The organism is Streptococcus parasuis (assembly GCF_021654455.1).
GTDB classification, from domain to species: domain Bacteria; phylum Bacillota; class Bacilli; order Lactobacillales; family Streptococcaceae; genus Streptococcus; species Streptococcus parasuis.
The window spans coordinates 1,902,444-2,017,786 of the sequence record NZ_AP024276.1; the positions used below are offsets into that span (position 1 = coordinate 1,902,444).

The 115,343-nt window shown below is 40.2% G+C and carries 104 protein-coding genes, 2 pseudogenes and 1 riboswitch (1 of these 107 only partly in view); of the genes and pseudogenes, 31 read left to right on the forward strand and 75 right to left on the reverse strand.

Annotated features, from left to right (window positions below):
• The 7 genes from lytR to hisS all read right to left on the reverse strand — a co-directional run.
• Nucleotides 1-872: the 5' portion of a glycopolymer--peptidoglycan transferase LytR gene (lytR, locus tag L6410_RS09580; protein ID WP_024392611.1), read on the reverse strand. 304 nt of this gene lie to the left of the window's left edge; the window shows 872 of its 1,176 coding nt (coding positions 1-872); it begins with the start codon at nt 870-872; its stop codon lies beyond the left edge, outside the window.
• A complete protein-coding gene (locus tag L6410_RS09585) occupies nt 869-1,396 on the reverse strand; it encodes a GNAT family N-acetyltransferase (RefSeq protein ID WP_024392610.1) in 528 nt (175 codons plus the stop codon). The genes lytR and L6410_RS09585 overlap by 4 nt, the downstream gene beginning before the upstream one ends.
• Nucleotides 1,389-1,829 carry a tRNA (adenosine(37)-N6)-threonylcarbamoyltransferase complex ATPase subunit type 1 TsaE gene (gene tsaE, locus L6410_RS09590; protein ID WP_032512128.1) on the reverse strand — a complete coding sequence of 147 codons (441 nt, stop codon included), beginning with the start codon at nt 1,827-1,829 and terminating at the stop codon, nt 1,389-1,391. The genes L6410_RS09585 and tsaE overlap by 8 nt, the downstream gene beginning before the upstream one ends.
• Nucleotides 1,830-1,934: 105 nt before the next feature.
• Nucleotides 1,935-3,599, reverse strand: coding sequence for a DAK2 domain-containing protein (locus tag L6410_RS09595; RefSeq protein WP_024392608.1), 1,665 nt, complete (start codon nt 3,597-3,599; stop codon nt 1,935-1,937).
• Between the two features lie 2 nt (nt 3,600-3,601).
• Entirely contained in the window at nt 3,602-3,967 is a 366-nt protein-coding gene (locus L6410_RS09600; protein ID WP_024392607.1) for an Asp23/Gls24 family envelope stress response protein, read from the reverse strand.
• Nucleotides 3,968-4,312: 345 nt separating this feature from the next.
• Nucleotides 4,313-6,964, reverse strand: coding sequence for a bifunctional acetaldehyde-CoA/alcohol dehydrogenase (adhE, locus tag L6410_RS09605; RefSeq protein ID WP_024392606.1), 2,652 nt, complete (start codon nt 6,962-6,964; stop codon nt 4,313-4,315).
• 203 nt (nt 6,965-7,167) lie between these two features.
• On the reverse strand, nt 7,168-8,451 hold the full coding sequence (gene hisS / locus L6410_RS09610) for a histidine--tRNA ligase (RefSeq protein WP_024392605.1): 1,284 nt from the start codon (nt 8,449-8,451) through the stop codon (nt 7,168-7,170).
• Nucleotides 8,452-8,726: 275 nt separating this feature from the next.
• Between hisS and rpmF the strand changes: the two genes are divergently transcribed.
• Both rpmF and rpmG read left to right on the forward strand, forming a co-directional pair.
• Nucleotides 8,727-8,909 carry a 50S ribosomal protein L32 gene (rpmF, locus tag L6410_RS09615; protein WP_002937589.1) on the forward strand — a complete coding sequence of 61 codons (183 nt, stop codon included), beginning with the start codon at nt 8,727-8,729 and terminating at the stop codon, nt 8,907-8,909.
• A gap of 15 nt (nt 8,910-8,924) precedes the next feature.
• Complete coding sequence (rpmG, locus tag L6410_RS09620) at nt 8,925-9,074, forward strand: 50S ribosomal protein L33 (RefSeq protein WP_002262412.1); 150 nt, start codon at nt 8,925-8,927, stop codon at nt 9,072-9,074.
• Between the two features lie 232 nt (nt 9,075-9,306).
• Here the strand turns inward: rpmG and L6410_RS09625 are convergent, their stop codons facing one another.
• The gene (locus L6410_RS09625) at nt 9,307-11,010 is read right to left on the reverse strand and encodes an ATP-dependent nuclease (RefSeq protein WP_237395403.1); all 1,704 of its coding nucleotides are present in this window, start codon (nt 11,008-11,010) and stop codon (nt 9,307-9,309) included.
• A gap of 113 nt (nt 11,011-11,123) precedes the next feature.
• Nucleotides 11,124-11,327: a helix-turn-helix domain-containing protein gene (locus L6410_RS09630; RefSeq protein WP_237395404.1), complete on the reverse strand. Its 204-nt coding sequence runs from the start codon at nt 11,325-11,327 to the stop codon at nt 11,124-11,126.
• A gap of 107 nt (nt 11,328-11,434) precedes the next feature.
• Here L6410_RS09630 and L6410_RS09635 point away from each other — a divergent pair, with 107 nt between their 5' ends.
• Nucleotides 11,435-12,100, forward strand: a complete 666-nt coding sequence (locus L6410_RS09635) for a DUF4238 domain-containing protein (protein ID WP_237395405.1) — start codon at nt 11,435-11,437, stop codon at nt 12,098-12,100.
• 111 nt (nt 12,101-12,211) lie between these two features.
• On the opposite strand, the gene L6410_RS09640 is transcribed toward L6410_RS09635, so the two are convergent.
• From L6410_RS09640 to gla, 4 genes are all read right to left on the reverse strand, one after another.
• Complete coding sequence (locus L6410_RS09640) at nt 12,212-14,683, reverse strand: CoA-disulfide reductase (RefSeq protein WP_172040612.1); 2,472 nt, start codon at nt 14,681-14,683, stop codon at nt 12,212-12,214.
• Nucleotides 14,684-14,828: 145 nt separating this feature from the next.
• Entirely contained in the window at nt 14,829-15,443 is a 615-nt protein-coding gene (locus tag L6410_RS09645; RefSeq protein WP_024396976.1) for an NUDIX hydrolase, read from the reverse strand.
• Between the two features lie 111 nt (nt 15,444-15,554).
• Nucleotides 15,555-17,087 (reverse strand): helicase HerA-like domain-containing protein, encoded by a 1,533-nt coding sequence (locus L6410_RS09650; protein WP_237395406.1) that lies wholly within the window; start codon nt 17,085-17,087, stop codon nt 15,555-15,557.
• 130 nt (nt 17,088-17,217) lie between these two features.
• Complete coding sequence (gene gla / locus L6410_RS09655) at nt 17,218-18,063, reverse strand: aquaglyceroporin Gla (RefSeq protein WP_024392589.1); 846 nt, start codon at nt 18,061-18,063, stop codon at nt 17,218-17,220.
• Between the two features lie 140 nt (nt 18,064-18,203).
• Here gla and L6410_RS09660 point away from each other — a divergent pair, with 140 nt between their 5' ends.
• On the forward strand, nt 18,204-19,004 hold the full coding sequence (locus L6410_RS09660; protein WP_172017835.1) for a formate/nitrite transporter family protein: 801 nt from the start codon (nt 18,204-18,206) through the stop codon (nt 19,002-19,004).
• 34 nt (nt 19,005-19,038) lie between these two features.
• Here L6410_RS09660 and L6410_RS09665 read toward each other — a convergent pair whose 3' ends face one another.
• Both L6410_RS09665 and L6410_RS09670 read right to left on the reverse strand, forming a co-directional pair.
• A complete protein-coding gene (locus tag L6410_RS09665; protein WP_002937552.1) occupies nt 19,039-19,734 on the reverse strand; it encodes an LrgB family protein in 696 nt (231 codons plus the stop codon).
• Nucleotides 19,727-20,107, reverse strand: a complete 381-nt coding sequence (locus tag L6410_RS09670) for a CidA/LrgA family protein (protein ID WP_024392587.1) — start codon at nt 20,105-20,107, stop codon at nt 19,727-19,729. The genes L6410_RS09665 and L6410_RS09670 overlap by 8 nt, the downstream gene beginning before the upstream one ends.
• A gap of 341 nt (nt 20,108-20,448) precedes the next feature.
• Between L6410_RS09670 and L6410_RS09675 the strand changes: the two genes are divergently transcribed.
• The 3 genes from L6410_RS09675 to L6410_RS09685 are packed head-to-tail and all read left to right on the forward strand — an operon-like array spanning nt 20,449 to nt 22,578.
• On the forward strand, nt 20,449-20,775 hold the full coding sequence (locus L6410_RS09675; RefSeq protein ID WP_002937550.1) for a PadR family transcriptional regulator: 327 nt from the start codon (nt 20,449-20,451) through the stop codon (nt 20,773-20,775).
• Nucleotides 20,762-21,517 carry a DUF1700 domain-containing protein gene (locus L6410_RS09680; RefSeq protein WP_044765828.1) on the forward strand — a complete coding sequence of 252 codons (756 nt, stop codon included), beginning with the start codon at nt 20,762-20,764 and terminating at the stop codon, nt 21,515-21,517. Before L6410_RS09675 ends, L6410_RS09680 begins: the two co-directional genes overlap by 14 nt.
• A complete protein-coding gene (locus L6410_RS09685) occupies nt 21,514-22,578 on the forward strand; it encodes a DUF4097 family beta strand repeat-containing protein (RefSeq protein WP_024411422.1) in 1,065 nt (354 codons plus the stop codon). Before L6410_RS09680 ends, L6410_RS09685 begins: the two co-directional genes overlap by 4 nt.
• A 49-nt stretch (nt 22,579-22,627) precedes the next feature.
• On the opposite strand, the gene L6410_RS09690 is transcribed toward L6410_RS09685, so the two are convergent.
• Entirely contained in the window at nt 22,628-25,087 is a 2,460-nt protein-coding gene (locus tag L6410_RS09690; RefSeq protein WP_237395407.1) for a YhgE/Pip domain-containing protein, read from the reverse strand.
• Nucleotides 25,088-25,212: 125 nt separating this feature from the next.
• On the opposite strand from L6410_RS09690, the gene L6410_RS09695 reads away from it, so the two are divergent.
• The 4 genes from L6410_RS09695 to L6410_RS09710 all read left to right on the forward strand — a co-directional run bounded on the left by L6410_RS09695 (nt 25,213) and on the right by L6410_RS09710 (nt 28,365).
• Entirely contained in the window at nt 25,213-25,746 is a 534-nt protein-coding gene (locus L6410_RS09695; RefSeq protein WP_024396970.1) for a TetR/AcrR family transcriptional regulator, read from the forward strand.
• Between the two features lie 79 nt (nt 25,747-25,825).
• Entirely contained in the window at nt 25,826-26,809 is a 984-nt protein-coding gene (locus tag L6410_RS09700; protein ID WP_105126130.1) for an ABC transporter ATP-binding protein, read from the forward strand.
• On the forward strand, nt 26,802-27,581 hold the full coding sequence (locus L6410_RS09705) for an ABC transporter permease (protein ID WP_024396968.1): 780 nt from the start codon (nt 26,802-26,804) through the stop codon (nt 27,579-27,581). The genes L6410_RS09700 and L6410_RS09705 overlap by 8 nt, the downstream gene beginning before the upstream one ends.
• A gap of 1 nt (nt 27,582) precedes the next feature.
• Nucleotides 27,583-28,365, forward strand: a complete 783-nt coding sequence (locus tag L6410_RS09710; RefSeq protein WP_172006880.1) for an ABC transporter permease — start codon at nt 27,583-27,585, stop codon at nt 28,363-28,365.
• 345 nt (nt 28,366-28,710) lie between these two features.
• Here L6410_RS09710 and L6410_RS09715 read toward each other — a convergent pair whose 3' ends face one another.
• The 7 genes from L6410_RS09715 to L6410_RS09745 all read right to left on the reverse strand — a co-directional run bounded on the left by L6410_RS09715 (nt 28,711) and on the right by L6410_RS09745 (nt 35,570).
• A complete protein-coding gene (locus tag L6410_RS09715; protein ID WP_172025455.1) occupies nt 28,711-29,517 on the reverse strand; it encodes a Cof-type HAD-IIB family hydrolase in 807 nt (268 codons plus the stop codon).
• 1 nt (nt 29,518) lies between these two features.
• On the reverse strand, nt 29,519-30,355 hold the full coding sequence (locus tag L6410_RS09720) for a Cof-type HAD-IIB family hydrolase (RefSeq protein ID WP_237395408.1): 837 nt from the start codon (nt 30,353-30,355) through the stop codon (nt 29,519-29,521).
• Between the two features lie 157 nt (nt 30,356-30,512).
• Nucleotides 30,513-31,037 carry a GNAT family N-acetyltransferase gene (locus L6410_RS09725; protein ID WP_024418928.1) on the reverse strand — a complete coding sequence of 175 codons (525 nt, stop codon included), beginning with the start codon at nt 31,035-31,037 and terminating at the stop codon, nt 30,513-30,515.
• Nucleotides 31,038-31,532: 495 nt separating this feature from the next.
• On the reverse strand, nt 31,533-32,048 hold the full coding sequence (locus tag L6410_RS09730; protein WP_172025071.1) for a GNAT family N-acetyltransferase: 516 nt from the start codon (nt 32,046-32,048) through the stop codon (nt 31,533-31,535).
• 721 nt (nt 32,049-32,769) lie between these two features.
• Complete coding sequence (locus tag L6410_RS09735; RefSeq protein WP_172038637.1) at nt 32,770-32,958, reverse strand: TetR-like C-terminal domain-containing protein; 189 nt, start codon at nt 32,956-32,958, stop codon at nt 32,770-32,772.
• Between the two features lie 213 nt (nt 32,959-33,171).
• Nucleotides 33,172-34,443: a CapA family protein gene (locus L6410_RS09740; RefSeq protein WP_237395409.1), complete on the reverse strand. Its 1,272-nt coding sequence runs from the start codon at nt 34,441-34,443 to the stop codon at nt 33,172-33,174.
• A 188-nt stretch (nt 34,444-34,631) separates the two neighbouring features.
• A complete protein-coding gene (locus tag L6410_RS09745) occupies nt 34,632-35,570 on the reverse strand; it encodes a dihydroorotate oxidase (protein WP_024392575.1) in 939 nt (312 codons plus the stop codon).
• Between the two features lie 224 nt (nt 35,571-35,794).
• On the opposite strand from L6410_RS09745, the gene gdhA reads away from it, so the two are divergent.
• Nucleotides 35,795-37,141, forward strand: a complete 1,347-nt coding sequence (gene gdhA, locus L6410_RS09750) for an NADP-specific glutamate dehydrogenase (RefSeq protein ID WP_237395410.1) — start codon at nt 35,795-35,797, stop codon at nt 37,139-37,141.
• Nucleotides 37,142-37,229: 88 nt separating this feature from the next.
• Here the strand turns inward: gdhA and L6410_RS09755 are convergent, their stop codons facing one another.
• From L6410_RS09755 to treR, 11 genes and pseudogenes are all read right to left on the reverse strand, one after another.
• On the reverse strand, nt 37,230-37,805 hold the full coding sequence (locus tag L6410_RS09755) for a DUF4352 domain-containing protein (RefSeq protein WP_237395411.1): 576 nt from the start codon (nt 37,803-37,805) through the stop codon (nt 37,230-37,232).
• A 19-nt stretch (nt 37,806-37,824) separates the two neighbouring features.
• Entirely contained in the window at nt 37,825-38,664 is an 840-nt protein-coding gene (locus L6410_RS09760) for a mechanosensitive ion channel family protein (protein WP_237395412.1), read from the reverse strand.
• Nucleotides 38,665-38,764: 100 nt separating this feature from the next.
• Complete coding sequence (locus L6410_RS09765) at nt 38,765-38,980, reverse strand: hypothetical protein (RefSeq protein ID WP_237395414.1); 216 nt, start codon at nt 38,978-38,980, stop codon at nt 38,765-38,767.
• Between the two features lie 120 nt (nt 38,981-39,100).
• Nucleotides 39,101-40,420 (reverse strand): annotated as a pseudogene (locus L6410_RS09770) (alanine/glycine:cation symporter family protein); the annotation flags it as partial.
• A gap of 106 nt (nt 40,421-40,526) precedes the next feature.
• A riboswitch (glycine riboswitch) is annotated at nt 40,527-40,616 on the reverse strand.
• A 108-nt stretch (nt 40,617-40,724) separates the two neighbouring features.
• Nucleotides 40,725-41,663: a peptide-methionine (R)-S-oxide reductase MsrB gene (gene msrB / locus L6410_RS09775; RefSeq protein WP_237395416.1), complete on the reverse strand. Its 939-nt coding sequence runs from the start codon at nt 41,661-41,663 to the stop codon at nt 40,725-40,727.
• 51 nt (nt 41,664-41,714) lie between these two features.
• Complete coding sequence (gene trxA, locus L6410_RS09780) at nt 41,715-42,029, reverse strand: thioredoxin (RefSeq protein WP_024391759.1); 315 nt, start codon at nt 42,027-42,029, stop codon at nt 41,715-41,717.
• 154 nt (nt 42,030-42,183) lie between these two features.
• Nucleotides 42,184-42,958: pseudogene (locus tag L6410_RS09785) on the reverse strand (GNAT family N-acetyltransferase).
• A gap of 23 nt (nt 42,959-42,981) precedes the next feature.
• Complete coding sequence (locus tag L6410_RS09790; RefSeq protein WP_237395417.1) at nt 42,982-45,315, reverse strand: endonuclease MutS2; 2,334 nt, start codon at nt 45,313-45,315, stop codon at nt 42,982-42,984.
• Nucleotides 45,316-45,662: 347 nt separating this feature from the next.
• Nucleotides 45,663-46,211, reverse strand: a complete 549-nt coding sequence (locus L6410_RS09795) for a CvpA family protein (protein ID WP_024396959.1) — start codon at nt 46,209-46,211, stop codon at nt 45,663-45,665.
• Nucleotides 46,208-46,525, reverse strand: coding sequence for a hypothetical protein (locus L6410_RS09800; protein ID WP_024391756.1), 318 nt, complete (start codon nt 46,523-46,525; stop codon nt 46,208-46,210). The genes L6410_RS09795 and L6410_RS09800 overlap by 4 nt, the downstream gene beginning before the upstream one ends.
• A gap of 57 nt (nt 46,526-46,582) precedes the next feature.
• The gene (treR, locus tag L6410_RS09805; protein ID WP_024391755.1) at nt 46,583-47,296 is read right to left on the reverse strand and encodes a trehalose operon repressor; all 714 of its coding nucleotides are present in this window, start codon (nt 47,294-47,296) and stop codon (nt 46,583-46,585) included.
• A gap of 230 nt (nt 47,297-47,526) precedes the next feature.
• Here treR and treP point away from each other — a divergent pair, with 230 nt between their 5' ends.
• The 4 genes from treP to L6410_RS09825 all read left to right on the forward strand — a co-directional run bounded on the left by treP (nt 47,527) and on the right by L6410_RS09825 (nt 53,232).
• Nucleotides 47,527-49,527, forward strand: coding sequence for a PTS system trehalose-specific EIIBC component (treP, locus tag L6410_RS09810; RefSeq protein WP_172038649.1), 2,001 nt, complete (start codon nt 47,527-47,529; stop codon nt 49,525-49,527).
• Nucleotides 49,528-49,605: 78 nt separating this feature from the next.
• Nucleotides 49,606-51,231 (forward strand): alpha,alpha-phosphotrehalase, encoded by a 1,626-nt coding sequence (gene treC, locus L6410_RS09815; protein WP_237395418.1) that lies wholly within the window; start codon nt 49,606-49,608, stop codon nt 51,229-51,231.
• 136 nt (nt 51,232-51,367) lie between these two features.
• Complete coding sequence (locus tag L6410_RS09820; protein ID WP_419580006.1) at nt 51,368-52,846, forward strand: IS1182 family transposase; 1,479 nt, start codon at nt 51,368-51,370, stop codon at nt 52,844-52,846.
• Between the two features lie 23 nt (nt 52,847-52,869).
• Nucleotides 52,870-53,232: an iron chaperone gene (locus L6410_RS09825; protein WP_237395419.1), complete on the forward strand. Its 363-nt coding sequence runs from the start codon at nt 52,870-52,872 to the stop codon at nt 53,230-53,232.
• Between the two features lie 111 nt (nt 53,233-53,343).
• Here the strand turns inward: L6410_RS09825 and L6410_RS09830 are convergent, their stop codons facing one another.
• The 3 genes from L6410_RS09830 to L6410_RS09840 all read right to left on the reverse strand — a co-directional run bounded on the left by L6410_RS09830 (nt 53,344) and on the right by L6410_RS09840 (nt 58,042).
• Nucleotides 53,344-54,522, reverse strand: coding sequence for a LysM peptidoglycan-binding domain-containing protein (locus L6410_RS09830; protein ID WP_435533096.1), 1,179 nt, complete (start codon nt 54,520-54,522; stop codon nt 53,344-53,346).
• A 436-nt stretch (nt 54,523-54,958) separates the two neighbouring features.
• Entirely contained in the window at nt 54,959-56,677 is a 1,719-nt protein-coding gene (locus tag L6410_RS09835; RefSeq protein ID WP_237395421.1) for an alkaline phosphatase, read from the reverse strand.
• Between the two features lie 381 nt (nt 56,678-57,058).
• Nucleotides 57,059-58,042, reverse strand: coding sequence for a Gfo/Idh/MocA family protein (locus tag L6410_RS09840; RefSeq protein WP_024391750.1), 984 nt, complete (start codon nt 58,040-58,042; stop codon nt 57,059-57,061).
• Nucleotides 58,043-58,127: 85 nt separating this feature from the next.
• Between L6410_RS09840 and rnhC the strand changes: the two genes are divergently transcribed.
• The 3 genes from rnhC (at nt 58,128) to recD2 (ending at nt 62,215) form a co-directional block, all read left to right on the forward strand.
• Nucleotides 58,128-59,018, forward strand: a complete 891-nt coding sequence (gene rnhC / locus L6410_RS09845) for a ribonuclease HIII (RefSeq protein ID WP_237395422.1) — start codon at nt 58,128-58,130, stop codon at nt 59,016-59,018.
• 13 nt (nt 59,019-59,031) lie between these two features.
• Nucleotides 59,032-59,661, forward strand: coding sequence for a signal peptidase I (lepB, locus tag L6410_RS09850; RefSeq protein ID WP_024391748.1), 630 nt, complete (start codon nt 59,032-59,034; stop codon nt 59,659-59,661).
• 64 nt (nt 59,662-59,725) lie between these two features.
• Nucleotides 59,726-62,215, forward strand: coding sequence for an SF1B family DNA helicase RecD2 (gene recD2, locus L6410_RS09855; protein ID WP_237395423.1), 2,490 nt, complete (start codon nt 59,726-59,728; stop codon nt 62,213-62,215).
• Nucleotides 62,216-62,389: 174 nt separating this feature from the next.
• Here recD2 and L6410_RS09860 read toward each other — a convergent pair whose 3' ends face one another.
• The 5 genes from L6410_RS09860 to dinB form a co-directional block, all read right to left on the reverse strand.
• Nucleotides 62,390-63,028: an endonuclease III domain-containing protein gene (locus L6410_RS09860; protein WP_014636205.1), complete on the reverse strand. Its 639-nt coding sequence runs from the start codon at nt 63,026-63,028 to the stop codon at nt 62,390-62,392.
• Nucleotides 63,029-63,075: 47 nt separating this feature from the next.
• The gene (locus L6410_RS09865) at nt 63,076-63,993 is read right to left on the reverse strand and encodes a 1-phosphofructokinase family hexose kinase (protein WP_336512763.1); all 918 of its coding nucleotides are present in this window, start codon (nt 63,991-63,993) and stop codon (nt 63,076-63,078) included.
• 102 nt (nt 63,994-64,095) lie between these two features.
• Complete coding sequence (locus tag L6410_RS09870; protein ID WP_237395425.1) at nt 64,096-64,722, reverse strand: NAD(P)-dependent oxidoreductase; 627 nt, start codon at nt 64,720-64,722, stop codon at nt 64,096-64,098.
• 135 nt (nt 64,723-64,857) lie between these two features.
• On the reverse strand, nt 64,858-65,277 hold the full coding sequence (locus L6410_RS09875) for an Rrf2 family transcriptional regulator (RefSeq protein WP_237395426.1): 420 nt from the start codon (nt 65,275-65,277) through the stop codon (nt 64,858-64,860).
• Between the two features lie 42 nt (nt 65,278-65,319).
• The gene (dinB, locus tag L6410_RS09880; RefSeq protein WP_237395427.1) at nt 65,320-66,387 is read right to left on the reverse strand and encodes a DNA polymerase IV; all 1,068 of its coding nucleotides are present in this window, start codon (nt 66,385-66,387) and stop codon (nt 65,320-65,322) included.
• Nucleotides 66,388-66,624: 237 nt separating this feature from the next.
• Between dinB and pflB the strand changes: the two genes are divergently transcribed.
• Nucleotides 66,625-68,970: a formate C-acetyltransferase gene (pflB, locus tag L6410_RS09885; protein WP_024391743.1), complete on the forward strand. Its 2,346-nt coding sequence runs from the start codon at nt 66,625-66,627 to the stop codon at nt 68,968-68,970.
• A 263-nt stretch (nt 68,971-69,233) separates the two neighbouring features.
• On the opposite strand, the gene L6410_RS09890 is transcribed toward pflB, so the two are convergent.
• From L6410_RS09890 to L6410_RS09905, 4 genes are all read right to left on the reverse strand, one after another.
• Nucleotides 69,234-70,025, reverse strand: a complete 792-nt coding sequence (locus L6410_RS09890; protein ID WP_172025090.1) for a COG3942 and LysM peptidoglycan-binding domain-containing protein — start codon at nt 70,023-70,025, stop codon at nt 69,234-69,236.
• Between the two features lie 81 nt (nt 70,026-70,106).
• Nucleotides 70,107-70,658 carry a DUF1697 domain-containing protein gene (locus tag L6410_RS09895; RefSeq protein WP_172025091.1) on the reverse strand — a complete coding sequence of 184 codons (552 nt, stop codon included), beginning with the start codon at nt 70,656-70,658 and terminating at the stop codon, nt 70,107-70,109.
• Complete coding sequence (locus tag L6410_RS09900) at nt 70,655-71,596, reverse strand: serine hydrolase domain-containing protein (RefSeq protein ID WP_237395428.1); 942 nt, start codon at nt 71,594-71,596, stop codon at nt 70,655-70,657. The genes L6410_RS09895 and L6410_RS09900 overlap by 4 nt, the downstream gene beginning before the upstream one ends.
• Nucleotides 71,593-72,327 carry a CppA family protein gene (locus L6410_RS09905; RefSeq protein WP_237395429.1) on the reverse strand — a complete coding sequence of 245 codons (735 nt, stop codon included), beginning with the start codon at nt 72,325-72,327 and terminating at the stop codon, nt 71,593-71,595. The genes L6410_RS09900 and L6410_RS09905 overlap by 4 nt, the downstream gene beginning before the upstream one ends.
• Nucleotides 72,328-72,518: 191 nt before the next feature.
• On the opposite strand from L6410_RS09905, the gene L6410_RS09910 reads away from it, so the two are divergent.
• A complete protein-coding gene (locus tag L6410_RS09910; RefSeq protein ID WP_237395430.1) occupies nt 72,519-74,786 on the forward strand; it encodes a Xaa-Pro dipeptidyl-peptidase in 2,268 nt (755 codons plus the stop codon).
• 165 nt (nt 74,787-74,951) lie between these two features.
• Here L6410_RS09910 and L6410_RS09915 read toward each other — a convergent pair whose 3' ends face one another.
• From L6410_RS09915 to L6410_RS09965, 11 genes are all read right to left on the reverse strand, one after another.
• Nucleotides 74,952-76,121, reverse strand: a complete 1,170-nt coding sequence (locus L6410_RS09915; RefSeq protein WP_172055461.1) for an SIS domain-containing protein — start codon at nt 76,119-76,121, stop codon at nt 74,952-74,954.
• A gap of 410 nt (nt 76,122-76,531) precedes the next feature.
• Entirely contained in the window at nt 76,532-77,509 is a 978-nt protein-coding gene (gene lacD / locus L6410_RS09920; protein WP_172055460.1) for a tagatose-bisphosphate aldolase, read from the reverse strand.
• A 1-nt stretch (nt 77,510) separates the two neighbouring features.
• Nucleotides 77,511-78,443, reverse strand: a complete 933-nt coding sequence (locus L6410_RS09925; protein ID WP_237395431.1) for a tagatose-6-phosphate kinase — start codon at nt 78,441-78,443, stop codon at nt 77,511-77,513.
• A gap of 9 nt (nt 78,444-78,452) precedes the next feature.
• Nucleotides 78,453-78,968: a galactose-6-phosphate isomerase subunit LacB gene (gene lacB / locus L6410_RS09930; protein WP_237395433.1), complete on the reverse strand. Its 516-nt coding sequence runs from the start codon at nt 78,966-78,968 to the stop codon at nt 78,453-78,455.
• Nucleotides 78,969-78,994: 26 nt separating this feature from the next.
• Nucleotides 78,995-79,417: a galactose-6-phosphate isomerase subunit LacA gene (lacA, locus tag L6410_RS09935; RefSeq protein WP_024392356.1), complete on the reverse strand. Its 423-nt coding sequence runs from the start codon at nt 79,415-79,417 to the stop codon at nt 78,995-78,997.
• A gap of 204 nt (nt 79,418-79,621) precedes the next feature.
• Entirely contained in the window at nt 79,622-80,380 is a 759-nt protein-coding gene (locus L6410_RS09940) for a DeoR/GlpR family DNA-binding transcription regulator (RefSeq protein WP_024392357.1), read from the reverse strand.
• A 100-nt stretch (nt 80,381-80,480) separates the two neighbouring features.
• The gene (locus L6410_RS09945) at nt 80,481-82,589 is read right to left on the reverse strand and encodes a glycoside hydrolase family 53 protein (RefSeq protein ID WP_237395434.1); all 2,109 of its coding nucleotides are present in this window, start codon (nt 82,587-82,589) and stop codon (nt 80,481-80,483) included.
• Between the two features lie 11 nt (nt 82,590-82,600).
• Entirely contained in the window at nt 82,601-84,268 is a 1,668-nt protein-coding gene (locus L6410_RS09950; RefSeq protein ID WP_237395435.1) for a PTS lactose transporter subunit IIBC, read from the reverse strand.
• Between the two features lie 19 nt (nt 84,269-84,287).
• Nucleotides 84,288-84,599, reverse strand: coding sequence for a PTS sugar transporter subunit IIA (locus L6410_RS09955; protein ID WP_024392360.1), 312 nt, complete (start codon nt 84,597-84,599; stop codon nt 84,288-84,290).
• Nucleotides 84,600-84,649: 50 nt separating this feature from the next.
• On the reverse strand, nt 84,650-86,050 hold the full coding sequence (gene lacG, locus L6410_RS09960; RefSeq protein WP_172055459.1) for a 6-phospho-beta-galactosidase: 1,401 nt from the start codon (nt 86,048-86,050) through the stop codon (nt 84,650-84,652).
• Between the two features lie 14 nt (nt 86,051-86,064).
• Nucleotides 86,065-86,901, reverse strand: coding sequence for a PRD domain-containing protein (locus tag L6410_RS09965; protein WP_160864019.1), 837 nt, complete (start codon nt 86,899-86,901; stop codon nt 86,065-86,067).
• 321 nt (nt 86,902-87,222) lie between these two features.
• On the opposite strand from L6410_RS09965, the gene L6410_RS09970 reads away from it, so the two are divergent.
• On the forward strand, nt 87,223-87,522 hold the full coding sequence (locus tag L6410_RS09970; protein ID WP_024392363.1) for a YbaB/EbfC family nucleoid-associated protein: 300 nt from the start codon (nt 87,223-87,225) through the stop codon (nt 87,520-87,522).
• A 46-nt stretch (nt 87,523-87,568) separates the two neighbouring features.
• Here L6410_RS09970 and L6410_RS09975 read toward each other — a convergent pair whose 3' ends face one another.
• Complete coding sequence (locus tag L6410_RS09975) at nt 87,569-89,329, reverse strand: glycerophosphodiester phosphodiesterase (protein ID WP_237395436.1); 1,761 nt, start codon at nt 89,327-89,329, stop codon at nt 87,569-87,571.
• Nucleotides 89,330-89,408: 79 nt separating this feature from the next.
• Between L6410_RS09975 and L6410_RS09980 the strand changes: the two genes are divergently transcribed.
• Nucleotides 89,409-89,966: a GNAT family N-acetyltransferase gene (locus tag L6410_RS09980; protein WP_172040781.1), complete on the forward strand. Its 558-nt coding sequence runs from the start codon at nt 89,409-89,411 to the stop codon at nt 89,964-89,966.
• A 20-nt stretch (nt 89,967-89,986) separates the two neighbouring features.
• On the opposite strand, the gene L6410_RS09985 is transcribed toward L6410_RS09980, so the two are convergent.
• On the reverse strand, nt 89,987-90,481 hold the full coding sequence (locus L6410_RS09985) for a DUF536 domain-containing protein (RefSeq protein WP_237396775.1): 495 nt from the start codon (nt 90,479-90,481) through the stop codon (nt 89,987-89,989).
• Nucleotides 90,482-90,644: 163 nt separating this feature from the next.
• On the opposite strand from L6410_RS09985, the gene aao reads away from it, so the two are divergent.
• The 5 genes from aao to ald all read left to right on the forward strand — a co-directional run bounded on the left by aao (nt 90,645) and on the right by ald (nt 96,582).
• Entirely contained in the window at nt 90,645-91,820 is a 1,176-nt protein-coding gene (gene aao / locus L6410_RS09990) for an aminoacetone oxidase (RefSeq protein WP_172039230.1), read from the forward strand.
• A gap of 483 nt (nt 91,821-92,303) precedes the next feature.
• Nucleotides 92,304-92,969, forward strand: a complete 666-nt coding sequence (locus tag L6410_RS09995) for a GNAT family N-acetyltransferase (RefSeq protein WP_419580017.1) — start codon at nt 92,304-92,306, stop codon at nt 92,967-92,969.
• Between the two features lie 80 nt (nt 92,970-93,049).
• Nucleotides 93,050-93,748 (forward strand): ABC transporter ATP-binding protein, encoded by a 699-nt coding sequence (locus L6410_RS10000; protein ID WP_172075570.1) that lies wholly within the window; start codon nt 93,050-93,052, stop codon nt 93,746-93,748.
• A 9-nt stretch (nt 93,749-93,757) separates the two neighbouring features.
• The gene (locus L6410_RS10005; protein WP_172075569.1) at nt 93,758-95,383 is read left to right on the forward strand and encodes a hypothetical protein; all 1,626 of its coding nucleotides are present in this window, start codon (nt 93,758-93,760) and stop codon (nt 95,381-95,383) included.
• A 101-nt stretch (nt 95,384-95,484) separates the two neighbouring features.
• The gene (gene ald, locus L6410_RS10010; RefSeq protein WP_237395438.1) at nt 95,485-96,582 is read left to right on the forward strand and encodes an alanine dehydrogenase; all 1,098 of its coding nucleotides are present in this window, start codon (nt 95,485-95,487) and stop codon (nt 96,580-96,582) included.
• A 120-nt stretch (nt 96,583-96,702) separates the two neighbouring features.
• Here the strand turns inward: ald and L6410_RS10015 are convergent, their stop codons facing one another.
• The 9 genes from L6410_RS10015 to L6410_RS11040 all read right to left on the reverse strand — a co-directional run bounded on the left by L6410_RS10015 (nt 96,703) and on the right by L6410_RS11040 (nt 103,345).
• Complete coding sequence (locus L6410_RS10015; protein ID WP_172055452.1) at nt 96,703-97,725, reverse strand: YeiH family protein; 1,023 nt, start codon at nt 97,723-97,725, stop codon at nt 96,703-96,705.
• Nucleotides 97,726-97,734: 9 nt separating this feature from the next.
• Complete coding sequence (locus L6410_RS10020) at nt 97,735-98,058, reverse strand: AzlD domain-containing protein (RefSeq protein WP_024392372.1); 324 nt, start codon at nt 98,056-98,058, stop codon at nt 97,735-97,737.
• Nucleotides 98,045-98,746: an AzlC family ABC transporter permease gene (locus tag L6410_RS10025; protein ID WP_237395439.1), complete on the reverse strand. Its 702-nt coding sequence runs from the start codon at nt 98,744-98,746 to the stop codon at nt 98,045-98,047. Before L6410_RS10025 ends, L6410_RS10020 begins: the two co-directional genes overlap by 14 nt.
• A gap of 390 nt (nt 98,747-99,136) precedes the next feature.
• Nucleotides 99,137-99,925: an ABC transporter permease subunit gene (locus tag L6410_RS10030; RefSeq protein ID WP_172103568.1), complete on the reverse strand. Its 789-nt coding sequence runs from the start codon at nt 99,923-99,925 to the stop codon at nt 99,137-99,139.
• Complete coding sequence (locus tag L6410_RS10035) at nt 99,922-100,755, reverse strand: ABC transporter ATP-binding protein (RefSeq protein ID WP_172089632.1); 834 nt, start codon at nt 100,753-100,755, stop codon at nt 99,922-99,924. The genes L6410_RS10030 and L6410_RS10035 overlap by 4 nt, the downstream gene beginning before the upstream one ends.
• 19 nt (nt 100,756-100,774) lie before the next feature.
• Nucleotides 100,775-101,782 (reverse strand): tRNA (adenosine(37)-N6)-threonylcarbamoyltransferase complex transferase subunit TsaD, encoded by a 1,008-nt coding sequence (gene tsaD, locus L6410_RS10040; RefSeq protein WP_237396777.1) that lies wholly within the window; start codon nt 101,780-101,782, stop codon nt 100,775-100,777.
• The gene (gene rimI, locus L6410_RS10045) at nt 101,772-102,212 is read right to left on the reverse strand and encodes a ribosomal protein S18-alanine N-acetyltransferase (protein WP_237395440.1); all 441 of its coding nucleotides are present in this window, start codon (nt 102,210-102,212) and stop codon (nt 101,772-101,774) included. Before rimI ends, tsaD begins: the two co-directional genes overlap by 11 nt.
• Nucleotides 102,209-102,892, reverse strand: coding sequence for a tRNA (adenosine(37)-N6)-threonylcarbamoyltransferase complex dimerization subunit type 1 TsaB (gene tsaB, locus L6410_RS10050; protein WP_024403982.1), 684 nt, complete (start codon nt 102,890-102,892; stop codon nt 102,209-102,211). Before tsaB ends, rimI begins: the two co-directional genes overlap by 4 nt.
• 321 nt (nt 102,893-103,213) lie before the next feature.
• Nucleotides 103,214-103,345 carry a hypothetical protein gene (locus L6410_RS11040; RefSeq protein WP_256773281.1) on the reverse strand — a complete coding sequence of 44 codons (132 nt, stop codon included), beginning with the start codon at nt 103,343-103,345 and terminating at the stop codon, nt 103,214-103,216.
• A 367-nt stretch (nt 103,346-103,712) separates the two neighbouring features.
• Here L6410_RS11040 and L6410_RS10055 point away from each other — a divergent pair, with 367 nt between their 5' ends.
• From L6410_RS10055 to rnjA, 3 genes are all read left to right on the forward strand, one after another.
• Nucleotides 103,713-105,464, forward strand: a complete 1,752-nt coding sequence (locus L6410_RS10055) for an IS1634 family transposase (protein ID WP_237395190.1) — start codon at nt 103,713-103,715, stop codon at nt 105,462-105,464.
• A 242-nt stretch (nt 105,465-105,706) separates the two neighbouring features.
• Nucleotides 105,707-105,937: an RNA polymerase epsilon subunit gene (locus tag L6410_RS10060; RefSeq protein WP_024392378.1), complete on the forward strand. Its 231-nt coding sequence runs from the start codon at nt 105,707-105,709 to the stop codon at nt 105,935-105,937.
• A 3-nt stretch (nt 105,938-105,940) separates the two neighbouring features.
• On the forward strand, nt 105,941-107,620 hold the full coding sequence (gene rnjA / locus L6410_RS10065) for a ribonuclease J1 (RefSeq protein WP_024392379.1): 1,680 nt from the start codon (nt 105,941-105,943) through the stop codon (nt 107,618-107,620).
• Between the two features lie 279 nt (nt 107,621-107,899).
• Here the strand turns inward: rnjA and glnA are convergent, their stop codons facing one another.
• From glnA to gap, 7 genes are all read right to left on the reverse strand, one after another.
• A complete protein-coding gene (gene glnA / locus L6410_RS10070) occupies nt 107,900-109,246 on the reverse strand; it encodes a type I glutamate--ammonia ligase (protein ID WP_024392056.1) in 1,347 nt (448 codons plus the stop codon).
• 26 nt (nt 109,247-109,272) lie between these two features.
• Entirely contained in the window at nt 109,273-109,644 is a 372-nt protein-coding gene (locus L6410_RS10075) for a MerR family transcriptional regulator (RefSeq protein ID WP_002938514.1), read from the reverse strand.
• A gap of 79 nt (nt 109,645-109,723) precedes the next feature.
• Nucleotides 109,724-110,236 carry an FUSC family protein gene (locus L6410_RS10080; RefSeq protein WP_002938512.1) on the reverse strand — a complete coding sequence of 171 codons (513 nt, stop codon included), beginning with the start codon at nt 110,234-110,236 and terminating at the stop codon, nt 109,724-109,726.
• Between the two features lie 491 nt (nt 110,237-110,727).
• Nucleotides 110,728-111,927, reverse strand: coding sequence for a phosphoglycerate kinase (locus L6410_RS10085; RefSeq protein WP_237395442.1), 1,200 nt, complete (start codon nt 111,925-111,927; stop codon nt 110,728-110,730).
• A 138-nt stretch (nt 111,928-112,065) separates the two neighbouring features.
• A complete protein-coding gene (locus L6410_RS10090; protein ID WP_237395444.1) occupies nt 112,066-112,908 on the reverse strand; it encodes an aldo/keto reductase in 843 nt (280 codons plus the stop codon).
• 17 nt (nt 112,909-112,925) lie between these two features.
• Nucleotides 112,926-114,122 carry an iron-containing alcohol dehydrogenase gene (locus L6410_RS10095; protein ID WP_172040755.1) on the reverse strand — a complete coding sequence of 399 codons (1,197 nt, stop codon included), beginning with the start codon at nt 114,120-114,122 and terminating at the stop codon, nt 112,926-112,928.
• A 187-nt stretch (nt 114,123-114,309) separates the two neighbouring features.
• Nucleotides 114,310-115,320, reverse strand: coding sequence for a type I glyceraldehyde-3-phosphate dehydrogenase (gene gap / locus L6410_RS10100; RefSeq protein ID WP_024392683.1), 1,011 nt, complete (start codon nt 115,318-115,320; stop codon nt 114,310-114,312).
• Nucleotides 115,321-115,343 lie beyond the last annotated feature (23 nt).

The window sequence follows — 115,343 nt, forward strand, 5'->3', positions numbered from 1 at the left end:
TGATCCTCACCCTGCAATTGATACGATTCCAGATTAGATAAAGCATCTTTATAACCCAGAAGCGATGGTATAGTCGAAGTCGTAATTTCAATATTTGTCCGCATATTATTTGAAATAGCTGTCAGAATTTTTTTGTATTGTGTTAATCCATCTAAATTTAACAACTTCTTCACGATAGCGGTAATCACTTCTCGTTGCCGTCTTTGCCGACCTATATCACCTTCAGGGTCATCATAACGCATTCGGGAATAAACCAATGCTTGATTACCATTTACTAATGATTTTCCTTCCGGAACAACTGCAGTATAAGCTGGTTCATGTTCCGAAATTGAGATTGGGAATCCCAAAGTATTATTTACTTCGATTCCACCAATTGCATCAACCAATTCAACAAGACCATCCATATTAATCTCAACATAGCGATCAATGGTAATATCCATCATTTTTTCAATCGTCGCAATTGCCATCGGAGCTTGTCCATAGCTATAGGAATGATTTAGTTTTTCAATTGTCCCACTGGATGTACCATCTGGCTCTGCAATTTCAACCATGATATCTCTCGTCAGACTCATCATTGTAGTAGTGTTTGTAGTTGGATTGAGCGTAACAAGAATCATAGAGTCACTACGGCCATCCTCCCATTGTCCCCCGCGAGAAGCCTGGTCCATATCAACCCCCATCAACAAGATGGTTAATGGTTCTGTCGCATCAATTGGTTGAATCGAATCATCATTATTATCCAAAGATTTAAATGTTTTTGAAATTTCCCCGAGCGAAAAGCCCAATAAACTATTGCCGTAAACTCCAGCGGCTACCACTGTCAATAAGAAAATCGACAAGGACATCAAGACTATTTTTTTCCAAATTTTCATAGATCACCAATCAACATACCCATATAATAGAGATCTAGCCATTCCCCTTGATCAGTTCTAGCTCCTCTATATTGAGTTCCTTCTATCTGAAATCCTAATTTTTTATAAAGATGTACTGCAGCTTGATTGCGAATTTGGACTGTCAACTCTAATCGGCTCAGCAAACCAATTTCCCGTACCCAATGCAAAACTTCTTCTAAGAGTATAGTGCCAATTCCATGACCCCAATATTCTTTCTTAACTGCAATAAAGATATTTCCAATATGGCTAATTCGAAATTGTTTAGAAGACTTAACAGTTATTGCACCTATAACCTCATTCTCTAGTTTTGCCAGCAAATGGATTTCCCTAGGATTTTCAATCCCAGCCGCAAAAATCGTTTCCATCTGCTCTTGATGATATGCAAAATCCGTTTCGTCCATGACCAAGAAATCTGTTTCTGAGGCTACTTGATGCATAAAATGGATAAACGCCTGCGCATCACTGGGATCTGCTTCACAAAATTCAATCTCTTTTCTACGCATTTGGAATCTCCGAAAGTAAACTTTGGCTTTGTCTTCCAAAGGCTTCAAAAGACAGAGAGCGACCTTCTTCAACCTTTTCAATGTAAATTCTTAGATAATCATCGAACAAAGTTAAATCCAATAACTCTCCCCATTCGATGACAGTAATGCCGTCACCAAAAAGAAAATCATCCAAATCAATAGAGTCAGGATCATCTCCAATTCGATAAACATCTAAATGAAATAACGGTAGACGTCCTTCATATTCGCGTACAATAGTATAGGTTGGACTTTTAATCATTTGCTCAATGCCAAGACCCTTCGCAATACCTTTTACCAATGTTGTTTTTCCAGCACCAAGATTTCCAGATAACAGTATCACTTGTCCCGCTTGACAAACACTACCGAGGTTTTCACCAATTGAAATCAATTCATTTTCATTTCGACTTAACATACATTCCATTATACCATAGGCCAATTTGTTTGTCATAAGCAGACCAGAAAATCCCAAACGAAAGCGAAAAAATCGTGAGCATGATCACATACTCACGATTCATTTTTATTCAACACTGAACAGATATGGGTAGACTGGCTGATCTCCTTGGTGGATTTCAACTTCGACGTCTTCAAATTGTTCTTCTAATTTTTCAGCTACGGCTTGAGCTAATTCTTTGTCACCTTCTTCGCCAAGATAGATAATAACAATTTCACTATCTTCATCAAGCATTCTTTCAAATGTTGATTCAAGGGTCTCCATCATATCTGGATTAGATACAACAATTTTTCCATCAACCATACCAAGATTATCATTTTCATGAATTTCAAGACCATCAATTGTTGTATCACGAACAGCTGTCGTAATGCTACCACTTTTCACATCAGCTAGTGAGGCTGTCATGGCTTGTGCATTACTGTCCAAATCACGACTAGGATCAAATGCCAACAAACTTGTAAAACCTTGTGGAAGGGTCTTAGTTTCTACAACTTTTACAGCAACTTCCGCCACTTCAGCTGCAGACTGAGCTGCCATTAAAATATTTTTGTTGTTCGGTAGTAAAATTACATTACGCGCATTGACCAAATCAATAGCTTTCAAGAAGTCTTCTGTTGATGGGTTCATGGTTTGACCACCAGAAATGACATAGTCAACACCTTGTGATTTGAAAATCTCAGTTAACCCTTCCCCAGCTGCTACAGCAATAATAGCATATTCTTTTTGCTCAGCTGGTTTTTGGAAAGAACCCTCTTTCTCAACTTGCGCTTCATGTTGCTCACGCATATTATCCACTTTAACTTTAACCAAGCTACCATATTGAAGACCAGCCTGCATTACCAAACCAGGATCTTCCGTGTGAACATGTACTTTTACAATCTCATCATCGTTGACAACTAGGAGTGAATCACCCAGGTCATTGAGATAATTACGGAATTCTTCATAGTCAAATTCTTTAACATAAGTAGGACCTTGGCGTAGAGCTACCATGATTTCTGTACAATAACCATAAGTGATATCTTCCGTTGCAACGTGACCAGCTACAGACTTGTGGTGCTCAGCATTGATCATCTCTGACATAACTGCTGGAGTCGCCTCAAAGTCTTCAGAAGCAATGTACTCACCTGTAAGAGCTGACAAGAAACCTTCATAAATATATACAAGTCCTTGACCGCCTGAATCGACAACTCCAACCTCTTTCAAGACCGGAAGCATATCAGGTGTTTTCTTTAGGGCGCGATTAGCACCGTCCAGTGTTGCGCGCATAACCTCAATTGCATCGTCTGTTTCTTCAGCTTTTTTGAGCGCTGCAGTTGCGGCACCACGAGATACAGTAAGAATAGTACCCTCAACAGGTTTCATAACAGCTTTATAAGCTACCTCTACACCATGTTGAAAAGCCTGTGCTAAATCCTTACCATCCAATTCAACCTTACCCTTAACAGATTGACCGAAACCACGGAATAACTGAGATGTAATAACACCAGAGTTCCCACGCGCTCCCATTAGCAATCCTTTGGACAAAATTTGTGCAGCTTCACCTACTGTAGAAGCAGGCTTATCCGCAACTTCCTTAGCACCATTTGTAATGGTCATCCCCATATTGGTACCTGTATCCCCATCTGGTACAGGGAATACGTTTAGTGAGTTGACATATTCAGCTTGTTTATTCAGACGAGTTGATGCAGCCTGCACCATTCCTTGAAATAAACTAGTAGTAATTTTAGACACAATTATTCTCCTACGACTTTAATATTTTGGATAAAAACATTAACGGCATCAACAGAGATACCCAATTGACTCTCCAAGTTAAACTTCACGCGTTCTTGGATATTGCGAGATACTTCACTGATTTTTACACCATAACTCATCACAGTATAAACATCGACTGCAATACGACCATCTTCTAAAGTCTTGATAACAACACCTTTGGAATAGTTTTCTTTTCTCAAAAGAGCCTGAAAATTGTCCTTAATCGCAGATTTACTAGCCATCCCAACAACACCGAAAATTTCAGTCGTAGCACCGCCGACAACTGTGGCAATCACGTCATCAGTCAATTCAATTTGGCCGTCTTTTGTATTGATCTTTACAGTCATATTCCTTACCTCAAATAGTTTTATCACTCCATTTTACCATATTTTCAGTATTCTGTAAAAAACAAGCTTGTGACATCTGATATCTTCTTGTGTTCTGAAGTATAATTCTTCTATATCTGAAAGAATGAGTAGCAACCCCATGCTTTCTAACAGTCTATCTCTATCATCTGCACTTTTGACGTATATTCCTCTCAGCTTTTATAAAATTGAGTTCTGTTTCAAAAAAAATTGAGGTAGCTAAGAATCAACTTAGCAACCTCAATCCTATCAGCCAGTTTTAGTTGGCAAATCTAATTATCTCCGAGAAGGTACTTTCAAAAATTGTTGCACGAATAAGGAAAGATATTATTTAATCCGACCCGGACGTTCTTTGTAACCGTAGTAAGCGTCATTCATGATTTCTTCCATATCTGCTACCATTGGCAAGCGTGGGTTAGCAGGTGAACATTGGTCTTCATATGCTAGAAGAGCCAATTCATGAGTGTATTTCTTCCATTCTTGTTCGTCAATACCTTGATCTTTAAAGTTCATCTTGATACCAACTTTTTCACCCAATTCGTAAACTGCTTTAGCATAAGCTGCAACAGCTTCTTCTGGAGTAGAATGTGGTAAACCTAACATACGAGCGATGTCTTGGAATTTTTCATCCGCTTTCCAGTAGTTGTACTTAGGCCATGTAGTTGTCTTAGACGGACGAGTACCATTGTAACGGATAACGTATGGCAACAAGATTGCGTTTGTACGTCCATGAACTGTGTGGAAGCGACCACCAATCTTATGGGCCATAGAGTGGCTCATACCCAAGAAGGCATTTGCAAAAGCCATACCAGCCATTGTAGAAGCGTTGTGGATTTTTTCACGTGCTTCTGGATCACCAGTCAAGACTGATTTTTCAAGATATTGGAATACCAACTTAATTGTTTGAAGGGCAATACCATCAGTGTAGTCGTTCGCAAAGTTAGAAGTGTATGCTTCTGTCGCATGAGTCAATACGTCCATACCAGTATCAGCTGCGATGAAGGCTGGAACTGACTCTACCAATGCTGGGTCTACGATTGCAATTGTTGGTGTTAATGAGTAGTCAGCAAGTGGGTATTTGCGGTTGTTTTTCTTATCAGAAATAACGGCAAACGGTGTTACTTCTGAACCTGTACCAGATGTAGTTGGGATACCGATGTATTTAGCTTTTTGACCCAATGATGGGAATTTGAAGGCACGTTTACGGATATCCATGAATTTTTGAACAAGGTCACGGAAGTCGATTTCTGGTTGTTCATAGAAGAGCCACATTACTTTAGCAGCATCCATTGGTGAACCACCACCGAGCGCAATAATTGTATCCGGTTGGAACGCACGCATTACTTCAGCACCGCGTTCAACTGTTGTAATATCTGGATCTGGTTCAACATCTGAGAAGACTTGAATAGTCACTTGATTTGAACGAGCATTCAATTGATCGATGACACGTTGAACAAAACCAAGACGTTCGATTGATTTGTCTGTTACGATCATAACACGTTCAAGGCCTTCTGCTGTTTGAAGGTATTGAATAGAGTTACGTTCGAAGTAAATTTTTGAAGGAACTTTAAACCATTGCATATTATTTCTACGTTTCCCTACTTTCTTGATGTTAAGAAGGTTGATAGCAGATACGTTATCACCAACTGAGTTACGTCCATATGAACCACATCCGAGTGTTAATGATGGAATAAATGCATTATAAACGTCACCGATACCACCAAAAGTAGAAGGTGAGTTCCAGATAATACGCATTGCTTTCATTTCAGTACCGAAACGTTTTGCAAGTTCTTCATCTTTAGTGTGGATTGCAGCAGAGTGTCCAAGACCGTTGAACTCTACCATTTGACGAGCTTTTTTAAGACCATCTTCTACGTCTTCAGCTTTCAATACAGCAATTACTGGAGAAAGTTTTTCACGTGTAAGAGGCTCATTTGGTCCAACTTCAGCACATTCAGCAGCCAAGATATTTGTTCCTTCTGGAACTTTGAAGCCTGCTTGTTCCGCAATCCATGCAGCTGGTTTACCAACGATATCAGCATTCAATTTACCTTCTGCACAGTTTTTGCTATTTGCTTTTACACCGAAGCAGTACTCTTCAAGGAGAGCTTTTTCTTTTTTGTTAACAAAGTAAGTTTTGTATGATTTAAATTCTTCAACGAATTCATCATAAATTTCTTTGTCGATGATAACTGCTTGCTCAGAAGCACATACCATACCGTTGTCAAATGATTTAGACATAACGATATCGTGAGCTGCTTGACGAATATCTGCAGATTTTTCAATATATGCTGGTACGTTACCTGCACCAACACCAAGAGCTGGTTTACCACATGAATACGCTGCACGTACCATTGCGTTACCACCTGTTGCCAAGATAGTTGAGATACCATCGTGGTTCATGAGTGCATTTGTAGCAGCAATAGATGGCTCAGTAATCCATTGGATACAGTTTTCAGGGGCACCTGCTTTTACAGCAGCTTCATAAACGATACGTGCTGCATGTGCAGAAGATTCTTGTGCAGATGGGTGGAAACCAAATACGATTGGGTTACGAGTTTTAAGTGCGATAAGTGATTTGAAAATAGCTGTTGAAGTTGGGTTAGTTGTTGGAGTAACACCACAGATAACACCGACAGGTTCTGCAATTTTTGTCAAACCAGTAATAGGATCATCTTCGATAACACCAACTGTTTTTACACCGCGCATGTTATTTACAACGTGTTCACACGCAAACAAGTTTTTTGTAGCTTTGTCTTCAAAGACACCGCGACCTGTTTCTTCTACAGCGTGTGCTGCCAAGATACCATGAGCATCAAGCGCTGCTACAGATGCTTTCGCAACGATGTAGTCAACTTGTTCTTGGTTCAATTTGCGAAACTCATCCAAGGCTACCAAACCTTTTTGAACAAGTTCGTCAACATGTTTTTGAGCTGCCACCAATTTTTCTTCAGGTGATACTACTTTCTGTTCAGCCATTTTAGTCCTCCATTTATAAAACAGATGTTTGTTAATTTTTTCACATGTTTATAATACAACAACTTTTTAATTTTGTAAAGCGTTTTTGTTAATTTTTTCACAATTTTTTCGCAAAATCCGAATGAAGCGCTTTCATTTTTCGTTTTTGATAAACCATCTTCTTTCAAAGATGGCTCGTCAATACACTATCATAGGATACAACACTAATTTTCACTTAGTTTTTCTAAAATACTAGCAAATTCTGTTTTAACTATTTCAAGACTTGTTTCAACCTCTTGTCGAGTCTGGTTATTTTTCACCACGACTTGACCTGATTCGATTTCACTACCACCTAAGGTAATGATTGTCTTGGCTCCAAATACATCTGCTGACTTAAACTGGGCTTTGAGCTTGCGGTCAAGGTAGTCTCGCTCTGCTCGGAACCCTTGCTTGCGGATGGCTTGAACCAACTCAAGCGCTCCGCCATTGGCCTCCTGACCTAAAACTGCGATGTAAACATCTAGCTGAGTGTCGATCGGAAGCTCAATCCCTTGCTTTTCAAGTACGAGAATCAGACGTTCAATTCCCATGCCAAAGCCGAAGGCTGGTGTTTCTGGTCCACCAAAATAGCTAACCAATCCATCATAACGACCGCCGGCACAGATGGTCAAGTCACTGCCACCTACTTCGGTCATGAATTCAAAAATAGTATGGTTATAGTAGTCTAGACCACGTACCATATTCGTGTCGATTTCATATGATATGCCCAGATTATCTAGCATAGACTTGACTGCTTCAAAGTGAGCTATACTTTCCTGATCCAGATAGTCCAAGATGGATGGTGCATTTTCTACAGCAACCTTGTCTTCTTTTTCTTTTGAGTCTAACACGCGGAGAGGATTTTCTTCCAAACGGCGCTGGCTATCTTTAGACAGTTGATCCTTGAGCGGTGTCAGATAGTCAATCAAGGCTTGGCGATAGGCTGCGCGACTCTCTGGATTCCCCAAACTATTGAGATGCAAACGAACATCTTTAATCCCCAACTCTTCAAAGAAATGATAAGCCATGGCAATAATTTCTACATCTGTTGCTGGATTATTTGAGCCGAAGCACTCTACACCAATCTGATGGAACTGTCGGAGACGCCCCGCCTGCGGACGCTCATATCGGAACATGGGCCCCATATAGTAAAATTTTGCCGGTTTTTGCACTTCTGGAGCAAAGAGCTTATTTTCTACATAAGAACGAACAACGGGCGCTGTGCCTTCTGGACGAAGAGTAATATGACGTTCTCCCTTATCGTAAAAATCGTACATTTCCTTGGTCACAATATCTGTGGTATCGCCAACAGAGCGACTAATTACTTCGTAATGTTCAAAGATAGGTGTGCGAATTTCCGAAAAATTATACTGTTTAAAAATAGAACGTGCGAAATTTTCTACATATTGCCATTTGGCAGAGTCCTGTGGAAGTAAATCTTGCGTCCCTTTTGGTTTTTGTAGTTTCATAATAAAGTATATAAAGCCAACTTCTGACTAGAAAAGTTGTACTTATTCCTTTCCAAATTAAGTCATTACGACTCCAACTCTACCAGTCGAGCCTTGCAATCCTCCTTATTTTACCATAAAAGCTCTTTTATTTCTCAAAAAAGTGAAAAATATCTGTCAAGTAACTTTACTTTACAAAGAAGTTTTGATATACTGTTAAAGTTGACGAAAGTCATACTATAACTTTTAGATTTGAAGAGGGCTTTGCTCTCGTATTTTAATGGAGGAAAATAGAAATGGCAGTACCTGCACGTCGCACTTCAAAAGCGAAGAAAAACAAACGTCGTACTCACTATAAAGTAGCAGCTCCAACTGTGAAATTTGATGAAACTACTGGAGATTACTCACGTTCACACCGTGTATCTTTGAAAGGATACTACAAAGGACGTAAAATCGCTAAGGCTGCTTCAGCTGAATAATAGAAGGGAGATACCATGCGCGTAAATATTACACTTGAACACAAAGAATCTGGTGAACGCTTGTACCTTACTTCAAAAAACAAACGTAACACTCCAGACCGTCTTCAATTGAAAAAATACTCACCAAAATTGCGTAAACACGTGATTTTTACTGAGGTGAAATAGGGATTCACTACACGTCAATAGACAGTAGAAACCTTGATTTTATGCGATTTTTGAAATGTTGAATTTCAGTATATTGCATTGAAACTCAACCAAATGACTACATTTTTTGTGAAATAAAATTAGAAAAAGCACTCTAGCAGTATTGTTCGAGTGCTTTTTGATATTATTATCTAAACTAAATGCTTACAAATTATCAATCTCTAGATGCTATTAACGATTATTTGAGGTAGCATTAATTTTTTTTGAAAATATTACTAATAAATCTTCTTGCTTTATCATAGACATCATTATCAATATCTCTATATTTTGTAAATGTTTTTTCTACCCAAGCATTTCCATGCCCTTTTATTTCTGGTACAAGGCGCTCTATTTCTCCACATTCTAAAATAAAAACATTGTGTTCTGTTAAGAATTCTTTTATTTCATTGAATAATGCTACACACTCGCCTTGTGGAATAATATTTTTTCCGCCAGATTTTAAAAGCTTCAAACTACTAACATCTCTTAATATTGTTTTTATTCGTTCTGCTGCTTGTGGTGACATATATTTTTCATCGTTAAAAACTTGTTTAATTTCATTTTTTATCATTTCTTGAGTTTTAACTTGAGAATTCATTTCCATCTCAAAACTCTCTAAAAATTGCTTATGTTGTTTTTCTATCTTTTTATAACACTGAGACTCAATTGAACTTAGCAGTTGCTTTAAACTCTCTCTATTACTTATTAAATCAATATCAGCGATAATTTTATATTCAATATTTAATTCTTTTAACAATGGTACGATTTTTTTAAACTGCTCTTTTCCTCCGACTGCGCAAAACAAAGAATTTTGGTAAATTACTGAATCTTCATATTCTAGTATAGCAGAGTAAAATTTACAATCACTTTCATTCTCACACAATATCACTTGATTATAAAACAGTCCATTGAGTATATTTGTATACTTCAAATTTTTATCATTAGAGATCTCACTGATACTATCATTATTAATCAAACTGAATGTACTATCATTATCATGCCTATCTATTTTTATTATTTTAACTCTTGAAGAATCTTCTTCTAAAACACCTCTAATAAAATCAATGTTATGAGTTGAGATAAAAACTTGTTTATCGGTAGATAACCTAACTATATTTTTCCCTAATATCTTTGCTTGTGGTGGGTGCAAAAAAGTTTCAGGTTCATCAATTAGAAATAAAGAATGTTCGTTTACAATGAGAGATGCTAAGATAGCAACTGCATTTCTTATTCCATCTCCTTGATTATGTAAATCTTCTAATTTTTTTAATTTACTTAAACTATCACGTTTATTGGACTCAATAATACTGACAATCTCATTACTTTCACCAATTTTATATTTTTTTACCATGTTACCATCTAAGTAGTCTTCATGCACTTCAACGGATTTTTGAAAGCCTATACTAATAGCTTTATTCAAACTATTAATTGACTCAGAGTCTGTATCAAGTTTTTCCATAATTTTTAAATTTTGTTTATCAATCTCAAAATTAAATTTTATTGGTTTTGTAAGACCTAAACGATTTTCAGTTGATAAAAATGAAAACATTGCTTTATAAAAAATCTTTTCATTTTCAAGATTAATAAAATTATGGTCATAAAAGGTAAAAGAATCGTTATCATCTAAAAAGACATTATAGCCTCCATAACTTGATTTCGTTATGTTTCTTTCAAAATAGTCTCTGAGTTGTTCTTCAGAGAATCCTGTAGATTCATACTTAACATCTTTTACTAATAATTTTGCTTTTGTGCTCTCATTCAGATCTTCTCTTAAATCTTTCAAAGTACGACTTTTTCCAACATTATTAGGGCCAACCAACAATACTATATCATCTTTATTAAATTCCAATCTCTTTTCATTATTAAATACGATTTCTTTAACAACAATAGATGGAATATCATTATTTTCCTTCGCCATAATAACCACCTCTCATAAAACTTAGTTATAAACCATATATTCAAAAAAATCAAGTTTACCATATCATCAATAAACTTCTAATTTATATATCACAATGCAATTAGCATATCCAGTTATGATTCTTTAACATACTCGATAACATCTTCTACTTTACAGTCTAAAATAAAACAAAGAACATCTAATGTTTTTGTTGTTATAGCTTCTCCTTTTTTCATTCTATGAAGGGTATTAGCAGAAATGCCATGTTTAAATATTAATTCATATTCTGTCATATCTTTCTTATATAAAGTGTTGTAAAAAGGCTTATAGGAAATCAAACTAGTTCCTCTCTATTATTGGAAATTTATTTGATTTCAAATTATCATACTTAATGAATTGACTATACTTAATGTATTGAGTATAATCTGCTAAAAAGGAGAAAATAATGAAAAAATTTGCTACTAGTATTACTATGGGAGCAATCATTGATTATATCTTAAAAAATATGACTGCAGAAGATTTTATCGTTACAAAGGAACAACAGGAATTCTTATACCTATACCTGTGGTTACAATACTTAAGAACTGATGCTGGTAGAATCAATTTTGTTACAATGTATGAAAATATGCCTTTCTATAATCCTAGAACCTCACCTATCGAGTTAGAAGAAATACAAGCTAATAGAGTTAAGATTTTGAAATTTAACAAATTATTTAAACAAGAAAAAGTTTTAGAAACTTACTTGAAAAACTTCGAAAAACATGAAACAATGAATTTTCATATTGCAATTAGTGAGGAGAATCTATTAACCAGTGACAATCCAGTAATAGGTACCGATGAATGGAAACAAATTATTTTACCTATATGTCCATTTTTCTGTATTGAATTTATTGATAGTTCAATTGATAACGCTAAAACAATGTTTATCAAGTTAACTCCAGATAATATCAAATACTTAAATGAAGCAACCATCAATACCGCAAATTACTTCGTTATTTCAAATGAACCCTTTACTATACCTCAGAATACTTACTTATATAATCGATTTAAAAATAAGAATTGGACATTCGGTAGACCCCATTTTAATATACAAGACTTGAAAAAACCTTGAAATCAACGTTTCAAAGGCTTTTTTCTTTTGATTTTAGCAAAGCAACTGAATGTTAATGGATTGGAAAAGATTCCTACTTTCTGAATCGAAGCATCCACAAATAAAGCTGTTCTAAATAAATAATTGCATATTTGCTTTTTCACTATCGCCGATGAATGTGGCAACACCCCCATATTCGACAAAATCAAATAATTCTTCTTTTTCAATTCCCATCAAGTCCATGCTCATAGTACAAGCTACAAATTTTACACCTAGTTGATGTGCTTTCTCAATCATATCTGGGAGTGAATCAACATTTTTTTGCTTCATAATATGTTTGATCATTGCAGATCCCATTCCACCCATATTCATTTGAGAAAGTGGTAATGCATCCGCTCTTGAAGGCAACATCATATCGAACAGCTTAGCTAAACCTGACTTCTTCACCTTTTGTTTTTTCAAAATTGACAAGCCCCAGAAGGTGAAGAAAATAGTTACTTTTTTCCCGTATGCTGCTGCACCAGAAGCAATTATCATTGAAGCTATGGCTTTATCTAAATCACCACTGAATACAACCATCGTTGCTCCATCTTTTGTCTCTTGCAAGACTCCCTCTTGCCCTAGTGAAGGTAGATTTGTCGTTTCTATTCCAGAATTTTCAACCTTCCCTTTCGCGATTGAAGCAATAACTTTGCCATTTTCAATCCTGTTTGATAAGAGTGTGTTTCCCGTATTCTGGCACCATGCTTCAATATCAGCACTAAAGCCAAAATCACTTGCCTCGACCTCCATTTTTTGACCTATTGACATCTTATCAATATTTTCTTTCACTTTTAAGATTGGTCCAGGACACTGTAGTCCACAGGCATCTAAACGAATAGTTTCTGAGGCTTCATCACATTTTGCGCTCATATTCGTTGTCGGATTCTGATTTGATTCTTCAAAAATAATTGGTTTCAATTGATATTTTGCCATTTTGTAAGTTTTAAATCCCCCATCTAGATTTTTTACGTCAAAACCTGCTTGACTTAGAATTCGTGCTGCATTATAGCCACGATGTCCAACTTGGCAGAAGACATAGATCGTTTGATCTTTTGGTAACTCTTCTATTCGACGTCGCAATTGATTCAGTGGGATTTGATGACTTGATTCAATTGTCCCAGTCGCCAATTCAAAATCTTCTCGGACATCCAAGAAAAAGGCATTCTTACTAACCAAATCATCAACTTGAGACCATTGAAATGTGGCAACTTTACCTGAGAGAATATTATCTGCAGTATAGCCCAACATGTTAACCGGATCCTTTGCGGATGAATACGGTGGGGCATAGGCCAATTCAATACTAGCCAGTTGGTCCGCACTTGCCCCAAAACGCATTGCAGTCGCAATCACGTCAATGCGTTTTTCTACTCCTTCTGTGCCGATCGCTTGAGCTCCAAGAATTTTTCCATCTTTACCAAATAAGAGTTTGAGGGCAATTGGAGAAGCGCCTGGGTAGTAGCCAGCATGTGAATTTGGATGGATATGAATGATTTCGTATTCGATACCTGCTTGTTTTAATAAGCGCTCACTATTTCCGGTACTTGCCACCGTTAATTCGAACACCTTTGCAACAGCAGTACCCAGTGTTCCTAAATAGGATGCATCAGCACCGTTAATGATATCCGCAACAAGCCTTCCCTGCCGATTGGCTGGCCATGCAAGTGGGATATGGGTCGGCTGACCACTAACCAAATCCACAACTTCAATAGCGTCTCCAATAGCATAAATATCTTGATTACTAGTCTGCATCTGTTGATTTACTTTGATACCACCTTTAAAACCCAATTCTAAACCAGCAGACTCAGCCAAAGTGTTTTCAGGAAGAACACCGATAGATAAAATAGTTATATCGGACTGTAGAGTTTTTCCACTTGTTAAAAGTAACTCTTTACCATTATTTCGAAATTCTTTCAGACCGTCATTCAAAATCAAATCGACCCCATGGATATTTATCTGTGAATGAATCATTTGGGCCATTTCTATATCAATTGTAGGCATAACTTGAGGTGCCATTTCAATCAACTGAACTTGAATCCCTAATTCCACTAAATTTTCCATCATTTCAAGACCAATAAAACCGCCTCCAACGACTGTCGCAGTACGAATCTGATTCTCTGCAATAAAGGCCTTTATTTGGTCCATGTCCGGAATATTTCTTAAACTAAAAACATTTTCCGCTTCTGCCAAACCATCGATTGAAGGGACGATGGCTTTTGCACCTGTTGAAATGATGAGATTATCATAAGACTCAACATAACGTTCACCCGTTTGGTGATTCAGCACTGTTACACTTTTACTTTGTGGATTGATTTCAAGTACTTCAGAGAAGTTTCTGACATCTAGTCCATACTGTTGATTCATACCGTCAACTGTTTGAAGCAATAAATTTTCGCGCTCCTTAATGACACCGCCAACATGATAGGGTAGACCACAATTCGCGAATGAAATATATTCTCCCTTTTCAAATAGAACAATCTTATCCTCTTCATTTAAACGACGCAACCTCGTTGCAGCTGTCGCACCACCTGCCACACCGCCTATAATAACAATTTTTTTAGACATGGGATACTCCTAAATATTCTTTTTAAACATTATATACCCTTAGGGGTATATTGTCAATCTATTGCTTCATGTATACTCCATTTTCATTTCTAATATGATCAGCCATATGATTGAATACATGCGACCTATCAACAAAAAACTTCGCTCATCTAGGCGAAGTTTTTTGATTTATGATTTCCACAAAACGATGGGTAAATTGAGCTGTCATGCCCCAAAGGTTTTCAGGAAGTTGTTCATAAAATGGAATAGAGCGCTTTTGATGACTAAATGGATAGCTAATTCCTCCTCTTAATCGTTCAAAAGGAAAATCACATTCTGGAACGACTTTAGAATCCAATTGATAATAGACAGGTTGGATTGTCAGCAGGGTGGATAATGGCACTGTAAATATCCGAGCAACCTCTTCGTTAGGAACGATAGTCGTCCAATCCAGATTTAACCGACCTACAAAGCAATGAATGGTCGAGCGCTCAAAGACCAAATAATCGATTTCTCCAAGTATATCAATTTGTTCTGGTTGAATATTTAGTTCCTCCACAGCCTCCCGAACAGCTGCTTGCTGTGGTGTTTCACCTTCCTCAACTCCTCCACCGGGAAATGAGACTTCTCCAGGCTGAGAGATTGATTCACTGCGAACTTGATATAGAACCTGCCATTGATTCTCTGACCAAACCAATGGTAGGAGGACTGAAAAACATCGTTTTTCGCCTAAAGGTTGAGGAATATAATTTGCCAATAGGTCTTTCAATTGATTCGGCATCGCTTACTCCTTTTTGTACTAACTAGTGATTTGTTTCTATCATAACGAATTTACAGTTAGAATGCAAGAAGTTTGTCTCTAAGCATGAAATAAAAAAGAAGGAAATGACTCTCACTTCCCTTTTAACATGCCCATAATGCCACGAGTCACCACGCGCCCAACTTCCCGTCCGACCTGGCTCATCAGGTTCTTGGTAAAGCGGTCCATCATAGAATCTGTTTTGCGACTAGCTGGCTGACTAGTTTTTTGTGCAGCTTTAGCTGCTTCTTTCTGGGCTTTCTCTTCCATTTTTGCGGCTGCCTTAGCTTCTTTTTCTGCCTGTTTTTCCGCCTCGGCCTGCTCTGCTTTTTTGATGAGTTCGGCTTCTTTAGCCTCTGTCATGGCTAAAATCTGCTCATGGGCAGATTCACGGTTGACCGCGTCAGCATATTTTTCCATCAAAGAAGAGTTATTGATGACAGACAAGAGGGCGCTCGCCTCGACCGTTCCGAGCATACTCTTCGGTGGATAAATCAAAACTCGATCCGCAAAGCTTGGTGTGCCGTCTGCTTGAAGTGTAGACACAACAGCTTCCCCCACTTGCAACTCCTGAAGGACCTTAGCTAAATCCTTATCACCTTCTTGACGGAAGGTTTCGGCAACAGTCGCAACTGTTTTGAGCTCTTTTGGTGTAAAGGCGCGAAGACCGTGTTGGATGCGATTTCCCAGCTGGGCTGCCACGCTATCAGGAATATCCGTTGGATTCTGCGTTACAAAGAAAACACCTACACCTTTTGAACGAATCAAACGAACAATCAATTCAATCTTTTCAATAAGAACTTTTGGAGCATCTTTGAAGAGAACATGAGCCTCGTCAAAGAAGAAGACCATCTTAGGCTTGTCCAAATCGCCCACCTCAGGCAGCACTTCATAGAGTTCTGACAAAAGGCTGAGCAGGACTGTCGAATAAAGAGTTGGTTGATTGAACAGCTCAGTAGCTTGAAGGACGTTAATAACACCACGGCCATCTTCAGCTGTACGCATCAAATCAGCAATGTCAAGACTTGGCTCACCGAAGAAAATCTTACCACCTTGTTGCTCCAAAACGACCAGACTACGTAAGATAGCACCAACCGAACGAGCTGGAATATTCCCATAATATTGGCTCAGCTCTGCTGCATTTTCAGCTACAAAATTGAGCATAGCCCGTAGGTCCATTAAGTCAATCAAGAGAAGGCCACGCTCGTCTGCCACGCTGAAAACGATGTTCAAGATAGACTCCTGAGTATCATTCAAACCCAGTAAGCGCGTCAATAAGACAGGCCCCAGCTCTGAAATAGTCATGCGGACAGGAGTCCCATTTTCCCCAAAGACATCCCACAACTCAACTGGATAAGCAACAGGACTATAATCTGAATAGTAGGTCTTCTCCAGACGACTAGGATCAATCTCCTTGGTATTGGCCACAATCAAACTATTCAAGTCGCCCTTGATATCTGATAGGAAGACCGGAATGCCTGCATCACTCAACTGCTCTGCCAAGACCTTCAAGGTCACTGTCTTCCCTGTACCTGTCGCACCTGCGATGATGCCATGACGATTGAGTCGCATGAGCTGCATCTCCGCTCGACTGCTTCCATAACCAAAAGCAATAACATCTGACATATTCTAGCCTCTTTTCCGATTTTTTCTAGCTTTATTGTAGCATAGTTTCTAGGAAAATAGCAGAGCAGACAACCGAATCACCTCACTATCCACAAAACAAAAAGAAAAACCCGACGAATCGGGTTCACTATTAAAGATATAATAATTTGAAAAGTGCAATAGCGACAATTGCAGCAAGAATTGGAGCACATACACCAACCCAAGCATACCACCATTTTGAATCAGCCTTGTTTTCACCAAGAACAGATTTTGGAAGTAGAGCATGGACGATACGTGGACCAAGGTCACGCGCTGGGTTGAGACCAGGACCTGTTGGACCACCAAGAGCGGCAACAAGAGCCATAACTAGGAAACCAATACCAATGTGAGCAACAGCAAGTGAACCTGATGTATATGGCGCAACCATTGTTTCAGCAACTGTTTTGTCGTAACCTTGTTCAATGATTTTACCAACAAGCTCTGCACCAAAGAAATTCTTAGTCAACGCAAGTGCTCCGAAGAACAATACAAATGAACCAGCGAACTCATTTAAGAAGCCATTAATAGTTGCAGCTTTACGACTTTCTTTTGTACCATTGTCAAGCGCGCTGATTGTTGAGAACGAACCAAGAATGTGATTTGGATTTTCAGTTTTCAAGAAGTAAGGTTTGTATACTGCTACAACCACTAACTGACCAAACATTGCACCTAACAATTGAGCAACGATATACTGTGCAACATGTTCCCATGGGAAGAGGCCTGATACTGCCAATCCGAGGGTGAAGGCTGGGTTGATGTGGTTTCCAGAAACATTACCAAACATCAATGCTGGCATCATAACTGCCAAACCATAACCAATCGCAATCAGAATCCAACCAGAGTTGTTTCCCTTAGTGCCTTTAAGGTCAGCGTTTGCAACTGTACCATTACCGATGATAATAAGGAGTGCAGTCGCAATAAATTCAGTGATATATTTCACTGTCCATGTAACATCCATATTTTTCTAATTTTCCTTTCAAAAGTTGAATTTTTTTTGGACAACAACCATTTTATCAAGTATAATAAACAAAGTAAAGCCATTCGATAAAAAGAAAACGTTTACTCGAAAAAAGTAGTAGATAAAGTGAGGAGATTAGGATGGGAGCTACCCAAGATACACTACTATATACAATTGAAAAAAGCATCAAGAAAAAAGCAGATTTGTTTGAACACAGCTTTTCTGCCTACGCTGTTCGATCGATGTTAGCCAGCCTCTATCTAGGTTTGGGGATTGTCATTTCTCTTTATACGGCAGATAAACTAAACCACGTTGCAGAAGGACTCGGGAAGTTTAGTTATGGGTTGATGTTTGGTTGGGGACTACTCATGATTTTATATATGAATGCTGAACTTGGAACATCCAACATGATGTATATGACCGTAGCCATTCATCGAAAAACGATTCCTACTAAAACAGCCCTCAAGATGTTGGCAACCTGTATCCTTTTCAATTTCATCGGCGCTGTCCTTGTTTGTTACTTGGTCTCACTGACTCTACCTTATCAACACGTTGATGCTCATAGCTACCTATTTGAAGCGACAGTGACAAAACTAGAAAAAACACCTCTTACCCAGTTTATTGAAGGAATCTTTGCTAATATTGTTGTGAATATCGGCGTATTTACCTTCTTACGCATCAAAGATGATGCCGGACGTCTCATTTCCGTTATTTTCATCATCTTTATCTTTGCTTTCTTGGGATATGAGCACGTCATCGCAAACTTCTCTCTTTTCTCATTAGCCTTCTTCTCAAATGGTGGCCCAGTTGAAGGAATGAATCTATTAAGTGTATTAAGTAATTTCTTCTTTTCTGGACTAGGAAACTACGTGGGTGGCGGTCTCTTTATCGGACTTCTTTATAGTTGGTTGAATAATCAATCCAAACTTTATGTAGACTAAAATAACTACGGTTGGAATTCCTACCGTAGTTTTTTTATTGTAAGATAATCTGCGCAACTATAGGACTAATCACCACATACATGATGCCTGTAATCCCAATAGCTAGGCCAGCCATCGCCCCTTGCGTATGCCCATATTTTATCGCTGTACCCGTTCCAATGGCATGTCCTGTTCCTCCCAAAGCAAGACCAACAGCTACCGGATCTTCAATTTTTAGTAGCTTTAAAAAGACTGGACCAAGAACACTTGTCAGAATTCCAGTTGCAACAACGACTACAAGAGTAACAGTTGCTATTCCTTGCATTTTATCAGTAATACCAACAGCCATAGCAGTGGTGACAGATTTTGGAAAAAGAGAGATTGCTAGAAAAAAATCCATCCCAAACCATTTGGCAATCAGGGCAGTAAAGACAGTATTGACAATACAAGCAACAAAAATTCCCAATAAAATACTTCGAATGTGATGTTTCATTAGATGGAAAGAACGATATAAAGGAATTCCCAGAGCTACCGTTGAAGGCACAATAAGCATATTTAGATAGGAACCTCCTGCATAATATTCCTTATAGGAAATACCTGTCATTTTTAAAAAGACAATAATCAATCCTGTAGCTACCAACAGTGGGGTTGTGATTGGATGAGGAAATCTCCGATAAATCAGCATTCCAATTAAATATGCTGCAATTGATAACATAATACCAAAAATAGGATTGGAAAAAAGTTCAGTCATGCATTCCCTCCGCATCAATGTAGTCACCTTCAAACTTCTGTTTCACAAATTGAACAACAAAACCAATGACTAAGATATTTAAAAAAATGGCGCCTAAGATGACGATGATAATAGGAAGTAAATAATCTTTAATTGCATCAAATCTCTCCATAATCCCCACCGCTGCAGGCAAAAAAAGAATGGTCATGTTAGCCAGCAAAAAATTTCCAACCGTATTAATGTGGCGAAGACGAATTAATTTGAACTCTAGGGCTAAAAATAGGAGGATTAAGCCAATGATACTTCCCGGAATAGGAAGATGAAAAATAGTCGAAATAGCTTCCCCTAAAAATGAAAATACTAGAATAATCATAAACTGAACATATAATTTCATTCCACTCCTCCATTCAACTCCTGTGGCCGTTTGTACTACACGAATCATGTCCCTTACATTAACAATTCCTTCATTTCAGATAACCCTCACAGTATGAAATCATAAAAATTGCTATTCCATACATTAAGTTTACTACTCTGAAATTATTTTTCAAGGCTATAAAACGTTTACACCCGAAATCCCTTGAAAATAGTTTGCAGATATTTTTTACATATAAATGCTTGACAAGATTGGTTTATGGGTGTATATTTTATATATAGTAGATTTTGATATATAAAGGCGAAAAGCATATATCGAAATAATACCCAAGATTACCAAAATAAGTGAAAGGAGTGACTGCCATGCATTTTCCCGTTCCTGCTGTGTTGACAGAATTTCTCATCATGGCTATTTTGGAATCCGATGATTCTTATGGCTATGAAATCTGTCAGACCATTAAATTAATTGCCAACATCAAGGAGTCCGCCCTCTATCCCATCCTAAAACGATTGGAGCAAAATGACTTTTTGACTACTTATTCCCAAGAATATCAGGGTCGTATGCGCAAGTATTATAGCCTAACTCAGTTAGGTCACGAAGAATTGGTCCGACTCAAAGATGACTGGGATACCTATACCAACACGATAAACGGCATCATAGAAGGGAGCGTCCGCCATGACAAGAACTGAATACATGGAGCAGTTAGAAAAATATCTCAAAAAACTGCCCCACAAAGAATATTTTGAAGCCATCAGCTTCTTTAATGAGTATTTTGACGAGGCTGGACCAGAGCGTGAAACAGAAATTATAGAAGAACTTGGTTCCCCAAAAGAAGCTGCCAGCGAACTCATTAACAACATGCTCAACAAGCAAATCCAGGAGGAGAAGGATCAACAAGAACCTGTTCAACTCAACTGGAAACTCTGGGTTGGTCTGGGAGCCTTAAGTATGACAGGTCTCTTCTCTTTCTTCCTACTCTTTATCATGGGAGAGTTTATCGGAGTCATTCCTCTGTTTGCGACTCTTATCCTCGGCGCCTTTTTCCTCGGTCGCTACTTCCGTAATTTTAGCCAAACAAAACGAACGCTCTGGTTGGCTATCCTAGCTGTCATTTCCCTGCCTATCGCCATTCCACTTTTGCTCATTCTCCTAGCTAGTCTATTGGGATTGGTGGCGCTCATCTTGGCCCTCATTGTCGGTGCCTTTATTTTGGGTGTCGGACTTCTCACCAGCGGTGGCTATCTGATTTGGGAAGCCTTTAGCCTTATGTCAGAAGGTTTCAATATCTTCCTCATGGGGTTTGGCTCAGGTTTATCTTTGATTGGCGGAGCTATTCTCATCTACATCTTGACTGGATTTTTTGCCTACTGGTCTTGGCGACTGGTCAAGGCTTGCTTCAAATGGATCTTGAAACGAGGTAAACGAGCATGAAAAAGAAACTTACCATCGCCATTATTATCGGCTTTGTCAGCCTGATTGCAGGCTTAATTCTAGCTGGCATTGGATTTTTCACCGGAGGCATAACCCGCTTAGAAGAGGTTGCTGCTCCAACGGAAGTCCATAAGACCTTCACAGATTTGAATACCATTAACATTGACTTTATCCCCCATAGCGTCTACATCAAAGAGTCTAGTGATAACAACTATCATGTGACCTATGCCAACTCCGACAACAATATCCAAAACCCTCTAAAACTCAGTGAGAAAGACGGCGTCTTAACCCTCTCTGCACAGGAACTAAAATTTGCCATTGAGGGAATCATGCAGTATCTGGGAGAAAGGTTGGCCCAACGTCGCATCAATGTCTTCTCAGTCACCATTGAAGTGCCTAAAGGGAAGACACTGAAAAAGCTTACAGGATATAGTTCCTATTTATATAATTATGGAGGCTTTTCCATTGAGAATGCCCATATACAAGAGGTTGACCTATCCGCTGGTATCTTCCTTGATAATGCACAAATTGACAGCGGTAAAATCACAGCTGGTTACTTTGAAGCTGTGAATTCTGCACTCAGAAATACCTCTATATCTGCAAATGAATCTTCAGTCAATTTAATCGAAACCAGTTTGGAAAATGTTACAATTAAAAACTACCAAGAATTGAATGCAAATCAATTGACTCTCCTAGGAAAAAACGTCCTCACTCCTTCCGAATACAGCCTATCTGTTACAAATATAAACCTAACAGATAAGAGCTTACAAGACATCAATCTGAATATCAGTACACAGCTGGACATCAAAACACTTGCAGAACACTTAGGCTACCACTATAAAACCCTTGAAGAACTAAAGCAAGCTGTTGGTGATATGAGTTACTTCAACGAACAGGCTGAAAACGTCGGTATTTTCACTAAAGATAAGTATCAAACATTATCGATCAAAAAAGAGGAGGATAAACAAACCTTAACTTTGGAGAAAAAAGAGAGCAATAATAGCCTGACCATTACTTCAACTAACGCAACCATTAATCTACGAACACCAACCCCCAAATAACCACATCAACCAAAAACCAACTGTTCACATGGAGCAGTTGGTTTTATTCTTATTCATTTTTTTGATTATAAATCAAGAGACCTAGTCCCATAAAGCCTACTAAGAAGAGGCTCAGCATCCAAACTTGATGACTACTATTTCCAACCATAGAAATGGTTTGACGAAGACCTGAAACAGAATACGTCATTGGAAGATAAGGCTGAATGACTTGGAAGAAGCGTGGGCTAAGTTCGATTGGGTAGGTACCTGCGCTTGATCCAAGCTGTAGTAACAAGATAATTAAACTTGCGAAGGAGCCGAAACGATTGTTCCAACCCACCAAGGCTGTAACGAGGGCCATAAAGGTCCATGAAGCTAAGAGGATTAATCCCAAGGTTGCCATAGGATGAGCTGGATCGATTCCAATCAAGCGAAGAACACCGTACAGAATCAGTGCTGCTAGGCTGGCTATCGTACCATTAAGTAACAATTTCCCTTTAGCCCAATCCCAACGATTCTTGTAGGAGCGATTGTCAATGTGTTTGACAAAAATAACATTCGCTGACAAGGCTGCAACCATTAGTGCGACAGATACCATATAAGGAGCCATTCCGACACCGTTGGTCTTCACATCATCTTGGTCGCTGTGTTCCAAGGTGACTGGTTGAGAAACTGCTTGTGCATTTTTGTCTTCTACAGAGATGACTGATAGTTGTTGACTGGCTGAACTGAGTGAATTTGTTAAGGTTTCACTTCCGACAAGTAGGGTCGAAATACCACTTGTCAAGGTTTGCCCACCACTAGCTAATTGATCCGCACCAGCAATTAATTGCTGACTACCAGAAGCCAGTTGTCCTGAACCGCTGACAAGTTGACTAGAGTTAGCAGCTAAGGTTGCCAATCCTGATGTTAACTGGCTACCTCCAGATTGGATACTACTGTTGTTAGCAACCAACTGAGCTCCACCCTCTGCTAGTTGGGCAACACCTGCTGTATATGCTGTCACCCCTGACATGAGTTGACTAGCTCCACTTGACAGTTGCGTTTGAAGTTGACTCACACCACTCGTCAAGGCTTGAGTTCCTGGTAGAACTTGCTGGTTCAAAGCTGTGTTGACCTGACTCAAGCCACTTGATAGGTTTTTAATGGCTGTTGTAGCACCTGGCAATGCCTGATTGGCAGCTGTGTTGATCTGACCGACAGCTAATTGCAATTGACCTAATTGCGTTCCAAGACCAGAAAGACTTTGTAGACTAGATAAGGCTTGACTCAGTTGAGATAATTGGCCCAAAATCGTTTGGGCTGCTGCCACTGTTGTAGAAGGCGAATTTTGGAGGGCTCCAACCAATTCAGCTTGCTGATCAGCTGTCAAGTTTTGATAGGTAGCCGTTGCTTGTAAGGCTGCAATACTGGCTGTTTTATCGGCTTGTGCTGCAGTTAACAATCCTTGAGCTTGAGCACCCATCTCCGTCAAGAGGCTAGATAGAGTAGTGGTATCTACTGCAACTCCTCCGATACTTGATAGGCTATCATTTAATTGGTTGATGGCCGCTTGCAGCTGAGGAAGTCCAGTCAATAAGGCCTGTATCTGACTAGACTGTTCAGCAGACAAACTAGTTGAACTAGCGAGTTGTTCCAAGCCTGCCTGCAATTGATTGGCACCCGTTACCAGTTGTTCAACCTGACTTGCTCCTGATTTTAATTGTCCCACCCCAGCGATGAGCTGAGAGGAATTGGCATTTAATTGCTCGGCACCTGAAGCAAGACTAGCTACCCCATTTGTGTAAGTTGTTAAGCCACTGGAAAGTGTTTGACTTCCTGAAGCAGCCTGATTGACTCCATCTGTGTAAGACACAACTCCAGTGGCCAATTGGTTTGCTCCTGTCACAAGTGATTGACCTGATGAAGATAAGGTAGATAGGCCTGATGATAGAGTCTGACTTCCGGTTTCTAATTGACTAGCTCCATCTGTCAATTGTTGACTTCCATCTGCCGCCTCAACCATACCAGATTGAATCTCTCCCATGCTGTCAAAAACAGCCGAGGTGTATGTTTCGGTAATCGTCTCTGAAACAGATGCTTTCAATTTTTCCATGGCTGACTCGCCCATCTTAGAAGCGACAAAGCTGTGACCTTTAGAGGTTTGATAGGAAATTGTTAGATGCTCTGGCTGGTCCGTTAAGAGACTAGAAGCTTTTTCTGACAAATCTTCTGGTAGGGTAATGACCATATAATAGTCCCCTTCTTCCAAACCTCTTTCTGCATCTTTTTCTGATACAAAGTGGAAATCCAGACTCTTGCTTTCTTTCATATTATCTACCATATCATCACCAATGGTTAAGGTTTTATCTTGAAAGGTTGCAGACTGATCTTGGTTTACAACTGCTACAGGTAGCTGATCCAATCGTCCATAAGGATCCCACATAGAGGTTAGGAAACTAACATTGTATAAGGCCGGGACACAAGCTATACCAATAATGGTAATCAAGGTCATTGGTCGAGTGAAAAAATTCTTTACTTTTTCTGACATAATTAACTCCTTTAGACATCCTGTCCAAAAACTGATAAAATACATTATACAAGTATCATTTTCAAAATCAAGTAGGAAGAATCGTTTTTAGACAATGTGTCTAAAAATGTTCAAAAGGAGAAAATATGGGAACAGATAATCGAAAAGAACGAACTCGTCAAGCCATTTTAGAAGCAATGGTGACTTGCTTAGAAACTCAAGGATTTAATGAGATTACAACCACCCATCTCGCTCAGACAGCAGGAATTAGTCGCTCTAGTTTTTATACCCACTATAAGGATAAATATGAATTGATTGACTCCTACCAACAAGGCTTATTTCACAAGTTAGAGACCATATTTGATCGCTATGATGGAAATCGACAGTCCTCTTTCTTAGAAATTTTTGAACTACTCTACCGTGAAAAATTATTGTCATCCTTACTGACCCATAACGGAACTCAAGAAATCCAAAATTTCCTCATCAATAAAGTTAGATTATTGATCGCAAACGATTTAGCTGAACGTTTGGGAAAAGAAGATTTATCACCACTTGAAAACGAGTACCGAAGCATTTATTTTTCACATGCCTTCTTTGGAATCATTCAAGTATGGATAAAAAATGGGAAGCAAGAATCTCCTCAATATATGACCGATTTCCTTATTAAAATGTTGCCGTAATGCTTCATTTTTGTTCCAAATCTCCTTAATTGTGTTATACTAAATATTGCGCAAACGTTTTCAGCGAGGAGATTCAGATATGATTCAAGCAGAGCATCTATCAAAAACATATTCAGTTATAGATAAGGAAGTCGGTTTAAAAGGATCAATCAAAGCCTTTTTCAAACCAAAGAAAAAATTAATTCCAGCGGTCCAAGACATTTCCTTGCAAGTTGAGAAAGGAGAAATTATTGGATATATTGGCTCAAATGGTTCTGGTAAGTCAACCACAATCAAAATGTTAACTGGAGTCTTATTTCCTGACCAAGGACAAGTTCGCATCAACGGGTTGAACCCACAAGAGCAACGTAAGGAAGTGAATAAGCAAATTGGCGTCCTCTTTGGGCAAAAATCGCATCTTGATTGGAATTTACCCGTACAGGAATCTTTTATTCTACACGCCAAAATTTATGATGTTCCAGATCAGCTATTTAAAGAGAGATTAGCTGTCTTGATTGACTTATTGGATTTGGCAGACATCATGAAGCAACCTATCCGTAACCTCTCTTTAGGACAACGAGTTCGCTGTGAATTTGCGGCTATCTTTATTCACCAACCTGCCGTTGTCTTTTTGGACGAACCGACCATCGGCTTGGATGCCAGCGTAAAGGAGACTATTCGCTCCTTTATTCGCTACATGAATCAAGAATATCAAACCACCTTTTTGATTACATCCCATGATATGAAGGACATTGAGAGTCTCTGTGAGCGGATTTTCATCATTGATAAAGGCAAAAAAGTTTACGATGGCTCTCTGACCGTCCTCAAAGAACGCTTTTCCACTATCAAAACCATCCTTTTTTCCACAGAAAAACCAATCGAACAGGACTTACAATTGGAAGGCTTGGAATTTGTTCGAAAAGATGATTTTCACTTTGAAATCCACTACCAAAGTAAAGTTTGGACCAGTGCTCAGGTGATTGAGCAAGTCTTCAATCACTTTACTGTGGAAGATGTTACCATGAAAGAATTGGAAATTGAGACCATGGTCCGCCAAATTTATGAGGAGGGTATTCATGCGTAAATATTTCTATATGACCCGCCTGACTATGATGACTGCCTTACAATATAAGGCCTTCTTTGTGGCCACCTTCGTTTCACTGGCAGTGAAGATCTTGGTGGCTCTCTATGTCTGGAAAACTATTTTCTTTACTCAATCTGAAGTCAACGGTTTTACCTTGCAAACTTTTACCACTTATATTATTTTCGCCAATTTACTAGCCAGTTTGAATTCTTTCTCACTGGGTGAAGATTTATCTTATAGTATTTTGAAAGGGAGCATTGCTGGAGAATTTCTCAGACCCTACTCCTTTATCCTAGCCCTCTTTTTCAAAGATTTAGGAAATAAACTGTTGGAACTCTTTAAATTTGGACTCGTATTTATCGGAATCTTGCTTGTTCATCAAGATTTCTATTTGCCTGATGGGAAAACATTGCTCCTTTTTCTCGTCAGCTCCATCCTCGGCATGTTTATCGTCCAGCTACTTGATATGGCTTTTGGATTTTTGGCTTTTTTTACCGTCAACGCTTGGGGCGTTATGCTCTTGAGAACCGGTCTCTTCAATCTAGCCTCTGGAGCACTCTTGCCACTCAGCTTTTATCCAAAGGCCGTGGAAAACTTTTTAAAGCTATTGCCCTATAATTATGCTGTTAATGTCCCTATCTCCATTTTACTTGGGCAAGAAAGTGATCTAAGGGCTTTGGGCTTGCAAGTTCTTTGGATACCTTTTCTCGCTCTTTTTATTGCAGGCCTTTGGTCTCAAGCCAAACGACGCATTGTCATTTTTGGAGGTTAACATGAAAAAATATATCAGCCTCTACTTGTATAATATCAAAGTCTTCATGATGGCTCAGATGTCATTTCGCGTAGACTTCTTTATCGGGCTATTCTCCTCTTTGATTGAACAAATTGTCTATCTCATTTTCCTCAACATTCTCTTTGGAAACATTAAGGAAATTGCTGGTTTCAATTACGGCCAAATGCTTTTCATCTATGGAATTGCAACAGTTGGTCGATCTATTCACTTAATTTTCTTTGATAATCTTTGGATGTTTGGTAGTCGCTATATCCGACAGGGTGAATTTGAACGACTCATGCTGATGCCTGTCAATCCACTCTTTCAACTCATTTGTGAACGAATTCAGCCACAAGGAATTGGAACGACGCTTATCGGTTCCATTGCCCTCTTTCAAGCTTCCAAAGAACTTGGCCTGGAATGGAGTCTTGGCAAACTAATCTTACTCATTTTTATTACAATTTGTATTGGCTTACTCTATGCAGCAATACAGCTTGGACCTACTGCTCTAGCTTTTTGGATTGTAGAGTCTTTTCCATTAACTATGGGTATTTTTGCCCTCAATCAGATGGCCCAATATCCTCTAAATATCTATCCAAAAATCATTCAGATTCTTCTAATTTTTGTCTTTCCTTACGCCTTCACAGCTTATTTCCCAGCACTCTATTTTTTAGATTTGTCAATGTGGGGACTAGCCTTGCCACTTGTCCTTATCGTCATATTTAGCATCAATTACAAAATCTTCCGCTACGGCATGACCAAATTCACCAGTGTAGGTGGTTAAAGAAGTCCGGGGGACTTCTTTAAGTTGGAAATAAAAGACAGCGGAGCTGGATGTCAATAGTTGAAGTCCGGGGGACTTCTTTAAGTTGGAAATAAAGTCAGTGACCGTCGCTTTTTGAGTCTGTTAGTTTGCTTTTAGTACTAGTCCGACAAGGAACTGAGGTGCAGATAGAATCCTGTTACTATTTTGTTTCAAGGTAACAGGGTGAAGAGGCTCCACTGGAGCCTCTTCACTCATCAAATCAAGTCAACAACGTCTGCTATTGATTTTTTGAAGAGTATAAACTAAATGACGAAATCATTACCTACTAAAACAGCTTGACCGCCTTAAAGCAGTCAAGCTGTTTTAGTTTGAGGTCAGCAGTACTTGTTCAACCACTTCTAATACTCCTGATTGATTATTTGAAGGAGCAACAAACTTTGCTGCTCTAATCACTTCCTCTGGACTACCTTCCATCGCATAGGAATATGTAGCATATTCGAGCATTTCTAAATCGTTACCACTATCACCAAATACCATTATTTCACTAGGAGAAATCTCCCATCGTCGGGCAAGAAAGTCTAAAGCGATCCCCTTGTTAATCCCTGAAGGGATAATATCAATAAATCCAAACCCACTAGACACCGCACGGGCTTTTCCTTGACCAACTTGATTAAGCTCTTTCAACAAATCCGGAACAACTTCTTCTGATAAATGAAGAGTGATTATCGTCATCTTATCGTTCGGTAATTGTAATAGGCTTTCCACCTCCTCACAGACAAAATTATGACCTTGAATAAGTTGTTTAAAATCAACATTTACATCTTTTGCATAATAAAGTGCTTTAAAACCGCTAACTGAACAGGACCTTAGCAAATCCTTTTGATTTAAAATTTCTAATATTCTCTCTACAATATCTTTCTCAAAATGAGATTCAAATATTCTGACACCGTTTTCTACGATAACAGCACCAACTTCGGAAACAATGGTCATTTGATTTGCTTCTTCCGTAAAAAAGGAACGAATCTGTTGGTATTGGTTTCCAGAAATGGCCGCCATCCGTACCCCCATTTCTTGCATTTTCTTGAATATTTTCTGAAATCTTGGACGGTCATAATCATTTTGAGAATTGAGGAATGTCCCATCCATATCAAAGGCAATTAATCGAATCATTTTACTCCCTCTCTTGTCTAATATAGGTCTCTATTACTCGGAAAACTCCTGACTCTAGATGGCTAGGCGCCCTATATTTGGCAATTGCCTTAACTCTATCTGTCGCATTTTCCATGGCATAGGAATACCCTACGTAGGACAATAATTCGATATCGTTGTCTGAATCACCAAAGGCCATCACGTGCTCAGGGTCAATCCCTAAACTGTTCAAAACCTGCTCCAAGCCCCAAGCCTTATGAATACCATGTGGTAAGATATCAATTGAGCCGTAACCACTCGTTACTGCAACTAATCGACCTTGAAAAGCCTGATTAAACTGCTCAGTTAGTTGATCTACGCGATTTTCAGGCACCCATAGACCGACCTTATAAATCGGGTCAGAGGTAGAATAAGTACTGAGATTTTCTAAATATTTTACTCGATTTTGGAAAGCAGCCATTTGTGCAGGCTCAATTGGTAAATCAGTTCCTGCAAAAGGCATGTTTGCTCCTACCTGCATATAAATATTTTCTTTATTTGATAACATCAGACACACGTCAGCCCATTGTCCGCTGAAAAAATCTAAAATAGCCTTCGTTTCCTCTTGCAGAATAGTACGACGAATAAGTGTTCTACCATTCTGATAGACATGAGCCCCATTATCTGCTACAAAGATTAGTCGGTCTTCAAATCCTTTACAAAGTTGCAGTAATCTACCCATTCCATTGCCGCTAGCAATCACAAAAGGAATATTTTTTTGATCTAACTGATTCAAAATGATAGAAAAACGTTCTTTATCAAAACTTCCCTGACCATCTAAAAATGTTCCATCCATATCTGTTGCTATTAGTTTTATCATACAATTTCTCCTTTTTTTTACGCTAGGGGTATGCAAAGGGGTAAAAAGATGTGCAAAGCCCAAAAGGGTGTGCATCTTTTAACGATTTGATTCCCCCTTGATTTTACACATCTTCTTCTCTTTATTTATTGTATCATACAATTCTAACTATTACGGATTATTTCTTCAAATCTGTAATCAACATTCCAAATACGAAGCTATCTGTCCATTCACCCTTATTCCAATAATCCTTTATGAAATGTGCTTCCTGTCTCATCCCAAGGTTTTGACATAATTTTTTAGAGGCTATGTTTCTAGCATCTAAATTTGCTTGAATTCTATGAATATTATATTCAGCAAATAATTTTTTTATTACGGCTTCAACCGATTCATTTGCATAACCTTTCCCAGAAAATTTTGGGTTAAATACAAATCCAATCTCTACAGTTTGTTTCATGCCTGTATACCAAACGGATATATCACCAATAACCTTTTTATCCAATACTACAGCAAGATTTAAGCTCGAGTTCTCCTCTAATTTGTTATTTTTAATTTTCTTTTCGAACTCTTCTTTATCTTCAGTATTCCATTCATCTTCTAAAAGGTATCTACATACATCTGCATCAGTATAAATCTCAAAAGTATCTTCGATATCATCTGATCTAAACGGTCGTATATTTAATCGCTTTGTGTTCAATATCATTTATCTTCTCCTGCTGTTTTCCCATTAATTTTCTACATCTTAATTATACTAAAATTCTGCGCTATTATATCATACCCTCAAAGTCTTTTACCAATCACAAAAAGCCATAACTAGCTCCTCTTTTTCTCTCGCTAGCCTAGCAGAAAAAATTCTTTATCTCTATTTCTTTCTAAAGATAGATTTAACTTCCTTAATGTCTGTGCAATATCCAAAGAGGATATTTTTTTATTTAACTTTTCCAATACATACTTCTTAATATCATTATAAGTCACACTTCTTTCAGCTCTGGTTAAATCATCATCAGTAATTGAAACTTAAACCTTTAATCTATCTTTCGACCTAAGTTTGGACAAAAGCGTCACCGCCTCCACGTGAAACGAGTGCTCACTAAATACATCTAGTAATCCTGTTCGTATGGGGAAACATATTCATGAACCTTTTAACGATAGGTAGAAACTATCGTTAAAAGGTATCAGACAGATTAACTGGGATTTATCATTTATTATATTTTTTTATTTCAAAGATAAAACCACCTATATTCTCTTTCTGAATTAAGGAAAAGTCTTGACCATTAAAATCTTTTCTAATTGTAATTGTGTTAAGACAGTCATATCCCAATTCATAATAAAGTTTCATTGCTTTTAAATTTCTCGCAGCAACTTCAATATATAATGATTCAGAATATGATTTTACTATTTCTTCAAGTTTTCTAATAACAAAACTTCCAATACCTTTTCTCTGATATTCTTTAAGTATAAATAAGTCTTCTAGCCAGTCTACCTCGGCCCCTCTATTCCCCATGTGAGCAAAACCTATAAAATTTGACTGCTTCTTTATTAAAAATAGTTTATGACCCTCATTTGTCCAATCTTCATAATCAAGCCCTGCATCTTCATCAGATTGTTCAATATTATTATGTTCATTCCAAAATCCTTTAATAAGTTCACAAGAAACTTTTTTTAAGTCACTTGTTGTTTCTATCAATTCAATTTCACTTAAATTTGTTTCCATTTCCTTTTTACTAACTCCTTTGATTTTTATTCATCTTATTATCGTAGTTATAAAATATATTTTAGATTTAAGCTGAATATTTAGCCATTACATTTTTCTAATTTCGACAACTTCTAATTTATCCTACTCCTTCACACCATCCATACCGTTGACACGACCTACCTAAATATCCAAAGTGTTGCTACCAGCAAGTATTTAGAAGATATTTTTGACCACTAATTTCATAGTTTTCAAACTCAAAAATTGAATCTAAAAATCATAAACCTATTGATTTCAAGCCTTTCAGAGCCTTTGACATCCTACTCCCTTGTCATCAATACTAGAGCCTCCACGTGTCAAGTACAAGAAAACATATCATTTAACGATTACATACTTTTTAACGATAATAAACTATTTAACGATTTCAATATTTCCTCAAAATTACTTGTACTATCCAAATTGTTATCTGTGGCTTTTTCCGCCCTTTCTGTCCAACAAAACCGTCCAAACCCATTATACCAACGCTATTTATTTAGGTACATTGTATCAATAACCTAGTTGCCATTTCTGTTGCTATTAGTTTTATCATACAATTTCTCCTTTTTTTACGCTAGGGGTGTGCAAACGCTATTTAGGGTGTGCATCTTTTAACGATTTACTAAATCCTTGTTTTTTCTGCATTTTCACTTTGCTTTTATTGTATTACATTAACAAAGTTTTCGCCTATAATAAAAACGTACAATTATGTTGCTTTTGATTTGAATAATATATCATTTATATGCTTCATAACTTCTTCTGGGCTTTCATCAAAATCATATTTAACCCATTGGTAAATTAAACCAAAATAACCATGTGTAAAATATGACATTAAATATGATGTTTTTTTATCATAAAATTCTCCATCAATAATAAAATTTTCAATAACAACCATAATACTTTTTATCGATAATAAACTATTTAACGATTTCAATATTTCTTCAAAAACACTTGTACTATCCACATAGTCATATGTTACTTTTTCTTCTCTTTCTATTCAGCAAAACCGTCCAGCCCTCTTATGCCAACGATATTTATTTCGTTATATTGTATCAATTTTCTTATTCCGATTTCTGTTGCGATTAATCCAACCGTCATTTTTTTCTCCTTACCATGATAATTTGACAAATTCCTTCATTTCCTGATAGGCTGTATCCACTCGCGCCTGTGTCTCAGGGTCCAATTGTCCATAATACTGTCCACCAGCAATCCAATCTTCTAATATATAGGTTTGATAGGTGAATTGTTCATAACCTTCTGTTGAATAAGTACCCTTTGAAACACGACTAACCCAGGTGGGATGAGCTTGAGCTGCTTGAATACTTGTCTGACCATCCTTTTTCTGAATGATCACATCCATTAGAACACCTCTCTCAGTCCACTGGGCATTAGGGGTATCTCCCATGGTTTCTATACGCTGATTAGACAGAAAATTTCCCATAGAGTAGATAATCAATTTTTTCTGGCCGTCTTTCTCAATAATTTCAGCTGGTTCAACCACATGAGGATGTCCTCCAAAAATAATGTCTGCTCCCCAGTCTACCATTTCCCGATATAGACTCATCTGTTCTTCCGTTGGTTCCAACTGGTATTCCACACCCGTCTGAGGCATGACAATGGTAATGTCCGCCTCTTTTTCAGCCTGTTCAATCTCTTCTTGCATCTTTTCTTGATTGAAATCTGATAAATAAGCATCATATTCCTCTTGACTCAGCAAAGCCTCCATCCCATTGAAACCGTATGCATAGGCTAATACTGCAATTCGAATACCATTTACCTCACGAATATAGATTGGAGCAGTTGACCGATTTCCGTCAGCATAAACTCCAACCGTGTCCACCCCAGCTTGCTGGAAAGCATTAACTGTGGAAATCAGACCTGAAAGATGAGAATCTAGGATATGATTGTGAGCCAAGTCCACCAAGTCATAGCCTGCATCATGAATATTGGTGGCAACGATGCTAGGGGCATTAAAAAGTGGATACCCCGCCAAATCAAAATCTGGCGAAATAGTCCCTTCAAAATCTGCAATAGCAAAATCTGCCTGGTCTATCCAGGGCTTGACATAGGTAAAATTCTCCGAAAAATCATAACTCCCATCAAATTGCTCTGACCCTCGAAGAATTGGTAAATGATACAGTAAATCCCCATGGGCCATAATCCGAGCAGTTTCTACTGTTGAAGCATGGCTTGATGGTTTAATCTGACTAGACTCAGTTTGTTGTTTCTCTGCCGGCTGACTTTTTCCTGAAGTGAAATATTCATTTAAAAGTATGATAGACAACAATACTCCAGCTAATGCACAAATGAAGAAAAAGTGTCCTCTTGTCCGTGATACTGCTCGTCTATTTCTGCGACCATAGCTAGTTCTTCTTCCCATATCAATCCACCTCGTATTAACTTCATTACTTACTTATTATACGACTTTTTTCTCAAAAAATCTAAAGAAATTAGCCATTTCTAAATTCATATACCTTTTGTAATAATTCAAGTTTCGGCATCTTCCGACTGGAAATAAAAAGGCCGGAAATACAATACATTCCAGTCTTTTCTTAATTCTCCTCACATCTAGTCATCTAAATGCCGTAACTTCCCTCGGAAGTCTTCAATACTGTGATAGCCCTTTTCAAGCATGATGGCTTGCAATTCAGCTGTGATTCGTTCAAAAGCGACAGGACCTTCTTTATGAAGAGTCGTCCCAATTTGAACCATACTAGCACCACATAAAATATGCTCAAAAGCATCACGTCCCGTCAGAACACCACCTGTTCCAACAATCTGAATTTCAGGTTTCAACCGTTGGTAAAAGGCATGGACATTGGCAAGGGCAGTTGGTTTGATATATTCTCCTCCAATACCCCCAAAACCATTTTTGGGCTTGATAACAACTGATTCATCTTCAATGTAGAGACCGTTACCAATTGAATTGACACAATTGACAAAGGCTAGTGGAAACTGATTAAAGATTGCTGCTGCTTGATCAAAATGAACAATATCAAAGTAAGGTGGCAACTTTATACCAAGCGGTTTTGTAAAATACGTGAATACTTCGCGCAAAATGGCTTCCGTCGTTTCAAAATCATATGCAATTTGTGGTTTTCCGGGAACATTTGGACAAGAGAGGTTTAGTTCCGTTAATCCATTAAAGTCACTAGCCTCTACTGTTTTTAAAATCTGATGAGTTTCATCTGGCGACATTCCAACTAAGGATAAAACAAATGTGCGTTCTGGTTCCGTTTCCTGCAATTCCAACAAATAATCCAAATAATAAGCCAAGCCCTGATTCGGCAAGCCCATCGAATTAATAGAACCAAGTGGCACATTCTGGTACCGTGGTTCTGGATTCCCCGAACGATATTCTAAGGTTGCTGTTTTTGTAACAAACGTTCCTGCTGCAGACTGTTTCACTTCATTCAGCTCTTCCTTGGTCATACACCAAACACCAGCTGCATTCATCAAGCAATTATCAAACTGAAATCCACCTAAAGTTGTTGCTGTTGAAACCATATTATCCTCCATATAGGTCATTCTTTCTTGATTATATCATAAGAAACAAACGGATTTTCTTCATTTACTACTAACGTTCGGATTTTAAACCGAAATTTTATTAAATTTTTTTAAAATTCTTACATTTTCTTCTTTACAATTAAAAATCATAGTGCTATAATAATTTTCAGATAAATTAAATTGTCAGACAATTTAATAAATAATAAAGAAATCAGGTGATCCACATGACAAATGCAAAAGCATACATCCAAGCGTCATTCGAAGCTGTTAAAGCTCGTAATCCACACGAGACAGAATTCCTTCAAGCTGTAGAAGAGCTCTTCTCTACCCTTGAGCCTGTCTTCGAAGCACATCCAGAATACATTGAAGAAAATATTCTTGCTCGTATCGTCGAGCCAGAACGTGTTATCAGCTTCCGAGTTCCATGGACTGATAAAGATGGTAATATTCAAGTTAACCGTGGCTACCGTGTACAGTTTAACTCAGCTGTAGGCCCATACAAAGGTGGTCTTCGTTTCCACCCAACTGTTACACAATCTATCTTGAAATTCCTTGGTTTTGAACAAATCTTTAAAAACGTTTTGACTGGTCTTCCAATCGGCGGTGGTAAAGGTGGTTCAGACTTTGATCCTAAAGGAAAAACTGACGCTGAAATCATGCGTTTCTGCCAAAGCTTTATGACTGAATTGCAAAAACACATAGGTCCTTCACTCGATGTCCCTGCTGGTGATATCGGTGTTGGTGGACGTGAAATTGGTTATTTGTATGGTCAATACAAACGCCTACGTCAATTTGATGCTGGTGTCTTGACTGGTAAACCTCTTGGCTTTGGTGGTTCATTGATCCGTCCAGAAGCGACTGGTTACGGCTTGGTTTACTTTACTGACAATATGTTAGCAGCAAATGGTAAATCATTCAAAGATCAAACCGTTCTTATCTCAGGTTCTGGTAACGTCGCTCAATACGCAGTTCAAAAAGCTACTGAACTTGGTGCAAAAGTCATCTCTGTTTCTGATTCAAATGGTTACATCATTGACGAAACTGGTATCGACTTCGAACTCTTGGTAGACATTAAAGAAAAACGCCGTGCTCGTTTGACTGAATATGCTGCTGAAAAACCAACTGCAAAATACTTTGAAGGTTCTGTATGGAACTACGATGGTAAAGCAGATATTGCTCTTCCATGTGCAACGCAAAATGAAATCAACGGCGAGCAAGCTGCTGCCCTTGTGAAAAATGGCGTTTACTGTGTAGCTGAAGGTGCTAACATGCCATCCGACCTAGATGCAATCAAAGTTTACAAAGAAAACGATGTTCTTTACGGTCTTGCTAAAGCTGCGAACGCTGGTGGTGTTGCCGTATCAGCACTTGAAATGAGCCAAAACAGCCTTCGCTTGTCATGGACTCGTGAAGAAGTTGATGGTCGTCTTAAAGACATCATGGCAAACATCTTCAACACAGCTAAAGAAACTGCAGAAAAATACGACCTTGGTAAAGACTACCTTGCTGGCGCTAACATTGCTGCGTTTGAACAAATTGCAGATGCAATGATCGCTCAAGGTTTGGTATAATCTCCAGCTTATTTGTGATAGCCTCCAACCAATTAAATAACTATAAGCGAAATCCCGAATTGCAAAAATCAATTCGGGATTTTTTCTATTAGATTCCTTCAGAAATCAAATCTGTCCACATGGCCTCTTCATAAACGAAACCAAAACTTGTCTCGTCATCTACACCATAAATGAGTTTCACATTTATTTTCTCACCTGGTTCTAACTTTTCAACCAAATTGACATCATATGTACTTAAGTCTAATGTATAAGGTATTTGAGTCGTTGGATCGATAAGGTTGAAATAATATTCGTCAAAATACACTCTTTCATCTGTTGTATTCTCAACCTCCATCTCCACAACGTATGCTGAACTATAATAATCATCCACTAAGCTTACGCTGTCATCTTTTCCCATCGATGTCACTGTTACATCCAGACCATCTGAAAAATTAACTTTATCACCAATCTGGTACTCTTCATATGTCAAAGTCTCGTCTAAATAATCTGGATAGGTTGTCCCTTGACTTTGTGATACACTGAGCCCTAAAGTCAAAATAACACATGTAACCCCTAATACAAAGGTTAGTACCAACCCAACAATTGTGGTCCAAAAAAGTGGTTGCCGGTATAAAGGTTTCTTTCGATAGTACATTTGTCCATCTTCAATAACAAAGTCTTTCAATCTTCTCCTCCTCTTCAGCTTACGCTAGGTTCTCTGATGGCAATTCGATACCTGCTTGCCTTAGTGCATCTTGGTATAAACCAAAAAATTGATGATAGGCAACTGTTTGTTGACCATTTGTTACAAATAAGTTGACACGAAAAACAAATTGTCCTGTTACCGTCGTTTTCGGCCCTAAAATGCTGACACTGGTAATCTGTTCAAACTTGCTTAACTCACGATTATTGACTTCCTCTATAATACGGTAAACTTGTTCTAGATCTGTATTAAATTTCAATGGGATATCAATTTGTGCACGCATTTCCCCACGCGACTGATTGCTGACAACTAAAATATTACGATTTGGAATAAAATGTAGGGTTCCATCTGCATCACGCACTTTCGTTGTCCGAATCCCCATGCTAACAACAGTACCAGAAATAGTAATTGGTCCATTTGTCAACTTGACAACATCCCCTACATCAAACTGTCGTTCAATCAAGATAAAGAATCCATTCACCAAGTCTGAAAGAAATCCTTGTGCTCCCAGTCCAACAGCAACCCCTGCAATCCCCGCGCCTGCCAACAAACTTGAGACAGGCAAGCCTAGAATACTGAGTACCCAGTAAAGCAGAATAAAATAAAGGAGATAGTTTAAACTGCTTTCCACTAATCGACTGATTGTCTTTTGGCGTCCTTGCTCATGGTTTGAAATCTTTAGAGACGGTACAAGCACTTTTTTTACTGAAGCTTTAGCTATTTTCTTCAGAATATAAAATGTAATGAACAGTAAAATAAGAGACAAAATCTTGTTCAGGCTAGCAGTCACAATCGCCTCAACATTAAACTGAGACAAGTACTTTGTAATAAAATCATTCATAAACTCATTATAGCAGAAATGACAATAAAAACGCAAAAAGTCAGCCGAATGACTGACTTAATATGTTTAAAATATTTGAAAATAGGCCTAACAGAATCCATCAAACCTTGGTTGAAATTATTGTGATCTCCGTCTCCACACCATGCGGTACTCTGTACGTTCCCCACCTAAATGGACCATTTTTTTTGACACCTTCAAATCGGAAGCTCGCTTTTTCATAGAAGGTAATGGCACGCGCATTCCCCTCCTGCCACGATTTCCGAAGAACACAAGCCATTCCTAGCATCTCACTTTCCGTTTCCAGAGATCTAATCATTGTTTTAACATGAATATATATGTTTTTGAGTAATTAAAAAACCGAGACTTAACTCGATTTTTTGATTAATTTAACAAATAACTCACTGAAAATAAATGACGGTTTTCGATGAGTAGCTTGGAAATACAAGCGTGTTTCCTTGATAATAACTGGTGATAAGGCTAGTAAAGCAATCAAGTTAGGTAGGGCCATGAGACCATTAACAATATCCGCAATCGTCCAAATCAAATCCAACTTCAGGAAACCACCGAGAGCTACCATCAATATGAAGACTAGACGATAAGGTAAGATGGATTTTGTCCCGAAAAGAAATTCGATACAGCGTTCACCATAGTAAGACCAACCTAAAATTGTAGTAAATGCAAAGAGAACCAGGCTAACAGTCAAGGCAATAGTCCCTGGATTTCCAAAAACAGTTGCAAAGGCTGCTTGAGTCAGTGGGGCCCCCTCAAGACCTTCTACTGTCCACTGACCAGTCACCAAGATTGATAAACCAGTTAAACTACAGATGATAATCGTATCAATAAAAGTGCCTGTCATAGAAATCAAACCTTGCTCAACGGCATTGTCTGATTTGGCGGCTGCAGCTGCGATAGGAGCCGAACCTAGACCCGATTCATTTGAAAAAACACCGCGCGCAATCCCTCGCTGAATTGCTTCCTTGACTGTTGCCCCTGCAAAACCGCCCAAAGCAGCTGCAGGAGTGAGAGCTGAACCAAAGACCAACTTCAAAGCAGGAATGAGCTGTTCTACATGTGTCGCTAAAATAATAACGGTTGCCAAAATGTAGAGAATGGCCATGAATGGAACGACTTTGGTTGATACTTGGGAAATCGTCTCGATGCCACCAAAGATGATGATAGCTACTAGAATGGCCAGGAGGATACTAATAAGTTGCGGAGACAAACCAAAACTCGCTTCTAATGAAGAAGTGATGGAATTGACCTGTGAAAATGTCCCTATCCCCAAAAGAGCAACCAAAACACCAGAAATGGCAAAGAAGATTGCTAGGGGTTTCCATTTCTGTCCCATCCCCAAGGTGATATAATGCATAGGTCCTCCAGCCGCATGACCCTCAGCATCCCTAGTTCTGTACTTGATTGCTAGAAATCCTTCCGCATACTTCGTTGCCATACCAAAGAAGGCCGCCACCCACATCCAGAAAAGGGCTCCAGGACCACCTGTAGTAATAGCAGTTGCCACCCCGACAATATTTCCTGTCCCGACAGTCGCTGCAAGAGCCGTACACAATGCCGCAAAACTCGACACATCCCCTTGACCCGACTGGTCACTTGAGAAAATTAAGCGAAAAGCTGTGGGTAATTTACTAAGTTGAAACAATCCTAAACGAATGGTGAAATAAACACCTGTACCTACTAAAAGCAGTAGCAGTGGCGGTCCCCATACAAAGTTGTTGATGGCCTTAAATAGTTCTAACATGATTCCTCCGAAAAAAATAGGTCTAGATAAAGGTTTTGGAAAAACGAAAAGAGGCTGAACAATTCAACCTCTAGATGTAACGCGAAAAATATAGGAAAACCCTATATTTATACGCTCTGTCCTTTTACCTGAGAGTTTCAGTAGATAATCTACCTTGCCCCTTCGGTGCCATGATGGTCTCTCCAGAGTTCCGTCCTGTGAACAGTCAGCTCCCTTCCTATCCACTATCAACCGGTTATTCACTTTTATCTTACCTATATTTTAAACCTATTTCAAGAAAAAATCAAGTGAATTTTCAGAAAAATTAAGAAAGAATATCTAAAAACAGTCCATATCCTGCTTCTTCCATTTCCTCTTTCGGTATGAAACGAAGGGCTGCCGAGTTGATACAGTAACGGAGACCGCCTTTATCACGCGGTCCGTCATCAAAGACATGACCTAAATGAGCATGACCAGCCCGACTGCGGACTTCGATACGGTTCATGCCATGGGACTTATCTTGGAAATAAGTCGCAACTTCCTTGCTGATTGGTTTGGTAAAGGAGGGCCAGCCACAGCCTGAGTCGAATTTATCCGTCGAGAGAAAGAGGGGCTCACCAGTCGTAATATCGACGTAGATGCCAGCATGGTCGCTATTCCAGAACTCATTTTCGAAGGGTCTTTCCGTCGCAGCTTCTTGAGTGACTTGATACTGGAGATCAGTCAAGCTGTCTTTTAAGACTTGCTGGTCTGGCTTTTGATAGTCTGCAACATCAATCAGAGGGATTTTTGCCTGCCCAAGATCGATATGGCAGTACCCTTGGGGATTTTTCTTGAGATAATCCTGATGGTAGTCTTCGGCGGGGATGTAATGCGCGAGTGGCTCCACTTCAACGGCTAGGGGGCGTCCGCCAAAGATCTGAGACTGCTCCGTCATGACCTGCTCGATGGTCGGCAAATCAGCCTCATCTGTGTAATAGATACCCGTCCGATACTGGCGCCCCTTGTCAGGTCCCTGCTGATTGACAGAGAAGGGATCAATGACGCGGAAATAGTAGAGGAGAATTTCCCGCAAATGGATACGAGTCTCATCATAGGCTAGATAGAGCGTCTCTGCGTGGTCTGTTTGTTTGAGGAGTTGATAATTGGTCGTCTCCACCTGTCCATTGGCATAGCCAACACTGGTGTCAAGAATTCCATCGATCTGGGAAAAGTAGCCTTCCATTCCCCAGAAACAACCGCCTGCTAGGTAAATTTCTTTCATGTGAGATTCCTTTCGATGCAGAAAAAGGTTGAGTTTCCTCAACCTACATGATTAACCAATCTCTGCCAAGATTGCTTTGATTTGGTCTTTGGTGTGAACACCAGCAACTTGTTTTACAACTTGTCCATCTTTTTTGAACAAAAGTGTTGGGATAGACATGATACCAAACTGACGAGCTGTGTTTGGATTTTCATCTACATCCATTTTATAAATACGTAATTCGTCTTCGTCCACTTCACCATCTAATTGTTCTAAGATTGGTGCTTGCATACGACAAGGACCACACCATGGTGCCCAAAAGTCAACAAGGACTACGCCTTCTTGTGTTTCAACTTCAAAGTTTGCATCTGTAACAACTTGAACCATACAATTCTCCGTTTCTTTTTTTTTGTACTTTTATTCTACACCAAAAGAAAATAGAAAGCGAATTTTTGCTACGAGAAAAGGGGGGAGATGGATGTGTCGAGAAAATAGTGACTTGGAAAAACGTATTGGTCAAGCCAAACTAGACCCAGGGAAATCACGTCCCAGATTCATTTAAATCCACCACATAGGTAAATTCTTGATAGACATCTTCTATGTCAAAGAGATCCAAGTCTGCTTTTTCACTGACTACATAAACACCTTCTCGGAGATAATAGGGTGCTGGTTGTCCTGCTTCATCTGAAAAACTCAGACGACCACGCTCTATATCGATTCCAAAACGGAAGGTTGGAACATCTTGTGGCGCTCCGACCACTAGATAGTCAGAACAAACCATACAGTTGAAACTTGCTACGCAAGTCCTATCTCCAACCTCAAACCGTTCCCCAAACCGTTTGAGCCACCCCACTTCTGATACAAATGATTGGCTACATCTCCCTCTCGGGTAAAGATGGCTAATTTCTCGACAGCCTGTTCGCGCAATTCTTGCTCTGCTTTTTCAAAAAGCGCCTGGGCAATGCCCTGACCTTGAAAATCAGGGTGGACTGCTAGGTTAGTAAAATAAGCTGTTCGCTTACTTGGTGCGTAAATATAAGACTGGCTGCACTCTTCCGTGTAAATATCGATGTCGATTAGACCAACTTAATAGCAGAAACTTGCTACGCAAGTCCCATCTCCAACCTCAAACCGTTCCCCAAACAGTTTGAGCTATCTACTTCAGCCACCCATTCCACACGATAATCATAAACGTCTGTCATTAGTTCGGGCTTCTCTGTTTCTCTATCATCAAAGAATGGGGAGAAGAGGTAGCTAAGTACCTTACAGTAAACCCAGCCTTTTTCATCACTGGTTTGATATTTTCTGATAATCATAAGAATCTCCCATCGGTTGATTGCTACTTAAACGTCACAATAGTACAGCCTGATCCACCTGCATTTTGTGGGGCATAGCCGAACTCCTTGACCTGCTTGTTGCGGCGTAGGTACTTGGTCACCCCTTCTCGGATAACTCCAGTACCAATACCGTGGACAATATCGACTTGGGCTAGGTTATTGAGAAGGGCCTGATCGATAAATTCATCCAGTTCCATCATAGCCTCTTCGTAGCGTTTGCCACGGAGATCTAAGCGGGCTTTTGGTCCTCGTACATTGGCACGTTTGACTGTGTGAACCTGGCGTTTCTTAGGCTGCTCTGCCTTTTCCGCCTTGACTAACTCAAACTCATCTTTGGCCAAGGTCATCTTAATCAAGCCAACCTGAGCTTCCCAACGCCCGTCCTTGAGCTGATTGGTCAAGGTCCCGCGTTGTCCATAAGCTGTAACGATAATGTCATCGCCCACCTTGGCTTCCCTCTGAATTTTAGCTTTCTTCAGAACCTTGTTTTTAGACAGGTCCACCACTTCAGGCGCCAACTTTTTCAGCTCTGCCTTGGCTTCAATAATCTGGTGGGGCTTAAGACTAGCTGCAGCATGGAGATTTTTGAGAATATCCTCGCTTTCTGCCAATGCCATATCTACAATTTCCTTGGCCTCCAAGCGTGCCTTGTTAAGCTCATTTTCTCGCTCACGATTGAGCTCGTCATAGAGCTTGCGGAGGGCTCGGTTCATCTTGTAATTTTCTTGCTCCACATCACGAATCTTATCCAGACGCTGACGACTTTCAACCGTCTGACTTTCCAATTTCTCGATAATGCGGTTCACATCGCTATCTGTATCCGTCCAAGATTGGGCTGACTGGATAATAATATCAGATAGACCAAGACGGCGGGCAATTTCAAAGGCATTGGAGCGACCAGGAACACCCTGCATAAACTTATAGGTCGGACGCAGGCTATTGGTATCAAATTCCATGCTGGCATTTTCAATACCAGAGGTTTCTATCCCGTAGGCCTTAAGCTCAGGGTAGTGGGTGGTCGCCATGGTCTTGATCCCCCGCAGACGAAGGTCATCCAAAATAGCCATAGCCAAGGATGCCCCCTCCTGGGGATCTGTCCCAGCTCCCAACTCGTCAAATAGAATGAGAGAATCTTGATCAGCCTCCGCTAAAATCTGCACCGTGTGGGTCATGTGACTGGAGAAGGTTGATAAACTCTGCTCAATCGACTGTTCATCACCAATATCCGCAAAAATTTCTTTGAAGATAGCTACCCGACTGCCCTTATCAGCCAAAATAGGCAAACCAGACTGAGCCATAAGGTGCGTTAATCCCAAGGTCTTGAGCATAATGGTCTTACCACCCGTATTGGGACCTGTGATAACAATAGCCGTCAACTGACTACCGAAATACAGGTCATTTGGTACAGGCTCAGCAATGAGCGGATGCCGAACGTTGAGAAGGGCAATATCCTGCTTCTCAGATAGTTTGGGTACAACAGCTTGATGATCACGCGCAAAGAGATGCTTAGCACGGACGAAATCAAGATGACCGATGATCCAAGCATTATTTCGGAGAATACCACTATGAGGTCGAAGCATATCTGACATTTCCTGCAAAATTCGATTAAGCTCATGGCGTTCTTCTGCATGTAGATGACTGATTTCTTCGTTCAGGGTCACCACTGCCCGTGGCTCAATATAAACGGTCGAACCCGAAGCAGAAATGTCATGGACAACCCCTGCAATCTTATTGCGATAGGTATTTTTGACAGGAAGGACATTGCGTCCATTACGGCTTGCCAAAATGCTATCGGACAGCATATCGCTCTTGTTTTTTAAAATATCCTGCATGACCTGACGTACTTGGTCTTCGGTTTCACGGATTTTTCTACGAATGCGACCCAGCTTTTCTGAAGCAAAATCCTCTACAAACCCCGCATCATTGATGGATTGGAGGGAGCCTTGTAAATGTGGAAAAAGCTCAATCTTTTCAAAGAGTTTATCCAGCTGGCTAAGGCTGACATTTTCCAGATTTCCATAAAAATCCAAGAGAGATTTAGAAACTTCCAAAACCTTTTTAACAGCTAATAGCTCAGCGATATTGAGGTCTGTATCCAATTCCAAACGACGCATGGCTGGACCGATGTCACTAGTAGCAGCCAGACTGAAATAGGGATTTTCCACAAAAATCTGCGCAATGTCTGTCAACTCGTCGAAGGCCTGTTGGATACGGTGGACTTCCACCATGGGCTCCAACTGTCGTAATTCTTCAAAGCCCTGCTCCGTCAAGAGATAGGGCTCAATTTTTTGTCTTACCTTGTGAAACTCAAGGGTTTCTATAATCTTATTATTCATATGTTCCTACTTAATCTTTTTCATTCGCTTTATCTCATTATCAAAACAATATAAGATAAAATAGCTGATTATATAGTCTTTTCCACTCTAACATCAACTTTTTCACAGTCAACTAATACTCAATGAAAATCAGAATCAGACTTGCTCCAAAGGTTCGGGGAACCTTTAGAGGTTGGAAATAGGCGAACGTAGTGCGTTTCGCTCTGATGCAGATAGAACTCTGTTCCTTTTATATTTCAAGGGAACAGGCTGAAAAAATCCACTAGATCCTTTCACTCATCAAATCAACAACGTCTGATTTTGATTTTCGAAGAGTATAAATGACGATAAAAAGGATAAGGTCTCCCTTACCCTGTAATATTACTCAACCAGAGAGATTTTAAAAAACTACTAGTGAATGGTGTGTATTGAATCATGAAATTGGCAAGAAAACTACTATGAAGCTTTTCTTGCACCATTGCAAGTGGAATACTAGACAATAGAACCATCACAATCTGCAGGGAAATAAAGGTGACCATAACCGCTACAATGCCACTGATGAGATTGGTCAACTGAGTATCTGGATTAAAACCTTCTAAAAGATGGACAAAAATTCCTATAAAACGTACCAAGGCATAAACAGCTACATAGAGTAGCAAAAATGATAACCCCGCATAAAAAACCTTATCTAAGTCAAAAAGATACTTCTCATCAAAGAAATAGTTATAACTTCCCTGAGTTGCATTTGCAAACGGAACCCAGAGGTATAAAAATTGTGCCAACTTCACGAAATGTGCAGATGCAACCATTAATGAAACAATAGTTCCTAAACCATAGAAAGTTTGTAACACTATACCTCTGCTATATCCGATATAAAAACTCCATACTAGAATGAAAATGATTGCTAGTGTAATCATACTTTTTCCTCAAGTTCATCCAAATCAACCAAGGTCACATTTTCTTTTGAAACTTTATCTTTGGCTTTCAGGCTTGCCAACTCAGCCTCGGTCTTTTCAAAAGCTATTTCGCGTGTCAGCTGGACAGACAGTGCGTTAATTGCCAATAAAAGGGCTAGAGTTTCAGAATCCGCAGTAGGCATTTTTTCTTTTAATGCTTGATATTTTTCTTGAACAACTCGTTCAATTTCTTCCATAAAAAGATTATCATGCTCTGTCGTTAAAGTCAGTTGCTTTTCGCCAAAAGTAAATTTATATCGATTTAAATTTGCCATATTTCCCCTCATCTTCCATCTATTATAACGTAAAAACCTATTTTTGGCTAATTCTTACTATAGTGAATGCTTTCTACGAGCAAAATCCACAAAGCGGAATTTATCTATTTTATGTTTGCTTTCAGTATATTGAAATTGTTGTGTATCACCTAGAAAAACTCTTGATTTTATCAATACCAAGTAATCATCTTGAGTCTTCATCAATTCACGTTCTTCCCAACTGGTTGGTTCAACCGTAATTTCTTTTTGAGCATAAGATATATCCAATTTTAGTTCTTTTTCTAAATATTGATAAATGGAACCTTTTGCGATTTCTTTATCCATCTTCGGAACAATATCTGAAGAGAGATAATCCGTATCAACTACTGAAACCTTTCCATCTATGGACCTTGTACGTACAATTTTCCATACTTTACTAAATGGTTCAAATCCTGTTAACTGAGATAAATTACTATTTACTGTAATGAGCTCCAAATCAACAACCGCTGTATCTGACTGCAACTGCAAAGCATCCGTCAATTCTTGATACGAAGTTAAGCCAGAAATAGGAAAATTCAATAATTCCTGTTTTAAAACTAGAGAACCTCTTCCTTGAACTTTTTGAATCATTCCGCGTTCTGTCAGAATAGCCAGTGCTTTTCGAACAGTATCTCGGCTAACTTGATACATTTCTTGCAATTGTTGTTCAGTTGGTAAAGAAGTCTCAGCAGGATAGACATTTGTTCGTATTTTCTCTTTTAAATCATTATATATTTCTTGATATTTTTTCATTTTATTACTCCAACATTAGTCTGTTTTTTATCATACAACTAGAATATTATAACAAATTTTTAAAAAAAATGAGTAAAAACGCTTGCATTATTTTATGAAATCGTATACAATGTTTTTGAAATATATTTGTCCGTACAAATATTGTAAGTTTATATAAATAATTTATCCAATTATTTATATATTGGAAAAATTTAGGTGGTGGCAGATTTTGCCACTGAGGAGGAAAAATAATGGGAAAATATCAACATGAAGCCCAGGAACTCTTGAAAGCCATAGGCGGAAAAGAAAATGTCACCGCAGTAACACACTGTGCAACTCGTATGCGTTTTGTTTTAGCTGATGAAAACAAAGCAGATGTTAAAACAATTGAAAACATTCCTACCGTAAAAGGTACATTTACAAACGCAGGTCAATTCCAAGTTATCATTGGTAACGATGTGCCGGTTTTCTATAATGACTTCACCGCCGTATCTGGTATTGAAGGTGTATCTAAAGAAGCCGCTAAAGCAGCTGCTAAGAGTAATCAAAATGCCATTCAACGTGTCATGACGATGTTAGCTGAAATTTTCACACCGATTATTCCAGCTATTATCGTAGGTGGTCTTATCCTTGGTTTCCGTAATGTTTTAGAAGCAGTTGGTATGCCTTGGTTAGGACAGCAGGTTGTTGATGGGGTCAAAGTATTTGATGCTGATGGGAACCCTGTTTGGAACACAATTACTATGGTATCTCCATTCTGGAACGGTGTTAACCATTTCTTATGGTTACCTGGTGAGGCAATCTTCCACTTCCTACCTGTAGGAATTACTTGGTCTGTTTCTCGTAAAATGGGAACAACTCAAATTCTCGGTATTGTACTTGGTATCTGTTTGGTTTCTCCTCAATTACTGAATGCTTACGCTGTTCCAGGTACAGATGCAGCAACTATTGCTAGTGATTGGGTATGGAATTTTGGTAGTTTCACGATCAATCGTATCGGTTACCAAGCTCAAGTTATTCCAGCCTTACTTGCAGGTCTATCACTCTCTTATCTAGAAATTTTCTGGCGTAAACGCATTCCAGAAGTTGTATCAATGATTTTTGTTCCATTTCTTTCATTGATACCTGCTATTATTCTAGCTCATACAATCCTTGGCCCTCTTGGTTGGACACTTGGTCAAGCCTTATCAACTGTTGTTTTAGCTGGTTTAACTGGTCCATTTAAAGCTATATTTGGTGCAATCTTTGGTGCACTTTACGCTCCGTTTGTTATTACTGGACTGCACCATATGACAAATGCTATTGATACTCAATTGATAGCTGATGCTGGGGGAACTGGCTTATGGCCAATGATTGCCCTTTCTAACATTGCACAAGGTTCTGCTGTGTTAGCATATTATTTCATGAACCGACACAATGAAAAAGAAGCACAAATTTCACTTCCTGCAGCTATTTCTGCCTACCTCGGTGTAACTGAACCTGCTCTCTTTGGTGTAAACGTTAAATATGTATATCCATTCGTGGCTGGTTTGATTGGTTCTGGTTTAGCAGGTCTCATTTCAACTTCGTTGAATATCACTGCCAACGCAATTGGTGTCGGTGGACTTCCAGGTATTTTGGCTATTAAAGCACAATACTGGTTACCATTTACTTTTGCGATGGCTGTTGCGATTGCTGTTCCATTTGTATTAACATTCTTCTTCCGCAAAGCAGGCATTTTGACAAAAGCAGAAGACGAAAAACTGCAAGCTGCACAAGAAGTTGGTTCTGCTCCTTTGACTGTTGCTGAAACACCTATCCAGCTTATTAGTCCACTAACTGGTGAAGCAAGAGACTTATCACAAGCTACTGATCCGGTATTTTCATCTGGTGTGATGGGAAAAGGAATTGTAATTGACCCGAGTGAAGGCAAGCTTTTCGCTCCTATAGACGGGGAGGTCTCTGTACTCTTCCCAACTTTCCACGCGATTGGTATTACAACTTCAACTGGTGTTGAACTGCTGATGCACATCGGTATGGATACTGTTGGTTTAGAGGGAAAAGGCTTTACAGCCCATGTCAAACAAGGTGACAAAGTAAAAGCTGGCGACCTTCTAATTGATTTCGACATCGCAGTCATCAAAGCTGCTGGTCTAGTCGCTGAAACACCTATCATTGTGACAAATCAAACTGACTTTGACACACAAGTTATCGGAAATCTTCCTCGTACAATCACACAAGGCGAGACCATTCTGACAATTACAAATAATTAATCTTCTAGGAGGGCGCAAGATAGCTTGCACCTCCTATCATTGCTTATCAACCAAGAAAAACAAGAAAGAGAGAGCGAAATGACAATAGACAAGCGTAAAGTAGTTTATCAAATCTACCCAAAATCTTACAAGGACACAACTGGAAATGGTCTCGGAGATCTACGGGGGATTATCGAAAAACTTCCTTATCTAAAAGAGCTAGGCATTGACATGATTTGGCTCAACCCTTTCTATCCAAGTCCACAACGAGATAACGGCTATGATATATCAGACTATACCGCAGTAAACCCTGATTTTGGTACAATGGAGGACTTTGAAGAGATGGTAGCCGTTGGTCAGGAATTAGGTATTGAATTCATGCTGGATATGGTCCTTAACCACTGCTCAACAGACCACGAATGGTTCCAAAAAGCCTTGGCTGGCGACAAATATTACCAGGACTTCTTTATCTTGAGAGACCAACCCACTGACTGGGTTTCTAAGTTTGGTGGAAATGCCTGGGCTCCTTTCGGAGACACTGGAAAATACTATCTGCACCTTTTTGACGTCACCCAAGCGGACCTCAACTGGCGGAATCCCCATGTCCGTGAAGAACTCTTTAAGGTGGTCAATTTCTGGAAAGACAAAGGCGTTAAAGGATTCCGATTCGATGTCATTAACCTGATTGGTAAAGACGAAGTCTTAGAAGACTGTCCTATTAATGATGGAAAACCAGCCTACACAGACCGGCCCATCACCCACGACTATCTCAAAATGATGAACAATGCAACCTTTGGTAGTGAAGAAGGGTTTATGACAGTCGGTGAAATGTCAGCGACTACCATTGACAACTGTATATTATATACAGCACCTGAGCGTGAAGAGTTGTCCATGGCCTTCAACTTCCACCACCTGAAAGTGGATTACAAAGATGGTCAAAAGTGGACTATTATGGACTTTGACTTTGAGGAACTCAAACGACTCTTCCACACATGGGGAGAGGAAATGTCTATCGGAAATGGTTGGAATGCTCTTTTCTATAACAATCATGATCAACCACGCGCCCTCAATCGCTTTGTGGATGTGGAGAATTTCAGAAACGAAGGAGCGACCATGCTGGCAGCCTCTATTCACCTTTCACGTGGCACTCCTTACATCTACATGGGCGAGGAAATCGGTATGATTGACCCAGACTACGACAGTATGGATGACTATGTGGACGTGGAGTCTATCAATGCCTACCAAATGCTATTAGATCAAGGAAATAGCACCGAACAAGCCTTTAAGATAATTCAAGCAAAATCGCGTGACAATTCACGTACACCAATGCAGTGGGATTCGAGCGACAACGCTGGATTCTCAACAGCTACGCCTTGGCTAAAGGCTGGAAAATCTTTCCCAACAATTAACGTTGAAAATGAGAAAACTGGCCCAATCTTCACATTCTATCAAGAATTGATTCGACTACGAAAAAAACTCCCTATCATTTCTGAAGGTGATTATCGAGCCACCTATCAAGAAAGCGATAAGGTTTATGCCTTTGAGCGTTTGCGAAACGGCGAAAAATTACTTGTCCTAAATAATTTCTTCGCAGAAGAAGTTAATATAGATCTTACTGATGAATATGCTCAGGGGCAAGTCCTCATCAGCAACTATCCTGACAACAAACTAGGCAAAAAAATCATTCTCAAACCTTACCAAGCATTGGCGATTTTGGTCAACTAATTATGAAAAGAGGAGCGAGCTCCTCTTTTCAGATTGAAGACAAAGTCGTTAGAATTGTATTTCTAACGGCTTTTTCATATGTAAAGTAGTATAATAGAGATAGGAATACTAGCTAATAAACAGCGGGAGAATCGCTATGTTACACAAAGAAAATCCAGACTACAATCGCGGTCAATTTGGTTTCTACAGTTTAGATGACCTTGTTTCTCAAGATCATCTCCTTCGTCAAATAGAGGAAGCTATTGACTTCTCCTTTATCTATGACTTAGTCGCAGATAGCTATAGCGATGATACAGGGCGTCCTAGTCTTGACCCTATTCTGCTCATTAAAATTCCAATCCTTCAGTGTCTCTTCGGCATTCGTTCCATGCGTCAAACCATTAAGGAAATCGAAGTCAACACTGCCTACCGTTGGTTTCTTGGTCTTCGACTGGATGATAAGGTGCCTCATTTCACTACCTACGGAAAGAACTATGTCCGTCGTTTTCAAGATAGACAAGTTATTGAAGGCATTTTCACCCATATCTTAGGTCTCTGCGTCAATGCAGGCTTCATAGATCCAACAGAAATTTTCATTGACGGTACCCATATCAAGGCTGCGGCGAATAATCGTAAATTCATCAATCGTGAAATTGAAAAGCAAGCCAAGTTTATGAGTGACCAGCTAGAGATTGAAATTAACAGGGATAGAGAAAAGCATGCAAAAAAGCCGCTAGGGCCCGCAAAAGAGGAGGGACCCATCGCTAAGAAAATTTCTACAACTGACCCTGAAAGTGGCTGGTTTCATAAAGGGGACCATAAGGAAGTATTTGCTTATACAGCTCAGGTTGCTTGTGACAAGCATGGTTGGGCTCTGGCTTATAGCGTGGAGGCTGGCAATGTCCATGACAGCCAGGCCTTTCCTGTACTCTTCGCTAAACTCCAACCCTTTCAGCCTAGCTTTCTCGTTGCCGATTCTGGCTATAAGACCCCAAGTATCGCTCGCTTCCTCCTAGAACAAGAGATTACTCCAGTCTTTCCGTATACACGACCGAAAGGAAAGAAAGGGAAACTACGCTCGAAGGATTTTGTCTATGATGAATACTATGACTGTTATATCTGTCCTGAGAATCAGGTCTTAACCTATCGCACTACAACCAGAGAAGGTTATCGGGAATATAAGAGTGACTCAGCTATCTGTGCTACTTGTCCACTTCTATCAATTTGTACAGAAAGCAAGAACAAGCAGAAAGTGGTAACTCGACACATTTGGAAAGAGGCTTTAGAAAGCTGTGAAGAGATTCGGCACAGGAAAGGTATGAAGGAGCTCTACCAGAAGCGGAAAGAAACCATTGAACGCCTCTTTGGGACAGCCAAAGAGTACCACAATCTTCGTTACACAAGAGAGAAAGGCAAGTCCAAAATGGAAGATAAGGTTGGACTGACTTTGGCGTGTTTAAATCTCAAGAAATTGGTAAAAATGAGGGCAGGGAAGCCTTTTTATATTGTACAAATAGCCACGATTCTGGCAAAAAGACTGACTATCAGACCAATAAACAGAAAAAGACAAACATCAGTCGAGATGTTTGTCTTCATTCTGAAAAGAGGAGCGAGCTCCTCTTTTGTGATACAATGAAACAAAAAAGAAAAGGAAAAAACATGCTCCAAGAATTTTTGAACAAGGTAAAGAATCCTGTCCTGAAGGATAAACTGGCAACAATCTTCACTCAAATCCAGCAGGAATTTCCAACACTAACCACAGAAATCAAATGGAACCAGCCCATGTTTATTATGGATGGAACCTTCATCATTGGTTTCTCTGCTGCCAAGTCTCATATTTCCATCGCACCTGAAACGGTCACTATGGAAACCTTTGCCCAGGACATTCAGGAAGCGGGCTACGAGGCGACTTCCAACCTCTTCAAAATCAAGGAAGATCAAGAGGTCAACTGGGACCTACTCCACAATATTATCGCCTTTAATATGGAGGAAAAGAAAGGTTATGACAAGTTTTGGAGATAGGATTGTTTTCTGCAAAAAAATATAAAACCAACTTTTCTTGAAAGTATTAATCTAATTACTTATATTCAAAAAGCCAAGCTCGCTTTGAGTTTGGCTTTTGCTATTGCAATTTTACTGATTAAAGGACACATGAACATGATCGTAGTGGTTTTCAGTAACACTACCACGGTCTGGCATTAAGTTCCAAGTGTATGCTGGTCCATAAATACTATCAAAAGGTGCGTAGAAACGTTGTTTCCAAATAATGTAGCTGATATTTTTGGATGAAATATTGGCTACTGCATAGGCAGCGACCTGATCACCCAAAGCCGAACTTTGAGGAACCATAAAGTCAATTGCCAATCCTTTACCATGATCCCCTGTGTCACCCGCACGGTAACCTGAAAATGACGTGATCCCAAAGGCATTAGCTACCTCAGCTCGGAATGCTGCAACCTGAGGTTGGAGTCCAACATCATATGAACTAGTACTTGATGAAATTGTTGAAACCGTAGCAACTGTTGTTGCAGTTGACGCGGCTGGTATAGGAGTCACAGGGGCTGCCTCTACAGAGTTCACCTCTGCGATCGGTGCTTCCTCTACTGGGGTTTCTGCTGGAACTTCTGTGACTAGTGCTTCCTCTACTGGGGTTTCTGCTGGAACTTCTGTGACTGGCGCTTCCTCTACTGGAGTTTCTGCCGGAACTTCTGTGACTGGCGCTTCCTCTACTGGAGTTTCAACTGAGACTTCTGTAACTTGAACTTCTTCTACCAGGGTTTCTTCCAATGGCGTTTCTGCAGGGACTTCTGTGACTGGTGCTTCCTCTACTGGAGTTTCAACTGAGACTTCTGTAACTGAAGCTGATGAACTAGGCGCATCCGTTGACTCCAGAGGGATAACTGTATCATCTACTGTAATTTCATTAGCCGCAATATCGACTGTTGCTTGCACAGTATTTTCAGCGGCTTCTTCTTGTACAGGTGCTTGAATTTCAATTTGCGTTACTTGATGATTTTGATCAACCGTAGTAGTCAAAACTGTATCAGGGAAAATCAAATTCACATCTGCAATTTGGTTAATCTGAGCTAAAATATCCAAATCAATATTCATAGCCTCGGCAATCGCACTTAAGGTATCACCATACTTTACAGTATAGGTTAATTTTCCACCTTTATCTTCGATTTCTTGGCTAATCTCACTTACACTACGGGGAGTCCAATCCAATGCAAAAACATTTGGAGCAGTAATCCCAGTAGCAAATAATGAAAGGGCCAATGATGATGTGTAAAGCACCTTCTTATTGGCTTTCATAACAGGTGTTTTTCTCTTGCGGCGCATATATTGTGATTTTGATAACTTCTTACGTTTCATTTTTCATTCCTTTTCCAATTTAATGGTTCCATCTTATCTAAATCAAAACTAAAAAACAAGATTCAAACCAGTCTTTTAACAAAATGTTTTCACTCTGTAATCTTGGAACAGATTCTGTCATGAAATTGTCACATGAACTTAAGAAACGAAGAGATTTTGGAATAAGGACTGAACTCGCCCAGACCATGAGTGTTCCTTCACTTCCTAGTATCAAGGTCCGAACTTTCTCTGGTCACATGTAAATTTCAAGGTGATTAGCTAAAATAATTTCCCTAAAGCTGTTTAATTCTCCCAGACTAGTAAAGCTAATCAACCACTGCACTGAAATGTTGATCCCAAGTCTGACTAGTAGCCTGTGCTTGAGCCTATGCAAAAATTATTCATTTCCGGAAGCAGGAGGAATTAGGCCAACACCAACAGGTTTCTTGGTTTCTGTTTCCATCTGGTCTTTCGGACTTGCTACCTCTCCATTAAAGCCCATAGCTTCTCCCAAGCGAACTGCGACATCCGTATCATCAAATTCCCCGTCAAACATATAGGCCCCAGAACCCATAGCATAGACTGGTACTTTTTCACCCGCATGGGCCGTCGTTGTCCAAGCTAACCCTGCTTTTTTATCTAAAATATGGGTAGCTGTAATGGAAACTGGATCATAGCCACCATACTGGACATTTTGTTCTTCACTTGCCTTCTTACTTTCTTCAAAAGCTGTTTTGAGTTCTTGGTATTCCTCTTGCGAGCAAATCAAGCGATTGCTCTCCTGTTGCGACTTATAGGCTTCAACTGCTGCTTCTGTACCTGTTTCTGCTGGGGCATTAGGATCAAGAACTAGACCGAAGAATGCTGTAATCTGAGATGCAAATTCTTCAAATGAAAGATTTGGATTGGTCTCAAGAGCACTTTTTACCTTCTCTTGGAAAGCAACTTGTGAACCTTTTTGATTTGTTAAGAGGTCAAAATAGGTCTCATACCCAGTAGAACCATTTCCTATGGTGAAACCACCTGTAGAATGGTCTGCAGTTACCACAATCAAGGTATCGTCTGGATGTTCATTGTAAAAATCCACTGCAGACTGGATTGCTTCTTGAAACTGGATGACCTCTTCCATCGTGGTCACTCCGTCATTGGCATGCTCAGCCCAGTCTATTTTCCCTGATTCTGCCATCATAAAGAAACCTTCTGGATCATTTGACAGTACTTCAATACCTTTGTCCACGATATCTTTCAAGGTCTGGCTATCACTGTTTTGGTCAATAGCATATGTCATGGCACCATCATCCTGCAAGTCCTCAGCTACCATATACACTTTCTTTGAATCTGCTGTAATTTGCTCAGCTTCTTGTTTGGTATCTGCGATAGTATAGCCATGTTCTTCTAAAATGGTATATAGATCTTTTTGATCTTTTTCCTTCCCTGTTCGGTGCTTGAGAGAACCACCACCAAAAAAATCAAAGTCTGTCTCTGCCATTTGCAAACCAATATCATAATATGAATTACGTGATTCTACATTAGCATAAAATGCAGCAGGTGTTGCATGGTTTAAAGTCACGGAGGAAATGATACCAACAGCTTTACCTGCTCGTTTAGCTTTTTCTGCCACTGAATCTGCAGATTGACTAAAGTCTCCAGAAAGCCCCACCGTATCCGTTTGAGTTTTTATTCCTGTCCCAAATGCAGTCGCTGTAGAGGCTGAGTCTGGAATAAAAGAGTGGCAGTCGAATTGAGTCTTCATACCAACAACTGGCATCTCTGTAAAATTCATCCTGTCTGGGTAAATTTCTCCCTTATTGGTCTGGGTATAGCCTAGATAATTCTCTGCAGCTGTTACCGGAGTAACCCCCATCCCATCTCCGATGAAAAGAAAAACATACTTGGCCTGATTTTCATTTACCTTGGAGTAATCCTCCGTTTTAGCCCTACTAGTATCATAAAGGGCTACTGTTTTTCCATTCGCTGTCTGCTCAGCTAAAGCTGCATCATTAACAGCTTCAGTATCTAATTTTACACTTGCTTGGTTACTGCAAGCTGCTAAAAGAAGCACTGAAGTAGCCAACAAGATCGTTGCACATTTAAGATAGGTAGATTTCTTTTTCATTTAAAACTCCTTGGTATTATTCAGACTTAAGTCCAAAATTAGTCTAACCCATTTTCATCAAATTCCAATGAAAATTACGTAAAATATCTAAGTATAGATTGTAATTTCTTTGTAAATTCTTATCAATGGTCGTTTACAAATTATTCACTAAAGAAGTAAGAATTCTACAATTCACAAAAACGCATAAAATCATGTTGCCTGTAACATTGATTTTATGCGTTTGATAATATGATTACTACACAAGATTTCTGTGTATTTGTATATTTCTAGATTTCCCTCCCCATTTTCTGAAAAAGTAATACCAGCTAATGGCTTATCGGAAACTATTTAGGAGGCTCCCTGTTTACTGGCCTGACCCAAAATACAGATTCGGATTCGTAACTACACCTCTTCAGGGTAAACCAAGCCCCATTCTTTACGGAGTTGGGTCATAATCTCCATGACATCTTGGGTGTAGGCTAGGTGCATGGTATTTTCGATGCCTGCGACAGCTTTTTCCATATCCGCCACTTCATAAGAAAGAGCCTTGGCTGTCTCGCCCGCTTCGATTACCTCTTGACTACCATTTTCTGTGTAAGTAATGACTGCCTTCTGACCACGAGGATACTCGTAAAGCTCGATGTATCCCTTGTCGTAGGCAATCGTTCCACGTTTTGGCTGTTTGGCATGGAGGGTCAGTGCGATGGTCGCCATCTCTCCTGCATCATTGCTGAGCAAAATCCCTACCTGCTCGTCCACACCTGTCGGAGCCAATTTGACCTGAGATAGGACTTGATTTGGCTTTTCAGTCATAAACCAACGGACAAATGACAGAGCGTAGACACCAATATCCAAGAGGGCACCGCCTGCCAAGTTTTTATTGAAAAAGCGGTTGGTCATGTCGTATTCCTTGTAGCTGCCAAAGTTCATCTGAATCATCTTCAAATCTCCAAGCTTCCCACTGGCAACCACTTGGCTCAACTGACGATAGATCGGCATATGGAAAATGGTCATGGCTTCTGCCAGAATAACCTGGTTTTCTTCTGCCAGTTGAATGGCTTCTGCTAATTCTTCTGAATTAAGCGTAATAGACTTTTCACAGAGGACATGCTTTCCAGCCTTCAAGGCCTTTCTCAAATAATTGATATGGGTATTGTGCGGTGTAGAAATATAGATAATGTCTACTTCAGGATCCTCAAACACATCATCGATTTCCTGGTAAACTTTCTCGATGCCATATTTTTGCGCAAATTCCACACCCTTTTCATAGGTACGGTTAGCCACCGAATAAAGATTTCCTCCCATAGCCTGCAAAGCCTGAACCAATTCGTTGGCAATGACACCTGTTCCCAGAGTCGCCCATTTATACTGCATTTTTTCAGTCATTATACATCCTCTCTTTCTTTTCCCATTATAGTAAATTCCACCCTTTTCTGCACACTCTAACTAGCATTTGTGTTACAATAAGAACATGAATACCGTTGTACTAAAGGCATCTGCCCAGCAAAAACAAGCCATGATGGCTCACTATGACCGCTATCGGCAGACCAGCAAAAATCCTTACATAGAAGCATTTTTCAAACTGACCGGTGCCAGCCTGTCCATCTACACTTCTGGAAAAGTCGTTTTTCAGGGGGAAATGGCAGAGCAGGAAGCAGGGCTCTGGGGCTATGAGCCAGAAAAGTCTGGACAGACGACCATACCTGGTCAAGACCTGCCCATGATTGGGACAGATGAGGTTGGAAACGGGTCTTATTTTGGAGGTTTGGCAGTCGTTGCTAGTTTTGTCCGCCCAGAAGACCATGCCTTTCTCAAGTCGCTTGGTGTGGATGATTCCAAGAAAATGACAGACCAAAAAATCTGCCAAATCGCCCCTCTCTTAAAAGAGAAAATCCCCCACCAAGCTCTGCTATTGTCACCAAAAAAATACAACGAAGTCATCGAGCAAGGCTACAATGCGGTATCTGTCAAAGTTGCCCTGCACAATCAAGCAATCTTCCTACTCTTACAAAAGGGAATGAAGCCTGAGAAGATTGTCATTGACGCTTTTACTTCCAGTCAAAATTATCAAAAGTACTTGAAGAAGGAAGCCAATCAATTTGCTAACCCCGTCACTCTAGAAGAAAAGGCAGAGGGTAAGTATCTGGCTGTGGCAGTATCTTCTATTATTGCTAGAGCTATGTTTTTAGAAAATCTTGTCCAGCTTGGTCAACTTGTTGGAATGCAACTACCGTCTGGAGCTGGCAGTAAATCCGACCAAGTCGCAGCAAGCATCTTAAAACAATATGGTATGGCTGGTCTCAACCAAACTGCCAAACTCCACTTTGCCAATACGCAAAAAGCACAAAAATTATTGAAATAAGGAAAATAAATTCATGGGAATTAAAAAAGGTACTAATCGTTCCCCATTCATGAAATTCATTGCCGAATGGGGATTCTTTATCTTATTTATCGTAGCTGTGTTCGCCAGTCGATATTATATCTGGAATCCAGTTTCAGTTGACGGGCATTCCATGGACCCGACGCTTCAACACCAAGAAAAATTGATTATGCTGAAAACAACATCAATCGACCGTTTCGATATTGTTGTTGCTAGCGAGACAGACAGTAATGGTGACGAAAAATTAATTGTCAAACGTGTAATCGGTATGCCTGGAGATACCATTCGCTACGAAAACGATGTCCTCTATGTTAACGACCAAAAAGTGGACGAGCCTTACTTAGATGAATATCTCACTGCATTCCAGAAAGATAAACTTCAAGAAGTCTATTCTTACAACAAACAATTCCAGGCCGTTGCACAATCTGCCGAGGCCTTTACACAGGATGCCAATGGTTACGTAGACTTTACCGTAACAGTCCCAGAAGGACAATACTACCTGATGGGAGATGACCGCCTTGTCTCACTTGATAGCCGTAGTGTGGGAACATTCTCCCGTGAAAATATCAAAGGGGAAGTCGTCTTTCGGATGTGGCCTCTCAACCGTATTGGGACTATTGATTAATACAAACAAGTTTGGAGCAATCCGTTCCAAACTTCTTTTTTCACTATTTTAGGAACTATTTTCTATGAATGAAGTTTATTTTACTGGTACTATTGACCGGATTATTTTTGAAAATCCTAGTAATTTTTATAAAATCCTTCTCCTTGAAATCGAGGAGACAGATGCAGACTATGATGACTACGAAATTATTGTGACCGGAACGATTGCCGATGTCATTGAAGGAGAAGACTATCGTTTCTATGGCAATCTGGTCACCCATCCCAAGTATGGTCAGCAGTTGCAGATTTCTCGTTACGAACGCAGCAAGCCTACCTCAGCTGGTCTAGTCAAGTATTTCTCCAGCGAGCATTTCAAGGGAATTGGACGCAAAACAGCTGAAAAAATCGTTGAGCTCTATGGCGAAGATACCATTGATAAGATTTTAGCTGAACCTGAAAAACTAACCCAAATCACAGGCCTATCCAGCAAGAACATGCAGGCATTTGTGGAGAAACTCCGCCTCAATTATGGAACCGAGTTGATCTTGGCAAAACTAGCCGAGTATGGCATTCCCAATAAATTGGCCTTTCAAATCCAAGACCAGTATAAGGAAAAAACACTTCAGATTATTGAAGAAAATCCCTATCAACTGGTCGAAGATGTCCAGGGGCTCGGCTTTACCATTGCCGATAGGATTGCGGAAAACCTGGGAATTGCCAGTGATTCACCCCAACGTTTTCGGGCTGGCATGCTCTTTAGCCTCATCCATCGCTCCATGGAAACAGGCGATACCTATGTGGAGGCCAGAGACTTGCTGGAAGCAACCCTTGAACTGCTGGAAAAATCCCGCCATACAGAGCTGGACCCCGCTGCTGTTGCCAAAGAATTGACGGGACTAATTGCAGACGACAAGGTACAGCAAGAAGGCACAAAGATTTTTGACAACAGCCTCTACTTTGCCGAACATGGTATCCATAAAAACCTGACCCGCCTGATGGGAAAAAATGGTTTCAAACCCTTCCCACGCGCAGACGTTGAGGCTGCCATAGCAGAGCTGGAAACTATGTCTTCCCTTACTTACGATGACATTCAAAAAGAAGCCATCGTCCAAGCCATTACCAATCCGCTTTTCATTCTGACAGGCGGACCAGGGACTGGAAAAACAACCGTTATCAATGGTATTATCGCGGTCTATGCCATCTTGCATAAGATTGACCTGACTCGCAACCGAGAAGAATGCCCTGTCCTCCTAGCCGCTCCAACTGGACGAGCAGCCAGACGGATGAATGAATTGACAGGTCTGCCTTCTGCCACCATCCACCGCCACCTCGGTCTGGTAGAGGGACAGGAAGAATCCTACCGAGATGATTACTTGGATGCCGACTTTATCATCGTGGATGAGTTTTCTATGGTGGATACTTGGTTGGCAAACCAGCTCTTCCAGAACATCTCCTCCCAGACCCAAGTTCTGATTGTCGGCGATGCGGAGCAATTACCTTCCGTCAGTCCCGGTCAGGTCCTTGCTGACCTCTTGAAAATTGATAAGCTACCCAGCATCACTCTAGAACGTATCTATCGTCAATCCGATGATTCGACCATTGTTACCCTAGCCAGTCAGATTCGCCAAGGGGCTCTGCCGAGCGATTTCCGTGAGAAAAAGGCTGACCGCTCCTATTTTGAAGCCCAAAACGAACAAATTCCAGCCCTGATTGAGCGCATTGTCGGCGCAGCCATCAAGTCGGGCATCCCTGCAAACGAAGTCCAAATCCTCGCTCCCATGTACCGTGGTGTCGCAGGCATCGACCAGCTCAACACCATGACCCAGGCCCTGCTCAATCCACTGGAAGAGGGAGAGTTAGAATTCCTCCATAACGAGCAAGCCTTCCGCCAAGGCGACCGAGTCATCCACCTAGTAAACGATGCTGAGGCCAATGTCTTCAATGGTGATTTGGGCTACATCACCGACCTCCTGCCTGCCAAGTACACCGACTCCAAGCAGGACGAGATTACCATCAACTTCGACGGTAGCGAGGTCACCTATCCACGCAATGAATGGTACAAGATTACCCTGGCCTATGCCATGTCCATCCACAAGTCCCAAGGTAGTGAGTTCCAGGTCGTTATCCTTCCCATCACGCGCACCAGCCACCGCATGCTCCAGCGCAATCTGGTCTACACCGCCATCACCCGCTCCAAGAGCAAGCTCATCCTCCTAGGCGAAATCTCCGCCTTTGACTACGCCGTCAAAAATGCTGGCACCCTTCGCAAAACCTACCTGGTCCCACGTTTCCAAGGGGAAATGGCAGAGCAGGACAGCAAGGAAAGCCTGATTAAAAAAGCCGAAAGTAAAACAGCGGCAACCACACAAACCCAGCCACCTACACAGCCAGACAGGAAAGAACAGGTTGATGTAGTCAAAGAAAACAACCAACAACTCTCCCTTCTTGATCAAGACCAGCCAGAAGAAACAAGTCCCCAACCCACAGAATACATTTTGACTGTAGACAACCTACTAACCATCGACCCCATGATTGGCATAGATCAGGCAGATATTGAAGAGTTTTTTAAAGTATAAAAACCAGCAAGTCAGTAGATTTGCTGGTTTTACTCTTCTATAGTCGTTTCGTTTGCTTTTAGTACAAGACAACGCGCTACAAGCTACTTCGACAGTCCACTGGAGTGTTTGAACTCGGAAATAAGGAAATGAGGCTTCCTCGCTCTTCTTAGTAATAAAAGATACACTAATTGACTATATCATCAACCATGATTCATCAAGCTGCCCCTTTGTTAATCTGAACTGCTTGCCATGTTCATCAATCAGTGCATGAAGCTCCTGAGCGTCTTTTACTGACCAATCCTTTATCTGCTCTGTAAATTCCTGTCTCAAACTCAAATAATCCTGAGACTGGCTAAGTCCTAACCGATTAAATAGCCGAAGAGCATATTGATCCGCCACAAAAACACTTCTTCGACACAAATAGAGCAAAATAACATCCGCAGTTTCATTGCCAACCCCCTTCAAGCTCAGCAGCTCTTTTCGGAGTACTGCTGTCTCAACACGATCTAGGCGAGAAAAATCTCCATCGAACTGATTGGCCCACTCAACCACTGACCGAATGTAGAGTGATTTTTGCTTGAAGAATCCTGCTGGGCGAATGCATTCTTGTAAATCCTCCACAGGCATCTCTAAAAGCGAATGAATTGTCAACCGTCCCTCCAACTGTTCTAAAGCACGCTTGGCATTTGCTTCCGTTGTTTGCTGGATAAGAATCATAGACACCAAATCCTTTATAGGATTTTCATCATTCCACCAGTGGAATTCACCATATCGCCGTTTTAAATTTTGGTAAAGAACCGTCAACTGTTCCACTACTATCCCCCATCTCACCTTGTTTCTCCTTGCCATTATAGCACGATGAGTAAAGGGATACAATGCTACAGTTCCTCTAGTAATATTGTATCTACAATCGCTTCAAACTGCTCTGCTTCAACCTCTGGAAAATAATTCAAACAATTAGCTGTCGCAAAGGCTGCTGCTTCTTTCAAAAAGATTTCTGGGTCTTGATTTTGACTAATTCCCTTGACAAGCACGCCCAGATAGAAATCCCCTGCCGCAATGGGATTGCGTGCTTCTTTCTTTGGTGACTGGATACGAAAGAAGCGTTGACCAATTTTTGCCAGACTACCTCTGCCTCCCATGGTAATAATGATGTTCTCATGAGGGGTTACATCTTTCAGAATTCGTAAAATATCCTCAGGACTTTCCTCATCTAACTCTGGATATATTTCTTTAAGCTCTTCATTATTGATTTTGATAAGGGCTGGGCGAGCTTGAAAAGCTGCACGTAGAGCTGGTCCACTGGTGTCCAATATGGTAAGAACTTTTGGGTATTTTTCAATAAACTGCTGAATATAGTCATCCGGCATCCCCGTCATCAGACTACCTGAAAAGACTAGGATGTCGCCAGCTTGCAGGCTATTTTCAATCTGCTGAGTGAATTGTTCAAGTAATTCCGCAGTTAGCTCAAAGCATTTCTCATAAAAAAGCACCACATCACCCGTACTGGTTTCGACATAGATATTACACGTCCGAGTATTCTGGCTGTTTTCAACCACGCGCAGAGCATTTCCACTATCAGTATTTAGCTCCTGAATATAGCGACAAATTTGTCCACCCAAAATAGTATGAATATTGAAGTCTGTCACACCATTTTCACGGAGGGCATAGGCCACGTTGAAGCTTTTTCCACCAGGATAATCCCTCACTTCCGTCGGTCGCAGGGGAATATTCCTTTCAATTTTTTCAACAAGTAGCGTACGGTCCAGAGCTGGATTGGGACAAATCAAGTGAATCTTAGCTGTCCCCTTTTCTATTTTTATATTATTATACTGTATATAAGCAAAAAAATAAAAAGATAATTCCAAAGAGAACTATCTTTTTAAGGTCCTTTATTTTTATGCAAATACCGAAATACGTTCTTGCTTGTATCCACCTTTTTCAGCAATATCAACCAAAGCCACCGCATAGTCGGCATAACTTATATAGCTTTCACCTTGGGCATTGACTTGGAAAACCTCACCAGCCAAAGTGTAGGCACCTGCTTTTTGACCTTCTGCATCAAAATCTGCTGCTGGGCTGATATAGGTCCAGTTAACCGCTGTCGCCTGACGGTAAAGGTCTAGACCAGCACCCATAGCCTCAGCGATTGGCAGGTATTCCTCAGGGAAATCTGGTGTATCTTTCAGCATAGCTGTCTGGCTCTCGTCTAAATAAAGACTGCCTGCACCACCTACAATCAGCAAACGTGTTGGAGTATCGTTTAACAATGAAACTAAATGATTGGCCAATTGAGAATGTCCTGGTAGAGTTTCTGGCGTCCAAGCACCAAAAGCATTGACTACTACATCAAAGCCTGCCAAATCCTCTTTGGTCAAGTCAAAAGCATCTTTTTGGAGAACTTCTTGGGCCACACTCTTGTTTTCAGAACGGACAATAGCCGTCACCTGGTGACCGCGTTCTACTGCTTCCTTTGCAATAGCTTGACCTGATTTCCCATTTGTAGCAATAATAGCAATTTTCATAATAGTTACCTCACGATTTGTTGTAATGTTTTTGTTTACAACCATAGTATATCGCAAGTTTGTTGTAATGTCAATGATTACAACTGGTTAAATTAAAAAAATCATCAAACTGATGATTCCTTCATTGAAATATAATTATAGTTCCGCCAGTAAATCAGCAATGGTCGACTGTTCAAGTTCTCTTTCCAAAGCTGCCTGCGCTTCTTCTAAACGATGATCTAAGAGGGGATGGATTTTCCTCCCTACTCGACAAGAGGGATTAGGTTGCTCATGAAAAGCAAATAATTGCCCCTTTTCTCCGAATAGTTCAACAGCCTGATAGACATGCAATAGGGTGATTTGATCTGGTTTTTTAGCCAAATGTGCCCCACCTACACCGCGTGCCACTTTCACTAAGTTAGCTTCTTTTAACTGGGATAAAATATTTCGGATAACAACAGGATTAACACCCACACTTCCAGCAATACTGGCACTAGTCTGTTTTTCCTTCTCCCCCTCTAAAGCTAGCAAAACTAAGATATGGCTAGCAATGGTAAATCTACTTGAAATTTGCATCTTTTCTCCTTTTTCTCAGTCTATCACAGTCCGAATCAGAACTCAAGGCTGAAAGTTTGTGACTGTCACTCCTAACAACCGGATACCTTTTTCAACTTGTCCAATCTCTTCAATCAACTGACGAACCTCTTTTTCAATGATATCTAACTGGTCGGTGTATTCATCAAGACTATGGCGTTTGGTCAGTGTAGAAAAATCACCATAACGCACCTTTAACACAATTGTTCTGCCCTTTTTTTCATTACGCTCCAAGCTACTAGCAACCCGTTGACAAAGACTGGTTAACTCTTTCAGTACATCCTCATCTCGATAAAGTAATTTCCGATAGGTTCTTTCCTTACCAATAGACTTGCGCACTCGATCCACCTTAACAGGAGAATTGGAAATTCCCCTCGCCTTACGATAGAGGTCAAACCCGAAACGACCGAATGTATCAATCAAAACCATCTCTGGTACATCTAACAGATCCTGCCCTGTGTAGACCCCCATATCATGTAGTCGTTCTACAGTTTTCTTGCCAACACCATGAAATTTTTCAATCGGCAAGGATGCCAATACCCCCACAGCCTCTTCTGGTAAAATCAAGGTCAATCCATGTGGTTTTTCCATATCCGAAGCAATTTTTGCCAAAAATTTGTTATAAGAAACACCAGCTGAAGCAGTCAGATGCAACTCATTCCATATGTCGTATTGGATTAGTTTGGCGATTTTAACTGCCGAGCTAAGGCCTAACTTATTTTCCGTCACATCTAGATAGGCTTCATCAATTGACATGGGCTCCACCAAATCAGTATAGCGATGGAAAATTTCTCGAACCTGTCGCCCAACTTCTTGGTATTTTTCATAATGACCAGAAATAAAAATAGCCTGCGGACAACGTTCATAGGCTTCTTTTGAGGACATAGCCGAGTGAACCCCAAAGGTACGCGCCTCATAATTACAAGTTGACACAACGCCTCTTCCGCCAGACAGCCTAGGGTCTGCCCCAATAATAACAGGCTTTCCTTTCAACTCAGGATTGTCCCTTACCTCAATGGCAGCAAAAAAAGCATCCATGTCTACATGAATAATTTTTCTAGATAAATCATTGATTAAGGGAAATACTAACATGGTTACTCCTTTACAATTTAGATTATACCGCAATCATCTGCTAATGAAAAGAAAGCTACTCTGAACAGATTATCCAAATGACTCTATTTAAACGTCTTGCACGTACCTATATCTACATGAAAATGATTGAAAGAATTTTCACAAACTTTCACGAGTCTGAATCTTGAAGTAAGTGCTTTCAAGTGCTATAATAAGACCATACCGGTATTAACCGAAATGTTCAAAAGGAGAACCCTCATGTCAACAAAAGTAAAAACAAAAAATGTTGCTGAAGACATTTTCGCCCAAGCCTGGGAAGGCTTCAAAGGTACAGATTGGCAAGATAAAGCAAGTGTAACTCGCTTCGTTCAAGCCAACTACACTCCATATGATGGAGATGAAAGCTTCCTTGCAGGCCCAACTGAGCGTTCACTTCATATCAAGAAAATTATTGAAGAAACAAAAGCTGGTTACGAAGATACTCGTTTTCCAATGGATATCGACCGTGCGACTTCTATCGCTGATATTCCAGCAGGTTTCATCGATAAAGAAAACGAACTCATCTTTGGTATCCAAAATGATGAGCTCTTCAAACTTAACTTCATGCCACGTGGTGGTATTCGTATGGCTGAAACAACTTTGATCGAAAACGGCTATACTCCAGACCCACTCCTTCATGAAATCTATACAAAACACGCTACAACTGTAAACGATGGTATCTTCCGTGCTTACACAGCTGACATTCGCCGTGCTCGCCACTCACACCACGTTTCTGGTCTTCCAGATGCATACTCACGTGGTCGTATCATCGGTATGTACGCTCGTTTGGCACTTTACGGTGCAGACTACTTGATGGAAGAAAAAGTAGCTGACTGGAATGCGATTACTGAAATCGATGAAGAGTCAATCCGCCTTCGTGAAGAAATCAACCTTCAATACCAAGCTTTGCAACAAGTTGTACGTTTGGGTGACTCATACGGTGTAGACGTTCGCAAACCTGCAATGAACACTAAAGAAGCTATCCAATGGACAAACATTGCTTTCATGGCTGTATGTCGTGTTATCAATGGTGCCGCTACTTCACTTGGTCGTGTACCAATCGTTCTTGACATCTACGCTGAACGTGACTTGGCTCGTGGTACATTTACTGAATCTGAAATCCAAGAATTTGTTGATGACTTCGTATTGAAACTTCGTACAGTGAAATTTGCTCGTACAAAAGCATTCGACGAAATCTACTCTGGTGACCCAACATTCTTGACAACATCTATGGCAGGTATGGGTAACGATGGTCGTCACCGTGTTACAAAGATGGACTACCGTTTCTTAAACACACTTGACAACATCGGTAACTCTCCAGAACCAAACTTGACAGTTCTTTGGTCAGACAAACTTCCATATTCATTCCGTCGTTACTGTATGGCAATGAGCCACAAACACTCTTCTATCCAATATGAAGGTGTAACAACAATGGCCAAAGATGGTTATGGTGAAATGTCTTGTATTTCTTGCTGTGTATCTCCACTTGATCCAGAAAGCGAAGACCAACGCCACAACATCCAATACTTTGGTGCTCGCGTAAACGTCCTTAAAGCCCTTCTTTCAAGCTGGAACAACGGTTACGATGATGTTCACAAAGATTACAAAGTATTCGACGGTGTTGAACCAAACACATCTGAAGTATTTGACTACGACCAAGTGGTTAAGAACTTTGAAATCGCCCTTGACTGGTTGACAGATACATATGTTGATGCCATGAATATCATCCACTTCATGACAGATAAATACAACTACGAAGCAGTTCAAATGGCATTCTTGCCAACTCACCTTCGTGCTAACATGGGCTTCGGTATCTGTGGTTTCGCAAACACTGTTGACTCATTGTCAGCAATCAAATATGCACAAGTTAAACCAATCCGTGATGAAGATGGATTTATCTACGACTACGAAGTAACTGGTGACTTCCCACGCTATGGTGAAGACGATGACCGTGTAGATGATATTGCGAAATGGCTTATGGAAGCATTCTTCACTCGTTTGAACAAACATAAATTGTACAAGAATGCTGAAGCTACTGTCTCTATCTTGACAATCACTTCAAACGTTGCTTACTCTAAACAAACTGGTAACTCTCCAGTTCACCGTGGTGTATTCCTCAATGAAGATGGTTCTGTGAACACTACTAAGGTAGAATTCTTCCCACCAGGTGCTAACCCAACTTCTAAAGCTCGTGGTGGTTGGTTGCAAAACTTGAACACCCTTTCTAAACTCAACTTCAAACATGCCAACGACGGTATCTCATTGACTACTCAAGTTTCTCCAAAAGCACTTGGTAAAACATTCGATGAGCAAGTAAACAACTTGGTAACAATCCTTGATGGTTACTTTGAACAAGGTGGTCAACACGTTAACTTGAACGTTATGGACTTGAACGACGTTTATGAAAAAATCATGGCTGGTGAAGATGTTATCGTTCGTATCTCTGGATACTGCGTAAACACTAAATACCTCACTAAAGAGCAAAAAACTGAATTGACTCAACGTGTCTTCCACGAAGTTCTTTCAATGGACGACCACGCTGCTGAAGTTTCAGGTCAAGCTTAATCAAGCAAACACGAAAGGACTTGCACATGCAGGTCCTTTTTATCGTCATTTAGTTTATCTTTTATTACGTCGTTAACTCACCTTGCCTAACTCCAGTTATGCCTGCGGCTCGTTGCCTAGTACTAAAAGTAAACTAAAAGACTATACTATGTCAAAAAATATTCTGATATTTGCGGTAGGATAGTAAATCTTCGGAAGGATACAGAACCAGTTCATAAAAAAATCCTCTCCCAAAATGCAATTTGAGAGAAGGGACTATTCTTCTAATAATTGTAAATATAAGTGATTTCACCAACAGTATCCGTCGGATAGAACCAACCGCGGAAATTATCCACCCACTGCTGACCATGATAGTTGGCTTCAAGTACTTGAATTTGACCCAACTCATTTACAGCCGTTACATACGCAACATGCCCTAGAGCGCCATCATTCCATGAAATAATCGCTCCAACTTCGGGTACAGATCCTGTAAGGAAACCATCACGCGCCGCATTGGCTCCCCATGATGCGGCATCCCCCCACCAGTCACCTGCCCAAGGAGCAACTTTCTGTACTCCCCAAGTACATTGACCAACAGGGTAGTTAATGCCTGGTTCATACTCATAGCCTGGTAGATAGTAGCTATCAGCACTTTCCTCACTAGTCTGATTCCAGATAGTTTCTGTTAATTTCAAAATCTGTCCAGGATAGAGTGGCGTCTCTAAGGTCATTTGGTTTTGTGTTAACAATTCGTAGACGTCCAATGAAAAAGCATCTGCAATCCCATAAAACGAATCCCCATCTTGAACAACATAGTCTGATTGACTCGCAACTGAGACTTCTTCATTAGAATCAGCTGGAAGATCCAAACGTTGACCTGGTGTAATCAGTCCGTCTATTTCCATCGCATTCACTTCAGCCAATTGGTAGGGATCAACCCCATATTGCTCCGCAATAGAAAACATGGAATCTCCCTCTGCCACTACATGACTGGCAGCCTCTACACTAGATGCAACAGTTAGCGTAACAACAACTCCTGCTAAAGACAATAAAGATTTGCAACTAAACTTTTTCATATGACACCTCCTCATCATGATTTCATTTTACCAAGATTTTGACAAGAAAAGATGTCGAAAGTATTACAAATAAATGACGATTTATCGTCTCGTTTCATTCATTAAATAGTTTGATATAGCTGAGAAAGTCTTCTCGTTCCTAATGGTCACTTGCTTGTAAAATGGTGACTTAGCTAACTGCTTGTGGTAGGCCGTTTGTAGATAGCTATTTTCAGTGTATTTGCCCCAATAAATAGCATAGTCGGAGAAATGTAGAACTTCATCACCTAGATGCAAGGACTGAATATAGTCCACCATAGCCTGCTTATCCAATCCTTCGGTGAAAAAGAGAACATCCTTTCTCGCCAATTCTTCTTGCCACCAAGCTGGAAGCTGATCGATTTCTGCTTGATAATCTTGGGCATCTAGTAGAGCAAATTGCTCCACAAAGGGGTATCTTTCTGTGAAAAAAGTTTGAAATTCAGCAACAATGTCCCCTCTATTCTTGGTTGAATCAAAGAAGAGATTGCCGCTATTAATGTAGGTTTCAACATTGTCATAACCTAAATCCGCCACTGCTTGATGCAAATCTGCCATCACAATTTTATTACGACCGCCAACATTGATCCCCCTTAGCAAAAGAACATATCTCATTTTCCTTCTCCCTCTAAAACCTGCCGAATTAGAGCCATAACCTGGTTTCGATCCAACTTCCACTGGGCACGCTCATCCTTTTCAAAGGTACGATTTGAGAGAAAAATAGCCGCTTGTTGCAAGGGTCGATTGTACATGATAAAGGTTCCCGTATAGCCTGTATGCGACAGCCAATCCCCCTTTTTATCCCAAGCCAGCGACCGCTTGCGCTTATCATCAAAACCATAGTCCTGAGTCAAATCTGCCGCAAAATCCTCTGTCAGGTAATGCTCCAAGAAGATTTCCAAATCCTTTATCGTCGAAAAAAGACCTGCACTTCCTGCGTGGACACCCAATACACGCGCCTTGGGATCATGCACCACACCAGACGGCACACCACGCACTGTCGGCACTGCCTGACTCACTGGGCCAAAGGAGGTTTGGGACATGCCAAAGGGCTCTAGAATGTCTCGTCTAATAAGCTGGTCCAGACTGTCTCCACTTAATTCCTCCAACAAAAAGCCCAGTAGAAGAAAATTGAGGTCTGTATAGAGAAAATCCTTATTATCTGTGACCCTGATATTTAAAATTGCTTCTTTAAGCTGCTCCGCATTTAAATTATCCCGATTGGGAATAAAGGGATCAATACCGCTAGTATGGGTTAGTAGTTGACGGATGGTTACTTGACTATTTTGAAAAGCTGGATAGTATGACTGTAAGGTCCTATCCAACTCCAGAGCTCTGCTATTGACCAAAAAAATCACAAGTGTCCCTACACCCACTACTTTGGAAACGGAGGCTAAATCATAGGTCAAGCCCGGCTGAACTGGCACCTGACCATCTTGTGTGCCCAGATAGTACTCCTGCCACTGACCCTTAGAAAAAAGAGCCAGACTGGCACCAGGATAGACCCCTTGTTCAATCTGCTCTGAAATCTTGTCTATAATAACTTGTCTCATTTTTCGAACCACAATTCAATGCCACTTGGGTCCACAGTTTGAATGAATGTCTCCTTTTTGTCCTTAAAGAACGGACCCTCTAACTGGCTTTCCAAGTTTGCCCAATCAAAATCTTTCTCAACTGGGAAACGTAAACTATCTAAATCCCATACTTGTTCTGCGGGGGCTAATAACTCTTCGCCTTCTGCACCAATAAAGCGTAAAAAAGTTTGATTTGGCAAGATGGTTTCATAAAAATCTTGGCTGATGCTTGCCTGCGGAGTATTTATCCAAACCGACTCAACTGTAAAAGCCGTCAAGCCAGAAAAATCATCCTGTCCTTTAAATGGAACTGGTGGAAGAATCGTTTTTAACTCCTCAGCAGATGCTTCCGCATGCAACAGAAATGTATCTCCCTCAGGCGAAACAGCTTCAAATCCAAAGCCATTTTTTCCTTGGTAGAGCTTGCTATACTGTGTACCTGCTGCTAATAGGGCTTCAATCTCTTCAGCCTTGTCTACTTTTATGATGATCTTATTTAACTTTTTAGTCCCATTTACTGCACGGGTTCTCATGCTTGGTGACTCAACAAGTACAAGCTTTGTCTCCACACCAGCATGTCCGCTAAACTCTGCAAATGCCCCCTCCTCAAGGATGGTTTTCATCCCTAAGTCTCTCTCTAAAAATTCTTGATTTAATTTTCTATTATTGATCCGTACAACCGGAACAATTGCTGCTTTTGTATTTAACACTCTATCTTGTTTCTCCTCCTACTGTACCTTATTATTTTATAGAATTTTATCCATTTTTACAACTGATTTAATGTCGATATTTACACTTTTTTGTAAATTTATGCGAATAAATCTCTTTCTCCTTAGACAAAGCAAGGAGCATCGGATATAATGTCTATTATAGACTATTATCAGAAAAAAGAGGAGAATTTATGCGCTTTAACCAATATTCTTTTATCAAAAAAGAGGATTCCATCTACCTCCAAGAACTTGCCAGTCTCGGTTTCCACCTAAATCCAAATGCCAGCAACAAGGAAAATTTAGAAACATTTGTGAGAAAATGCCATTTTCTGACTAGCAACACTGACCTCGCATTGTCCAATATGATTGCGGACTGGAAAACGGATTTACTAACTTTTTTCCGCTCTGAGCACGAGGTTACAGACCAAATTTTCTATCATGTAGCTCTCCAATTGCTTGGATTTGTTCCAAATTTTGATTACACAGATATAAACGACTTTGTAAAGAAAACCAATTTCCCAATTGTTTACGGTGATATTATCGAAAATATCTACCATCTGCTCAATACTCGTACTAAGTCTGGTAATACCTTGATAGATCAACTTGTCAGCGATGATTTGATTCCCGAAGATAACCAGTACCACTTCTTCAATGGTAAATCCCTAGCAACTTTTTCAACCAAACAGCTCATCCGGGAGGTGGTCTATGTTGAAGCGCCTGTAGATACAGCTGACAGTGGGCAAACGGATTTGGTTAAGGTGTCCATTCTCCGCCCACGCTTTGATGGACAAATTCCTGCAGTCATTACCAACAGTCCTTATCATCAAGGTGTCAACGAGGTAGCTAGCGACAAAGCCCTGCATAAGATGGAGGGCGAGTTAACTGAGAAACCAGCTGGCACTATTTCGGTCGTATCAAGCACAATCAACAAACTGAAATTAGACAATCGGGATCTCCCAAGCAGCCCCGCAACTGAAAAACTAGGGCATATTGGCTCTTATTCCCTAAACGAATACTTCCTTAGTCGTGGATTTGCCAGCATTCATGTTTCCGGTGTCGGTACGCTAGGATCTACGGGCTATATGACCTCTGGAGACTTCCAACAGGTAGAAGGATATAAGGCAGTTATCGACTGGCTAAACGGCCGTAATAAGGCCTATACAGACCATACACGTTCACTTCAAGTCACAGCTGATTGGGCAAATGGCAAGGTAGCAACAACTGGTCTCTCATACTTGGGTACAATGTCCAACGCCCTAGCAACAACTGGTGTAGAGGGTTTGGAAGTCGTCATCGCAGAAGCAGGAATTTCCTCTTGGTATGACTACTACCGGGAAAACGGGCTCGTTACAAGTCCAGGAGGCTATCCTGGAGAAGATTTAGATAGCTTAACTGCTTTAACCTATTCTAAGAGCCTACAAGCAGGAGATTTCCTTCGTAACAAAGAAACCTACGAAAGAGGACTGGCAGCTGAGCGCGTCGGACTTGAGCGTTCAAATGGCGATTACAACCAATACTGGCACGACCGTAACTATCTTCTCCACGCGGACAAGGTTAACTGTGAAGTTGTCTTTACCCATGGATCACAAGATTGGAATGTGAAACCAATTCATGTATGGAACATGTTCCATACTCTACCTGATCATATCAAGAAACATCTTTTCTTCCATAACGGCGCCCATGTCTATATGAATAATTGGCAGTCAATCGATTTCCGTGAATCCATGAATGCTCTACTTAGCCAAAAATTACTGGGATATGACAATGACTACCAGCTTCCTACTATCATTTGGCAAGATAACAGCGCAGCTCAAACATGGACTGACTTAGAAACGTTTGGAGGACAGATAGAATCTCAATTCCCATTGGGACAAGATCAAGCGCAAATCCAAAATCATTACGACGAAGAAACCTTTGAAAAGTATTGCAAATCATATCCTACATTCCACCAAGATCTCACTGGGGACAAAGCCAACCAAGTGACCATTGACATCGAATTGGATCAAGATATCCATCTAAATGGGAGAGCCATCCTTCAACTACAGGTCAAATCAAGTGTCAGCAAAGGATTGCTTTCAGCCCAACTCTTGGATTTTGGCCCTGCCAAACGTCTCAGCCCAATTCCAGGAATGGTGTCTCGAACCAGCTTGGATAACGGTCGGTATTACGCCCAAGAAAACCTAACTGAGCTTCCATTTACAGAAACGCCTCATCGCCTGATTACCAAAGGATTCATCAATCTTCAAAATCGTACCGATTTATTGACTGTAGAAGCCGTTACGCCAAATCAATGGATGACACTTCGATGGGAACTGCAACCAACTATTTATAAACTTAAAAAAGGTGATAAACTCCGCTTAGTCCTTTATACGACTGATTTTGAGTGCACTGTAAGAGATAATTCCGAATGGCAAATCAGCCTTGATTTAAGCCAATCTCAATTAATCTTACCGCATTAATAAAATATTTCCATTCCGTCTTATTTAAAATGGAATACCCAAAACAAAACGCATAAAATCATGTTCATTATGATTCTATGCGTTTTTTCAATGTAAATTGCTTCTACCAATTCAAATAGACGAGTCAAAACGAGTCGCACTACTGTACAACTCGAATGAATGTTCCTACTTTTCTAAAGGATGAATAATAACACCTTGCACAACACGGTTTACTGTACCAGTTGGGGACGGTGTATCTGGTAAATTTTTGCATTTAATGGCTGACATGATGGATACAGTTTGGGCAAAGATAATGTATGGGAAGGTTAGGAAGACATCTAGCAATCCAGCTCCTCCTTCTGCCAAAACAAAGTTTGCTGCCTCTGTACCTACCAGCTTGTCAGCTGACAATGCCACAATGCGCTCAGCAATTCCATCTCCATGAACCTCATTGAGCAAGTCAACATCATACTGGCGAGTATAAGCATCATTTGATGCGAATAGAATAACCAATGTCTTGTCATTAATAAATGACTTTGGACCATGACGAAATCCGAGTGGAGATTCATACATTGTAGCAATCTTTCCAGCTGTTAGCTCAAGGATTTTCAATTGAGCTTCGTGAGCTAAGCCATAGAAACCACCAGCGCCCAGATAAATAACACGCTCAAAATCTAGATTGACAAGATCTTGTACATAGTCCTCCCGATCAAGGACATCTTGACCTAAGCGAACAATCGTTTCAACCCAATGAGCCTTTTCTTCTTGGCTAGCTGGTGAAAATACTAGAAGGGCTGTCAAAGACATGCAACTAAAGCTTCCAGTCATTGCAAAACCTTTATCGTTTGAACCTGCTGGTTGCAAGAGCAAGAGGTTATCGGTATCCCCCTCAGCCGCAATAGCTAGTTTTCCTTCTGGTGCACACGTGATTGTCACTTGATAAAGCTCATTCACCAACTGTTTAGCGATTTCAACCGCTGCAACACTCTCAGGTGAATTTCCTGAACGGGCAAATGATACTAAAATAGTTGGAATATCCGCTTGAAGATAATCATAGGGGCGTCCAACTAGTTCAACAGAACCAACTGTAGAAAAACGAATGTGTTTCAGGTCATTGACTTGGTTTAGATAATTTGCAATGCTCTGACCAACAAAGTCTGATGTCCCTGCTCCTGTAAAAATTACTTGGATTAAATCATGTTTTTCTTTTATCCCCGATAGAAAACTTTCTATCGCTTCTAGCTGAGACACATATAGTTGATATGCCTCTTGCCATAGACCAGGTTGTTGGAAAATTTCCTTTGCAGTAATACTTGCGCCCAATTTTTCAAGTTCTTCTTTTGCTAAACGAAACATAACTTCTCCTTGCCTCTGGTTATAACCAGTTTTTATTTTATTATAACCTATTCGCTCAGCAAAGTCAATTTAAAATAGGTTAATATGTCAAATTTAAAATGTTAGCTAGATCTTCAAAGTTAATTCTGGTCAGTCACAAAAACTAGTAATACTCAATAAACATCAAAAGTAGCCAAGGAAACGAAGCCGACGGTAGAAGTGGAATTCATCAAAGCAATTTGACAACGGATATTTCTGATTTTCGAAGAGTATAACTAGATTAAGACAAAATTCAATTGATATTGTGCTGTTTTCTCAGGTAACTTTTAGAAACAAATAGGATTGAGATTACTCTGAAGATTTACCAATTAAAAACGCCCTCCCATCAAATAGAAAGACGTTCCCAACAATTTGTATTCGAAATAAATCAATTATTGATCCCTACAAGAGCAAGCAGTTTGATTCAAAACAGCATTCAACTTCTCAATATTTGCCCGACCAACTGTTTGTAACCATTCACGCGCAGCGGTTTCACCTTGTTCAATATAAACAGGCACAACATCTGCCCAAGTCGCACGACCACATAAGACACCGTTAAATCTAGCGCCTGCTTCATGTGCAAACACTAGAGTTTCTTGGAACAGTCTAGCTGATACACCCGCACTGAGATAAATGTATGGCAAATGGGTTGAAACTTCTTGCTGACGGAAATATTCAGTAGCTTCTTCTTTTGTATACACAACTTCCCCAGTCCCAAAACCTTCTACAAAATTCATATTGACTGGAACTTCCACCTTAAGAACATCTACTCCATAGCGTTCCTCTGAAAATAGTTTCATAGCTCCATTTACTTTTTGAGGTTTTACTTTGGCAAATTCGATACCTGTTGTGTCATCGATTGTTTCATCATAACTTAGAATTTCCAAGAAAAATGGCACCCCTTCAGCCTGACATTCAGAACCAATACGTTCAATATAGGCCTGTTTTTGGAGATTTACGTACTGATTACCATCTACATCATAATAAAGAAGAAATTTAATGGCATCCGCACCTTCTTCTTTTAGTCGTTTTACAGACCATTCTGGCAAACAATCAGGTAATCGACTCGTGCTAGCCGTATCATATCCTGTTTTTTCGTAAGCTAAAAGCAGGCCACAATGTTCATCACGTGCACGAGATGCTGGTAAACCAAATTCTGGGTCTAAAAGAATAGATGATGAATACTTTGTTAATTCTTCCGACACTAGAGTTTTCAACTCCTCTATTTGTTCTACAGTCGGTTCCTCCGCTTGGTATTTTGCCATCATTTTTTTCAATGCACCACGCTGATCAAATGCTAGAGCTGAAATAATTCCCGACTCACTGCATATTTTTTCCATATATCTTTTCTTATTTGTTGATAAAACCACCTTATACCTCCTCGACTTCAATTTGAGAATACAATTCTTCTGAATGTTCTAAGTTGACATAACCTGTCTGTTCTTCCTGGGCATTCAACATTCCTAAAATATTTGCATTTTTAAGAAGTTCTACATCTGGTAATGCATGTGCTAGACTAGCAGCTATTCCTGCCACTGTTGAATCTCCTGAACCCACTGGATTGACAACGTCAATTTTAGGAATCCTGACACGATAAAACTTATCTTTATGTTTGGCAAAAGCCCCTTTTGCTCCCAAGGATACAACTACCCATTCAATTCCTTGGAATATCTGACTTGAAAGTACTGATTGTAACTCTTGGTTCTCATCGGTGACATCACTTCCAATTAGCTGTGATAACTCCTCGGTATTCGGTTTAATTACCGTCGGCTTTTCTTTACTTTCAAGAACTTTTTTTAATGCTTCGCCAGAACAATCAAGAACTACTGCTACGCCAAACTTTTTACATAATTCAACAATTTTTACATAATAATCGCTTTCAAGTCCTTTGGGTAAACTGCCCGAAATGACAACCACTTCCACCTTGCTTAACAAGTTTCTCAAATGTTCAATAAAATTCAAGGCTTCATGTTCTTGGATAGTTGGTCCTTGTTCTAATATTTCTGTCTGTTGCCCTTCGTGCAGTATAGCAATGCAGTTTCGAGTTTCACCACTAATTTCCACAAAAGAGCTCTTAATGTGATTTTGATACAACTGATTTTTTACATCATTCCCAAGTTCTCCACCAATAAAACCAGTCGCAAGAACATCTTCACCAATTTGTTTCAAAACTCGTGTGACATTTAGACCCTTTCCTCCAGCTGTCTTTTGAACCTTTTCTACTCGATTGACAGAATCCAATTGAAACTGGCTCAACTGATATGCTATGTCAACCGACGGGTTTAAGGTAATTGTCAAAATCATGGCAGCCTCCTAATCATGGTATTCTCCACGATCCCATTTTTCAAGAAACTCCGTAAAGAATTCTGGGCTAGACTGTTCTTGATTGAGCGTCTCAATTGCTGCAATCTTTTCAATCAAACATTTATTCTCCTCAGTTGGTTTGTACTCAGCCTTTATGAAAGCATCAATAATATCACACATGAGCAACTCACCTGTAATTTTTCCTCCAAAACCAATGACATTAGCATTCAGTTCTTCCTTGGCATAAAGAGCGGTGGTCATATCACGAACCAAAGCAGAGCGAATACCTGGTACTTTATTCACAGCGTTATTGATTCCAACACCTGTCCCGCAAATACAGATACCCAAATCCGCCTGCCCGCTTGCAACTGCTTCACCAACTTTTTTACCAAAGATTGGGTAATGTGTACGAACATTATCATAAGTCCCAAAGTCCAAAACTTCATACCCTCTATTTTTTAAGTAATCTACCACAGCGATTTTTTCATACGTTACAATGTGGTCACAACCGATTGCAATTTTCATCTTGTACTTCTCCTCTTCTAGAATATTTAGCACATTTTGTTTAGCATGTCGACACGAATTTGGTGACGACCCCCATCATATGTGCCTTCAACAAACCCTTTGACGATATTTTTAGCTATTCCTTCTCCTACAATCTCACTACCGATTGTAATAATCCGTGAATTATTATGTCCTCTCGTCATATATGCAGAGCGTTCATCTGAAACTTCCGCAGCAACCATACCTTTGATTTTAGTAGCGGTCATAAAAGGCCCAACACCATAGGCATCAATAACAATTCCTAAGTTCTCTTGATTTTGATTGACTTCCGCAACGACCGCCAAGGTTGTATCAACAAAGTCACTTCCACTACTAACATCTTTTAAGTCATATGATTTTTCAAGTAAAAAATCTTTAATTACATCTTTAAGTTTTGAACCGGCTGGGTCAGCACCAATAATAATTGTCATAACCTGTCTCCTAATATAATTGGAAAATTGATACCATTTGATAAATGGATGAAAAACATTGTTTTGCAAAAATGAAAAGCGCTTTCTCTTTTGTGTTTAAATTATACATCTTTTTAAACACGAAATCAACATATTTTGTCCATAAATGGTGCGTTTTTTTAAAATTGCAACAAAAAATCAACACAATCGTGTTGATTTTTGTTGCTAATGAATAATTTCTGTAAATTCTTCTAATAATTGGTAATTCTCGTCGTCAGGTTTCAAGTCAGTGATAACTGCAGTTAAATCCCGTAAACTACAAAAAGTTGTAAAATCCTCTTTCCCTACTTTTGATATATCCAGCAAGAGATACTTTTCTAAAGAACGTTTAATAGCAATTTGTTGTGTGTAAGCTTCTGCTAAAGTTGAGGTCATGACATCACTCCCTTTTACTCCATTTGCAGAGAAGAATATCTTACTAAAGTGCATCTTCTCCAAAGCCGTATTTGTAATCTCCCCTACAAATGATTCTGTCACTTGTCTATACTCTCCACCAAGCAAGAAAACATGGAATTCCTCCGATTTCTTTTGAGATAGTATCGTAAATACCGGCATACAATTTGTAATTACAGTCAAGCGATTATTTTTTATTGCCTCTGCCAAAAATGATACCGTTGTTCCGGGACCTAAAAATACTGTGTCTCCATCTTCAATTAACTTTGAAGCCTTATCTGCGATATCCTGCTTGGACTCCCTATTCTGAATATGCTTCTCAGAATGTGAGTACTCACGAAATTGGAAGGCCTTGTTACTTCGCGCACCACCATGAATTTTAGTCAGTACACCTTGTTCTTCTAATTCAATCAAGTCTCTCCGCACTGTCATATCCGTTACATTTAATAATCCCACTATTTCAGCTATTCGGATGGTTCCTTTTTTATTCACTAATCGCGTAATTTCACTAAGTCTTTCTCGTTTGTTCATCTTGTAAATCCATGCTCCTTTTCTTTTCATCCTAATTGTATAAAAAAATGTTGGAAAAGACAATTTTTCCAACATTTTTTGTTCACTACAACAATATAGTTTATTTTTTATCTTTTGCTTTTAAATGAAATAAATTCAATAATAGAGGGACAAACAAGAGGATTATTCCAACCACCACTACCAACTGGGACTGGTTATCTCCTGTTTTTGGTAACAAACCTGTTTCTTTCTTAGTAGATTGCTGATCTTTTGGAAGTTGATTTTTTTCTATATTTCCATCCGACGAAATGTTCTTGAGGGTGCTACCTTCACTCGTAACTGTACCTGAATCTATTGACGATGAAGTCGTGGTTCCACCTTCTTTTTCTGAACCAGAAGTGTTTTCACCAATTTCATCATTTGTAGACGGTGTTTCTATAGAACTCGAGCTAGTCGTGCCTTCCCCGTTTTCATCTGTACTTGGTGCATCAATTTCTCCGAGTTTTACTAGAGTCCAATCATCTGTGGTACCCCAAGCGCCTGCATCAGCGGTAACTGCTAAACCAATTTTAATTTCTGTTGGTTCTGTTATAGTAAATTCAACATTACTATTTTGCCAAATTGCGTAGCCATCCAAATGGATGTTTTCTCCATCAATTTGACTTTCCCCAATTTTCACATATGGATAAATCTTCTCAGTTGTCCCCGCTTTGTCACCCTGCATATTTAACTCGAATCGATAGATTCCTGGATCTAAGGTTATTGCCTGTTCAACCTGGTAATCTATTGGGCCATCAGACCAAAAATGCAAGGCATATTGCCCATCTTTAGGGGTGTCTGTTTTCCGACTAACGTAAGACTGATTAATCGCAAACATACTCAAATCATCTGATTCAAAGCTACCATTCTCCAATAAATTTATCAGATTTTCTGTTGGTTCTGTTTCTGGCAATTCTTCAACTTTTTCTGGAACAACACCAAAACCTGTTTCAACGAGATTGAAGACCTTCAATGAATCTAGGGCGTCTCCATCAAAATCAAAGAGCGCCTGATTATCCCATTCTGAACCTCCGTAATTGGTTTCATTAACTGCAGGATCATAGGGAATAACATATGAACTAGCCCATCCTGAACCATATTGTTCCCAAATTGGTAGATTTGATACACGGTCAGTAGTTCCTACAGGAGTCCAAGCCGGTTCCCAATAGAAGACCCCTAGTGCACCAGCATCTGCGCTTGCAGCAATCACATCACGCAAGTTATTAGCTTGTCCTTGAACGGAAGCAGGATACCCACCAAGTTTGGTTTGCTGTTCAGACTTTATCACATTCGTCTGTCCATCACCATCTTCTAACGTATAGACATAACTCGTTTCTGCAACTAGAGTTTTCTTCCCATACGTTGATTCAACCGTCTTGAGTACATTAGTTAAGTTTTCTAAACTACCATGCCAGAAAGAATAATAACTTGTTGCAAAAATATCATAATCAATATTAAATTGTTTGAGCATTTCAGCATAGTGTAAAATGGTCTCTGTTTTTTCAGGATTGGTGAAATGAAGAGCTACAAGAATGGAAGAATCCACTGCTCTCACAGCTTCGGTTCCTGCTTTAAAGAGCTGGTAGCGTTCATCACCACTCTCTCCAGCAATACCACTAGCCGTTGTCTCATTCCCAACCTGAACCATACCAACGTCCACACCTGCTGCTTTCAAAGCTTCTAAACTAGTTTTTGTAAAATCATATAAGGCTTGAGATTTATCATCAATAGACATCCCAGACCAAGCTTTAGGTGCAACCTGTCTTCCTGGATCAGCCCAAAAATCTGAATAATGAAAATCGATAAAAACGCGCATCCCTGCTGCGGTCGCCCGCTGCCCAATAGTAATTGCTTTCTCCAAATCACTATTTCCTGCACCGTAGCCATTACCCGCAGCATCGTATGGATCATTCCAAATTCGAATACGAACATAATTGACACCATTCTCAGATAGGAGTGTGATCAAATCTTTTTCTGTGCCCGATTGATCATAATACTTCACCCCGCTATCCTCTTGTGAAATTAATGTCGAAATATCTACACCTTTGATAAATTTTTCAGGCAGATTATTCACTTTTTCAACATAAAAACTGTCATCTGCTACTACTGAAGAACTGAAACTTGCAAATGCCACAAGAGCAGACACCCCTAGTAATCCTATTTTTGCCAATACTGTGTTTCTCTTTTTCATCTCGCCCCTCTTTATGCAAAGAATGATAAGACAAATTCGACCGCTCCTCTAGGATCACGTGTCAAACCAATGTATTCAGCGCCTTTAGTCGCTGCCAATTTGATACCTAGTTTGTCCGTATCCTTTTTGATATCGTCATAGTAAGAATTAACTTGCGGTGCCAGGACGACCATATCAAAATCCTTCATTATTTCGTAATGAGAACCATAGGCCCCCGCAGAAGCAGTAATTTTTGCACCTGTTTCCTGTGCACCCTCAGTAAGCGCATTTGCAAGCATCGCACTAGTACCTGCACCTGCACACAAAACTAAAACATTTACATTTTTATCCAAAGAAACTGGGGAACCTTGTTTTTTTACAACAGGTTCTGTGGACTGAACAATTGGACGGCTAGATTCTTCAACACGACTTTTTTCTGCTTCTTCTGCTAGTAAAACTGCATCATATGCTTTGACAAATGGGAAATAAATCAGGATATCTACTACAATAAGAACCACTGTTAATAGAATCGCTAGCAAGCTGACACCAGTACCCAAAATTAAACCGATTGGAGCTGGAGTTGCCCACGGTAATACATACATAAAGCTATTCATTTGTAGCACATCTACAAAGAATTTAAAAATCCACACGTTGGCAATCGGTGCCAAAAGGAATGGAACAAAGAAATAAGGGTTCAAAATGATTGGTGTAGCGAACAAGAGTGGCTCATTAACGGCGAAACAAACTGGAATGAATGACGCTTTACCAACCGCCTTCAATTGTTTTGATTTTGCAAACAATAAGAATATAAATGGAACCACTAAGGTAGCACCCGTACCACCCATAGTACCAACAAAGTTCCCCAAACCTGCTGTTAAAACATTAGACGCATGCTCTCCAGCTTTTACTAATTGAAGGTTTGCTTCCACATTTGCATAAATAACTGCAACAATAGCAGGTTCAACAATAGATGGACCATGCACACCAACAAACCAGAAGAGTGCCATTGCTCCCCAAATAATTGCAATACCCAGATAACCATCTGCCGCGGTGAACAAAGGTTGCATCAAGGTAATGATTGCCTCTGCAAATGAAGTGCCAAAGAAATGACGAACGGCTGTGTCAATTAAAACAGCTGCAAAAACTGAGAAAGAAAATGGGAAGACATCTCTAAATGTCTGAGAAATAGTACCCGGAACCTCTTTCGGCATTTTAATCGTAATATCTTTTAGGACACAGAATTTGTAGACATTTACAGTAACGAACGCAGCTAAAGATGCAGCCAAAATCCCTTTAGTTCCCATGTAACCATTTGCTAAGCCACCTTCAATTTGGTCAGCACTCAATAATAAGAAGCTCACAATGGATGCTAACATCACAGAAACAGCATTGATTTTCTTATTTGCTGGCATGGAGCGATTCATTGATTCAGCAAGGCAACGTGCAGTTGTTGCTGATACTAAAACCGCCACAATCCCCATTGAATAACCATAAACTTTCCAAAGCCAGCCTGAAAATTCTTCAGGTAAGGTGACACCAAAAACCTCTGGAATAGCAGCAATCAAGATAAAGATACTTGAGAAAAGAATTGCCGGCATCGCTGCAAGAAAGCCATCCCGAATGGCCCCGAGGTAAATGTTACGAGAAATTTTTTCAAAAAATGGTTTACATTTTTCGATTTGCTCAATTAGTTTATTCATTTGAATAAATCCTCCATTATTAATGTTTTTTATACAATTCAATAAAGTCTACTATCAAATCCCGTAATAGTAGAGTTGTCATGAGATGATCTTGACCATGGACAAATATAAAACCTAAAGGCAAGTCTTCTCCAGCTGCTTCCTGAGCTAGCAATTTTGTTTGGGCATTGTGTGCCAAAGCTAAATTGTTATCAGCTTCTTTCAGTGCTTCTTCCACTCGGTCCATATTACCTGAACGAACTTCTTTTAACAATTGTAACAAGGTGCTTCGTGCATCACCTGAATAGGCTACAATTTCAAAACCTAACATCTGTAATTCTTTTTTATCCATTTTTTCCTCCCAATAGAATCTTTGCCTAGAAACGATCTTATTACTTTTGCTTAATTGATTATTTTGGTTTCACTAACCTGTTTATACCAATACGCAGATGCTTTCGGATACCGTTTTTGAGTTTCAAAGTCTACATAGAACAAACCATATCGCTTATTGTAACCATTGGACCATGAAAATAAATCCATCAAGGACCATAGGAAGTACCCTTTGATATTTACCCCATCCTCAATAGCTTGAGCCAATGATTGAAGATACACTTTCAGATAGTCAATTCTTGGCTGGTCAATGATAATCCCATTATCAAATTCGTCCTTATAGCCCATACCATTTTCAGTAATATAAATTTTATTATAGTGTGGGTAGTCTTCTTTTATGCGGACCAATAAATCATATAAACCTTCTGGGTAAATGATCCAATCCCAGTCAGTTCTCTCAATACCTTCTTTATAAATTCGTTCCCCAATTCCTTTTACTTTATAAACAGAGGTTCCTTTATCTCCAGTACCATTGTGATGAATCGCGTTTTCTCCATTGTAAGCTTTCACAAAATGACACTGGTAGTGATTGATACCGAGATAATCATTTCTGTGGCTCGCTTTTTTCATTTCAACAAAATCATCTTCTAAAAATTCATAACTAGCTTGATTGGCAGTACAAATCTCGTCAAGCGCTTTCATTGTTTCGGATGAATAATAACCTAGATAGGTTGCATCAAGTAAAAAACGAATAGAAAGTGCATCATCTAGAAATGCCGCATGTTTATCCTCCAGACTATCGCTGGCTGGATACTTGGTTTCTAATGAATGCACCACTCCAATCTCACCTTCGAATCCACCGTCTTTGAAGAGGTTGATGACACGCGCGTGAGCATACATCATATTATGCAAGCACTGAATTACCTTAGAAAGATCATATTTGATTCCTGGCGGAAAAATTCCAAGCAAATATTGATTAGTCGCAACAGGATATATTTCATTGAAGGTGCTCCAGAATTTTACTTCCTTAAATTCTTCAAAGCAAAACTGAGCATACTTCACAAATGCTTCAATCGTTTTTCTGTTCAAAAAATCTCCCTGATCAAATAAGGTTTTTGGTGTATCAAAGTGATGAAGTGTAACAAAAGGAATAACATTACGACGTTGACACTCTTCAAATACACGATGATAGAAATCAACTCCTTCTTGATTGACTTCACCGGTCCCATTTGGAAAAATTCTACTCCAAGCAATGGAGAGACGCAGTCCCCCTACTCCAAATTTTTCACAGAGTTCAATATCTTTTGGAAATTGGTGATAAAAATCACTGGCTGGATCTGGACTAAAACGCCCCTGCTTCTCTAAAAATTCATCCCAAGCAACTGCCCCTTTTCCACCTTCTTTCGTTGCTCCCTCGACTTGGTAGGCTGCCGTAGCTCCTCCTAAAATAAAATCTTTTGGTAATTGATACATGTTGTTTTCCTCACTTATAATAATCGTTGAATATGTAATACAATGTAAACTTTTTCTGTTTTTGAAAGATCAGTACCTGTTTCTTTAGCTATCAAATCATAAATATCACTACCGATTCGATAAGCTTCTGGATGTTGCTCCTTTATGTAGGTCTCTAAATTTTCTAAAGATGGGTTAGAATCCAGCTGACTTCTCTCAATCCGTTCAATAAAATAGGTTTGGTGTATCATAAAACGATCATAAAAATTGCTGTTTTCTTTCGTTCTACGAATGCCATGCTTTTGAAGCTCCTGTTCAATCAAACGATTCAGGTTTTTCGATAAGTTCTCTTGACTTGCTGTCAACACCTGATTTTCACCTTTCGCATTGATAAAATGTAGAGCAATTCTAAAAACCTCATCCTCTGGAAAGTCCTCTAATATCCGTTGCCTTAAAATCTCTAACCCTTCACGAGCCATTTGATATTCCAAAGGATATTCACTTGAGATATCCGGTAATTTGCTATTTTGATATGTCCCTTTTAGTAAGGATTGGTAGCTAAAATAAATGTGATCTGTCAACGTAACATACAGATATTCTTGAACGGGGTATTGATAGATATTGGTTAAGGAATCAATAATATCGTAAGTCACAGTAATAAAATCGAGTGGAACATCCTTAAGAAGCGTTAATAAATTTTCTTTGGATTCATTACTCTTTAATTGGAAAATTTTCTCAATCTTATTCTGGGCAATCACATCTCCCTTCTTTTTCTGAAACGTAATTCCCAGACCCATAACAACAGCCTGTTCCTCATTTTCATTTTTGACAAGAGCAACATTATTATTGAGCGCTTGTACAATACGAAACATATATACCTCCTATCTAAATCATTACACGCTGGAAAAGTAAAAAGACTACAAATAGTCTAAGCCCTTGCTTAGTATATTTGTAGTCTCGCCTAATCGAATTAGTTACAATCCACTTTATTCAATCTGATGAGTTAATTATAACATATTCTTTTAAAATGTAAACCCTTTCTTTTAAAAATATTATTATTATTTACTAAATTTATTACTAATCACCCTACTACATCTTTTGTTTAACCTCCTCTATCTCACGAAAATCTGAGAAAAAAATCAGAAAACATGCTATAATACTCCCGTATACTATTTCTGGAGGAATAATCTCATATGATGAATATGCAAAATATGATGCGCCAAGCTCAAAAACTTCAAAAGCAAATGGAGAAGAGTCAAGCTGAACTAGCTGCTACTCAATTTACAGGTAGTTCTGTGCAGGACTTGGTTACTGCTACCTTTACTGGGGATAAAAAAATAGTCTCTATTGACTTTAAGGCTGATATTGTGGATGCAGAAGATATTGAAACCTTGCAAGAAATGACGATTCAAGCAATTAATGCAGCCCTTACAAAAGTTGATGAGGCAACTCAGAAAAAACTTGGTGCATTTGCAGGTAAATTACCATTTTAAAACATAAAAAGACGCGACTGGCATAGTGACCGTTCACGTCTTTTTGTTATTCAAAATTATAGAGTAAGTACTGAAATTCAAGGAAAAATAGATCAGGATAGCGATGATACTCGTTCAATTCACTCATCAAACTGTTTAGACCTGTTAAATTATCAGTAATAATGCCATCCACTTGCAGCAAGAGCATCTTGGTCATACTCTCTTCATCGTTTGGTGTCCAAGCATAAACAGATTTTCCTCGGATCCAAGACTTAGTTATAAAATTCTGGTCAAGCGAAGTATATTCCATTGTATATCCATCAGCCACAGTGGTTGGATAAATGGAATTGAACGGAAGAATGAAGAAAGAAACCAGCTTTTTACTGTACTCTTTGACTTCTATAATCGTTTTGTAATCCAGAGATTGAATCTGATGCCCCTTGGCTAACAAGTGTTTTCCATATTTTTTTAGGAATTTCTTGGTCAAATCTGGCGAATCCTGCTTGGTTACTTTAATTTCCACTAATAATTTCTGACCAAGTTCATCAGCTTTTTCTAGATACTCATCAAAAGAAGGAACAGGAGCTGTCATACCGTTTTCTGATGCAGTCATCGCCGTCAACTCTGCTAGAGTATAGTCATGTGTCCCTCCGGCATTGCCCGTCAAAGCCAATAAATCCGTATCATGCATGACAATAAATTGGCCATCTTTGGTCTCCTGAACATCCATCTCAATATAGTCCGGCTTGAGTTGAGAGGTCTTTTCCAGAGCCTCAACCGAATTCTGTACAGCATTGCCATTATCAACACCTCGATGGGAAATAGTAACTGGCAAGGTGTCAAATGGGTAATAAAGGAGCAATGCCCCTTGGACACCAAAAACAAGACTAGATACCAGCAAAATAGCCAATCGAAGACGATGACGGAGACGCTTGCGACGGTATATTGGTAGCTTCTTTCCGGTTAATAGACTGATAAAACCTATCATAAAGAGAGCAATGACTCCGTAATAGGTTAACCTTAATACTATATAGCAAACAACAGCTAACCAATATGAAAGACTTGGAGCATAACCTTCTACTAACAGCTGTATAAAATAGAGCAACAATGCAGCTCCCGTAAAAAAGATAACCGGAAAAGTGACCAAGCCAACTAAACGCACAAGGTAATTGACTTGTTTGATACCCTTTGTATGCTTCCAAGAAAATGCAATAGATTCTTTCACACTCCTATGTTCAAAATAGATTTTCGGTAGTGCGAACATGAGTCGGGAGGCAAGCCAAAAGAAAAGGAGGAGGGAAACTAAAATCAAGACCCCTATCCAGACTGTATTGGATAGGTAATCAAGGACAAACTGTGGCACGACGATTTTATTAAAATAATAAATATTTAATATTCGACGTAGAAAGGGCAAAAGGAGAACTGAATAAAAAAGGAGGAAGATAATTTTGGGTAAGCTACTATGACGGATAATTGCGACCATACTATCTCTAACATCTCGCAAGTAATCCGATAAGTGCTTGACTTTTTCATCTAACAATTGCCAAACCCCAGTAAATAGAAGAGCTAACTCCAGATAGGCAATCCCAATATTGGCAAAAAATAAGAGAATAAACAAGCCAGAAACAAAAAGATTCTCAGAAAATACCGATAAAAGATTCGTCGGTGAAAGATAAGCATGACCTGTTAGGGCTAATAGCCTTTCTGAGAGCCACGAATTAAGTGGTATCCATACAAACTCCATAAATGCGAACAGGGTAAAAAAGAGTAATAGAATCTTGTCTAAGTTGTAATAGATTTTTTGAAATTCACGATGTATCTTTTTCATGGTACTAGTGTCCCATATTCTTTCAGGAATTGCAAGCCATCATTAAACATGATAAACTAGAAAAATAAAGGAGAAATAGATGACTACCCAACCGACCATTGCAGTATTGAAAGAAGAGCATTTATATTCAATTTGGAAAAATGGATATAGCCAAATCCAACCTGAGTGGAAAAAATGGGATGGACCCTATTTTGAAGATTATCAGATGTATTCAGATTTTGAAGCATTTCGAATGAGTAAACTTTACAATTTCTTCTGTAATGATACTGTTTGGGGCATATTTGTAGATCAAGAACCGATAGGAATTGTTACCCGACATTGGGAAGATGAAAAAACTCGATGGCTCGAAATCGGGATTGTTATCTATCAGCAGAAGTATTGGAATGGTGGCTACGGGACAAGAGCTCTCAAACTCTGGATGGATCATATTTTTCAAACTACTACTGAATTAGAACATATCGGACTAACTACTTGGTCTGGCAACCACCGTATGATGCGAGCAGCTGAAAAAATCGGTATGATAAAAGAAGCGCAGATCCGCAAAGTGCGATACTGGAAGGGACATTATTACGACTCTGTCAAATATGGAATTCTGAGAGAAGAATGGCTAGAACAAAAGAAAAAATCAAGTTCATAAGAGCTTGATTTTTTACTTATCTATCTTCCAAACAAGCGTGCAAAGAAACCTTTGGTTTGCACTTCTTCTGCCTGCGCTTTGACTTCATCTAACTCCAGCTTGAGGACTTCCTTATCGGCCATTGCTTTGAGAGTCAATTGTTGCTGTTGATCCAGTTGTTTGTCCTTCTCAGCAATCTGCACATCCTTAACTTTGAGTTGCTCATCTTTTTCTGTAAGTTGCTTATCTTTGGCTTTTAATTGACTATAAAGACGAATAATCTCCGCATTTTTTTCGTCAACCAAAATTTCCATCAATTCGCGCTGCTTCACTTCTTCGCTAATTGGTTCATCTTCAAAAATGGTTGTTTTGTAGATTTCTTCCAACTTAATCAAGCCAGCACGATTTACAACGGTCACACCCTTGTCATTTTTATCTACGAATTCTTCTGGAAGTGATTTAACACGATTATTCATTGCCTGGCGGCTCACTCCCAAAATTTCAGCTAATTCACTGACTGTTTTTTCGATTCCCATAATTTCCTCGGTACTTACATTTCTCATAGTTTGTATCATTAAAATATTACCACATAAGCCTATCCCTGTCAAATTTAGGAGGAGGACCGCTAAGAAGAAACATGCACTTTTCTACAAAGAGAAGACCGACACCAAAGCTCGTGTTTTGTGGTACAATAAAGGCATGAATACAGTAGATACCATTATTATCGGAGCAGGTCCAGCCGGCATGATGGCTGCGATTTCTTCCAGCTTTTGCGGCAAGAAGACCCTACTCCTCGAAAAAAACAAGCGTTTGGGCAAGAAACTGTCTGGCACAGGTGGCGGACGTTGCAATGTGACAAACAACGGCACACTGGAAGACCTACTGGCTGGTATTCCTGGAAATGGCCGATTTCTATACAGCGTCTTCTCCCAATTTGACAACCACGATATCATGAATTTCTTTCAGGAAAATGGGGTCAAGCTCAAAGTGGAGGACCACGGCCGTGTCTTTCCAACCACCGACCGCTCCCAGACCATTATCAAGTGCCTGGAGATGAAGATGCTGGAAAACGGCGTGGACATCCGTACAGGGACTGAAGTGGTTTCCGTCCGCAAGATTGACGATCTCTTCCATGTCAAGACCAGTGAGGAGACTTTTACAGCTCCCCAGCTGATTGTCACCACCGGCGGCAAGACTTATCCTTCAACCGGCTCGACTGGCTTTGGTCACGACATTGCCCGCCACTTCAAACTAGAAGTCACAGAGATTGAGGCTGCAGAAAGTCCTGTTCTGACTGACTTCCCCCACAAGAAGCTCCAAGGCATTTCCCTGGACGACGTTACCCTGACCTACGGTAAGCACGTCATCACCCACGACCTGCTCTTCACCCACTTTGGTCTGTCGGGACCCGCTGCTCTTCGCTTGTCCAGTTTTGTCAAAGGCGGCGAAACCGCATTTCTCGATGCTCTGCCGACCCATTCTGACCAAGACTTGTTTGAGCATTTAGAAATCAACAGGGAAAAATCCGTCAAGAATGCCCTTAGAGAGCTCCTGCCAGACCGCCTTGCAGACTTTTTCGCTGAAAACTATGATAGCAAGGTCAAACAAGTTTCCCAAAAGGACCTGACTGATCTGGTCTCCCTGCTCAAAGCCCTGCCGATTAAGATTACGGGCAAGATGTCCTTAGCCAAGTCCTTTGTGACCAAGGGTGGCGTTGACCTCAAGGAAATCAATCCCAAAACCTTGGAAAGTAAGAAAATCCCTGGCCTCCACTTTGCTGGTGAGGTCTTGGACATCAACGCCCACACAGGTGGCTTTAACATTACCTACTGTCTAGCAACTGGCTGGGTGGCAGGAAGTTCCTACTCTTCGTAAATCAAACTCAGACGTTGTTGACTTGATTTGATGAGTGTAAAGTCCCAGTGGAGCTTTACAACCTGCTACCCGAAAATAAAAGGTAGCAGCGTTCTATCTACATCTAGTGTCACGGACTACGGTCGCCTTATTTCCAACCTCCAACGGTTCCCCGAACCTTTTGTAGCGAACTTTGTTCGCCTTATCTCCAACCTCCAAAGGTTCCCCGAACCTTTTGTAGCGAACTTTGTTCGCCTTATCTCCAACCTCCAAAGGTTCCCCGAACCTTTTGTAGCGAACTTTGTTCGCCTTATCTCCAACCTCCAAAGGTTCCCCGAACCTTTTGTAGCGAACTTTGTTCGCCTTATCTCCAACCTCCAAAGGTTCCCCGAACCTTTGGAGCTAGTCTGAGTTCGATTTCCTTTGAGTATTGTACTATTAGAAATCACTCTTCAAGCTCAACCTAAAGGAGAAGTTATGCCTATTAATTCATTTAATCAAGAAATCGGCGCACCACTACCTCACCATCAAGCTGGTAGTCTCCCTACTATTGATGTTCTCCAAGGAAAAACCGTTCGCTTGGAAAAACTCAGACCAGATCACGCCGATGCAATCTATCAATTCTATGGTCCTACTGCCAAGCAAGCTGATTGGACCTATTTATCTATTGACCCCTTTAAAGACTATCCAAGTTTTCAATCATATTTCCAACACATGTTGGACTCAGCCGATCCTTATTATCTTGCTATCATTGACCAATCTACCAATCAAGCCATCGGAACATTTGCACTGATGCGTATAGATTCTAAAAATCGTGTCATTGAAGTGGGATGGGTCCTCTTTTCTCCAAAACTCCAAAAAACACGACAAGCAACGGAGGCTCACTACTTGCTTATGTCCTATATTTTTGAGAACCTAGGCTATCGCAGATATGAATGGAAGTGTGATCATTTAAATGGTCCATCACGCCGAGCAGCACTACGATTGGGCTTTACCCATGAAGGCACCTTTCGACAAGCTTTGGTCTATAAGGAAAGGAATCGTGATACGGATTGGTTTTCTATATTAGACAAAGAATGGGACTCCCGTAAACAGCGACTAGAAAGCTGGTTAGAGGATGCCAACTTTGACAAGAATGGCCAACAAAAACATTCCCTATCTTCTCTATAAATTCAAGCAAATTTTGCTTGAATTTTTTTGTTTATTGTTGTATGATAAAACCACAACAATGTTACAAAAGGAGATTAGCTATGCAACTGAAACTTTCCTCCATATCAAAAAAATTTGATTATAAAATCATTTTGGAAGATGCTTCTTTTACCTTTGAAAAGGGGAAGATTTATGGTTTGCTGGGGCGAAATGGTGCTGGTAAGACGACCTTGTTCAACTGTATTGCTCGCAATCTGACTTTGGAAAGTGGCAATATTCAGTTTGTAGAGGGCGAGGGAGTCCTTGACTACGATAATACGGACATCGGCTTTACCCAGACCTATCCGCAGCTACCTGCCTTTATGACCGCCTATGAGTTTGTGCGTTTCTATATGGATATCCACAAGGACAAACTCAAATCTCCTCGTAGTCCAGAAGAATGGCTAAACTTGGTCGGTATCGGAGAAGAAGACCAGCACCGTCTGCTCAAGGACTTTTCCCACGGTATGCAGAACAAGGTCCAGTTGCTCCTGTCCTTGATTGTCCAGCCACCTGTCCTTCTCTTAGATGAACCGCTGACGTCCTTTGACCCTGTGGCTGCCCACGAGTTCAAACAGCTGATTCGGGAGGCTAAGAAGGATTCCGTTATTATCTTTTCCACCCACATTTTGCAGCTGGCTCAGGATCTCTGTGACGAGATTGTTTTGCTCCATCACCAAGAATTGCAAGCAGTTCCGAGTGACAAACTCCACGACCCTGACTTTGAACAAGAGATTATTCAGCTACTGACAGCAGATTAGGAGGAGCTTATGAAAACCATTCTACGTTATTTTTGGTATCGGGAAAAGTATGCCCTCCATCGCTCCGTCAACGGATTTTTCTACTATCTACGGAAACTGCCACTTGTGGGAAAGAGCATCCCAGAAAGTATTTTCAAGTCTTATAGTTTTAAGTCTGGTCTCTTTTTGGTCCTGCTCATCTTATCCATCCCCAGTCGCTTCCTGGTCAAGGGAATTTGGTTAACCATTTATTCTTGCATTGCTGCCTTCTGGATCAAACTCCTATCCAACAATCAGCTGGACTTTTGGCAAATCCCGTCAGATACTTGGCTTCTAGGCTTTTCCATGTGGATGGTCTTTGTTGGCTACACCTATCGATTTGGCAAGGGATTTGAGCCTTTTATCGCCAAGCCCGAGCGGGAATTCATGCGAAATTTCGGTCTTTCCCAGTCTAGTTTTCTCCAGAGTCAACTCTTTGTAGAGCCCATTATCACCAGTCTGTCCTACCTGCCTGCCCTGCTGATTTTTTCTAGCCTATCAGGAAATTGGCTCTATCTGCCTCTAGGATTACTGACCATTCCGACAGGAGTTTTTACTGGTCAGGCTCTCAATCGAGCACTATTCAACAGAGGTATTTTGGCTCGTCGAAACTCTTGGCAATCCTGGGTTATCTTGGGTACTGGTCTAACAGCTATTGCCAGTCTTATCTTTTTCCGCAATCATCTGTCTCCCATCTTTTTACTGCCTATGCTTGCCTGTCAGGTCTTGCTGATTTGGTTTGGTTATCGTTATTTGAAACAACAGACCAATCATCTGGACTATCTCTATTATTGCATGGACCAGTCCTTGCAGATGGATAAGAAAATTTTTGAGATGACCAAGGGTAACGAGTATACTCGCCAAGGTTTACAGATGCAGGCGAAACTGAGTATGGAAACAGGAAAGGACCTGACTCATCTGTCAGGCATGACCTACTTAAACGCTCTGCTATTTGACCGCTATCGTTCTATCCTTACGAAAAAACTGCATTTTCGCTTGGGTTGTCTTTTGGCTATTGTCCTTTTTATTGAAGGAATTCGTTGGTTTTCAAAAGAGGATATAGAGATAAGCAATGCCAACTACATCGAGGGACTACCTTTTGCTTTCATGGTCATGTATGCCGCCTCCATGGGAAAATCTGTCGCACAGATGGTCTTTGTTAATTGCGATATTTCCATGCTCCACTATCCATTTTACCGCGAAGCAAAGACCATTATTGCAGGCTTTCATTATCGTTTTCTGCAAACTGTAAAATTAAATGCCGCCTTCTCTGGATCTCTACTATTGGCCCTCATCATCTTTACTAGAGCGCAGCTACCTATTGAAACCTATCTCCTAACTGCCCTGCTTTTGTTGAGTCTAACAGCTCTCTTCTCCTTCCACGACCTCTTTATCTACTATATTCTCCAACCCTTTACCAAGGACATGGAAGTTGTCAACCCAGTCTATAAATTTCTCAGTGGGGCTCTCTACTGGGTGGCCTATCTCAATATCAAGCTGGATTTAGGCAGTCACTTGTACATCCTACTCATTTCCATAGCTATGATTACCTATGTCAGCATCGGTTACTGGATTTTATTGAAAAAAGCTCCGCAGACTTTTAGATTGAAGGGATAACTATAACTATTTTTATGGAGTATTTAGGTCTAGCCTTTTTAAGAAAGCGCTTTTATGATAAACTATAAGAATACTACATTTATTAAAGGAGAATATTTGTTATGATTATTGGTGTTCCTAAAGAGATTAAAAACAATGAAAATCGTGTCGGAATCACACCAGCAGGTGTCCTGAGTTTTACACAAGCAGGTCACGAAGTTTGGGTAGAAAAAGGAGCTGGTCTTGGATCTGGTTATAGTGATGCAGAATATGAAGCACAAGGTGCCATTCTCAAAAATACTGCCGAAGAAACCTGGGCAGCCGACATGGTGCTCAAGGTTAAAGAACCACTAGAAAGTGAATACACATTCTTTCGTACAGACCTGTTACTCTTTACCTATCTCCACCTAGCTCCTGCACCAGAGTTGACTCAAGCTTTGATAGACGGTGATGTGATTGCCATCGGCTATGAAACGGTTGTTGACCACGGTACCCTTCCTCTCCTAAATCCTATGAGTGAGGTTGCTGGTCGCATGGCTACACAACTGGGTGCCCAATTCCTGACTAAAATTGAGGGTGGTTCAGGCATCCTCCTTGGCGGTGTTCCTGGAGTGAGAAAAGGCCATGTTGTTATCATCGGTGGCGGAAATGTCGGTGTCAACGCTGCGCAAATGGCTGTCGGTCTAGGCGCAAAAGTGACGATTTTAGATATCAATCCAAAACGCCTGGCTGAGCTAGACGCACAATTCGATGGCAAGGTTCAAACCCTCATGTCCAATACACTCAATATTACTGAAAGTGTAAAAGAGGCCGATCTATTGATTGGGGCAGTCCTTATCCCAGGAGCACGCGCACCGAAATTAGTGACCAAGGAAATGGTTGCGAGTATGAAGCCTGGCTCTGTCATCATCGATGTTGCTGTAGACCAAGGTGGCATCATTGAAACAGCCGACCGTGTCACCACACATGACAATCCAACCTACCTAGTAGATGGAGTTGTTCACTATGCGGTTGCCAACATGCCTGGTGCTGTTGCACGTACATCCACTCAGGCACTCACAAATGCCACCCTTCCTTACGCTCTTGAATTAGCCAATAAGGGAGCAGAGCAAGCTATCGCTGACAGCACAGCCCTACGAACAGGTCTAAACATCTATCGTGGCAAAGTAACCAACCAAGCCGTTGCTGCTTCGCTTGGACTTGCCTATTCTGATATCTAAATCTAGCAATCATTACAAACACTAATTCTTTTCCAGTTACTATTTATGCTTAACTCAAGTAATAAACCGGTCTATATAAACCAAAAAATCCTAGCTCCAAACTAGGATTTTTCTATTTTATTACCAAATTCCCAAGATTGCCTGCCAAACCAGTGTCAGCACAGTCACGCCCAGCCAGCAAACTAGTCCGACCAGAAGTGTAGCTCTGCCATTTTTCACCAAAGAAAAGACATTTGTTCGCAAACCAATAGCAACCATGGCCATGCAAATGAGGAACTTGGACAGGCTTTTAAGTGGAGTAAAAACCGCCGTTCCCACTCCAAAATGACCTGCGATTGTTGTCACCAGACTGGCTAGGATAAAATACAAAATAAAAGTCGGAAAACCTGTCAGGAGGGACTTCTTGTCTGCCTTAAGACCCTTACCTCGGGTTTGCCAAATTGCTAAAACTGTTGTAATAGGAATAATGGCTAAAGTTCGTGTTAACTTAACCGTCACTGCTATATCCAAGGTCTGACTGCCCAATCCGTAAAGGCTGTCCCAGGTGGCTGCTGTTGCGGTGACCGACGAGGTATCATTGACCGCCGTTCCGGCGAACATTCCAAAGGCCTGACCCGAATCGGTCGAAAACCCAAGCCAGGTTGCCAAAGTCGGAAAGACCAAGGCCGCAAAGACATTAAAAAGAAAGATGACAGAGATTGCTTGTGCTACATCCTCATCATCCGCCTTAATAATAGGAGCTGTCGCCGCAATGGCAGAGCCGCCACAGATAGAGGTCCCAACGCCAATTAAGGTTGCCAGATGAGATGAAATCGGTAGCCATTTCCACATCAAGAAGGCCAAAAATAAAGCGAAACTGATAGTTGAAAGAATAATTGGAAGAGATTGACGTCCAACAGCCAATACCGCTGATAAGTTTAATCCAAATCCCAAACAAATCACCGCATACTGTAAAATTTTCTTGGAAGTAAAGGTTAAGCCTGACTGAAATGTATTTTTAATTGAAAAATAAGGATACAGACTCATCCCGATTAGAAGGGAGAAGACTGGCCCACCCACAAGGGGAAACAACTGACCTAACCACTGACCCACCAAAGCCAAAAGGAAACAAAGTCCGACACCTTTGGCATTTTCCTTTACCATAAAACCCTCCTAAAATATCAAACGTAATGCCGCGGTTGTAACAACCCCAACCAAAACTGCTAAGAGAATATTTTTTGTCTTCAAGACTACAAAAAATGTCGGAAGAATAGCTAGACTTTCTACCGGGAGAATACTTGGCAAGGAGCCAACTTTCTCATCCATAATACTGGAAAGGGTCAACGCAAAAATGATAGTGATTGGCAAAAAGCTGAGGAATTTCACCAACTTTGGAGGGAGGGATTTGTTCTGCGTCAGTACAAAAGGTAGGACGCGTGGTACCCAAGTCACAAGGGCCGCCGCTAGAATAATCAATAGAATACTAGTTTTTATCATCAATCATCACCCCCACAAAACAACCCAAAATTGTCGACAAGAGCACAGCCACATAAGACGACACTAGCACAGACAGTCCGACATAGGCTAGACCAACCGCCAGCAAAATCAAGCCGATTTTTTTCAAAGGAATAGTCCGAGCCATCGCCTCTAGTTGCCCTGAGAAAATCCCGACAAACATAGCGACCAAGGCAAAGTCCAACCCAAATTGCTCAGGATTTGGAATAAGACCACCAATCAGATTGCCTAGAGTCGTAAATGTAACCCAAGAAGCGTAGCCAGCAAAATTATTTCCGTACATCCAATTTGGTACTACCTGCTTATCTTCAATATGCTTCCGCAACAATAAAGCATACGATTCATCCGTCACAAACGAACCTATCAAAATATTGGATCCTAGACGATTCCCTTGAAAGATTGTTGTCGCATGTAAACACATCAAAAAATTACGCAGATTAACGAAAAATACGGTCACTGCGATTGAAAGGAGTGGTGCTCCTGCTAAGATCATGGCACAGATAACAAATTGAGCACTTCCAGCATAAACAAAAAGACTCATTAAGCCCATTTCGACAGCTGAAATTCCTGAATTGACCGATACAACCCCGCAAGCTAAACCAATACTAGCATAGCCTAAAGCAGTAGGGATAGCATCACGCATCCCTTCGCGAAAAGCATGTTCCTTCATTCCATATCTCCTTCCCTCTGATGACAAATCGAGAATTTATTCTCCCATTTTCTCACATTGCAACTTGATTTTCAAGTTTTCTTTTATATCCGAGTATAAAACCTTACTTGAAACAGGGCTAATGATCTATTTCAAAAGATACCAAAAAAACTCCGAATAGTGCAATCGGAGTTTCATCATGTATTTCAAAATATAGTCGAATGAATTAGCTTTCAGACAAAGAACTGAGGTGCAGGTAGCTAGAACAGCCTAGTGGGCTGTTCTAGGTTGGGAATAAGACTTGCGAAACAAGTCACTTTAGTAGAGTACGGCAAGCCGAAAGTGACGATGTATCAAAGCTAATTCAAATGTCTATAATTATTGCGATCACGTATTTTAGCGCTACCGGCACTAAGCTCCAAGGTCCTTTCTATCTAATACAAGAACTGATAGAAGCAAAGAAACAATGATAACCGCACAAGCTTTTAAGAGAAATAAGGTATCAAAGGTAGTATGGCTAAAAACATCTGCACCATTCGCGTAATAATAGGGCGTGATGAATTTCAAAAATTCTACTTTAGAAATAATCCGAACGATCATATCTATACTATATAAAATCAGTACGAGCCCCATTGCTAAACCAATTTGCTTTTTAGAACTAATAGCTGAAAGGAGGAAAGAAATACTAGCCAGTTCCAGCTGCATTAATAAAACCAACAAATGGTAGCTGAAAAAAGAATGAAAAGAAACATCTCCCCCCAGCTGCCAAATCCCCAGACCATTCCAACAAGAAATAATACTATTGAAAATCAGAAGTTGTAAAACAACGCTGAGGTATTTCCACAATAAAATAGTTGAGCGCTTATATGGCAAGGTGTATAAAAACTCACTTGTATGCCCTTCTTCCTCCTTAGAAAGGCTCGTAACTCCAAGCATAGAAGCAAACATTCCAGCTCCGAGACCAAACATCAGGCCAATTTCCGTAGCATAATAGCCCTCTAGAGTGGCTATGCTAATCTTATCCATACCCAATGCTTTTGTAATGTCTCCCATATTCGCATACAAATCAGCAACTCCTGTTAATTGATTCTCAACACTCTGATAGAGCCAGATAGAACCATAACAGATAAAACCAAGTACCAGGGTCCATATAAGGAGTGTCTTTCGATTTTGTCTTAACTCATGCAACAGAATAATCATTTCTCCACCTCCTCATAATAATGGAGAAACAGATCTTCAAGAGAAGGCTCTTCTACCAAAAAATCCGTCGGCGCTAGGTCTACCAAGTGATTCAATAAGTCTTCACTTGTCCCATCGTAACGGAATTGTTTTTCTTGACCATCTTTCCAAATGGTTACATTCTTCGTTTGACTACGCGTCAGATGGTCAACTGTATCAACTACCAAAAGCTTTCCTTCTTTAATAATTGCAGCACGGTCACAATAATTTTTCACTTCCGATAAGTTATGAGATGATAGGAAACAAGTTGCCCCATTCAAGCAAGCTTCCTTGATCAGTGTAAAGAAACGCTCCTGCATCAAAGGATCCAAACCAGAGGTCGGCTCGTCTAATAGCAACAATCTTGGTTTATGTTGGAGTGCACATACAATACTGACTTTTTTACGATTCCCAAGAGATAGATCTTTGATCTTTTTATCCAAAGGAACCTCCAAAAATTCACAAATACGATCCGCTTCTGTTTGGCAATCTATTTTTCTAGCTTTCGCAGCCAAACGGATAACATCTCTAACTTTCATGTCAGGATAAAAATGTGCCTCAGATGGAAGATAGCCAATATGGGCTAATGCTTCTGTTAAGCTTGAATAAGCACCTCCCAATAATACAATATCTCCGCTTGTTTTAGAAACTAAACCAAGAATACAACGAATAACTGTTGACTTCCCAGCCCCATTTGCTCCTAAAAAACCAAAAATCTCTCCTTGGTGAACAGAAAGATTGAGATTACTAACTGCTTGATGGCTTCCATAGTATTTATTTAGATTAGTAATCGTAATGACGTCAGATTTCATAAGAACCTTCTTCATCCACTTATTTTTGCGGAAAAGCTAAGCTAGGCTTGGCATTGAGGTCCCAGCCAGCAAAGTTTTCCTTGTTGTATTCACTGACTGCTGCCAAGGCAATCATACCTGCATTGTCACCGCAGAGGCGAAGCGGGGGAATAATAACCTCCACATCGGTAATTTCAGCCGCCAACCGCTCCCGCAAGCCCTGATTGGCTGCAACACCACCCGCCACGACCAAGGTTTTAACAGGGTATTTTTCCAAGGCCTTCTTGGTCTTCGCCATAAGAATATCTAAGACACAGGCTTGAAATGAGGCTGACAGGTCCACATTGGACAAGGATTCCCCTTTCTGCTGGGCATTGTGGCAGAGGTTGATAAAGGCGGATTTGAGTCCAGAAAAAGAAAACTCCAGATTATCTTCTTTTATCATAGCACGAGGGAAGTCATAAATGTCTTGCCCCTCATGAGCCAATTCATCGATGACACGACCAGCTGGATAGGGCAGACCCATGACCCGTCCTACCTTGTCATAGGCCTCGCCGACCGCATCATCTCGCGTTTCACCGACAATCTTGTAGTCGCCCGCTTCTGACACATAGACCAACTCCGTGTGTCCTCCACTGACCAAGAGGGCCAAAAGCGGAAACTCCAATTCCTTGACCGCACGCGCCGCCATCAAATGCCCTGCCATGTGATTGACAGGAATGAGTGGCAGACCGTTAGCCCAGGCAAATGCCTTGGCAGCCGAAATCCCGACTAGCAAGGCACCGACCAAGCCAGGCCCATAGGTCACCGCCACAGCCGTCAAGTCCTCTGCCGTCACCTCCGCCTCCAACAAGGCCTCCTCGATACAGGCCGTTATCACTTCCACATGGTGACGGCTGGCCACCTCGGGCACCACCCCACCAAACCGCTGGTGGCTGGCAATCTGGCTGGCAATGACATTGGACAAAAGCTCCGCATCATTTCTCAAAACAGCCACCGAGGTCTCGTCACAGGAGGTCTCAATCGCCAAAATCAATCTATCTTTCATCACGTTCTCTCTTCATCATCACCGCGTCCTCGACAGGATGGCGGTAGTAGTCTTTTCGTTTTCCTATTTTGGTAAAATGCTGGCGTGTATAGAGGGCCTGAGCTGCACTGTTAGACTCCCTCACTTCGAGGAAGATGTCCCCCTCCCAGTCCATCACAGCAGCCATCAGTTGACTGGCGATTCCCAGCCTCTGAAAATCAGCCTTGACAGCAATCTGCAAGATTTCCATCTCATCCAGCACCGTCTGAACAGCCAAAAATCCGACCAATTCCTGATCCTCATAGGCCAGATAATAATCCTCATCCTGACTGGCCATACTGGAGGCAATCTGTTCCAGAGTCCATGGAGATTGCTCATAGACCGACTGCATAACTGCCAACACAGCCTCCGCCAGATTTTCCTGCCCATCGTAGTGTTTAATCTCTATCATACACGCTTGATATAGCTTTCTGAGCCAGCTTGGTTGTCCTTGAGCCAGTTTTCCTCTGCCTCTACACGCTTGAGATAGTTGGGCTCAAAGCTGGTGCCATCTACTGCTGGCAAGTCTTGACCGATTACTGCTAGCTGATAGGCAGACGGCAGACTGGTCTGGTAATGGGCAGCTGGCAGAGCTTGTTCGATTTGCTCCATAAAATTTTCTACTTCGCCAACAAAGGTGATATTTTCCTTACCAGCCAGGCTAGAAAGTAAGTCTTCAAAAGACCAGTAGCGGTCTGGCTCGACTGCTCTGCCATTTTCATAAACACCTGCATAGACGCAGTTACGGCGGGCATCGATGAGGGGAACCACCAGACCCGTCAGGCTAGGAGGAACCAGAGACTGAAGACTAGATAGCCCCACCAAGTCGATCTTGAGGGTGTAGGCCAAGGTCTTGGCAGTCGCCACCGCCACCCGAAGACCCGTGTAGGAGCCCGGTCCTTGAGCGACCACGATCCTATCCAAGTCTTTGGGCGTCCATCCCACCTGTTCTACCAAAAAATCGACCACAGGCATGAGGCTGATACTATGATTTTTCTTAACGGCCAGCAGGGTTTCCGCCTGCAAACGACCGTCCTCCACCAAGGCCACCGACAAGGCTTGGTTAGAGCTATCTAAAGCTAGTATTTTCATAAGTTTCTCTTTCCTTACGTCATTCGGTTTGCTTTTATTACTGCAACGCATGAGGAAACTTCGTTTCCGTATTTCCCACTTCAAACAATACACTGTATTGTTTGAACTCCCTTTACCGTACTCCAGTACAGCCCGCAGCTCGTTGCCTAGTACTAAAAGCAAACTGAAAGACTTTTCAATGCTACTCTCTATTGTAAGCTATCTTGAAGTTTTTTTCAAATAATGGAAAAGACTGGGGTGTGATTTCCCAGTCAGTTATTCTTTTCTCTTCAATTCCACCACTTGATCATATTGAATATCCTCGTCGATATGGTGGGCGATTCATGAACTAATGTTGATTCCCTCAACTGCCACAATCAACTTATCTGCCGCCAACATAGATTTTCCAGACTCAAAGCGTGACAATTGAGCTGCTGTAAAGTCTCCACCGACAACATCCTTTTGCTTGACCAAGCGAGAACGACGGAGTTCTCGATAAAATTACCTAACCCTACCTCTGGTGCTGTCCCCATGGTCTACTTCCTCTCAGTGAACCATCACAATATATTGTTAGATTTATCATAATAAACATTTATATTTTTGTCAACTTACAATGTTATATTTGTTATTCATGATAATTTCAGAAAATACCACCCAGGTTCTCACCTGATTTTCATTTTCCTAACACTTCCATTTACCAAGTCCTAACTTTATGATATAATCTCGAGTTTATCAGTTAATTCATTTCACAACCGCTGTTTTTGCGATAACAGCGGTATTTTTTTAACATTTTATTGATATTTTTGTTGTTGTGAACGGCGGTGTATGTTATAATATATTTATGGCATTTATTCGAATTACAAAAAACAGAGAAGGCCGTAAACATGTTTATCTTGTTGAAGGATATCGTGAGAACGGAAAGTCAAAACAACGGATTCTTTATAAATATGGTTTGTTGGACGAATTGGAAGCGAAAGAACCAGGCATTCTTGAGCGATTAAAACGTGAAGCAAAGGAAAACTCACAAGCTAAGTCTGAGGAATTTCTGATAAAACTTTCTTTGAAAGATCCAATGAACAAACCTGACGAAAACATTGGTTGGAAGATTTTAGAAGATCTTTATACTACACTTAAGTTACATCAATTCTTTAAAAAGAATAAGCCGTCAAAAATGACGATGGACTTAGATGAAACAGTTAAACTACTGATTTTTCAACGAATTCTTAATCCGGGAAGTAAATATAAAACTTTCTACCACCAAGCTTCCCTATTCGGAGATTGGAATGTTCCATATAATTCAGTTTATCGGTCACTAGATATCTTAAATACCTTTCAATCAGAAATTCAACAGCACTTACATCAAGAAGTTAGCCAATTAACGAATCGAACTGGAACCTTAGTGTTTTATGATGTTACCAACTATTTTTTTGAAATTGATGTTCCTGATGAAGATATCCGTGATGAAAATGGAGACCTTCTTGTCGAGGGGCTTCGTCGAAGAGGAGCTAGTAAAGAATATAGGAAAGACCCCATTATCCAAATGGGATTATTCATGGATATGAACGGTATTCCTATCGCTTATAAACTATTTCGAGGAAACCTTACAGACCCTATCACTTATATTCCAGCAATTGAGCAAGTAAAGAAACAGTTTGGGATTGAACGGTTGGTAGTGGTCGCAGACAAAGCGATGAACAGCACAAATAACCTGAATGCCACTATAAAGAACAATGACGGCTGGATCTTCTCGCAAAAGCACCGTGGGAAACGAGGTGCTCCGAAGGATATTCAAGAAAAAATATTGGAAGAATCTGGTTGGCAGTTTAATCAAGATATCACTTTCGCTAAAAAGTCTTACATTCGAGAGAGAAAACTTGGGACCAAGAAGGATTCTCCAACCGTTAAAGAAAAAGTACTACTGACCTGGTCAAAGAAATATGAAGATAGAGAACGGATTCGACGTGAAGGGGCTCTTGACTATGCCAATAAGCTAACTGATGCGGAATTGTTTCGACAAACGAGCAAGAAGGGTGGAAAGAAATACCTTGAGTTGAGCTATTTGGATAAGGAAACCGGAGAGGTTAAACCATTTTCGCCACTTATCCGAATTGACCAAGAACAGGTCGAATTTGATGCTCAATTTGATGGGGTTCATGTCCTTGTGACCAGTGAGATTGAGATGGAAGATGATGCCATATTAGAGGCCTATCAAGAATTATCTGCGATTGAGAATTGTTTCCGAATTACAAAAACAGAGTTTGAAACGAGACCTGTTTATGTACGAAAAAATGAACATATTGAAGGCCATTTCCTAACCTGCTTTATCAGTTTAGTGATGATACGCTTATTGTATTACATTACCGATAAGAAAATGAGTCCTGCTCGAATGATAGAGGGCTTAAACAGTATGTTAGCTGCAGATATGGGACAAGGGATATATAGAGTCAAGCAGAACCATGAAGCAAGTGAGTTACTTCATTTATTAGGAATCACTTGGGATCGTGGAACTGTCAGACATGAAGATATTCAAAAGTTAGGGAAAAACTGCATACACAACACAATTTATGACTCAAAAAAGCTCCCTAAACGTTGATTTGACAGCGTTTAGGGAGCTTTTTTCATTTTTTAACTGATAAACTCGAGAGGTTCTCACCTGATTTTCATTTTCCTAACACTTCCATTTACCAAGTCCTAACTTTATGATATAATAAGGAGAATTATTTAGACTGTCGAAATCAACAACTCTAGAAAACTGAATACCAAGCAACAAATAGAAAACTATTTGGGTCTTTTTTCGTAGGTTGCAGTCAAAGCAGAAAGGAATATGTATAACATATGATTTATAAAGTTTTTTATCAAGAGTCAAAAGTGAGTCCTCGTCGCGAACAGACACGCTCACTTTACATGGAAGTCGAAGCAGAAAGCGAATTACAAGGTCGTATTATTGCGCGTGAGCTAGTAGAAAAAACATACCCACAATACAATATCGAATTCATCGAACTTCTATCCGAAAAGCACCTCCAATATGAGAAGGAGCATGCTGATTTTAGTATTACGGAGTTCTAATCCATGTCAGCAATAAATCTAAAACCCCAAGAAGTTGGCGTCTTTGCCATCGGTGGTTTGGGAGAAATCGGAAAAAATACCTATGGTATTGAATACCAAGATGAAATTTTGATTGTTGACGCAGGTATTAAATTTCCTGAAGACGATCTTTTAGGTATTGACTATGTCATCCCAGACTACTCCTATATCGTTGAAAATCTAGACCGTGTCAAAGGTCTAGTCATCACACACGGTCACGAAGATCATATTGGAGGAATTCCATTCTTACTCAAACAAGCGAACGTACCTATCTATGCTGGTCCGCTAGCACTATCTTTGATACGCGGTAAATTGGAAGAACATGGCCTGCTTCGTGATGCTACTCTCCATGAGATTAACCATAAAACAGAGCTTACCTTCAAACACTTAAAAGTTAGTTTTTTCAGAACAACTCACTCAATTCCAGAACCACTTGGAATCGTCGTAGACACACCCCAAGGTAAAATTGTCTGCACCGGTGACTTTAAATTTGACTTCACTCCCGTTGGAGAACCAGCTGACTTGCACCGTATGGCTGCGCTCGGTGAAGAAGGCGTCCTCTGTCTTTTATCCGATTCAACTAACGCAGAGGTTCCAACCTTTACTAACTCCGAAAAAGTTGTTGGTCAATCCATTATGAAATTGATTGAAGGCATTCACGGTCGTATTATCTTTGCATCATTCGCCTCCAACATTTTCCGCCTTCAACAAGCAGCCGATGCAGCAGTAAAAACAGGTCGAAAAATTGCAGTTTTTGGCCGTTCAATGGAGAAAGCAATTGTAAATGGTATTGAATTAGGCTATATAAAGGTCCCTAAAGATACCTTTATCGAACCAAATGAAATAAAAGAATATCCAGCTAATGAAGTCTTGATTCTATGTACAGGTAGTCAAGGTGAGCCAATGGCTGCACTTTCTCGAATTGCTCATGGTACCCACAGACAAGTCCAACTTCAACCAGGTGATACTGTTATCTTCTCGTCCAGTCCTATTCCGGGAAATACCACAGGGGTTAACAAATTAATCAATATTTTGATTGAAGCAGGTGTAGATGTTATCCACGGTAAGATTAACAACATCCATACCTCTGGACACGGTGGCCAACAAGAGCAAAAACTCATGCTCCGCCTCATCAAGCCAAAATACTTCATGCCTGTTCATGGCGAATACCGTATGCAAAAAATCCATGCTGGTTTAGCTGTTGATACTGGCGTTCCTAAAGAAAACATCTTCATTATGGAAAATGGTGATGTCCTTGCACTTACAAAAGATTCAGCTCGCATAGCCGGTCAATTCAACGCCCAAGACATTTACGTTGATGGCAATCGGATTGGCGAAATCGGTGCAGCTGTTCTTAAAGATAGACGCGATCTCTCTGAAGACGGTGTCGTTCTCGCTGTTGCAACGGTCGACTTCAAGTCGAAAATGATTCTTGCTGGTCCAGATATCCTTAGTCGAGGATTCATCTATATGCGTGAATCAGGAGATCTTATCCGCGAAAGCCAACGAATTCTATTTGATGCCATACGAATCGCCATGCGCAATAAGGACGCAAGCATCCAAACGGTCAATGGTGCAATTGTCAACGCCCTCCGACCATTCCTATATGAAAAAACAGAACGTGAGCCAATCATTATCCCAATGATTCTCACCCCGGATAAATAAAAAGGTCCAGTGGACCTTTTTATCTTTGAGCCTAAAATTTGAAAACCGAAAACAAAAGTCCAGGGGAGTGAAACGTCTGGGAAGAGACTGTTTCAGCCCGAGCTTAAAAATGGAAGAGCGCGGTAGAAATCTTTGAGCCTAAAATTTGAAAAGCGAAAATAAAGATTCAATAGAAAAAAATAGCTTTGAATAACGTCATTAGAAACGTTGATTCTAAGCTATTTTTTAATATTCAAAATTTGATCTGAATGAGAATAATTTAGTTATTGAAAATGCTCATTAATACAAATCTAAATAGTTATCAATTTCCCATTGAGAAACGTAAGTTGCGTAACTTGCCCACTCAATCTTCTTAGCTTCCAAGAAGTTAGTATAGATATGGTCACCCAATGCCGAACGAACAACATCATCTTCTCTCAAGGCTTTAAGAGCATTGTGAAGAGTTGATGGAAGATCTGTAATACCAGCTTCGCGACGTTCTTCATCTGACATTGCATAAATATTTGACTCTACTGGAGCAGGAGCCTCAATCTTGTGTTCGATACCATCTAATCCAACTTCCAAAAGAACTGCCATAGCCAAATATGGGTTAGCCGTTGGATCTACTGAACGCAATTCTAAGCGAGTTCCCATTCCACGTGATGCAGGTACACGAACCAATGGAGAACGGTTTTTGCCTGCCCAAGCAATATAAACAGGAGCTTCAAAACCAGGCACCAAACGTTTGTATGAGTTTACTGTAGGGTTGGTAATTGCAGTGTAGTTATAAGCATGTTTAATCAAACCACCGAGGAAGTGATAAGCTGTCTCTGACAATTGCATGCCACGAGGATCTTCTGGATCAAAGAAGGCATTATTACCGTCTTTATCAAAGAGTGACATGTTACAGTGCATACCTGAACCAGCAATTCCAAATTTAGGTTTAGCCATAAATGTAGCGTACAAGCCATGTTTTCGTGCAATCGTCTTAACAACCAACTTAAAGATTTGGATATTATCACACGCCTTCAAAACATCCGCATATTTAAAGTCGATTTCATGCTGACCAACCGCTACTTCGTGGTGGCTCGCTTCAACTTCAAATCCCATTTCAGTCAAAACATTTACAATTTCACGACGAGTATTGTCCGCAAGATCTGTAGGCGCCAAGTCAAAGTAACCACCCTTGTCATTCACTTCAAGAGTTGGATTCCCCTGCTCATCCATTTTGAACAAGAAGAATTCTGGTTCTGGACCAAGGTTAAAGGATGAGAATCCTTCTTTTTCCATCCGACGAAGAGATTTTTTCAAGTTTCCACGAGGATCTCCCGCAAACGGTTCACCTTCAGTCGTATAAATATCACAAATCAAGCCTGCCACACGGCCATTTTCATCTCCCCAAGGAAAAATAGTCCATGTGTTTAAATCTGGATAAAGGTACATATCAGATTCATTAATACGTACAAAACCTTCAATAGACGAACCATCAAACATAACTTTATTTGATAAAACTTTTTCAACCTGCTCTTCTGTCGCAGGAATCTCTACGTTTTTCATCACTCCCATAATATCAGTGAACATGAGACGTAGAAATGTAACATTTTTCTCTTTAATATCACGTTTAATATCCGCTGTTGTGACAACCATATTTTTTCTCCTCTTAATTAAACCTATTACGACGACCGAAAGATCGAGCTTGGACTTGAAAATCGCCCTTGTCTGCTAAATTCATCATGTAGGATACGACGCACATCCTCATCAGTTAAAGTTTTCTGTTCTGCTTGAACCTTTTCCTTTGCTTTACGATTGGCGTATTCTTTTTTAATCGCTGCAATGTTTAGGCCCTCATCCAAAAAATCTTTAATTTCAAGTAGTAAGTCCATATCATTTAGAGAATACAAGCGGCGATTACCTTCGTTCCGAACTGGTTTTATCAAACCATGATCTTCATAGTAACGAATCTGACGCGCTGTTAAATCAGTCAATTTCATTACACTACCAATTGGAAAAATAGCTAAGGAACGTCGAAACTCTTTTTCTCTCATAATGAACTCCTTTCTGCACACTATTATAGGGCAGAAAAAACGAACAGTCAAGCCCTCTGTGTCACATTTTATGACACCGTTAGGAAAGAAAGCGCTTTTTTATTTTATCGATATCGTAATTTACAATAACAGATACAAAAACTCCAACGAATGTTTCAAAAACTCTTTGGAGGGCGTAGAAAATAGAATCTCCTGCAGGAACTGAGAGAGCAATAATCAACATTGTAGCAACCCCGCTAATAACACCTGGAGCATTATTAAACGAAACATTCGTCATAATGGTTAGCATCGTAAAAATAGGGATGAAAATTAAGGTTACCCAAAAATTATGAGAAAACAGATCACTTAGAATAAAATAAAGCAAGGCGTAAAAGCCACCTATGGAATTACTAAGGACTCGAGAAGAGCCAAAATGAACACTTTTCCCAAAATCTTCTCGAAGACTGAAAACTGCTGACAGAGCCGCAATCTGAATACCATCCCATTTTAAAAGATGAAACAATAAAATGACTAAAAATACAGCTAGACCTGATTTTAAAGTTCTCATACCCAATTTAAACTTCTGGGTATCAAATTTATATCTCTTTAACATACTTCTATTCTAACATGATTTGTTAAAAAATGATTCTAAATGCACATAATGTTATGAATCATTCGGACATTTTAGTGTAAAAATAATACCAGATACTTCAACGCCACCAAAGAAAAAAAACTCCCAACTTTACAAAAAAATAAGTATCCTATAGTTGATTATAATACGAGACAAGAAGCCACAAGCATAAGTCGAGCTTGAAAAGGTGAGTTTACGAAGTAATACTCAATGAAAATCAAAAAAATGATTACACAACAAAATTTTTCCTCCGAGCCGACACTTCAGAGCGTAAATTGCATTCAAAAAGAGACCGGAGCTCAAGCCCCAGCCTCATTTCGTCGCAATTTTTTACTTTTCAGTAAGAGCTGCAAGTCCTGGAAGCACTTTTCACCTTGCTAGACTTTCTAACTCGCTTAGCTTCGTAGAAACTCTACGCGATGCACAAAATGCAACGGAAATCCGTTGCATTTTAGCCTTCAAGTTTATTGAACTTATTTTTCAGTAAGAGCTGCGAGACCAGGCAACACTTTACCTTCTAACAACTCCATAGATGCACCACCACCAGTTGAGATCCATGAGAACTTGTCTGCACGGCCAAGGTTGATAGCTGCAGCAGCTGAGTCACCACCACCGATGATTGATTTCACACCTGGTTGTTTCACGATAGCGTCCATTACACCGATTGTACCAGCTTGGAAGTCTGGGTTTTCAAATACACCCATAGGTCCGTTCCAAACAACTGTTTTTGCACCAGTCAACGCTTCGTCAAACTTAGCGATTGACTTAGGACCGATGTCAAGACCAAGGAAGCCTTCTGAAACTGCTTCACCTTCAGTGTCGCGAACTTCAGTGTATCCAGCAAATGCATTTGCTTCTTTTGAGTCAACTGGCAAGATCAATTTACCATTCGCTTTTTCAAGAAGCGCCTTTGCCACTTCCAATTTATCTTCTTCTACAAGTGAGTTACCAATTTCGATACCTTGAGCTTTGTAGAATGTGTAAGTCATACCACCACCGATAAGAACTTTGTCTGCTTTTTCAAGAAGGTTCTCGATAACACCAATCTTATCAGATACTTTTGAACCACCAAGGATTGCCACAAATGGACGCTCTGGAGTTTCAACAGCTTCTTGGATGTATGCAATTTCGTTTTCCAAAAGGAAACCAGCTACTGCTTTTTCTACGTTTGCTGAGATACCAACGTTTGATGCGTGTGCACGGTGTGCAGTACCAAATGCATCGTTAACGAAGATACCATCACCAAGTGAAGCCCAGTATTTACCAAGTTCTTCGTCGTTTTTAGATTCTTTCTTACCATCAACGTCTTCGAAACGAGTGTTTTCAACAAGGAGAACTTGTCCATCTTCCAAAGCATTGATAGCCGCTTCCAATTCAGCACCACGAGTAGCACCAGCGATGAAAGCAACTTCTTGACCCAATTTAGCCGCCAAGTCAGCCGCTACAGGAGCCAATGATTTACCTTCTTTATCTGCTTCTTCTTTCACACGACCAAGGTGAGAGAAAAGAATGGCACGTCCACCTTGCTCAAGAATATACTTGATTGTTGGAAGAGCAGCAGTAATACGGTTGTCGTTAGTGATAACGCCATCTTTCAAAGGAACGTTAAAATCAACACGGACAAGAACTTTTTTGCCCTTCAATTCAACGTCTTTAACAGTCAATTTAGCCATTAGTTAGACTCCTTAAAAAATTTTTATCTTACTAATTATAGCACATTATTCATTAAATGCCTATTAAAATCTCATTTATTGTGATACTTGTAACAATGATTCCAAGCGTAGCTGAGTATCTACCCGAGCGATACCCAATTAAAAATTAACTTCATCCGGATTGCTCTGGCTGTTCACGCCATCTACTCCATCGAGTCGGAGTATGTCCTCTTCCGATAATTCAAAATCAAAAATATGCAAGTTTGCTTCAATATTTGCAGGAGTTACTGATTTTGGTAATGGCAAGAAACCTTTTTGCAAAGACCAACGAAGTGCAATTTGTGCAATAGATTTACCATACTTTTCAGCTACTTCTTGTGCAACAGGGTTCCCAAAAATACTTCCTGTTCCGAGTGGACTGTAAGCCTCTAACAAAATTTGGTGTTGACGACAAAAATCAACTAGCTCAGTTTGAGGGCAGCCTGGAGCTAACAGAATTTGATTGATATGAGGTTTCGTTTCAGCGGTTTCAAATAATGCCTCTAAGTGATGAACCATAAAGTTTGATAGCCCAATCGCACGCGTCTTTCCTTCTTTATAGGCCTCTTCTAAAGCCTTCCAGACACCCGCATTACGTTTTTTCCATGCATCATTTTCACGCAATTCTACAGGATTTGGCCAATGAATAAGAAGTAAATCTACATAGTCTAGACCTAACTTAGATAAGGATTCATCAATTGATGCCTTTGCAGATTCATAATCCTGCTTATCATTCCAAATCTTAGTCGTTACAAAGATTTCTTTCCGGTCCAACTTGCTATCTGCAATAGCTCGTCCCACACCCACTTCATTGCGATAAATCTGAGCTGTATCGACATGAACATAACCAACTTGCAGGGCATGACTAACACTCTGATATACAACTTCCCCTTCAGGAATTTGCCATGTACCGAAACCAATCTTTGGAACTTCTACTCCATTGACTAATGTATATTTTTCCATCTTTCTTTCCTCACTTACTAAAATTTTTCCATAGAGATAAACGAATCACGCACAATTGACTCAACATCTTCAACAGTTAAGGGCACAAATACATTCCCTCCCAGCTTCCCATGTAAAACAGCTTGTTCACTCATCTCTCTTACCAATTCTTGCGTCGGAATTCCGACATCTGATAATTTCATTGGAATTTCTAATTCATTTTCAAAAAACGAATACGTCTTAGCAATAGCCTGTCTGGCCAGTTCTTCCTCTGTTCCTTCAACTAATCCCCACACATTTCGTGCATAAGCTGCAAATTTTGCATGAGTTGTCGGATCTGTATCTACACAAAACTTCATCCATCTTGGTGTTAAAATCGCTAAACCAATCCCATGTGTAATATCGTAATAGGCTGACAATTCATGTTCAATTGCATGGCAGGTCCAACCGCCTAATCGACCTCCAGCCACCAAACCATTTAGGGCCAAGGTAGAACTCCAAAGTAAATTTGCACGAGCAGTATAGTTTTCTGGGTCAGCTATTGCGACCGGACCATGCTTGATAATTGTTTTCAACAAGCCTTCTGCAATACTATCTTGAACGTCTACTCCCTCTGTTCGATTGAAATATTGTTCAAACAGATGGCTCATCATATCAGCAGCCCCAGCAGCAGTTTGCCATTTTGATACGGTGTATGTCAAAGTAGGGTCTAAAAACGATGCCCTTGGAATCAACTCCCAGCCACCTGTACCAAGTTTTTCGTTTGTAACCATATTGGAAATAACAGCACCCCTGTTCATTTCAGTTCCTGTTGCTGCCAGTGTCAAAATATCAACAATAGGGATTGCCTTTCCTATCAAGCTACTATCCTTTACTAAATCCCACGCATCGCCATCATAAAACGCTCCCGCAGCCATGACTTTACTCGCATCAACAACGGATCCCCCACCTACAGCTAAAATTACCTCGATACCGTTTTTTCGAATAAGATCTACACCTGTTCGGACAGAATCGATTCTAGGATTTGGCTCAATACCTGCTAATTCAACAAAAGTAAAACCATACTCATTTAATAAAGTTACTACACGGTTATACAATCCTGAACGTTTAATTGACCCTCCGCCATAAACCAAAAGAACATTTTTTCCATAGGTTCCTAATACTTCTGGTAATTCCGTCAAACGGTCACGACCAAAACGAATATCTGTAGGAATCTGTAATCGAAAATTATTCATTTTTTATCCTTTCTACTTATCCTTATTGCCTACATTTCCTATACCTCAAAAGTATATTACAGCGAATCTTTTCCAAGATTCAACTTCTAACTATATGATAAGTATATCACGTCTCATTCGAAAATTGGATTTTCAGAAATGGAATCGCAAAAAAAGAGGCCGAAGCCTCTTTGATTTTCACTAAGGATTATTTAGCGATTTTTGCGAAGTACTCAAGAGTACGAACAAGTTGTGAAGTGTAAGACATTTCGTTATCGTACCAAGAAACAACTTTAACTAATTGTTTACCATCTACATCAAGAACTTTAGTTTGAGTTGCGTCAAACAATGAACCGAATGAGATACCTACGATATCTGAAGAAACGATTTGATCTTCAGTGTAACCGTATGATTCGTTAGAAGCAGCTTTCATAGCAGCATTTACTTCGTCAACAGTTACATTTTTCTCAAGAACAGCAACCAATTCAGTTACAGAACCTGTTGGAGTAGGTACGCGTTGTGCAGCACCGTCCAATTTACCGTTCAATTCTGGGATTACCAAGCCGATAGCTTTAGCAGCACCAGTTGAGTTAGGAACGATGTTAGCAGCACCAGCACGAGCACGACGAAGGTCACCACCACGGTGTGGACCGTCAAGGATCATTTGGTCACCAGTGTAAGCGTGGATTGTTGTCATCAAACCTTCAACAACACCGAAGTTATCTTGAAGTGCTTTAGCCATTGGAGCCAAACAGTTTGTAGTACATGAAGCACCTGAGATAACTGTTTCAGTACCATCAAGAATGTCATGGTTAGTGTTGAAAACGATTGTTTTAACATCGTTACCACCAGGAGCAGTGATAACAACTTTTTTCGCACCATTTTCGTGGATGTGTTGTTCAGCTTTTTCTTTAGAAGCAAAGAAACCAGTAGCTTCAAGAACGATTTCTACACCATCAGCAGCCCAGTCAATGTTAGCTGGTTCACGTTCAGCAGAAACTTTAACGAATTTGCCGTTAACTTCAAAACCACCATCTTTAACTTCAACAGTACCGTCGAAACGACCTTGAGTTGTGTCATATTTCAACAAGTGTGCAAGCATAGTTGGGTCTGTAAGGTCATTGATACGCGCAACTTCAACACCTTCAACATTTTGGATACGACGGAATGCAAGACGGCCAATACGACCAAAACCGTTAATACCAACTTTAACTACCATTTATGATTTCCTCCTTATGAAAA

Bases quoted from the DNA above. Each gene is read 5' to 3' on its own strand.
- L6410_RS09585 (WP_024392610.1), bottom strand. From the start codon at position 1,396: ATGCGTAGAAAAGAGATTGAATTTTGTGAAGCAGATCCCAGTGATGCG.
- tsaE (WP_032512128.1), bottom strand. From the start codon at position 1,829: ATGTTAAGTCGAAATGAAAATGAATTGATTTCAATTGGTGAAAACCTC.
- L6410_RS09600 (WP_024392607.1), bottom strand. From the start codon at position 3,967: ATGACTGTAAAGATCAATACAAAAGACGGCCAAATTGAATTGACTGAT.
- adhE (WP_024392606.1), bottom strand. From the start codon at position 6,964: ATGGCTGAACAGAAAGTAGTATCACCTGAAGAAAAATTGGTGGCAGCT.
- hisS (WP_024392605.1), bottom strand. From the start codon at position 8,451: ATGAAACTACAAAAACCAAAAGGGACGCAAGATTTACTTCCACAGGAC.
- rpmF (WP_002937589.1), top strand. From the start codon at position 8,727: ATGGCAGTACCTGCACGTCGCACTTCAAAAGCGAAGAAAAACAAACGT.
- rpmG (WP_002262412.1), top strand. From the start codon at position 8,925: ATGCGCGTAAATATTACACTTGAACACAAAGAATCTGGTGAACGCTTG.
- L6410_RS09625 (WP_237395403.1), bottom strand. From the start codon at position 11,010: ATGGCGAAGGAAAATAATGATATTCCATCTATTGTTGTTAAAGAAATC.
- L6410_RS09635 (WP_237395405.1), top strand. From the start codon at position 11,435: ATGAAAAAATTTGCTACTAGTATTACTATGGGAGCAATCATTGATTAT.
- L6410_RS09640 (WP_172040612.1), bottom strand. From the start codon at position 14,683: ATGTCTAAAAAAATTGTTATTATAGGCGGTGTGGCAGGTGGTGCGACA.
- L6410_RS09645 (WP_024396976.1), bottom strand. From the start codon at position 15,443: ATGCCGAATCAATTGAAAGACCTATTGGCAAATTATATTCCTCAACCT.
- L6410_RS09650 (WP_237395406.1), bottom strand. From the start codon at position 17,087: ATGTCAGATGTTATTGCTTTTGGTTATGGAAGCAGTCGAGCGGAGATG.
- gla (WP_024392589.1), bottom strand. From the start codon at position 18,063: ATGGATGTTACATGGACAGTGAAATATATCACTGAATTTATTGCGACT.
- L6410_RS09660 (WP_172017835.1), top strand. From the start codon at position 18,204: ATGGGAGCTACCCAAGATACACTACTATATACAATTGAAAAAAGCATC.
- L6410_RS09665 (WP_002937552.1), bottom strand. From the start codon at position 19,734: ATGACTGAACTTTTTTCCAATCCTATTTTTGGTATTATGTTATCAATT.
- L6410_RS09670 (WP_024392587.1), bottom strand. From the start codon at position 20,107: ATGAAATTATATGTTCAGTTTATGATTATTCTAGTATTTTCATTTTTA.
- L6410_RS09675 (WP_002937550.1), top strand. From the start codon at position 20,449: ATGCATTTTCCCGTTCCTGCTGTGTTGACAGAATTTCTCATCATGGCT.
- L6410_RS09680 (WP_044765828.1), top strand. From the start codon at position 20,762: ATGACAAGAACTGAATACATGGAGCAGTTAGAAAAATATCTCAAAAAA.
- L6410_RS09685 (WP_024411422.1), top strand. From the start codon at position 21,514: ATGAAAAAGAAACTTACCATCGCCATTATTATCGGCTTTGTCAGCCTG.
- L6410_RS09690 (WP_237395407.1), bottom strand. From the start codon at position 25,087: ATGTCAGAAAAAGTAAAGAATTTTTTCACTCGACCAATGACCTTGATT.
- L6410_RS09695 (WP_024396970.1), top strand. From the start codon at position 25,213: ATGGGAACAGATAATCGAAAAGAACGAACTCGTCAAGCCATTTTAGAA.
- L6410_RS09700 (WP_105126130.1), top strand. From the start codon at position 25,826: ATGATTCAAGCAGAGCATCTATCAAAAACATATTCAGTTATAGATAAG.
- L6410_RS09705 (WP_024396968.1), top strand. From the start codon at position 26,802: ATGCGTAAATATTTCTATATGACCCGCCTGACTATGATGACTGCCTTA.
- L6410_RS09710 (WP_172006880.1), top strand. From the start codon at position 27,583: ATGAAAAAATATATCAGCCTCTACTTGTATAATATCAAAGTCTTCATG.
- L6410_RS09715 (WP_172025455.1), bottom strand. From the start codon at position 29,517: ATGATTCGATTAATTGCCTTTGATATGGATGGGACATTCCTCAATTCT.
- L6410_RS09720 (WP_237395408.1), bottom strand. From the start codon at position 30,355: ATGATAAAACTAATAGCAACAGATATGGATGGAACATTTTTAGATGGT.
- L6410_RS09725 (WP_024418928.1), bottom strand. From the start codon at position 31,037: ATGATATTGAACACAAAGCGATTAAATATACGACCGTTTAGATCAGAT.
- L6410_RS09730 (WP_172025071.1), bottom strand. From the start codon at position 32,048: ATGGAAACAAATTTAAGTGAAATTGAATTGATAGAAACAACAAGTGAC.
- L6410_RS09735 (WP_172038637.1), bottom strand. From the start codon at position 32,958: ATGGTTGTTATTGAAAATTTTATTATTGATGGAGAATTTTATGATAAA.
- L6410_RS09740 (WP_237395409.1), bottom strand. From the start codon at position 34,443: ATGGGAAGAAGAACTAGCTATGGTCGCAGAAATAGACGAGCAGTATCA.
- L6410_RS09745 (WP_024392575.1), bottom strand. From the start codon at position 35,570: ATGGTTTCAACAGCAACAACTTTAGGTGGATTTCAGTTTGATAATTGC.
- gdhA (WP_237395410.1), top strand. From the start codon at position 35,795: ATGACAAATGCAAAAGCATACATCCAAGCGTCATTCGAAGCTGTTAAA.
- L6410_RS09760 (WP_237395412.1), bottom strand. From the start codon at position 38,664: ATGAATGATTTTATTACAAAGTACTTGTCTCAGTTTAATGTTGAGGCG.
- L6410_RS09765 (WP_237395414.1), bottom strand. From the start codon at position 38,980: ATGATTAGATCTCTGGAAACGGAAAGTGAGATGCTAGGAATGGCTTGT.
- msrB (WP_237395416.1), bottom strand. From the start codon at position 41,663: ATGAAAGAAATTTACCTAGCAGGCGGTTGTTTCTGGGGAATGGAAGGC.
- trxA (WP_024391759.1), bottom strand. From the start codon at position 42,029: ATGGTTCAAGTTGTTACAGATGCAAACTTTGAAGTTGAAACACAAGAA.
- L6410_RS09790 (WP_237395417.1), bottom strand. From the start codon at position 45,315: ATGAATAATAAGATTATAGAAACCCTTGAGTTTCACAAGGTAAGACAA.
- L6410_RS09795 (WP_024396959.1), bottom strand. From the start codon at position 46,211: ATGATTACACTAGCAATCATTTTCATTCTAGTATGGAGTTTTTATATC.
- L6410_RS09800 (WP_024391756.1), bottom strand. From the start codon at position 46,525: ATGGCAAATTTAAATCGATATAAATTTACTTTTGGCGAAAAGCAACTG.
- treR (WP_024391755.1), bottom strand. From the start codon at position 47,296: ATGAAAAAATATCAAGAAATATATAATGATTTAAAAGAGAAAATACGA.
- treP (WP_172038649.1), top strand. From the start codon at position 47,527: ATGGGAAAATATCAACATGAAGCCCAGGAACTCTTGAAAGCCATAGGC.
- treC (WP_237395418.1), top strand. From the start codon at position 49,606: ATGACAATAGACAAGCGTAAAGTAGTTTATCAAATCTACCCAAAATCT.
- L6410_RS09820 (WP_419580006.1), top strand. From the start codon at position 51,368: ATGTTACACAAAGAAAATCCAGACTACAATCGCGGTCAATTTGGTTTC.
- L6410_RS09825 (WP_237395419.1), top strand. From the start codon at position 52,870: ATGCTCCAAGAATTTTTGAACAAGGTAAAGAATCCTGTCCTGAAGGAT.
- L6410_RS09830 (WP_435533096.1), bottom strand. From the start codon at position 54,522: ATGAAAGCCAATAAGAAGGTGCTTTACACATCATCATTGGCCCTTTCA.
- L6410_RS09835 (WP_237395421.1), bottom strand. From the start codon at position 56,677: ATGAAAAAGAAATCTACCTATCTTAAATGTGCAACGATCTTGTTGGCT.
- L6410_RS09840 (WP_024391750.1), bottom strand. From the start codon at position 58,042: ATGACTGAAAAAATGCAGTATAAATGGGCGACTCTGGGAACAGGTGTC.
- rnhC (WP_237395422.1), top strand. From the start codon at position 58,128: ATGAATACCGTTGTACTAAAGGCATCTGCCCAGCAAAAACAAGCCATG.
- lepB (WP_024391748.1), top strand. From the start codon at position 59,032: ATGGGAATTAAAAAAGGTACTAATCGTTCCCCATTCATGAAATTCATT.
- recD2 (WP_237395423.1), top strand. From the start codon at position 59,726: ATGAATGAAGTTTATTTTACTGGTACTATTGACCGGATTATTTTTGAA.
- L6410_RS09870 (WP_237395425.1), bottom strand. From the start codon at position 64,722: ATGAAAATTGCTATTATTGCTACAAATGGGAAATCAGGTCAAGCTATT.
- L6410_RS09875 (WP_237395426.1), bottom strand. From the start codon at position 65,277: ATGCAAATTTCAAGTAGATTTACCATTGCTAGCCATATCTTAGTTTTG.
- dinB (WP_237395427.1), bottom strand. From the start codon at position 66,387: ATGTTAGTATTTCCCTTAATCAATGATTTATCTAGAAAAATTATTCAT.
- pflB (WP_024391743.1), top strand. From the start codon at position 66,625: ATGTCAACAAAAGTAAAAACAAAAAATGTTGCTGAAGACATTTTCGCC.
- L6410_RS09890 (WP_172025090.1), bottom strand. From the start codon at position 70,025: ATGAAAAAGTTTAGTTGCAAATCTTTATTGTCTTTAGCAGGAGTTGTT.
- L6410_RS09895 (WP_172025091.1), bottom strand. From the start codon at position 70,658: ATGAGATATGTTCTTTTGCTAAGGGGGATCAATGTTGGCGGTCGTAAT.
- L6410_RS09900 (WP_237395428.1), bottom strand. From the start codon at position 71,596: ATGAGACAAGTTATTATAGACAAGATTTCAGAGCAGATTGAACAAGGG.
- L6410_RS09910 (WP_237395430.1), top strand. From the start codon at position 72,519: ATGCGCTTTAACCAATATTCTTTTATCAAAAAAGAGGATTCCATCTAC.
- L6410_RS09915 (WP_172055461.1), bottom strand. From the start codon at position 76,121: ATGTTTCGTTTAGCAAAAGAAGAACTTGAAAAATTGGGCGCAAGTATT.
- L6410_RS09925 (WP_237395431.1), bottom strand. From the start codon at position 78,443: ATGATTTTGACAATTACCTTAAACCCGTCGGTTGACATAGCATATCAG.
- lacB (WP_237395433.1), bottom strand. From the start codon at position 78,968: ATGAAAATTGCAATCGGTTGTGACCACATTGTAACGTATGAAAAAATC.
- lacA (WP_024392356.1), bottom strand. From the start codon at position 79,417: ATGACAATTATTATTGGTGCTGACCCAGCCGGTTCAAAACTTAAAGAT.
- L6410_RS09940 (WP_024392357.1), bottom strand. From the start codon at position 80,380: ATGAACAAACGAGAAAGACTTAGTGAAATTACGCGATTAGTGAATAAA.
- L6410_RS09945 (WP_237395434.1), bottom strand. From the start codon at position 82,589: ATGAAAAAGAGAAACACAGTATTGGCAAAAATAGGATTACTAGGGGTG.
- L6410_RS09950 (WP_237395435.1), bottom strand. From the start codon at position 84,268: ATGAATAAACTAATTGAGCAAATCGAAAAATGTAAACCATTTTTTGAA.
- L6410_RS09955 (WP_024392360.1), bottom strand. From the start codon at position 84,599: ATGGATAAAAAAGAATTACAGATGTTAGGTTTTGAAATTGTAGCCTAT.
- lacG (WP_172055459.1), bottom strand. From the start codon at position 86,050: ATGTATCAATTACCAAAAGATTTTATTTTAGGAGGAGCTACGGCAGCC.
- L6410_RS09965 (WP_160864019.1), bottom strand. From the start codon at position 86,901: ATGTTTCGTATTGTACAAGCGCTCAATAATAATGTTGCTCTTGTCAAA.
- L6410_RS09970 (WP_024392363.1), top strand. From the start codon at position 87,223: ATGATGAATATGCAAAATATGATGCGCCAAGCTCAAAAACTTCAAAAG.
- L6410_RS09975 (WP_237395436.1), bottom strand. From the start codon at position 89,329: ATGAAAAAGATACATCGTGAATTTCAAAAAATCTATTACAACTTAGAC.
- L6410_RS09980 (WP_172040781.1), top strand. From the start codon at position 89,409: ATGACTACCCAACCGACCATTGCAGTATTGAAAGAAGAGCATTTATAT.
- L6410_RS09985 (WP_237396775.1), bottom strand. From the start codon at position 90,481: ATGGGAATCGAAAAAACAGTCAGTGAATTAGCTGAAATTTTGGGAGTG.
- aao (WP_172039230.1), top strand. From the start codon at position 90,645: ATGAATACAGTAGATACCATTATTATCGGAGCAGGTCCAGCCGGCATG.
- L6410_RS10000 (WP_172075570.1), top strand. From the start codon at position 93,050: ATGCAACTGAAACTTTCCTCCATATCAAAAAAATTTGATTATAAAATC.
- L6410_RS10005 (WP_172075569.1), top strand. From the start codon at position 93,758: ATGAAAACCATTCTACGTTATTTTTGGTATCGGGAAAAGTATGCCCTC.
- ald (WP_237395438.1), top strand. From the start codon at position 95,485: ATGATTATTGGTGTTCCTAAAGAGATTAAAAACAATGAAAATCGTGTC.
- L6410_RS10015 (WP_172055452.1), bottom strand. From the start codon at position 97,725: ATGGTAAAGGAAAATGCCAAAGGTGTCGGACTTTGTTTCCTTTTGGCT.
- L6410_RS10020 (WP_024392372.1), bottom strand. From the start codon at position 98,058: ATGATAAAAACTAGTATTCTATTGATTATTCTAGCGGCGGCCCTTGTG.
- L6410_RS10025 (WP_237395439.1), bottom strand. From the start codon at position 98,746: ATGAAGGAACATGCTTTTCGCGAAGGGATGCGTGATGCTATCCCTACT.
- L6410_RS10030 (WP_172103568.1), bottom strand. From the start codon at position 99,925: ATGATTATTCTGTTGCATGAGTTAAGACAAAATCGAAAGACACTCCTT.
- L6410_RS10035 (WP_172089632.1), bottom strand. From the start codon at position 100,755: ATGAAATCTGACGTCATTACGATTACTAATCTAAATAAATACTATGGA.
- tsaD (WP_237396777.1), bottom strand. From the start codon at position 101,782: ATGAAAGATAGATTGATTTTGGCGATTGAGACCTCCTGTGACGAGACC.
- rimI (WP_237395440.1), bottom strand. From the start codon at position 102,212: ATGATAGAGATTAAACACTACGATGGGCAGGAAAATCTGGCGGAGGCT.
- tsaB (WP_024403982.1), bottom strand. From the start codon at position 102,892: ATGAAAATACTAGCTTTAGATAGCTCTAACCAAGCCTTGTCGGTGGCC.
- L6410_RS10055 (WP_237395190.1), top strand. From the start codon at position 103,713: ATGGCATTTATTCGAATTACAAAAAACAGAGAAGGCCGTAAACATGTT.
- L6410_RS10060 (WP_024392378.1), top strand. From the start codon at position 105,707: ATGATTTATAAAGTTTTTTATCAAGAGTCAAAAGTGAGTCCTCGTCGC.
- rnjA (WP_024392379.1), top strand. From the start codon at position 105,941: ATGTCAGCAATAAATCTAAAACCCCAAGAAGTTGGCGTCTTTGCCATC.
- glnA (WP_024392056.1), bottom strand. From the start codon at position 109,246: ATGGTTGTCACAACAGCGGATATTAAACGTGATATTAAAGAGAAAAAT.
- L6410_RS10075 (WP_002938514.1), bottom strand. From the start codon at position 109,644: ATGAGAGAAAAAGAGTTTCGACGTTCCTTAGCTATTTTTCCAATTGGT.
- L6410_RS10080 (WP_002938512.1), bottom strand. From the start codon at position 110,236: ATGTTAAAGAGATATAAATTTGATACCCAGAAGTTTAAATTGGGTATG.
- L6410_RS10085 (WP_237395442.1), bottom strand. From the start codon at position 111,927: ATGGCTAAATTGACTGTTAAAGACGTTGAATTGAAGGGCAAAAAAGTT.
- L6410_RS10090 (WP_237395444.1), bottom strand. From the start codon at position 112,908: ATGGAAAAATATACATTAGTCAATGGAGTAGAAGTTCCAAAGATTGGT.
- L6410_RS10095 (WP_172040755.1), bottom strand. From the start codon at position 114,122: ATGAATAATTTTCGATTACAGATTCCTACAGATATTCGTTTTGGTCGT.
- gap (WP_024392683.1), bottom strand. From the start codon at position 115,320: ATGGTAGTTAAAGTTGGTATTAACGGTTTTGGTCGTATTGGCCGTCTT.